The 89,537-nt window shown below is 54.1% G+C and carries 75 protein-coding genes (1 of these 75 only partly in view); 29 read left to right on the top strand and 46 right to left on the bottom strand.

Annotation, left to right across the window (positions count from 1 at the left end):
* On the top strand, positions 1-220 hold the final stretch of the coding sequence (locus ACNQ6O_RS09980; RefSeq protein WP_418053063.1) for an amidase. Its footprint begins 1,202 nt before the window's first position; 220 of the gene's 1,422 nt are visible here — the last part of the coding sequence; its start codon lies off the left edge, out of view; its stop codon occupies positions 218-220.
* On the opposite strand, the gene ACNQ6O_RS09985 is transcribed toward ACNQ6O_RS09980, so the two are convergent.
* On the bottom strand, positions 217-936 hold the full coding sequence (locus ACNQ6O_RS09985) for a pseudouridine synthase (protein WP_418053064.1): 720 nt from the start codon (positions 934-936) through the stop codon (positions 217-219). The two genes, ACNQ6O_RS09980 and ACNQ6O_RS09985, sit on opposite strands and share 4 nt — an antisense overlap.
* A gap of 108 nt (positions 937-1,044) precedes the next feature.
* On the opposite strand from ACNQ6O_RS09985, the gene ACNQ6O_RS09990 reads away from it, so the two are divergent.
* Complete coding sequence (locus tag ACNQ6O_RS09990; RefSeq protein WP_418053065.1) at positions 1,045-2,670, top strand: methyl-accepting chemotaxis protein; 1,626 nt, start codon at positions 1,045-1,047, stop codon at positions 2,668-2,670.
* 7 nt (positions 2,671-2,677) lie between these two features.
* On the opposite strand, the gene ACNQ6O_RS09995 is transcribed toward ACNQ6O_RS09990, so the two are convergent.
* Both ACNQ6O_RS09995 and ACNQ6O_RS10000 read right to left on the bottom strand, forming a co-directional pair.
* Positions 2,678-5,755 (bottom strand): efflux RND transporter permease subunit, encoded by a 3,078-nt coding sequence (locus ACNQ6O_RS09995; RefSeq protein ID WP_418053066.1) that lies wholly within the window; start codon positions 5,753-5,755, stop codon positions 2,678-2,680.
* 5 nt (positions 5,756-5,760) lie between these two features.
* Positions 5,761-6,843 carry an efflux RND transporter periplasmic adaptor subunit gene (locus tag ACNQ6O_RS10000; protein ID WP_418053067.1) on the bottom strand — a complete coding sequence of 361 codons (1,083 nt, stop codon included), beginning with the start codon at positions 6,841-6,843 and terminating at the stop codon, positions 5,761-5,763.
* 331 nt (positions 6,844-7,174) lie between these two features.
* Between ACNQ6O_RS10000 and ilvG the strand changes: the two genes are divergently transcribed.
* The 3 genes from ilvG (at position 7,175) to ilvD (ending at position 11,073) form a co-directional block, all read left to right on the top strand.
* The gene (gene ilvG / locus ACNQ6O_RS10005; protein ID WP_418053068.1) at positions 7,175-8,875 is read left to right on the top strand and encodes an acetolactate synthase 2 catalytic subunit; all 1,701 of its coding nucleotides are present in this window, start codon (positions 7,175-7,177) and stop codon (positions 8,873-8,875) included.
* Entirely contained in the window at positions 8,872-9,150 is a 279-nt protein-coding gene (locus tag ACNQ6O_RS10010; protein ID WP_418053069.1) for an ACT domain-containing protein, read from the top strand. The genes ilvG and ACNQ6O_RS10010 overlap by 4 nt, the downstream gene beginning before the upstream one ends.
* A gap of 246 nt (positions 9,151-9,396) precedes the next feature.
* Positions 9,397-11,073, top strand: coding sequence for a dihydroxy-acid dehydratase (gene ilvD / locus ACNQ6O_RS10015; protein WP_418053070.1), 1,677 nt, complete (start codon positions 9,397-9,399; stop codon positions 11,071-11,073).
* A gap of 48 nt (positions 11,074-11,121) precedes the next feature.
* On the opposite strand, the gene ACNQ6O_RS10020 is transcribed toward ilvD, so the two are convergent.
* The 3 genes from ACNQ6O_RS10020 to ACNQ6O_RS10030 all read right to left on the bottom strand — a co-directional run bounded on the left by ACNQ6O_RS10020 (position 11,122) and on the right by ACNQ6O_RS10030 (position 14,544).
* Positions 11,122-12,300 carry a thiolase family protein gene (locus ACNQ6O_RS10020; protein WP_418053071.1) on the bottom strand — a complete coding sequence of 393 codons (1,179 nt, stop codon included), beginning with the start codon at positions 12,298-12,300 and terminating at the stop codon, positions 11,122-11,124.
* A gap of 310 nt (positions 12,301-12,610) precedes the next feature.
* The gene (locus ACNQ6O_RS10025; protein ID WP_418053072.1) at positions 12,611-13,759 is read right to left on the bottom strand and encodes an acyl-CoA dehydrogenase family protein; all 1,149 of its coding nucleotides are present in this window, start codon (positions 13,757-13,759) and stop codon (positions 12,611-12,613) included.
* A 23-nt stretch (positions 13,760-13,782) separates the two neighbouring features.
* The gene (locus ACNQ6O_RS10030; RefSeq protein ID WP_418053073.1) at positions 13,783-14,544 is read right to left on the bottom strand and encodes an SDR family NAD(P)-dependent oxidoreductase; all 762 of its coding nucleotides are present in this window, start codon (positions 14,542-14,544) and stop codon (positions 13,783-13,785) included.
* 319 nt (positions 14,545-14,863) lie between these two features.
* On the opposite strand from ACNQ6O_RS10030, the gene ACNQ6O_RS10035 reads away from it, so the two are divergent.
* From ACNQ6O_RS10035 to ACNQ6O_RS10070, 8 genes are all read left to right on the top strand, one after another.
* On the top strand, positions 14,864-15,316 hold the full coding sequence (locus tag ACNQ6O_RS10035; protein WP_418053074.1) for a MerR family transcriptional regulator: 453 nt from the start codon (positions 14,864-14,866) through the stop codon (positions 15,314-15,316).
* Positions 15,317-15,352: 36 nt separating this feature from the next.
* On the top strand, positions 15,353-16,519 hold the full coding sequence (locus tag ACNQ6O_RS10040) for an isovaleryl-CoA dehydrogenase (RefSeq protein ID WP_418053075.1): 1,167 nt from the start codon (positions 15,353-15,355) through the stop codon (positions 16,517-16,519).
* A gap of 171 nt (positions 16,520-16,690) precedes the next feature.
* On the top strand, positions 16,691-18,298 hold the full coding sequence (locus ACNQ6O_RS10045; RefSeq protein ID WP_418053076.1) for a carboxyl transferase domain-containing protein: 1,608 nt from the start codon (positions 16,691-16,693) through the stop codon (positions 18,296-18,298).
* A gap of 12 nt (positions 18,299-18,310) precedes the next feature.
* A complete protein-coding gene (locus tag ACNQ6O_RS10050; protein WP_418053077.1) occupies positions 18,311-19,117 on the top strand; it encodes an enoyl-CoA hydratase-related protein in 807 nt (268 codons plus the stop codon).
* A complete protein-coding gene (locus ACNQ6O_RS10055) occupies positions 19,117-21,105 on the top strand; it encodes an acetyl/propionyl/methylcrotonyl-CoA carboxylase subunit alpha (protein WP_418053078.1) in 1,989 nt (662 codons plus the stop codon). Before ACNQ6O_RS10050 ends, ACNQ6O_RS10055 begins: the two co-directional genes overlap by 1 nt.
* Positions 21,105-22,013, top strand: a complete 909-nt coding sequence (locus tag ACNQ6O_RS10060) for a hydroxymethylglutaryl-CoA lyase (RefSeq protein ID WP_418053079.1) — start codon at positions 21,105-21,107, stop codon at positions 22,011-22,013. Before ACNQ6O_RS10055 ends, ACNQ6O_RS10060 begins: the two co-directional genes overlap by 1 nt.
* On the top strand, positions 22,010-22,588 hold the full coding sequence (locus ACNQ6O_RS10065; protein WP_418053080.1) for a peroxidase-related enzyme: 579 nt from the start codon (positions 22,010-22,012) through the stop codon (positions 22,586-22,588). Before ACNQ6O_RS10060 ends, ACNQ6O_RS10065 begins: the two co-directional genes overlap by 4 nt.
* 57 nt (positions 22,589-22,645) lie before the next feature.
* On the top strand, positions 22,646-24,328 hold the full coding sequence (locus ACNQ6O_RS10070) for an AMP-binding protein (protein WP_418053378.1): 1,683 nt from the start codon (positions 22,646-22,648) through the stop codon (positions 24,326-24,328).
* A gap of 56 nt (positions 24,329-24,384) precedes the next feature.
* On the opposite strand, the gene ACNQ6O_RS10075 is transcribed toward ACNQ6O_RS10070, so the two are convergent.
* Positions 24,385-25,293 (bottom strand): bestrophin family protein, encoded by a 909-nt coding sequence (locus ACNQ6O_RS10075; RefSeq protein WP_418053081.1) that lies wholly within the window; start codon positions 25,291-25,293, stop codon positions 24,385-24,387.
* Between the two features lie 167 nt (positions 25,294-25,460).
* On the opposite strand from ACNQ6O_RS10075, the gene ACNQ6O_RS10080 reads away from it, so the two are divergent.
* Entirely contained in the window at positions 25,461-26,174 is a 714-nt protein-coding gene (locus ACNQ6O_RS10080) for an SGNH/GDSL hydrolase family protein (RefSeq protein ID WP_418053082.1), read from the top strand.
* Between the two features lie 108 nt (positions 26,175-26,282).
* Positions 26,283-27,590 carry a short-chain fatty acid transporter gene (locus ACNQ6O_RS10085; protein WP_418053083.1) on the top strand — a complete coding sequence of 436 codons (1,308 nt, stop codon included), beginning with the start codon at positions 26,283-26,285 and terminating at the stop codon, positions 27,588-27,590.
* 60 nt (positions 27,591-27,650) lie between these two features.
* On the opposite strand, the gene ACNQ6O_RS10090 is transcribed toward ACNQ6O_RS10085, so the two are convergent.
* From ACNQ6O_RS10090 to ACNQ6O_RS10150, 13 genes are all read right to left on the bottom strand, one after another.
* A complete protein-coding gene (locus tag ACNQ6O_RS10090; protein WP_418053084.1) occupies positions 27,651-28,379 on the bottom strand; it encodes a substrate-binding periplasmic protein in 729 nt (242 codons plus the stop codon).
* Positions 28,380-28,648: 269 nt separating this feature from the next.
* Positions 28,649-29,644, bottom strand: a complete 996-nt coding sequence (locus ACNQ6O_RS10095) for a branched-chain amino acid ABC transporter permease (protein ID WP_418053085.1) — start codon at positions 29,642-29,644, stop codon at positions 28,649-28,651.
* 2 nt (positions 29,645-29,646) lie between these two features.
* Positions 29,647-30,534 (bottom strand): branched-chain amino acid ABC transporter permease, encoded by an 888-nt coding sequence (locus ACNQ6O_RS10100; protein ID WP_418053086.1) that lies wholly within the window; start codon positions 30,532-30,534, stop codon positions 29,647-29,649.
* Between the two features lie 105 nt (positions 30,535-30,639).
* On the bottom strand, positions 30,640-31,851 hold the full coding sequence (locus ACNQ6O_RS10105) for an ABC transporter substrate-binding protein (protein ID WP_418053087.1): 1,212 nt from the start codon (positions 31,849-31,851) through the stop codon (positions 30,640-30,642).
* 72 nt (positions 31,852-31,923) lie between these two features.
* Positions 31,924-32,646 carry an ABC transporter ATP-binding protein gene (locus ACNQ6O_RS10110; protein ID WP_418053088.1) on the bottom strand — a complete coding sequence of 241 codons (723 nt, stop codon included), beginning with the start codon at positions 32,644-32,646 and terminating at the stop codon, positions 31,924-31,926.
* Positions 32,643-33,449 (bottom strand): ABC transporter ATP-binding protein, encoded by an 807-nt coding sequence (locus ACNQ6O_RS10115; protein ID WP_418053089.1) that lies wholly within the window; start codon positions 33,447-33,449, stop codon positions 32,643-32,645. Before ACNQ6O_RS10115 ends, ACNQ6O_RS10110 begins: the two co-directional genes overlap by 4 nt.
* Before the next feature lie 82 nt (positions 33,450-33,531).
* Positions 33,532-33,951 carry a PaaI family thioesterase gene (locus ACNQ6O_RS10120; protein ID WP_418053090.1) on the bottom strand — a complete coding sequence of 140 codons (420 nt, stop codon included), beginning with the start codon at positions 33,949-33,951 and terminating at the stop codon, positions 33,532-33,534.
* On the bottom strand, positions 33,948-35,597 hold the full coding sequence (locus ACNQ6O_RS10125; RefSeq protein ID WP_418053091.1) for an AMP-binding protein: 1,650 nt from the start codon (positions 35,595-35,597) through the stop codon (positions 33,948-33,950). The genes ACNQ6O_RS10120 and ACNQ6O_RS10125 overlap by 4 nt, the downstream gene beginning before the upstream one ends.
* A 126-nt stretch (positions 35,598-35,723) precedes the next feature.
* On the bottom strand, positions 35,724-36,611 hold the full coding sequence (mmsB, locus tag ACNQ6O_RS10130; RefSeq protein ID WP_418053092.1) for a 3-hydroxyisobutyrate dehydrogenase: 888 nt from the start codon (positions 36,609-36,611) through the stop codon (positions 35,724-35,726).
* A 40-nt stretch (positions 36,612-36,651) separates the two neighbouring features.
* On the bottom strand, positions 36,652-37,734 hold the full coding sequence (locus tag ACNQ6O_RS10135; protein ID WP_418053093.1) for an enoyl-CoA hydratase/isomerase family protein: 1,083 nt from the start codon (positions 37,732-37,734) through the stop codon (positions 36,652-36,654).
* Between the two features lie 11 nt (positions 37,735-37,745).
* Positions 37,746-38,525, bottom strand: a complete 780-nt coding sequence (locus ACNQ6O_RS10140; RefSeq protein ID WP_418053094.1) for an enoyl-CoA hydratase — start codon at positions 38,523-38,525, stop codon at positions 37,746-37,748.
* 30 nt (positions 38,526-38,555) lie between these two features.
* On the bottom strand, positions 38,556-39,722 hold the full coding sequence (locus ACNQ6O_RS10145) for an acyl-CoA dehydrogenase family protein (RefSeq protein WP_418053095.1): 1,167 nt from the start codon (positions 39,720-39,722) through the stop codon (positions 38,556-38,558).
* A 22-nt stretch (positions 39,723-39,744) separates the two neighbouring features.
* Positions 39,745-41,238: a CoA-acylating methylmalonate-semialdehyde dehydrogenase gene (locus ACNQ6O_RS10150; protein WP_418053096.1), complete on the bottom strand. Its 1,494-nt coding sequence runs from the start codon at positions 41,236-41,238 to the stop codon at positions 39,745-39,747.
* Positions 41,239-41,382: 144 nt separating this feature from the next.
* Between ACNQ6O_RS10150 and ACNQ6O_RS10155 the strand changes: the two genes are divergently transcribed.
* Positions 41,383-42,285, top strand: coding sequence for an AraC family transcriptional regulator (locus tag ACNQ6O_RS10155; RefSeq protein WP_418053097.1), 903 nt, complete (start codon positions 41,383-41,385; stop codon positions 42,283-42,285).
* Between the two features lie 100 nt (positions 42,286-42,385).
* Entirely contained in the window at positions 42,386-43,375 is a 990-nt protein-coding gene (locus ACNQ6O_RS10160) for an XdhC family protein (RefSeq protein ID WP_418053098.1), read from the top strand.
* Here the strand turns inward: ACNQ6O_RS10160 and ACNQ6O_RS10165 are convergent.
* From ACNQ6O_RS10165 to ACNQ6O_RS10250, 18 genes are all read right to left on the bottom strand, one after another.
* Positions 43,347-45,383 (bottom strand): CocE/NonD family hydrolase, encoded by a 2,037-nt coding sequence (locus ACNQ6O_RS10165; protein WP_418053099.1) that lies wholly within the window; start codon positions 45,381-45,383, stop codon positions 43,347-43,349. The genes ACNQ6O_RS10160 and ACNQ6O_RS10165 overlap by 29 nt on opposite strands.
* A gap of 649 nt (positions 45,384-46,032) precedes the next feature.
* Complete coding sequence (locus ACNQ6O_RS10170) at positions 46,033-46,431, bottom strand: hypothetical protein (protein ID WP_418053100.1); 399 nt, start codon at positions 46,429-46,431, stop codon at positions 46,033-46,035.
* Between the two features lie 20 nt (positions 46,432-46,451).
* Positions 46,452-46,820, bottom strand: a complete 369-nt coding sequence (locus ACNQ6O_RS10175; RefSeq protein WP_418053101.1) for an STAS domain-containing protein — start codon at positions 46,818-46,820, stop codon at positions 46,452-46,454.
* Positions 46,811-47,239 (bottom strand): ATP-binding protein, encoded by a 429-nt coding sequence (locus ACNQ6O_RS10180; protein WP_418053102.1) that lies wholly within the window; start codon positions 47,237-47,239, stop codon positions 46,811-46,813. The genes ACNQ6O_RS10175 and ACNQ6O_RS10180 overlap by 10 nt, the downstream gene beginning before the upstream one ends.
* Positions 47,236-49,554 carry a GAF domain-containing SpoIIE family protein phosphatase gene (locus ACNQ6O_RS10185; RefSeq protein ID WP_418053103.1) on the bottom strand — a complete coding sequence of 773 codons (2,319 nt, stop codon included), beginning with the start codon at positions 49,552-49,554 and terminating at the stop codon, positions 47,236-47,238. Before ACNQ6O_RS10185 ends, ACNQ6O_RS10180 begins: the two co-directional genes overlap by 4 nt.
* A gap of 6 nt (positions 49,555-49,560) precedes the next feature.
* Positions 49,561-50,604 (bottom strand): peptidoglycan-binding domain-containing protein, encoded by a 1,044-nt coding sequence (locus ACNQ6O_RS10190; protein ID WP_418053104.1) that lies wholly within the window; start codon positions 50,602-50,604, stop codon positions 49,561-49,563.
* A gap of 259 nt (positions 50,605-50,863) precedes the next feature.
* Entirely contained in the window at positions 50,864-52,654 is a 1,791-nt protein-coding gene (locus ACNQ6O_RS10195; RefSeq protein WP_418053105.1) for a pilus assembly protein TadG-related protein, read from the bottom strand.
* The gene (locus ACNQ6O_RS10200) at positions 52,647-52,919 is read right to left on the bottom strand and encodes a hypothetical protein (protein WP_418053106.1); all 273 of its coding nucleotides are present in this window, start codon (positions 52,917-52,919) and stop codon (positions 52,647-52,649) included. The genes ACNQ6O_RS10195 and ACNQ6O_RS10200 overlap by 8 nt, the downstream gene beginning before the upstream one ends.
* A complete protein-coding gene (locus ACNQ6O_RS10205) occupies positions 52,919-53,617 on the bottom strand; it encodes a tetratricopeptide repeat protein (RefSeq protein WP_418053107.1) in 699 nt (232 codons plus the stop codon). The genes ACNQ6O_RS10200 and ACNQ6O_RS10205 overlap by 1 nt, the downstream gene beginning before the upstream one ends.
* Before the next feature lie 58 nt (positions 53,618-53,675).
* Positions 53,676-54,548: a type II secretion system F family protein gene (locus ACNQ6O_RS10210; RefSeq protein WP_418053108.1), complete on the bottom strand. Its 873-nt coding sequence runs from the start codon at positions 54,546-54,548 to the stop codon at positions 53,676-53,678.
* A complete protein-coding gene (locus ACNQ6O_RS10215) occupies positions 54,541-55,458 on the bottom strand; it encodes a type II secretion system F family protein (protein ID WP_418053109.1) in 918 nt (305 codons plus the stop codon). Before ACNQ6O_RS10215 ends, ACNQ6O_RS10210 begins: the two co-directional genes overlap by 8 nt.
* Positions 55,455-56,648 carry a CpaF family protein gene (locus tag ACNQ6O_RS10220; RefSeq protein ID WP_418053110.1) on the bottom strand — a complete coding sequence of 398 codons (1,194 nt, stop codon included), beginning with the start codon at positions 56,646-56,648 and terminating at the stop codon, positions 55,455-55,457. The genes ACNQ6O_RS10215 and ACNQ6O_RS10220 overlap by 4 nt, the downstream gene beginning before the upstream one ends.
* Positions 56,649-56,662: 14 nt before the next feature.
* On the bottom strand, positions 56,663-57,838 hold the full coding sequence (locus tag ACNQ6O_RS10225; protein ID WP_418053111.1) for a response regulator receiver-like protein: 1,176 nt from the start codon (positions 57,836-57,838) through the stop codon (positions 56,663-56,665).
* A 13-nt stretch (positions 57,839-57,851) separates the two neighbouring features.
* Positions 57,852-59,036, bottom strand: a complete 1,185-nt coding sequence (locus ACNQ6O_RS10230; RefSeq protein WP_418053112.1) for a type II and III secretion system protein family protein — start codon at positions 59,034-59,036, stop codon at positions 57,852-57,854.
* Positions 59,026-59,973: a Flp pilus assembly protein CpaB gene (gene cpaB / locus ACNQ6O_RS10235; RefSeq protein WP_418053113.1), complete on the bottom strand. Its 948-nt coding sequence runs from the start codon at positions 59,971-59,973 to the stop codon at positions 59,026-59,028. The genes ACNQ6O_RS10230 and cpaB overlap by 11 nt, the downstream gene beginning before the upstream one ends.
* Before the next feature lie 55 nt (positions 59,974-60,028).
* Positions 60,029-60,493, bottom strand: a complete 465-nt coding sequence (locus ACNQ6O_RS10240; protein ID WP_418053114.1) for a TadE/TadG family type IV pilus assembly protein — start codon at positions 60,491-60,493, stop codon at positions 60,029-60,031.
* Positions 60,494-60,540: 47 nt separating this feature from the next.
* Positions 60,541-60,753, bottom strand: coding sequence for a Flp family type IVb pilin (locus ACNQ6O_RS10245; RefSeq protein ID WP_418053115.1), 213 nt, complete (start codon positions 60,751-60,753; stop codon positions 60,541-60,543).
* Positions 60,754-61,115: 362 nt separating this feature from the next.
* Complete coding sequence (locus ACNQ6O_RS10250) at positions 61,116-61,661, bottom strand: hypothetical protein (RefSeq protein ID WP_418053116.1); 546 nt, start codon at positions 61,659-61,661, stop codon at positions 61,116-61,118.
* A gap of 113 nt (positions 61,662-61,774) precedes the next feature.
* Between ACNQ6O_RS10250 and ACNQ6O_RS10255 the strand changes: the two genes are divergently transcribed.
* Together ACNQ6O_RS10255 and ACNQ6O_RS10260 are read left to right on the top strand one after the other, a co-directional pair.
* A complete protein-coding gene (locus ACNQ6O_RS10255; RefSeq protein WP_418053117.1) occupies positions 61,775-62,398 on the top strand; it encodes a hypothetical protein in 624 nt (207 codons plus the stop codon).
* 124 nt (positions 62,399-62,522) lie between these two features.
* A complete protein-coding gene (locus ACNQ6O_RS10260; RefSeq protein WP_418053118.1) occupies positions 62,523-63,617 on the top strand; it encodes an OmpA family protein in 1,095 nt (364 codons plus the stop codon).
* Between the two features lie 104 nt (positions 63,618-63,721).
* Here the strand turns inward: ACNQ6O_RS10260 and ACNQ6O_RS10265 are convergent, their stop codons facing one another.
* The 5 genes from ACNQ6O_RS10265 to ACNQ6O_RS10285 all read right to left on the bottom strand — a co-directional run bounded on the left by ACNQ6O_RS10265 (position 63,722) and on the right by ACNQ6O_RS10285 (position 75,246).
* The gene (locus ACNQ6O_RS10265; RefSeq protein ID WP_418053119.1) at positions 63,722-66,667 is read right to left on the bottom strand and encodes a parallel beta-helix domain-containing protein; all 2,946 of its coding nucleotides are present in this window, start codon (positions 66,665-66,667) and stop codon (positions 63,722-63,724) included.
* Positions 66,668-66,769: 102 nt separating this feature from the next.
* Positions 66,770-69,259, bottom strand: a complete 2,490-nt coding sequence (locus ACNQ6O_RS10270; RefSeq protein WP_418053120.1) for a hypothetical protein — start codon at positions 69,257-69,259, stop codon at positions 66,770-66,772.
* A 322-nt stretch (positions 69,260-69,581) separates the two neighbouring features.
* Positions 69,582-70,685 carry an AI-2E family transporter gene (locus ACNQ6O_RS10275; RefSeq protein WP_418053121.1) on the bottom strand — a complete coding sequence of 368 codons (1,104 nt, stop codon included), beginning with the start codon at positions 70,683-70,685 and terminating at the stop codon, positions 69,582-69,584.
* 285 nt (positions 70,686-70,970) lie between these two features.
* Positions 70,971-71,876: a response regulator gene (locus ACNQ6O_RS10280; RefSeq protein WP_418053122.1), complete on the bottom strand. Its 906-nt coding sequence runs from the start codon at positions 71,874-71,876 to the stop codon at positions 70,971-70,973.
* On the bottom strand, positions 71,863-75,246 hold the full coding sequence (locus ACNQ6O_RS10285; protein WP_418053123.1) for an ATP-binding protein: 3,384 nt from the start codon (positions 75,244-75,246) through the stop codon (positions 71,863-71,865). The genes ACNQ6O_RS10280 and ACNQ6O_RS10285 overlap by 14 nt, the downstream gene beginning before the upstream one ends.
* A gap of 380 nt (positions 75,247-75,626) precedes the next feature.
* Here ACNQ6O_RS10285 and urtA point away from each other — a divergent pair, with 380 nt between their 5' ends.
* The 10 genes from urtA (at position 75,627) to ACNQ6O_RS10335 (ending at position 85,602) form a co-directional block, all read left to right on the top strand.
* Positions 75,627-76,805, top strand: coding sequence for an urea ABC transporter substrate-binding protein (urtA, locus tag ACNQ6O_RS10290; protein ID WP_418053379.1), 1,179 nt, complete (start codon positions 75,627-75,629; stop codon positions 76,803-76,805).
* Between the two features lie 84 nt (positions 76,806-76,889).
* Positions 76,890-77,816: an urea ABC transporter permease subunit UrtB gene (gene urtB / locus ACNQ6O_RS10295; protein WP_418053124.1), complete on the top strand. Its 927-nt coding sequence runs from the start codon at positions 76,890-76,892 to the stop codon at positions 77,814-77,816.
* A gap of 9 nt (positions 77,817-77,825) precedes the next feature.
* On the top strand, positions 77,826-79,013 hold the full coding sequence (urtC, locus tag ACNQ6O_RS10300; RefSeq protein ID WP_418053125.1) for an urea ABC transporter permease subunit UrtC: 1,188 nt from the start codon (positions 77,826-77,828) through the stop codon (positions 79,011-79,013).
* Positions 79,013-79,771, top strand: a complete 759-nt coding sequence (urtD, locus tag ACNQ6O_RS10305) for an urea ABC transporter ATP-binding protein UrtD (protein WP_418053126.1) — start codon at positions 79,013-79,015, stop codon at positions 79,769-79,771. Before urtC ends, urtD begins: the two co-directional genes overlap by 1 nt.
* Positions 79,772-79,773: 2 nt before the next feature.
* Positions 79,774-80,463 carry an urea ABC transporter ATP-binding subunit UrtE gene (gene urtE, locus ACNQ6O_RS10310; RefSeq protein WP_418053127.1) on the top strand — a complete coding sequence of 230 codons (690 nt, stop codon included), beginning with the start codon at positions 79,774-79,776 and terminating at the stop codon, positions 80,461-80,463.
* A gap of 157 nt (positions 80,464-80,620) precedes the next feature.
* Positions 80,621-81,667, top strand: a complete 1,047-nt coding sequence (locus ACNQ6O_RS10315; RefSeq protein ID WP_418053128.1) for an aliphatic amidase — start codon at positions 80,621-80,623, stop codon at positions 81,665-81,667.
* Between the two features lie 15 nt (positions 81,668-81,682).
* Positions 81,683-82,726 carry an AAA family ATPase gene (locus tag ACNQ6O_RS10320; protein ID WP_418053129.1) on the top strand — a complete coding sequence of 348 codons (1,044 nt, stop codon included), beginning with the start codon at positions 81,683-81,685 and terminating at the stop codon, positions 82,724-82,726.
* 136 nt (positions 82,727-82,862) lie between these two features.
* Complete coding sequence (gene fmdA, locus ACNQ6O_RS10325) at positions 82,863-84,095, top strand: formamidase (RefSeq protein WP_418053130.1); 1,233 nt, start codon at positions 82,863-82,865, stop codon at positions 84,093-84,095.
* 6 nt (positions 84,096-84,101) lie between these two features.
* Positions 84,102-84,455, top strand: coding sequence for a zinc ribbon domain-containing protein (locus ACNQ6O_RS10330; RefSeq protein WP_418053131.1), 354 nt, complete (start codon positions 84,102-84,104; stop codon positions 84,453-84,455).
* A 202-nt stretch (positions 84,456-84,657) separates the two neighbouring features.
* On the top strand, positions 84,658-85,602 hold the full coding sequence (locus ACNQ6O_RS10335) for a formylglycine-generating enzyme family protein (protein WP_418053132.1): 945 nt from the start codon (positions 84,658-84,660) through the stop codon (positions 85,600-85,602).
* Here the strand turns inward: ACNQ6O_RS10335 and ACNQ6O_RS10340 are convergent.
* From ACNQ6O_RS10340 to ACNQ6O_RS10350, 3 genes are all read right to left on the bottom strand, one after another.
* Positions 85,599-88,109, bottom strand: a complete 2,511-nt coding sequence (locus ACNQ6O_RS10340; RefSeq protein WP_418053133.1) for a LysM peptidoglycan-binding domain-containing protein — start codon at positions 88,107-88,109, stop codon at positions 85,599-85,601. The two genes, ACNQ6O_RS10335 and ACNQ6O_RS10340, sit on opposite strands and share 4 nt — an antisense overlap.
* On the bottom strand, positions 88,093-88,962 hold the full coding sequence (locus ACNQ6O_RS10345) for a DUF4123 domain-containing protein (RefSeq protein WP_418053134.1): 870 nt from the start codon (positions 88,960-88,962) through the stop codon (positions 88,093-88,095). The genes ACNQ6O_RS10340 and ACNQ6O_RS10345 overlap by 17 nt, the downstream gene beginning before the upstream one ends.
* A partial coding sequence (locus ACNQ6O_RS10350) for a bacteriophage T4 gp5 trimerisation domain-containing protein (RefSeq protein ID WP_418053135.1) occupies positions 88,931-89,537 on the bottom strand: 607 nt, incomplete at its 5' end. The genes ACNQ6O_RS10350 and ACNQ6O_RS10345, both read right to left, overlap by 32 nt.

The raw sequence follows: 89,537 nt of genomic DNA on the forward strand, positions 1-89,537 counted from the left end.
CGTGCCGTTCGACACGCTGTTCGATCGGCTGACCCAGTACTCAAACTTCACGCCTCTAGCCAATGCCTCCGGTGCCCCGGCTATTTCAGTGCCCATGGGCATGACCGACAACAACCTACCCATTTCGGTACAGTTCATGGCCAAACATGGGGACGAACGCACGCTGCTTGAGCTAGCCTATACACTGGAAGCCGAGCACGGTTTTCCAAGCCTGGGCTAAACCACCGGAAAGATGCTCAGCACGTCCTGAAAGCTCTGTTCTGGCGGCGCTTTCAGGGCAACCTCCTCGCCGGTCACCGGATGCCGAAACCGAAGCTCCGTGGCCGCCAACAGCAGCCTTCCCTGCCCGAACCGCTCCGCAAAGTAACGGTTATGGCGTCCCCTTCCGTGATTGGCATCCCCGATGATTGGGTGGTGTATGTGCTTCATATGTCGGCGCAGCTGATGCTTCCTTCCGGTTTTCGGGTATAGCTCTACCAGGCTATAACGGCTGGTGGGGTAACGCTCAATTTCGACGGGCAGCTCGGTGGTTGCCAGTCTTCGATAATGGGTTAACGCCTCCCGTATCGGCTGCTCTTGCCCCTTCAATCGGCGGTCCTCCGGTTCGTCCCTCAAGGGGTGATCAATCACACCGGATTCCGGCGTCCAGCCTCGAACCACCGCCAGATAGGTTTTGGAAACCTCCCCCGCCATCATCGCCTGCCCCATCACTCTTGCAGTGTCAGGGTCTCGAGCAAAAAGCAGCACACCAGACGTCGGTCGATCCAGCCTGTGGATAGGATACACGTGCTGCCCGCCATTCAGCTCCCGGGCGTATTGCAGCGCAAACTCGGTTTCGTGTTTGTCGATGGGACTACGGTGCACCAACAGGCCCGAGGGCTTGTGGACAGCTAAAAGCCATTGATCGCGATAAATTTCAAAAAGGGGGTTCAGCATTTTCATCAATGGCCGATAATAGGTAGCTAACAACGGCAGGGGCCTCCTGACCGTTCCGTATGACTGAATCATACCGTTCAACCCCTACATGAAACAGGATTGCCTCCAATGCAGTGGTACACCAAAAGTATCCTGAACCGAATTCTCACCGTTGTGTCGCTTGCCAATGTTTTGGTCGCAGCGATGGCGGGCGTGTATTTCAATAGCTCGCTGAAAGTACAAGAGCAATACGATCACTTGGTCAGCGTCGAAATGATCCAAGCGATACAAGCTGAAGATATCCTTAGCGATTTCAAAACTCAGGTGCAGGAATGGAAGAACGTACTGCTTCGCGGAGCCGACGCCGGGCAGCGTGAAAAATACTGGCGCAGATTTCAGAACACAGAAGCGAACATACAGCAGCAGCTGGATCAACTGATACCCGAACTAACAAACGCAGAAGCGAAAGCGCTGATGCAACGATTCCAAACAGCCCACGAAGCTATGGGGCGCGCTTATCGCAAAGGTTTTATCGAGTTCGAAGCTTCAAACTTTGACCACACTCTTGGAGATAAAGCCGTTACTGGCATCGACCGGGAACCCAGTAAATTGATTGAAGATGCTTCCGCACATATTCGCGAATACGCTGTTGCACACTCATCTGAATTGCACGAAAACGCCACTGCAGATACCTGGTTTATGGGCGGTTTGCTGCTCGGAGCCATCCTTCTGGGCACCTTAGCCTGTTTGATTGCACTGGCTCGCTCCGTAGTACGCCCTACTCAGGAACTCATTGTTAAACTGAACAAGATCGGCGCCGGCGATCTGTCAGATCCGGTTACCTTAGTTCGTCGCGACGAACTGGGTCAGCTGGCTGATACCGCCCGCACGCTTCATCGCTTCCTGACCGATACCGGCGAACTGATGAAACAAAATGCCGCTCAACTTGCCGATACAGGGGCAATGATTCGCGCCAGCGCGGATGCCGTCTCTAGCCAATCTGATCAAGCACACCAGCGTATCGACCAGATTGCCACCGCAATGAACGAGATGTCTGCGACGGCCCAAGATGTTGCCCATCACGCAGCCTCTGTGGCCAATCAAGTTGATGAAACCACCAATCAAACCCGCCACGCGGACGATCAGATCAACCTGGCAGTCAGCAGCATGAACCGCCTGACAAACCAAATCCAAAGCTCTACCGAAACGGTAGCGGAACTGGCCAAAAGCGGCCAGCGGGTTGGCGATGTTATGCAGGTCATTCGTGAAATTGCCGATCAAACCAATCTATTGGCGCTGAACGCAGCCATTGAGGCTGCTCGAGCGGGCGAGGCGGGTCGAGGCTTTGCGGTTGTTGCCGATGAAGTCCGTAATCTGGCGGCAAAAACTCAGGCATCAACGGTCGAAATCGACGGCATCATTGCCAATATTCAGTCTGGATCCAAAGATGCCACCGAGTATATGCACGCCTCCGGCATCGTTGCCAAAGAAAGCAGCGACTCTGTAGATGCCGTCAGGCAAACGCTGGCAGTCATCAACCAACGTATGCTCAGCGTGAATGACGCGACCACTCAGGTGGCCACTGCCGCCGAAGAGCAAACCAGCGTCAGTGAGGATATCAATCGAAACGTTACGGAAGTGGCCGAGATCTCCGAAGCCATGTCGAAAGCCGCAGAAGCCAACCTGCGCGCCGTTCCGGAACTGGAAGCTATGGCGGGCAAAGCCCAAACCATTGCTCAAAGACTTCAGCACTAACGCCGGTTTAGCCGGAGCGTCGGTTCAGCGCACGGAAGCGCTGCCCCGCCTTCTCGCCCAGCACCAATAACGCAGGTGTCAGCAGCAACGTAAGCAGAGTGGCAAAGGCCAAGCCGCCCGCAATGGCGCTAGACAACTGAGTCCACCACTGAGTAGATGGAGCTCCCACCCCTAACGACGGTTCCAGTAGGTTCACGTTAACCCCCAAAACCATTGGCATCAGCCCAAGAATCGTCGTGGTGGCGGTCAACAACACCGGGCGAAAACGCAAGCAGCCGGTTTCAAGCGCGGCTTCGAAAGCTTCCCTTCCCTCTTGTTTCATCTGGTTGTAGGTATCAATCAGGATGATGTTGTTGTTCACCACAATACCCGCCAACGCGATGATGCCCATACCGACCATGACGATGCCGAACGATTGACCATTCAGCAGAAGACCGAGCAAGACACCAGCAGTCGATAGCACAATGGCTGAAAGGATCAACAGCGTCTGGTACATGGAATTGAACTGGGTCAGCAGGATCAGCACCATCATGCCAATCGCCACCAGAAATGCACTCAGCAGGAATGTCATCGCCTGCTGTTGATCTTCGTTTTCCCCACCAAACCGAAGCGTGACACCTTCCGGCGGTTCCGGCATTTCAGCCTGCAGCGCCTTCAGCAGCTCATCCATGCGCCGGCCTGGCGCCACGTCGGATTTGATCGTGATGGTTCGCTGACCATCGACCCGGACAATGCTGCCGGTTTTGTCAACGGGCTCCAGGGTCACGAATTCAGACAAAGGCACCTGCCCCCGCGGCGTGTTGATGGTTTGCCGCTGCAGGTGCTCCAACTCTCGCCAGTTGTTTGGTACGCGGACAGCGATATCCACTTCATCCCGGACATCCTCCGGCCGATAGGTAGCCAGCACCATGCCGTTGGTCACCATACGCACAGCGCTGCCGATGCTCAAGATATCGGTACCGAAACGAGCGGCGGCTTCACGGTCCACCTGCAGCCGCCACTCAATCCCCGGTAAACTGCGGTCATCTTCGATATCGACGAACCCGCCAATGCTCTGCATGACCCGTTCCAATTCATCGACGTAGTCATCCAACTGGCCGGAGTCCAAGCTGCTAACCAACAATTCAATGGGTTTGCCGTCTGCCGGGCCCCCTTCCTGTTTTCGAAACTCCAGTTCAATACCCGGAATACCCGAGGTGCGCTCACGGAAGTCTTCCAATATTTCCGTCGCGGGGCGGCGGGTATACCAGTCGGTGAACTGAAACTGTAAAACACCAATGACATCCGGCGCCATTTTGGTGCCTGTAGCCAACATGGAGCGGGCATACAAGGCTTTTACTTCTGGCATGTTCTGAAGGTGACTTTCCACTTCGCGAACAATGGCATCGCGCTCCCAAACCGATAGATCACCCCGAGCACGCACTTGCACCTGTGCCGAATCAGGCTCGACACTCGGGAAGAACTCGACGCCGTAGTTGAAACGTCCATAGGCTGCATAGATCATAACGATGAGTACTAGGGCCCCGATCAGAGTGAGCCCCGGCCGCCGCAGAATTTGGCCTAAGGTGCTTCGGTAGGCCTGCAAAATCCGGCCTTCTTCCGCATCTTGATGAGCGCGCCTGCCACCACTAACGCCACCCATAACGGGCAAAAACACCAACGCCATCGCCAGCGAGGCAAGCAAACAAATCAGAACGGTCATCGGCAGGAATTTCATAAACTCGCCCACCACTCCCGGCCAGAACAGCAGGGGCACAAAAACCGCCAGCGTGGTTGCGGTTGAGGCGATCACGGGCCAGGCCATCCGAGAGGCAGCGTCTACCCAAGCCATCTTTACCGGCTGGCCATCGGTCAGATTGCGGTCAGCCAGTTCCGACACCACAATGGCACCATCTACCAGCATACCCGCCACCAGAATCAAGCTGAACAACACCACGATGTTGAGCGTTAAGCCCATGCCCCAGATCACCAGAATACCCGTTAGAAACGCACCGGGGATGGTTAGTCCGACCAACAGAGCCGAGCGAGCCCCCATGGCGGCAATGACGACAATCAGCACCAGCACGATTGCCGTCAGCACGTTATTGAGGAGGTCAGACAGCATGTCTTGAACTTCTTCGGACTGATCCATGATGTAGCGAATTTCCAGTGCTTCCGGCAACTGAGGTTTCACTTCTTCAATCAAGGTACGTATCTGATCGATGGTTGCAATTATGTTCGCGCCGGATCGTTTCGACACTTCCAGCACCAAAGCTGGCTCGTTGTTGATGCGGGCAAATCCAGTGGGATCTTTAAACGTCCTCTGCAACATGGCGACATCACCGAAGGTCACGACCGTGTCACCATCAACTTTGATGGGCATCGACATAACATCTTCGATTGACTCAATCACGCCGGGCACTTTCAACGACATGCGGCCGCTACCGGTATCCAGTGAACCCGCCGCTACCAAGCGGTTATTTCGACTGACCATCGAAGCGAGTTGATTGAAATCGATGCCGTAGCTCTCCAGCACCTGCGGATCCACAACGATTTCCAGAAAGTCTTCCCGGTCGCCGCCTATATCCACCTCCAGCACTTCAGGCACGCCCTCTATAGCATCTTGGAAACGCCGGGCAATCGTAATCAGCTCGCGTTCGGAGAGCGGTCCAGAGAGCCCAATTGAAAGCACGGGGAATAGGGATACGTTGATCTCGTGAACTCGAGGCTCATCCGCCTCTTGAGGTAACTTGCTGCGAGCGGTATCAACCTTCTCCCGCACATCCTGCAGGGCTTTATCGGAATCAAACCCGGCATCAAACTCCAACATAACTGAAGCATGCCCTTCCGAGGCATTGCCCCGCATCTCTTTGATGCCTTCCAAGGAGCGCAATTCCTGTTCCATGGGCCGCACCAGCAAACGTTCGGCATCTTCCGGGCTGATGCCATCCAGCTTCATGGCAACGTAAATCACCGGAATCGCAATGTCGGGGCTCGATTCTTTAGGAATCACCTGATAGGAAACCATTCCGCCAATCAGCAGGAACAAAAAAGCCAACAACGTTGTACGGCTTCGGTCCATTGCAGCTGTGATAAGTGCTCTCACAATCGTCAGCCCCGCTTGTCGGAACGGTCAATGGGGCGCACAACCTCTCCGGCCACAACAAACCCGGCACCGCGCGTGATCAGTAGAATTTCATCGGGAAGCCCCGTCACCCAAGCGCCACTGGTTGAAATACTGAGCAGTTTGACGGTTTCGAATACCACCTCGTTGTCGGAATCCACATACTTCACTCCGGGGCGGCCGTCGTCATTGAGGCTCAAATATGCCGGTGAGATAAACATGGCCTTCCGCTCAGGTAGCTGAACATTGAGCGTCGCGGTGCCACCTGCTGCGCGTTTACGCTCTGGGTTCTCCACCACCACTTCTACCGCAAAACTTCGGGTGGCGGGGTCTGCAGCGCTGGCAACAAAACTGACCACACCCGCTAGGCGAGTGTCATCAAGCAAAATGACTTCCACGGCTTGCCCGGGCTGCACGTCTTTTACCGTTTGCTGGGGCACCCGCCCCGTGGCTTTTAACCGATCTATCTGAACCAACTCCAACAATGGAGTACCGACCTTGACTAAGGTGCCGGGGTCTACTTCGCGGCGGTTCACCACACCATCAAACGGCGCTTTGGGTTTCAGGTGTTGCAGAGTGAGTTGAGCCCCGGTCATTTCTGCCCGAGCGGCCGCAAGCTCGCTTTCAAGGCTAAGAATTTCTTTCTCCGCCACTAGGTTTCGGGTTTTAAGCTTACGAGCCGCCGACAAATCGGCTTCCAACTTACGAATGCGAGCCTGCCAGCTTGCAACCACCGAATCACGACCATCGGTGGACAGCGTCAAGAGTGTATCGCCCGCTTTTACCTGCTGCCCCAACGTGACCTGCAAGCGTTCAACGGTTCCCGCTGTTCGAGCACTGACCATCACTTGCTGCCAAGGCTCAACCTGCCCCTGCAATTTTATCGAGGGCTGATAGAGCTCGGCTTTCAGCAGTTCCACCTCCACCTGAGTGAGGGCTTTTTCCGGCTGTTCAGGCTCTTGCGGCGTGTCATCGCTGGCTACCTTGACCTCACCGGTTGCCATCCAGATGATCAAAACCCCCACTACCAGAACCGATAGCCCCAGAGAACCCCACTTTGCTTTCGTCATATTCCACTCGCCGTTCTAGTTGTTCTTGGTTGCCGTAGAAAGTTGGATCTGTTTCAGAAATTCACAACAAATGGTTGCAACCGGTTTTAAACGTGCGGTAGATTCTACACATATTGTTTAACTCTATTCAGAGCAGACTGTCGATTTTATGAACTTCACTGCTGTTATCGTCCTAGTAAAGCTAATCCTGGTGGTCGTGGTACCGTCCGGGGGCTTTTGCGTGGACAAGCAGGTGAAATAGCGACAACCTGACACAGACACCAGAAACCCCCGGCACCGAAAGGTCCCGGGGGTTTCTTTTTATGCGGCAAAAAAAAGGAAAAAAACGACCATGAACGGCGCACAGCACATTCTTGACGCGTTTCACCGCCATAACATCCATACCGTTTTCGGCTATCCAGGTGGCTGCATTATGCCGCTCTACGATGCGCTGGTAGACGATGTCGGCGTCGAGCACGTGCTGTGCCGCCATGAGCAGGCCTGCGCCTTAGCGGCCGACGGGTTTGCCCGCGCCAGTGGTGACATCGGCGTTTGCATTGCCACCTCCGGCCCCGGCGCGACCAACCTGATTACCGGTGTTGCCAATGCCTACATGGATTCCATTCCCATGCTGGTGATCACGGGCCAGGTACCCTCCCCCCTGATCGGTACCGATGCGTTCCAGGAAACCGACATTCTTGGCATGACCTTAGGCATTGTTAAACACAGTTATCTGGTAGACGACGCAGAAACGTTGCCGGCCATTATGGAAGAGGCCATTACTCTGGCCCAAAGTGGTCGCCCCGGGCCGGTGTGGATTGATATTCCGAAGAACATTCTGCTTGCAGACGTTGCGGCCCCTGCTGCAACGAAAGCAGATGCACCAGAAAGCCACTGCCCGGATGTTACCGAGGCGCTGGCCATGTTGCGATCTGCGAAGCGCCCCCTGCTTTACAGTGGCGGCGGAGTTTCCTTGGCGCAGGCAGAAGACAACTTCCGTCAATTTTCTCAGACCTCCGGTATGCCTGCGGTTGTTACTCTGAAAGGCATCGGTAACGCAGGCAAAGGCAACCCTCACAATCTGGGCATGCTGGGTATGCACGGTTCGCGTGCGGCGAACAAAGCAGTTGATGAGTGCGATCTGTTGTTCGTGATCGGCGCTCGTCTGGATGACCGGGCTACCGGCAAGCTGGACGGTTTCGCCCCTAATGCCCGGATGATTCACATTGATGCGGATGCGGCTGAAATCAACAAACTTCGGCCGGCGGATCTGGCTTTGCGAGGCGACCTGAATCAAATTCTCGAAGCCTTCACCACAGCATTGAGTTCAGAACCTTTGTCGATTGGAGACTGGCAAAAACAGTGCAAAACCTGGCACACCACGGGCGGCTTTCAGGCTGCGGATAACGAAGAATCTTTGGCGCCTATCGCTGGCCCGGCCTTTATCCGCCAGCTATCAAAAATTGCGCCGGACGACACCGTTATTGCCTGCGACGTTGGCCAGCACCAGATGTGGGTGGCCCAGCATTACGAGTTCGACCACCCGCGTCACCACCTGACCAGCGGCGGGCTGGGCACCATGGGCTTTGGCTTGCCGGCCGCCATCGGCGCGCAGTTTGCGGACCGCAATAGCACCGTGATTAATGTGACCGGCGATGGATCGTTCATGATGAACGCGCAGGAGCTGGCCACCATTCGCCGTTATAACTTGCCGCTGAAATTGATCATTATGGATAACCAGTGTCTGGGTATGGTTCGCCAGCAGCAGGAGCTGTTCTATAACAACCGGGAGAGTCATATCAATTTGGATGACAATCCGGATTTCGTGGCCATGGCTCGAGCCTTTGATATTCCAGCTCTGCACATTGAGCGCACGGATCAGATTCGCCGTGGCATTGAAGCCATTCTGGCTTATGACGGGCCAATGTTATTGCACGTTGCCATCAGTCGTGAGGAGAACGTTTGGCCGATTGTAAAGCCCGGTGGCAGCAATAAAGAGATGATCGATGAAACCCGGCGCACCAGCGCGTCTACTAAGGAGCAGGTAGCATGAATCCGCAAGCAGAGTGTTCTACACCCAGTTATCACTTGAATTGTCGTATGCAGTCGGAGGCGGCGGCGCTTGAGCGGTTATGTCAGGTGGTTCGGGTTCGTGGGTTTCGGATTTCTCAGATGTCGATGAGTTCAGGCAATGAGCATTTAGATATTGCTTTGACGCTGGAGGGTTCTCGGCCGATTGCTATGCTTCGGGCTCAGTTGGAGAAGTTGCATACGGTGGAGGAGGTTTTGGTTCAGCCTCAGAGCGCTGTTCGATCGGCTTCGGCTTGAGGTTTCGCGTTGTCGGCTTCTTGCCTTTTAGCTGTGGGGCGGGTTTGTGGGGTGCGGAGTCATTTTCTTCTGGGAAAAATAACTCGCTTCGCTCAGACATCTTTTTCCCTGCCAGAAAAGGACTCCGCACCCCACTACCGGCAAACCTTTTGGGGATAGTCTTGTTCGATCTGTTTGCACTTTGGTGCTTTGTGGTGTTCTCTGGTGGCTACCGTTTTTGATTTCTAACTTATAAGGGTGGGGTTCATGGCTACGGATAAACGACGTCGCTATTCTGCGCCGGTGGTAGATGGCATTAATAAGTCTGCCAGCCGAGCTATGTTGCGGGCAGTGGGTTTTGAGGATGCGGATTTCCGGAAGCCTCAAGTCGGGATTGCTTCCACTTGGAGTAATCTGACGCCTTGTAATATGCACATTGACGGGCTGGCCCGTGAGGCTGCCAAGGGTGCGGATAAAGCCGGTGGCAAGAGTCTTATTTTTAATACCATCACGGTTTCCGATGGGATTGCCAACGGGACGGAGGGCATGAAATATTCTCTGGTTTCCCGAGAGGTGATTGCGGATTCCATTGAGACGGTAGCCGGCTGTGAGGGCTTTGACGGGCTGGTGGCGATTGGCGGGTGTGATAAGAACATGCCCGGCTGTTTGATGGGGTTGGCGCGGTTAAACCGGCCGTCGGTATTTGTGTATGGCGGGACGATTCAGCCGGGTGAGAATCACACCGATATTATTTCTGTGTTTGAGGCCGTGGGTGCGCACGCTCAGGGCAAGATGGATCTGATTGAAGTGAAGCAGATCGAGGAGACGGCGATTCCCGGGGCCGGTTCCTGTGGTGGTATGTATACAGCGAATACTATGGCCTCAGCGATTGAGGCGATGGGGATGAGTTTGCCGGGCAGTTCGGCTCAGAATGCGGTGTCTAATAACAAGCTAGCTGACTGTGAAGCGGCGGGGGCTGCGGTACTGAATCTGCTGGACGCCGATATCAAGCCGTCTGACATCATGAGTCGCGAAGCCTTCGAGAATGCCATAACGGTTGTTATTACGCTGGGCGGTTCCACCAATGCGGTGCTGCACTTGCTGGGCATGGCGAGTACCGTGGGTGTTGAGCTGTCTTTGGATGACTTTGTTCGGATTGGTAAAACCGTTCCTGTGCTCGCAGACCTTCGCCCGTCCGGGCATTACATGATGTCTGAACTGGTGGCGATTGGCGGTATCCAGCCGCTCATGAAGATGCTGCTGGATCGCGGCATGCTGCACGGCGACTGCATGACGGTAACGGGTAAAACACTGGCTGAAAACCTGGCCGGCGTAAAGCCCTATCCCGACGATCAGCAGATCATCCGGGCCTTCGAGAATCCGATCAAAGCAGACAGTCACCTGCGCATTCTATACGGCAATCTGGCCCCTGAAGGCTCGGTGGCCAAGATCACGGGCAAGGAAGGTACACACTTCTCAGGTCGTGCTCGGGTATTTCATTCCGAAGAAGAAGCACAAGAGCGCATTCTGGACGGCAGCGTGGTTGCCGGCGATGTGCTGGTGATTCGTTACGAAGGCCCAAAAGGCGGGCCGGGTATGCGCGAAATGCTGAGTCCCACCTCGGCCATTATGGGCCGCGGTTTGGGCAGTGATGTGGCGTTAATTACGGATGGTCGTTTTTCAGGCGGTAGCCATGGTTTCGTGGTCGGGCACATTACCCCGGAAGCGGCTGTCGGCGGCCCGATTGCACTGGTAGAAGAAGGTGATACCATCACCATTGATGCGGTGAACAACTCCATCGTTCTGGAAGTTTCTGAAGAAGAAATGGAAAAACGGCGCAAGGCTTGGACGCCTCCAGAGCCCAGAGTGACTCGTGGCGTATTGGCGAAATACGCTCGGACGGTGAGTTCAGCGTCTACCGGCGCAGTCACCGATCTACCCTAACCCCGTACTGGTAACGGGCCGGACGTGTCTTACGTCCGGCCGTCTGTTTTAAATCAGCTCAACCGCCACCGCGGTTCCTTCGCCACCACCTATACACAGTGACGCAACACCACGCTTGAGACCACGCTGTTTCAGTGCATTGATCAAGGTGATCAGGATACGGGAACCGGATGATCCAATCGGATGCCCCAGTGCGCAAGCGCCACCGTGAACGTTCACCTTTTCTGCCGGCAGTTTCAGTTCGTTAATCGCCGCCAGCGTAACCACCGCAAAGGCTTCGTTGATTTCAAACAGATCAACGTCGTCCACGGTCCAACCCGCTTTCGCTAGCACCTTTTCGATGGAACCAATAGGAGCCAAGGTAAACTCCGCTGGCAACCGAGCGTGGGTGGCATGGGCAACAATTCGCGCTTGAGGCGTTAGCCCACGGGCTTCTGCTTCCGCCGATGAAGCCAGCACCAGCGCGGACGCGCCATCACTGATTGAGCTAGAGTTGGCTGCGGTTACCGAGCCGTCTTTGGCGAACGCCGGCTTCAGGTGAGGAATCTTCTCGGGCTTGGCGTTACCGGGCTGTTCGTCGATATCGACTTCGGTATCACCGCCACGGCCAGAGACTGTAACTGAAACAATTTCATCACGGAACCAACCGTTCTCGATCGCTGCCAATGCTTTTTGTAGTGATCCAATGGCAAACTCGTCCATGTCATGGCGAGTGATGTTGAACTTATCGGCCGTGCGCTGGGCGAATACGCCCATCAGCCCACCTTCATAGGCGTCTTCAAGACCGTCCAGAAACATGCTGTCCATCACCTGACCATGCCCCATACGCATGCCGGCTCGGGCCTTGGGCAGCAGATACGGTGCTTGGCTCATGTTCTCCATGCCGCCCGCAATCATGATGTTGTTGGTGCCGGCTTTAATTTGGTCATGGGCCATGATGACGGCCTGCATACCAGAGCCGCACATTTTGTTGATGGTGGTGCAACCAGAGCTGTCGGGGATGCCGGAGGCACGGGAAGCCTGGCGCGCCGGGGCCTGCCCCAACCCACCTGGGAGCACACAGCCCATGATCACTTCCTGAATATCGGCCGGCTGCAGTCCGGAGCGTTCAATGGCGGCCTTGATGGAGATGGCACCCAGTTCCGGGGAACGTACAGAGCTCAATGAGCCCATCATGCCGCCCATCGGAGTTCGGGCGGAGCCTGCTATTACGACATCGTTGTTCATGAGTATTGTTCTCCTTATGTAATGGAAAGAGTCCGACTAACAGAATCGCGTTGCTGCCCTGTTTGTTTTTCAAATGGCCCGTTTTCCGCTTCGAGACTTCCGGTTGTGCGGGCGGGCTTGCGGGTTCACCGGGAAAACTTCCTATACCCGTGCTGCCCGTCGGTAGGGGGGTGTGGGGTGTTTTTCTGGCAGGGAAAAAGATGTCTGAGCGAAGCGAGTTATTTTTCCCAGAAGAAAAACACCCCATACCCCGCGTACCCGCCCGCACACCCGAAAGGCTAGGAGCCCAAACCAGACACACAGAACGCTATCAGCGCCCCAGCACCGAACGGGCAATGATTTCTTTCATCACCTCAGATGTGCCGCCATAAATACGCTGCACCCGAGCATCAATGAAGTTCCGCGAAATCGGATACTCAGTGGTGTAACCGTAACCGCCAAACAACTGCAAACAGCCATCCGCCACACGACACTGCATCTCCGTGGCACTGTACTTGGCCATAGAAGCAGTAGGCGCATCGAGCTCGCCGGCCTCGTACTGGCGAATACACTGATCCACAAACGCCTTGTTGATTCGGTAGTCGGTTTCCATCCGGGCAATTTCGAAACGGGTGTTCTGAAGCTGGCTGAGCTTCTGGCCAAACAGCTCCCGCTCCTGAGTGTATTGGATCGTCATGTCCAACGAACCTCGGGCTGCGGCAACACCTAGAGCGCCAATCACCAATCGTTCACGGGGCAGCTCACGCATCAGGTAGATAAAGCCCTGCCCTTCCTCGCCCAGCAAAGCCGAGGCGGGAATGCGCATATCGGAGAAAAATAGTTCGGAGGTATCACCCGAATGCTGGCCGATTTTGTCGAGGTTACGACCACAGCTGAATCCGGGCAGAGACGTATCGACCAGAAACAAGCTGATGCCCTTAGCACCCGCGTTGGGATCGGTTTTAGCGGCGACGATCACCATGTCGGCATGCTGGCCGTTGGTGATGAACGTCTTGGAGCCGTTGAGAATGTAGTCATCGCCATCTTTAACCGCACTGGCGCGCATGGCTTGCAAGTCGCTTCCGGCACCCGGTTCGGTCATGGCAATGGCACCGACGGCTTCGCCGGAAACCATCTTGGGCAGCCACTGCTGTTTTTGTTCGTCGTTGCCAATGTGACTGAGGTACGGCGCCACTATGTCAGAGTGCACCATCACGTTGGTGGAAAGCGCACCAAAGCCCATCCGGGCCAGCTCTTCCCCTACCACTACCGAATACTGAAAAGGCGCACCACAGCCACCGCAATCTTCTGGCACATCAACACACAACATGCCGGCTTGTCCCAAGGTGTTCCACAGTTCCCTCGGCACAATGCCGTTCTTTTCCCAGGCTTCGTAATGCGGCGCAACTTCGGTTTCCAGCGCTTTGATCACCGAGTCCCGGAACAGGTTCAGCTCTTCTTGATCAATAGGGATCGTCATCGTTCTCACCTGGATTTATTGTTTTACCGTGGCGCCATACGCAAAGCGCAGTCCAACCGGACGACTTCACCGTTCAGCAGCGGGTTGCGAACCATCTGATCAACCATCATGCCGAATTCTTCTGGTTTGCCCAGACGCTTCGGGAATGGCAAGGTTGCGGCCAGACTGTCCTGAACCTCTTGCGGCATGCCCGCCAGCATCGGGGTCATGAACAAGCCCGGTGCAATAGTGTTCACTCGCACACCTTCCCGGGCCAGTTCGCGAGCGGATTGAAGCGTCAACGCCACCACACCACCTTTGGATGCACTGTAGGCCGACTGTCCAATCTGCCCTTCATAAGCAGCAACCGACGCGGTGTTGATGATTACCCCTCGCTCGCCATCGGCGTTAGGCTCGCGCTGCGCCATATCCGCCGCGGCCAGTCGCAGAATGTTGAACGTGCCGATCAGGTTCACCTGGATTACGCGATTAAAGTTTTCCAGAGGCATTACACCTTCGCGGCCTAGAATCTTCTCTGCAGGCCCAATGCCGGCGCAGTTAATCGCTATACCACAGGGTCCGTGAGCTTCACGGGCAGCTGAGATGGCAGCCTCTGCGCTATCAGCGGAGGAAACGTCGCAGCTCAGAAAGATGCCACCAATGTCGGCCGCCACCTTTTCACCCTGCTCTTTATTCACATCCAGAATAGCGACTTTACAACCAGCGGCAGCCAGCGCACGAGCAGCGCCTTCACCAAGACCCGATGCGCCGCCCGTAACGATGGCCGGAATGTTTTTGAATTCCATAACGTACTTTCCTGTTATTAGTCACGTTGCGCCAAATACTCTGAAGTACCTGACGCACTTTTAGTTTACGTTAACGTAAACATTAACCCGAATCCAACGCAGGAAACAACTCCCGCTTTAGTCCAAGCGGTCGACGCTCACCGCGATGCCCAGCCCGCCGCCCAACAAAGGGTGCCGCCCCACCTCGTTCAACTCTTCAAAATGCGTACAATCGTTGCCAGCCAAGGGCTTGCAACAGAAATCCGGCATCGAGCCAAGATCACACTTTACGTTAACGTAAACTTCAACTAACCTAAGAAAAAATATCACGAGAATGACCATGAGCGACAAACGAACCTTCAGCATCAGCGAGCTCTCACAAGAGTTCGACATCACAACCCGAAGCATCCGCTTCTATGAAGACCAAGGCCTGCTGAAGCCTTCGCGACGCGGCCAGACCCGTATCTTCAGCACCAAAGACCGGGTCCGTTTGAAACTGATCCTGCGCGGAAAGCGCATGGGGTTTTCGCTAGGCCAGACCAAAGAGCTGTTTGACCTCTGGGACGAAACCCTGACCGGCAATGAGAAGCAGCTGCTGAAAATGCTGGAAATCCTGGCCGACCGGCGAGCACATCTAGAGCAACAAAAAGCCGACCTCGCCATGGCCGAGATGGAAATGGACAACGCCGAAGCAAGATGCCGCGAGGCCCTTGCAGAGGTTCAAAAAAAGAAAGAAGCCCACGTTCAGGGCGCACAACAACATGAGGATACTGCCGCCGAGAGTGGCAGGTAATCCAAACACGACATCAAAACAAAAAGGTAGCCGACCATGAAATCACAATACTCAGAGCTAAATTTCGGCCTTGGTGAAACCCTCGATATGCTACGAGAGCAGATCAACGGTTTTGCCGCTGCCGAAATCGCACCTCGGGCAGAAGAAATCGACCGAAACAACGAATTCCCCATGGATCTGTGGCGGAAAATGGGCGATATGGGCTTGCTGGGTATTACCGTCAAAGAAGAGTACGGCGGTTCTGGCATGGGCTACCTTGCACACGTGATTGCGATGGAAGAAATCAGCCGCGCGTCCGCCTCTGTGGGCCTCTCCTACGGCGCCCACTCCAACCTGTGCGTAAACCAGATTCACCGCAACGGCACCGAAGAACAAAAACAGAAATACCTGCCTAAGCTCGTCAGCGGCGAACACATCGGTGCCTTGGCCATGTCCGAGCCTAACGCCGGCTCCGACGTTATCTCCATGAAACTCCACGCCCGTGACGAAGGCGACCACTACGTCCTCAACGGCAACAAAATGTGGATCACCAACGGCCCGGACGCAAACACCTACGTCATCTACGCCAAAACCGACCCGAAAGGTGGTTCCAAAGGCGTGACCGCCTTCATCGTCGAACGCGACTACCCCGGCTTCAGTCGCCACCAAAAGCTCGACAAACTCGGCATGCGCGGCTCCAACACCTGCGAACTGGTATTCGAGGACTGCAAAGTCCCGAAAGAAAACGTACTCGGCGGTGTCGGCAACGGCGCCAAAGTATTGATGAGCGGCCTCGACTACGAACGCCTCGTACTGTCCGGCGGCCCTCTGGGCATCATGCAAGCCGCCCTGGACGTAACCGTGCCTTACATCCGCGAGCGCAAACAGTTCGGCCAGGCCATCGGTGAGTTCGAGCTAGTACAAGGCAAAGTCGCCGACATGTACACCTGGATGAACAGCGCGAAATCCTACGTCTACATGGTCGCCATGTCCGCCGACCGCGGCGAAACCACCCGCAAAGACGCCGCCGGCGCGATCCTCTACTCCGCCGAAATGGCCACCAAACTGGCTTTGGACGCTATCCAACTACTCGGCGGCAACGGCTACATCAACGAATACCCGACAGGCCGACTGCTGCGGGATGCCAAGCTATATGAAATCGGTGCGGGTACGTCTGAAATCCGCCGGATGCTAATCGGCAGAGAGCTGTTCCTGAACAAGTAAAACGCCGAGATTCCAGCTCCCAACGTATGACAAGGGTCTGCTGCGCTTCCCTTCCGGAAATTTCGAAGGCCAAGGATGGCCTGAGAGAAGCGCACATGGATGTGCTCGTAGCGGTTTCCGGAAGGGAAGCCCAGCAGGCCCGCGCCCCCAAACCTGAGGGATTGAGAAGCCATGACAGTGCTCCAAAACAAAATAAATCCAAGATCGGACGAATTCCTGGCCAACCAAGAGGCCATGCAACAAGCTGTCGCCGACCTCCGGGAAAAAGCCGAAAAAATCCACCAAGGCGGTGGCCCCACCTATCAGAAGCGCCACACCGACCGAGGCAAACTTCTGCCCCGTGAGCGCATCAACCGCTTGCTGGACGACGGCTCCCCATTCCTAGAAATCGGCCAGTTCGCCGCCTACAACGTCTACGACGAAGAAGTCCCCGCCGCGGGGGTTGTCGCCGGTATCGGCCGCGTCTCCGGCACCGAGTGCATGATCATCGCCAACGATGCCACCGTCAAAGGCGGAAGCTATTACCCGTTGACCGTCAAAAAACACCTGCGGGCGCAAGAAATCGCCATGGCCAACCGCCTGCCCTGCATCTACCTGGTAGACTCCGGTGGCGCCAACCTGCCCCGGCAGGACGAAGTCTTCCCCGACCGAGACCACTTCGGCCGCATCTTCTACAACCAGGCCAGAATGTCCGCCGACGACATTCCCCAGATCGCCGTTGTTATGGGCCTCTGTACCGCAGGCGGCGCTTACGTACCCGCCATGGCTGATGAATCCATCATCGTACGCAACCAGGGCACCATCTTCCTGGCTGGCCCACCACTGGTGAAAGCAGCCACAGGTGAAGTCGTCAGCGCCGAAGACCTCGGCGGTGCCGACGTCCACTGCAAAATCTCAGGGGTTGCCGACCACTACGCGGAAAACGATGCCCACGCACTGGAGATCGCGCGCCGCTGCGTTGCCAACCTGAACCGACGCAAGCCTGTACCAGTTGAAGTGCAAAAACCCAAAGCACCGCTCTACGACCAGAACGAAATCTACGGCATCGTCGGCACCGACCTGCGCAAACAGTTTGACGTGCGAGATGTCATCTCCCGCATCGTCGACGGCTCCGAATTTGACGAATTCAAACGCTACTACGGCTCCACCCTGGTCACCGGCTTTGCCCACATACATGGCTACCCTGTAGGCATCATCGCCAACAACGGCATTCTGTTTAGCGAATCCGCCCAGAAAGGCGCGCACTTCGTCGAACTCTGCTGCCAGCGCAACATTCCGCTGCTGTTCCTGCAAAACATCACCGGCTTTATGGTCGGGCAGAAACACGAAGCCGAAGGCATCGCCAAACACGGCGCCAAAATGGTGATGGCCGTGGCCTGTGCCAACGTACCCAAAATCACCGTACTGATCGGCGGAAGCTACGGTGCCGGTAACTACGGCATGTGTGGCCGCGCCTACAGCCCGGACTTCCTGTGGATGTGGCCCAACGCCCGCATCTCCGTCATGGGCGGCGAACAGGCCGCAGGCGTACTCGCGCAGGTTCGTCGCGAAGGCATGGAGCGTAAAGGCCAGAGCTGGAGCGCCGAAGAAGAAGCCGAATTTAAAAAGCCGATCACCGAAACCTACGAGCATCAGGGCCACCCCTACTACGCCAGTGCGCGCCTCTGGGACGACGGGGTTATCGACCCGGCCCAGACTCGTGAAGTAGTCGCTTTGAGCCTGTCTGCCACCCTCAACCGACCCGCCAAGCCAACGCGCTTTGGCGTGTTCCGCATGTAAAGGAGCGCCGACATGTCACAGCAAAACTCAGCGGTTCTGATGCACCAGCGGGATAACGGCATCTCCGAGATCGTGCTCAACCGACCGGACAAACGCAACGCATTCGACGACGTCATCATTCAGCAGCTGATTAACGCTTTTGAATACGTCCATCGGGACCCAGAAACCCAGATCGTGATCCTGCGCTCAGAAGGCAAGCACTTCTCAGCCGGCGCGGATCTCGGCTGGATGCGCCGCATGGCCGAGAACACTCGCCAAGAAAATTTGGACGACTCCCGAGAATTGGCCCGGCTGATGAACACGATCAACCACCTCTCCAAGCCGGTGATAGGCCTGGTTCAAGGTGCGGCCTTCGGCGGTGCGGTGGGGCTGGCAGCCTGTTGCGATATCGTCCTGGCGACACAATCTGCCAGCTTTTGCCTGAGCGAAGTCAAACTCGGGCTCATCCCCGCTGCCATCAGCCCTTATGTTGTTCGAGCCATTGGGGAACGGCAGGCTCGGCGTTATTTCCTGTCAGCCGAAGTCTTCAGTGCGAGGGAAGCACAACAATTCGGGCTGGTGCATATGGTTTGTGACGACGAACAGGCGCTGCAGGCGCGATGCAACGAACTATTGCAACAAATGGTCAATAACGGCCCAGAGGCCATGAAAGCCGCTAAGGATCTGGTCTTTGCCGTCAGCCACAAGCCCATCACCGCAGACCTGATCGACGATACCGCACAGCGCATCGCCGACATTCGCGTGGGCGCAGAAGGTCAGGAAGGGCTCAGCGCTTTCCTGAACAAACGAAAGGCCAGTTGGATTCCGGAGACACAATAATGTTTAACAAGATCCTGATTGCCAACCGGGGCGAAATCGCCTGCCGGATTATCCAAACCGCTCACCGTATGGGCATCCGCTGCGTGGCAGTGTATTCCGAGGCCGATGCCGACGCACGACACGTCGCCATGGCGGACGAAGCGTTTCTGATTGGCCCCGCGGCCAGCTCCGAGAGCTACCTGAAAGCCGAAAAAATCATTGAAGTCGCGAAAGAAAGCGGCGCTCAGGCGGTCCATCCCGGTTATGGATTCCTGTCCGAGAACACCGATTTCGCCGAAGCCTGCGAAGCCAATGGCATAGCCTTCATCGGCCCCCCCTCTTCGGCCATTGCAGCCATGGGTTCCAAGTCAGCCGCCAAGGCGATCATGGACAAAGCCGGAGTACCGCTGGTGCCCGGCTACCACGGCAGCGACCAAGACCCGGAACTTTTGAGAAAAGAAGCCGAGAAGTGCGGTTTCCCGTTGCTGCTTAAAGCGGTCGCCGGTGGCGGCGGTAAAGGCATGCGAGTGGTCGAAAACATGGGCGAGTTTGACGACGCTCTGGCCGCCGCCAAGCGTGAGGCAAAGAACGCCTTCGGCAACCCGGACATGCTGATTGAGCGCTACCTGACACAGCCCCGGCACGTCGAGATCCAAGTGTTCTGCGACCAGCACGGCAACGGTATCTATCTGGCAGAGCGCGACTGTTCAGTGCAGCGCAGGCACCAGAAAGTGCTGGAAGAAGCCCCCGCACCGGGGCTGAGCGAAGAGACCCGAAAGGCCATGGGTGACGCCGCTGTGCGAGCCGCCCAAGCCATCAACTACGTGGGCGCAGGCACCGTCGAGTTTCTGTACGACGTGGACGGCTCTTTCTTCTTCATGGAAATGAACACCCGCCTGCAAGTAGAGCACCCAGTCACCGAAATGGTCACCGGTCAGGACTTGGTGGAATGGCAGCTGAAAGTGGCCTGGGGTGATCCACTGCCCCTGGTTCAGGAACAAGTCAAAACCCGCGGCCACGCCATCGAGGCGCGAATCTACGCTGAAGACCCGGATCAGGACTTCCTGCCCGCTACTGGCACCCTTCGCTACCTGAGCACCCCGGCCGAATCCGCTCATGTCCGAGTCGATACCGGGGTGACCGAAGGCGACGAAATCAGCATCCATTACGACCCGATGATCGCCAAGCTGATCGTCTGGGACGAAACCCGGGATCAGGCCGTAAACCGCATGGTGCAGGCGCTGGAGCACTACCGCATTGCTGGCTTGAAAACCAACATCCGGTTCCTGCACGCAACCGTGGACAGCCAACCCTTCCGCCAAGCGGACCTGACCACCAACTTCATTGCCACTCATGAGTCGTTGCTGTTTCCAAAGCCAAAGCTGGATCTGGACAAGGCGCTGGTGCTCGCAGCCGGTTTCATCCTTGAACAACGCAAATCCGCCGAGCCGACCACGGCTGACCCTTGGTCACCGTTTGCCCGTAAAAACAGTTGGCGGATGAACTCTGAATTCGCCCAACCCCTGTCGCTACAGGTGGGTGACACCATTCATGAGCTGAAAATTCTGGAGCGGGATGATCGTTACCAGGTACTGGCGGGTGGCAGTGTTTATCACCTGAACGCCAGACTGGACGAGGATTACCTGCAAGCGGTACTCAACGGCCATCGGTTGAGCGTCCATGGCAACCTGCACAACAACGAACTGGTGCTGTTCTATGAGGGCGACACCTTCAAATGCACCGTGTATCAAGAGTCCTACGGGCTGGAAGACGTGGCTGGCGAAGGCAGTCTGGCGGCGCCCATGAACGGTGCCATTGTTGCCGTGCAAGCCAAAGTCGGTGACAAGGTAACCGCCGGCCAAAGCTTGGTGATCATGGAAGCAATGAAAATGGAGCACGCCATTAAGGCACCGGCCGATGGTGTGGTCAGCGAAATTTTCTACGCCGAAGGGGATCAGGTAGCCGAAGGCGCAGAATTGATCGCCATCGAAACGGAGGAGGCAGAGTAATGGCCTTTCCGAAACAGGTTCGGCTGGTGGAAATGAGCCCCCGGGACGGTCTTCAGAACGAACCCGGAGAGGTAATTGCCACCGACATCAAAACCGGCTTGATTGACCGTTTGGCGGATTGCGGCCTGAGCCACATCGAAGCGGCCAGTTTCGTGTCACCGAAGTGGGTTCCCCAGATGGGGGATGCAGCCGAAGTCATGGCCGGCATCACCCGCAAAGCGGGCGTTCGCTACTCTGCCCTCACCCCGAACCTGAAAGGGTTCGAAGGTGCACTGGCAGCAAAGGCGGATGAAGTCGCGGTCTTTGGTGCGGCCTCCGAGGCATTCACTCAGAAGAACATCAACTGCAGCATTGCCGAAAGCCTGGAACGATTCGCGCCTGTCGTTGAAGAAGCCCGTAAGCACGGCATTCCCGTGCGCGGCTACGTGTCTACCGTGATGGGCTGCCCGTACGAAGGAGACATCGCGCCCGAAAAGGTCGCCACCGTGGCCAAGGCGCTTTACGACATGGGCTGCCACGAGATTTCTCTGGGCGACACCATCGGTGTGGGCACGCCACTGAAAGCCAAACGTATGCTCGAAGCGGTCGCCGCTCATGTTCCGATGAACAAACTGGCCGCTCACTTTCACGACACCTACGGTCAGGCATTGGCCAACCTCTATGCCGTGCTCGAAGAAGGCGTCAGCGTCATTGATGCCTCCGTAGCAGGATTGGGCGGCTGCCCCTACGCCAAAGGTGCTTCCGGCAACGTGGCCACAGAAGACGTGCTATACCTGCTGAATGGCTTGGGCATTGCCACCGGCGTTGATCTTGAAAAACTGGTCGCCACCGGCGACTGGGTAAGCCAGCAACTGAACCGTCATAACGGTTCGAAAGTCGGTCAGGCATTAGGAGGACACTGCCAATGAACACAAATAAGAATGTGGTTGCTCTGGATCTGCCTATTCCCGAGATCAGCGATCTACCCGAAGACACCAAAAAGTACTTCGAGATCTGCCAGGAAAAGCTGGGCATGATCCCCAACGTACTGACCGCCTACAGCCAAAACTTGCCCCAATTGGAAGGCTTTACCCGCCTGTACAACGAATTGATGTTGGGTGAAGGCGAACTCTCCAAGCTGGAGCGGGAAATGGTCGCGGTAGTGGTCTCATCCGAGAACAAATGCTTTTACTGCTTGGTCGCCCACGGTGCTGCAGTGCGCGTGCTCAGTGGTGACCCGGCGCTGGGCGAGCACTTGGTCATGAACTACCGCAGCGCAAAACTCGACGCACGACAACGTGCCATGCTGGACTTCGCTGCACACCTCACCCGCTCACCGGCCACGGTCACCGAAAGCGATACCCAAGCCTTGCGAGATGCCGGGTTCAGCGATCGCGCCATTTGGGACCTGAGCAATTTGGTGGGTTTCTACAATATGTCCAATCGAGTTGCGATCGCCAGCGATATGCAGCCCAACCCTGAGTACCACAGTCAGAGCCGCTAGCAAGCGCGTGATTTGCCAGCCCTCGAATACAACAACAACGGAGGCAGAGAGATGAGCATGACTCTCCCAAGTTACACCAGCGGTATTGCCGAAAAGCCCCTACTGGGCATGACCATCGGCGACATGCTGGACCGCACCGCCCAACAATATCCGGACAACGAAGCTCTGGTGTGCCTGCATCAGGACATTCGCTGGACCTACAAAACATTCGTCGAAAAGGTGAACGAAGCAGCCCGCGCCTTCCTCGCCATTGGTGTGAAAAAAGGCGATCGGGTGGGTATCTGGTCACCCAACCGTTACGAATGGACGGTCACCCAGTTCGCCACCGCTAAAGTGGGCGCGATTCTGGTTAACATCAATCCGTCCTACGGGGTGCATGAGCTCCAGTACGCTCTGAATCTCGCTGGCATAACCACACTGGTAACCGCAGATAGTTTCAAAGCATCCAACTACCGGGAAATGCTTTACCAACTGGCCCCGGAACTGAAGCAGAGCGAACCCGGCCAACTCAACGCCGAAGACGTACCCAACCTCCGTGCCGTGATCAACGTACACGATGACAAACACGACGGCATGTGGACTTGGCAGGAATTCCTGGGCTTTGCCCACGATGTTTCTTCGGCCGATCTGGAGAAGCGCCAAAGCGAACTGCAGTTCGATGATCCCATCAATATTCAGTTCACCTCCGGCACCACCGGCAACCCGAAAGGCGCCACCCTCACCCACCACAACATTCTGAATAACGGCTACTTTGTGGGTGAAAGCCAGCGCCTGACCGACAAAGACCGGCTGGTGATCCCGGTGCCGCTGTACCACTGTTTCGGCATGGTCATGGGCAACCTTGGCTGTATTACCCACGGCAGCGCCATGATCTACCCCGGCGAAGGTTTTGACCCTAAAGCCGTCCTGCAGGCGGTGCATCAGGAAAAAGCCACCGCGCTCTACGGTGTGCCTACCATGTTCATCGCCGAGCTGGCTGAACCGGACTTCGATACCTACGACCTTTCCACTCTGCGCACCGGCATCATGGCAGGCTCCATCTGCCCGGCCGAGGTGATGAAGAAGGTCAACGGCAAGATGAACATGAAGGAAGTTCAGATTGCCTATGGCATGACAGAAACCAGCCCGGTTTCCACCCAAACCAGCTCTCTGGACCCGTTCGAGAAACAGGTCACCACCGTGGGCCGCACTCAACCCCACCTGGAGACCAAGATCGTCGACCCGGGCAACGGCAGCGTCGTGCCTAGAGGCGAAATCGGCGAGCTGTGTACCCGCGGTTACAGCGTCATGCTGAAGTACTGGAATAACGAAGAGAAAACCCGCGAAGCCATCGACGAAAACGGCTGGATGCACACCGGCGACTTGGCCACCATGGACAACGAAGGCTACGTTCAGATTGTTGGCCGCATCAAGGACATGGTGATTCGGGGCGGCGAAAACATCTACCCGAAAGAAATCGAAGAGTTCTTCTACACTCACCCCGCCATCGAGGAAGTCCAGGTCACCGGCATTCCCGATGAGAAGTACGGCGAAGAACTGATTGCCTGGGTCAAATTCAGGCCCGACGCGGAACCCGTCAGTGCCGACGACCTCCAGGCCTTCTGCAAAGGCAAGATCGCGCACTTCAAGATCCCCCGAAACTACAAGTTTGTGGATGAATTCCCGATGACTGTTACCGGGAAGATCCAGAAGTTCAAAATGCGGGAAGTTTCTATTGAGGAATTGGGGCTGAAAAAATAGGCCATCACAACCCAGATGGAAACCAAAGGCCTCCGGAATTCCCGGAGGCCTTTGTCTTATTGCAGCTGAAACTCGACCGGCTGCAACGGCTCAGGAGCTTGCTCGCCCAGTGCTTCCGCAATACTGATCTCGTGAATCCGGCAGATGGCATCCAATGGCAAATCATTCGCGTGGCGGCCGAACGGAAATTCCAGCTGTTCCGATAGCCGATCCAACCCAAAGAACGTATAAGCCACAATCGCCGTGAAGACGGGCGTAAACCAACCGGCAACACTCACCAAACCAAACGGCAGCATGTAGCAATACACATAGGCCGTGCGGTGAGCCAACAACGTATAAGCAAACGGCAAAGGCGTATGAGCAATACGTTCCGAAGCCGCCTGAATACCCGCTAATTCATGCAAGTGCCGGTCTATGGCAGCGGTGGCCACCGAATCCAGATCGCCAGCTTTATGAGCCTCAGCTAATACCTCTCCGGCTTGCTGCAGCATGAACGCTGCCGGATTAGCGGTGCGCAATGCATCGTCGACCAATGCTTTCGATAACGAAGCGGGAAGCTCCGATCGCACATCTTCTTTTCGCAACTGCCCGCGCAGCAAATGCGTATGCGCCAAGCACCTCATCATCAGTTCCCTGCGCCGCTCTTCGTTCAGGTAGATCCCGCCGGCCCGTGCCAGACTGCGGATCTCATAGACCATGTGCCCCCACTGTTTTCGGGCTTCCCACCAGCGGTCGTAAGTGGCCGTGTTACGCACACTCAAAAAGATGGACAGAGCAATGCCCATGATAGTGAACGGCAGCAGGCTGTAATCCACAATGCCATCCAGATAATGATGACGGGACACCCAGGTAACCGCGGCCGCAAATAAGCCTGTCAGCAGAATGTGTGGAAGGATGTGGGGAACCACCGATCCTTTCCATGCCAGCATCAGCCTGAGAGCACCGGGGCGATCACGTACAATCATGAAACAGATCTCCAAATATAGGCTGAGGCCATATCGATCAGACCAGAATTACACCACATCGCCGACGACAGCGGCAAAGCCTTTCGCTGGAGCCGTGGCAGCAGCTATCCCCCTCATCAAACCGTTCGCGCTATGATAAACCTTCTGATTAATGACAAGGACTCCCTATGCACGTTCCTTTCTGGCTGACCACGGCCCTGCTGTCCCCCATATTGCTGTATCAAGGCAAACGCGCCCGGCGAGTCACACCTAGATTACCCGAGGCAAGTGGCGAGACAAGCGGTCAGTACGGTGAAGGAACGCCCGAGTTTCGGTTACAAGTGATCGGTGAATCCACGGCGGCCGGAGTCGGGGTGGAAACACACAGTAACGGCTTGGCCAGTCAACTGGCCTTGCGACTTCATGAGCGAACAGGAAAAACAATTGGTTGGCAAACCTTCGGAGTGAACGGCATTCGCTTGGGCAATCTGCTGCAAACCCTGGCATCTGAAAACCTGCCAGCAGCCGATGCGGTATTGCTGAGCATGGGCGTTAACGATACCACCGGCTTTACCTCTCGAGCCCAATTCCGGCGGCACTTGAATACGCTGCATGGTGCCATCGCGCCGCTATCTCGGGCTCCGATAACCCTCCTCAGTGTTCCTCCCATGGAAAAGTTCACGGCACTGCCCTCACCGCTGCGGCACATCATGGGCTGGAGAGCACGACAACTGGACCGGATCTACCAAGAACTTGCCGAACAAGCCCCCACCGACTTCCGCTATCTGAAGTACCCCACTGTCGAAGACCCAACTTTACTCGCCAGCGATGGCTACCACCCCAGCCAACGCGGTTATCAGTTCATTGCTGAGGCGCTTTCGACGCAAGACTGGGGCCTTTAATCCCCCCTTTATTTGACCAACGCTCGCGGTATTGGCCTTTGGTCGAAAATACGCTCTCCTGAATGCTTGATACGATAATCAAGTACAAAAATAACTACGGAGAACAGCATGTTAGAGCGCGCATCAAAACCCATGGTAAGTCTGGTAGAGAAGTATCTGCCCGATCCTTACCTGTTCGTGATTATCCTCACCTTGCTCACGTTCATCTCAGCCATCGTCTTCGAGGGCCACGGCCCCATGGCGGTTGTCGAAATGTGGGGCAACAGCTTCTGGAATTTGCTGACATTTTCCATGCAGATGCTGCTGGTACTGGTCACCGGATTCATGATGGCCAGTACGCCACTCGTTCGCGGGATTCTAAACCGCATTGCCAGCCTGGCGAAAACGCCCGGACAAGCTATCGTCTTGGTGACCTTCATTGCTTTGGTAGCAAGCTGGATTAACTGGGGCTTCGGCCTCGTGGTTGGCGCACTGTTCGCAAAAGCACTGGCTCGCCAGATCCGGGTTCACTACCCACTGTTGGTTGCCAGTGCCTACTCGGGCTTCATCGTGTGGCACGGCGGCCTCGCCGGCTCAATCCCACTGACCATCGCTACAGACGGCCACTTCAGCGCAAGTGCAATCGGCATCATCGATACCAGCGAAACCATCTTCGCGTTCTTCAACCTGGCCATCGTTGTTGCACTGTTCATCGTGGTACCGCTGGTGAATCGCCTGATGCTGCCTGCAGAAAAAGACAGCATTTACGTGGACCCGAAACTACTCGACGACGAGCCCGATACTGCGGTGGTCATCAACCGCCCTGCAGACCATCTGGAGAACAGTCGGATTCTGGCGTGGCTGATTGGTTTCAGCGGCTTGGCCTTCATCTTTCAGTATTTTCTGGATAACGGCGGCCTGAACCTGAACATCGTGAACTTCATGTTCCTGTTCATCGCGATCATCCTGCACCAAACCCCAAAGCGCTTGCTGGCAAGCTTGAACGAAGGGGTTAAAGGTGGAGCGGGCATTGTTATCCAGTTCCCCTTCTATGCCGGCATCATGGGCGTGATGACCGCCTCCGGCCTGGCGGCCAGCATTTCGGCCGGATTTGTCTCCTTCGCCAGTGCTGAAAGCCTACCCTTCTGGAGCTTTATCAGTGCGGGGCTGGTGAACATCTTCGTACCATCCGGCGGCGGCCAGTGGGCAGTACAGGCACCTGTAATGCTACCGGTTGCTCAGGAGCTGGGCGTGGATATCCCACGAGTCGCCATGGCCGTAGCCTGGGGCGATGCCTGGACCAACCTGCTGCAACCCTTCTGGGCACTGCCCGTGTTGGCCATTGCAGGGCTAAAAGCCAAAGACATCATGGGCTACTGCCTCATGCTGTTGATCATTACCGGGGTCATCATCAGCATTGGTCTGACTTGGCTCTGACGTTTCTTGCCCATAAAAAAACCGGGAGCAAATAGCTCCCGTTTTTTTCTTCAAAGTGACCTAGTTGCCTGACTGAATCGAGATGGGGCGGTCCGGCGGTGGCAGTGTGGGCAACATGGCCTCCACGTCGATCTTGTGGGTCGCGAAGAAAGCTTCAGCGGCTTCAATCAGAGCCGCTTCGGTTTTTAGGATGCCAAGATAGACCGGCCATTCTGCGTCCACCAAGTCCGTGGTGTAGGTGGTTGCGTCGAAGTTCCCCTGCAGCGCCAGAAACCGGAACTCTGTTTCGTTCATCACAACGTAATCGCACCGCTTACTCAGAAACATACGAAGCATATGCTGGACGTTGTATGCGTGAAGGCGCACTAGGCCGGCCCCCATCCTTTGCTCGAGTTGATCGCTGTAGACAAACCATTTGCGTAGACAGATGCGGCCCTGAAGGTCATCAAATGAGTCTGGTTTTAGGCCAGGTTGCGCGTACACACGGTCACGCCAGGTTAACACCGGTCCGACGGCGTGCATTCGGTCCGGCGACGGCATCCATCGCGGGTTGGCGAAAACTGCGTTGGCAAGGCCTTTTTCCAAAGCCCAGGCTTGCCGTTTACGCGCCATCAAGCGAAATTCGGCGGCAATACCAGTCTCCAAGGCGAATTCGTTTATCACCTCAACGAAAATACCTTTGTTTAGGGTCTTACCGTAGTAAAACGGCAGAAAACCACCATCCGCCCCCATGATCCGAAGCGTTTGGGGCGAAACTGGAAGGGTCCAGAAAGCTATAATAATCAGCAAGCCTATCCTCATCGGGCACCCTTAAATGGCGGAGATACCCACCCCATCACAATCAGAAAACCATCATTCACCGTGTTTACTATAGTTAACAGCAAATTATACGAACGCGTTCGCACTATTCCGTTATTTAGGCAGGAGTAGATCTTTTGCGCAAGCTTAATGCGGAGTATTCCTCGTTTGGCGCGTCCTGTCGCAACAATATACGCTACCAAAACGCCCTGCCCTCACTGACACTTTACTGATGGCCAGTGACGGCAGGATAGTTCCTTTTAACCGAGATTTTTCTTCATAAACTTCTGAATCTCGCCCACTATACCGCTTCGGAAAGCCAATACGGTGAGCACGAAGATGCCGCCAAGTATCGGGTCAACCCAATCCCGAAGCGGCCCTTGCGCCAGCTGATATTCCACATTGACCACAAAGGTGGCACCGACGACCGGGCCTAATAACGTGCCCATACCGCCAACCAGTGTCATCAGAATGACTTCACCCGACATATGCCAATGGGCATCGTTCAGGGAGGCAAGCTGGAATACCACGGACTTCATAGAACCGGCCAACCCGGCCAGTGCCGCTGAGATTACAAAAGCGAGGATCTTATAGCGATCCACGTTGTAACCCAGAGATACCGCGCGCGGCTCGTTTTGCTTGATCGCTTTCAGAACCTGACCGAAGGGGCTACTGACAATCCGCTGCACCAGAAGATAACAGCCAATGAAGACCGCCAGCACGACATAGTACATGTTCATGTTGTCTTCCAGATCGAGCAGACCAAACAACTTCCCTCTCGGAATACCGTGCATACCATCTTCTCCTCCGGTGAAATCCGACTGCACGTAGAAGAAGAACACCAACTGCGCCAAAGCCAGGGTCACCATCGCGAAGTAGATACCCTGCCGGCGAATGGACAGCAACGCGAAAGCGGTGCCCATCACCGTGGCCGCCAGTGTGCCTGCAAGAATACCCATCTCGGTGGTCAGCCCGGAATAGTGGCTTAACAGATAACCGGTGGTGTATCCGCCGGTCGCCAAGAACGCCGCATGGCCGAACGACAAGAGGCCGGTGAACCCGAATAGCAGGTTGAAAGCCACCGCAAACAGGGCAAAACATAGGATCTTCATCAAAAAGACCGGATACAGAGCAAAGGGCGCGGCCAGCAACAGCAGCAACAAGACGCCGTTCACCATCATCTTCTTGCGGTCCTGGGCTTTTTGTTGCTCAACAATAACCTTATGGATGTCGGCAGGGTTAACAGAGTTATTCATGGTTATGCCTCCTTACCGAACAGGCCGTTGGGTCGGAACATCAGCACGACGACCATCACCAGAAAGATAATGGCGGACGACGCAGGCGGGTAAAAGGTTTTGGTCAGGCCTTCGATCACGCCCATCAGAATGCCCGTGATAATGGCCCCCCCAATGGACCCCATGCCGCCAATGACCACCACCGCAAACACCACAATGAGCGTGTTTGAGCCCATCACCGGGGTGACCGAGTAGATAGGTGCCGCAAGCACACCGGCAAAGGCCGCCAGCATCACCCCGAAACCGTAGGTCAGACTCACCAGCAGGGGTACGTTGATGCCGAACCCCTGCATCAATTGCGAGTCTTCCGTTCCGGCCCTGAGGTAAGCGCCCAGTTTGGTTTTTTCGATGACAAACCAGGTGCCGAAACATACGAGGAGAGCCACCACGATTACCCAAGCCCGGTAGTACGGCAGGAACATGAAGCCCAAGTTAATGCCGCCCTTGAACAGATCCGGCATGGAATAGCGTAGGCCCGATACCCCGTAAATATTGGTTAACACGCCCTGTATGATCAGCGCGACACCAAAGGTCAGCAGCAAGCTGTAGATGTGATCCTGACCGGCAATGCGCCGGAGCAGAAAATACTCGATGAGTATGCCGAATGCCCCTACCAATAGCGGAGCTAAAAACAGCGCTACCCAGTAATTGACACCCAACATGTCAAAGAGAACTACGGTAACCAAAGCACCAAGCATGTACATGGCGCCGTGGGCAAAGTTGATAATTTTCAGTAGGCCAAAGATAACTGCGAGGCCAAGGCTCAACAGCGCGTAGAACGCGCCGTTGATAACGCCGATCAATAGCTGGCCGGAAAGCACAGCAAGGGGGACGCCGAAAATCATGGTCATATTGCTTTCTCCACAAGCAGTGCAGGCGTTGTTGTTATTCTGTCAGTTAGCAGGCGATTGCCCGGCGAGGTCTGCGATGAGACTTGCCGGGCAAGGCTGGCTAATTTACATCTTTACCAGTTTGCACTTGCTCTGGGAGAGCGGACGGTAAGCTTCTTCGGCCGGAATGGTCCGCAGGATTTTGTACAGATCCCAGTCAGACTTGGACTCTGCCGGTGTTTTCACTTCCGCCAGATACATATCGTGCACCATCCGGCCGTCAACACGGATTTTGCCGTTCTTGGCAAACATGTCGTTGATGGGCGTATCCATCATCTGCTTGCGTACGGTCTGGGCGTCATCCGAACCGGCTGCTGCAACAGAATTCAGGTAATGCATCGTGCTGGAATAGATACCCGCATGCACCATCGTCGGGCGTACACCGGTTTCTTTCATAAAGCGATCAGACCATTCGCGGGTTTCTTCGTTCATGTCCCAGTACCAGCCCGTGGTCAGCTGAATACCTTGCGCCGTTTCAGCGCCCAGCGCGTGAACGTCCGTCAAGAAAAGCAGCAACGCCGCCAAAGTCTGGCCAGACTGGGTCAACCCGAATTCACTGGCGGTGGTGATCGCATTCGTGGTGTCAGAGCCTGCGTTGGCCAAGCCCACCACATCCGCGCCAGAGGCCTGAGCCTGAAGAATGAAAGATGAGAAATCCTGAGTCGGGAATGGATGGCGCACAGTACCAACCACTTCACCGCCGTTGGCTTCAACCACTTGCCGAACGTCACTCTCCAACGCATGCCCAAATGCGTAGTCAGCAGTTAGCATGTACCAGGTTTTGCCGCCTTCTTTGACCACAGCACTGGCGGTACCGTTAGCCAACGGATAGGTGTCATAAACGTAGTGGATATGGTTCGGGGTACAGTGCTCGTTGGTAATACTGGATGCCGCTGAACCTGAAATGATGCCCAGCCGGTCGTTCTCTTCCAGGATTTTGCTCACCGCAATGGAAACCGATGACGCAACCATCCCGGCCACCAAATCGACATCTTCGTTTTCAACCCAGCGCCGAACGGTGCTGGATGAAGTATCCGGGCTGTTTCGGTCGTCGGCACTGACCACTTCGATCTTGGCGCCGTTGACCTTGCCGCCAAAGTCTTTGATCGCCATTTCCAGCGCCATCAAGCCGTTCGGGCCAGCCAGATCACGGTATGTGCCGGACATGTCAGCCAGATAGCCTATCTTTACCGTGTTGTTCGAGATCTCTGCCTGGGCGCCGCCCACCATCAAAGCTGATGCAACGGCTGAAGCAAGAAGCTTTTTCATCATTGTCATTGTTATATCTCCGCTACTGTCTTGCGTTGGTTCGTTTTGTTGTTGCTTTTGTTACTTTCGATCTTTCCGGGTTCAGACTCCCAGATAGCTATCCAGCACCGACTGCTTGGCAGCGAGTTCGTTGGCGTGAATTTCTTCCACAATCTGGCCGTGTTCCATCACGTAATGCCGGTCTGCCAGCGGTGCTGCAAAATGGAAGTTTTGCTCCACCAACACGATGGTCAAGCCTTTATTCTTCAGGGCGATCAATACCTCCCCCAACTTTTCTACGATGACCGGCGCCAGCCCTTCGGTGATTTCGTCCAGCAACAGCATATTGGCACCCGTGCGCAGAATACGGGCCATCGCCAGCATCTGCTGCTCACCACCCGAAAGCTTGGTACCCTGGCTGAATCGGCGTTCGTACAGGTTTGGGAACATGGTGTAGATTTCTTCCAGGCTCAACCCGCCACTGCGGACGACCGGCGGTAGAGTCAGATTTTCCTGAACGCTGAGCGAAGCAAAGATGCCACGATGCTCAGGGCAATACCCGACACCCAACCGGGCAATGTGATGAGGCGCGCACTGCATGGTTTCTTCACCGTTGATCATGATAGAGCCGGTGCGTCGGCCCACCATGTTCATGATGGCTTTGAGGGTCGTGCTTCGGCCTGCGCCGTTACGGCCCAGCAAGGTCACCAGTTCGCCCCGGTTCACCACCATATCGATGCCGTGCAGAATGTGCGACTCGCCATAAAAGGCATGCAGCCCTGAAAGGCGCAATTGTTCGTAATCGCGATCTGAGTTCTGGCTCATTGGGCGGCCTCCAGATTGTCACCGTCGGCTCCGGCAGTGCCTCGCTCGCCACTGCCTTCGCTGCCCATATAGACCTCCCGAACCTGCGGATCGGCAGATACGGCTTGATAATCGCCTTCGGTTAATACCGCGCCTTGGGCGAGCACAGTGATCCGATCACACAACTTGCTCACCACACTGAGGTTGTGTTCTACCATCAACACGGTGCGGCCTTCCGCCGCCTTACGGACCAGCTCAACGACCCGGTCCACATCTTCAGAGCCCATACCCTGAGTGGGTTCATCCAGCAGCAGCAATTCAGGATCCATCGCCAAGGTAGTCGCCAACTCCAGAGCCCTCTTCCGGCCGTAGGCCAGCTCCACCGTCGTGGTATTGGCGTATTCCGCCAAGCCGACCGACTCCAACAATTCCATGCTGCGTTCATTGAGCTTGTTCAGAGAATTGCCACTCTTCCAAAAACTGAAGGACGTACCTTCGGCGGTTTGTAGCGCCACGCGAATATTCTCCAGTGCCGTCATGTGCGGGAATACAGCTGAGATCTGGAAGGAGCGGATGATGCCTTTTCTGGCAATGGCGGGTGATTTCAACGACGTAATGTCTTCACCCTTGTAAAGAATCTGACCGCGGGTGGGGATCAGGAATTTGGTGAGCAGGTTGAACACCGTGGTCTTGCCGGCCCCATTGGGTCCGATCAGAGCGTGGATGTCCCCCTGGCGGATCTTCAGATTGACGTCATTGACGGCAACGAAGCCCTTGAATTCCTTGATCAGGTTGCGGGTCTCGAGAACGTACGGTTCACTCATGAGCCACTCGACCTTTTTATTGTTGTATTTATGAACTAACCACAGGTTAGATTTACGTGTACGTCAACGTCAAGTATAAATATTACTTTTTGTCTGGCGGTATTGAATAAGTAATGGTGGAGTGCGCCACCGGCTCTTTCATTCCCTCTGAATAGATAAAAACGTCGCCAACCGCCATCGTCCGGCCAACCTTCAGCAACGATGCTCTAGCCCGAATAGGCACATGGGCCACCGGTTTTCGCAGGAAGTTAATATTAAGATTAGTCGTTACTGCCAAAGGCACCAGTCCAATTTGGCCAAGTAGAGCTGCGTACATGGCAACATCGGCCAGCGCCATCATGGTAGGCCCGGAAACCGTGCCGCCCGGGCGCAGATGAACCTCATCCACATCCAGCACCATTTCCGCCCAGCCATCCCCAAGATCCGCCAAAGCGCCATAAGCGGCGCCTTGGGGAAAGTGGTCCTCGAGGAAGGCGTTCAGTTCCTCGAAGCTGACTTTCATGCAGAAACCTCTTCCTGGGCCCGACTGCGCAACATGAAGCGCTGGATCTTGCCGCTTGGTGTTTTCGGCAGCTCGTCCACAAACTCAATTTCCCGTGGGAAAGCATGGGTCGAGAGACGCCGACGCACCAGCTCCTGAAGCTCGTCTTTCAAGCTTTGTTCTTCTACTGGTTCCTGGCCGGCCTTGATCACCACGTACGCCTTGATGATGGAGCCGCGCTTTTCATCCGGCTTCGCAACCACCCCGGACTCGGCCACTGCAGCATGTTCCAGCAAAGTACTTTCCACATCTGCTGGGCCAACCCGGTAGCCCGCCGTAGTGATGATGTCATCATCCCGGCCACTGAAGGAGAAACTGCCGTCGCCATGGCAAACCACCATGTCGCCGGTCAGGTAATAACCATTGGCGAACGGATCTTTTTCGCCCCAGGTATAACCGTCGAAATGGAACAACGGCGAAGATTTGGTGTCGACGGCCAGCTGGCCAATCTCGCCCGCAGCCACTTCTTCGTATTTGGTGTTCAGCGCGACCACACGGTGGCCCGGAGAGGCATAACCCATGGCACCTTCTCGCATCGGGTGCTCCATCGCATGGAAATTACAGCAGGTCATGCCGGTTTCAGTCTGACCATAGTGGTCTTTCACCGGGCAACCAAAACGACGGTCAATCCAATTCACCACCTCGGGATTCAGCGGCTCGCCAGCGCTGCTGCAGACTCGCAAACCGAGCGTCTCCCCTTCCGGCAGGACCTGATCGTTCGCTTTCAGCAAACGGTATGCGGTTGGCGCTGCCGCCAGGTTGGTGATCCGGTATTTTCGAATCATGTCGTAGGTGGATTCCGGAGTGAACGCATTCGGATTGAAGTGCGTGGCGTGCCCCATCAACAAGGGCCCGGTCACGGCATAGTAAAGACCGTAAGCCCAGCCTGGGTCGGCAACGTTCCAGAACACATCGTCTTCGCGCAAGTCGATGGCGTATTTCATGTAAACGTAGAAGGCCAACAAGGCTTTCGCGGGCACTGCAACGCCTTTGGCCTTGCCCACCGTTCCAGACGTGAACATCTGCAAGAAGGGATCACTGCCGGTGATCATCACAGGTTCGAACTGGTCTGGCTGGGCGCCCAGCACTTGTTCGAAATCCGGTACATCGTCACCGGTTGCCGCAGCATTTCGACACAACACCGGCGGGCAGCCTTTCACATCGGCCAGTTTGGGGTAATTGTCCGGATCGGTGACCACCAAGCGGGTTCCGGCTTTTTCCAGTCGATATTCGATGGCTCCAGAACCAAAGGCGGTGAACAGCGGCTGGTACACAGCCCCTAAACGCAAGGTACCGGCGATCACAATCAATAGCTCTGGCCCACGGGGCAGAAGGCCTGCCACCCGGTCACCCTTACTGATGCCGAGGGACTGTAAATAATTGGCGAAACGAGCGGAGGCCGCTTTAAGCTCAGCAAAGGTGAGCACACCATCGCCACCGTCGGTTTTCTCGTAATAGAGCGCAACCTTTTGCGGGTCTGTAGCCCACTTGTCACAAATCTCGTGGCATACGTTCAAGCCACTGTCCAAACGGCCATCCAGGACCTCTGACTCCAGTGCGGCCGCATCAAAGTTGCTGTAGACATCATTGTATTGCGGAAGGCTCATCGTCCACTCCTATTGTTGTTGTCGTCGGTTGCACATACTTCATACAGATTTAGCACGACATACATTTTACGTAAAGGTAAACTTTAGGCTAAAAGAAAAGGGCGAACCTAAGTCGCCCTTCCCTGCTTACTCTGGCTGAAACAGCCTCAGAATGCTTGAGAAGTCCAGCTCCCCGTTACCTTGCCCTGCATGCAGCTGGAACAAGTTTCGAGCCAAGGACCCCATTGGAATGGAAGCCTGATTCGTGACGGCGTTATCAAATGCTAGCCCCAAATCCTTGGCCATCAGGTTCACCAGAAAGCCACCTTCGTAGCCTCGTGACGCCGGCACCCCTTCCATCACGCCTGGCCATGGGTTGTAGACGTTTAACGCCCAGTTACCACCAGAACTTTGCTTCATCACTTCTGACAGCACAGCGGGGTCCAAGCCATTTTTGGCCCCCAGCGCCAAAGCTTCGCTGGTACCCGCCATCAGGATGGCCAACAGCATGTTGTTGCAGATCTTGGCAACCTGCCCAGCGCCGAAAGGCCCTGCGTGGAAGATATTTTTGCCCATATCTTCGAGAATCGGTTTGGCCTTCTCGAAGGTACTGGCCTCGCCACCACAGATAAACGTCAGGGTACCGACTTTCGCGCCGCCCACACCGCCGGAGACCGGCGCATCGATAAACTCCAAACCTTTAGCAGTAGCTGCCTCGGCTACGCTGCGGGCAGTTTCCGGCGCAATGGTGGAGGAGTCGATGACCAAAGTACCCGGCGGCAACGCCGACAGTAGGCCATCTTCACCCAGATAAACGGCTTCCACATGCCTTCCGGCAGGTAGCATGGTGATCACATACTCTGCCCCCTCTGCCGCGGCCCTGCCGCTCTCGGCACTGCTTGCCCCTTCAGAAACCAGCGCCTCCACAGCTGAGGCCGACAAATCGAATACAGTAACCTGGTGCCCGGCTTTAACCAGGTTGGAGGCCATCGGCGCCCCCATGTTGCCCAGGCCGATAAACGTGATCTTCGCCATAGTGCTTCTCCTTGTTATTGTTGCAATCCGCCGGGGGGTGTTACCCGGCGTTCAGGCTGAAAAATTCATCAATCCACTGACTGTCCATCTCCGCCAATGAGGCGTAGCGCCAGCGTGGCTGCATATCTTTATCAATCAACAAGGCCCGAATGCCTTCGGCAAACTCACCCTTCTTCAAACAGTTTTTAGACAGCACCAGTTCGTTATCCAGAACCTGCTTCAAACCATCCAGCTTGCTACGCTGATAGTGCCGCCAAGTCAGCGCCAGTGCCGTTGGCGAGGCTTTCGCTACGCCTTTTACGGTTTTCCCCAACCAGTCATCACGACTTCCAAGCTCCTGCAGCTGTGCGACAACCTGTTCCAGTGAGCCGGCATCGGTCACTTGCTGAATCTCATCAAAGTGCTTGCGAACCTCAGATTCCGGCAGCGCCTCAGCACTTTGTTGCTCAAACTGTTTGAGCACACCACTGACCACGTTGTGGCTATCGCCGTTTTGCCACGTGGCGGCTTTCAGATCTTCGATCACTTGCGCTTTCAGTTCGTGACTAATGAACCGATCAGCCATATCCACAAACAGCGCGTCAGCGGCGTTCATGCGCGCACCGGTCAGCCCGAGAAACAGGCCCGTTCGCATGGGCATTCGGTTCAGGAACCAACCGGCACCAATGTCCGGGTATAGGCCGATGCTGACTTCCGGCATGGCCAATTTGGAGTTCTCGGTCACCACCCGGTGAGAAGCCCCCACCATCAGGCCGATACCGCCACCCATGACGATGCCGTTACCCCAACATACGATGGGCTTTGGGAACGTATGGATCAGATAATCCAGTTCATACTCTTCGGTAAAAAACCGCTCGCCCTCACCCAGCTTGCCGGGTTCCGTCATGCTCCGGTACAGCGAGACAATGTCGCCGCCCGCGCAGAAGGATTTCTCGCCCTCCGCTTCCAGCCAAACAGCACGAACACTGGTGTCTTCGGCCCAACGTTCCAACTGCGGTTTGAGCAGTCGGATCATCTCCATAGACAAAGAATTCAAATTTCGTGGCGTATTCAGCCGGGCCACCGCAATGCACGCACCGTCGCTGGTGTTCCACTCTTCAAATACTATTGGTTGATCACTCATAACGGCTCCGGTTATTGGTTTTTCCATTCCGGCTTACGTTTCTCGAGAAACGCGTTAACGCCTTCTTTTTGATCTTCCGTGTGGAACAACTCGACGAACAACTCACGCTCCATGCGCCAGCCGTCGCTGTGGCTGCGGCCATCCCGAGCGCTCATCACCAACTGCTTGCACCGAGCAATAGAGGACGGGCTCTGTTTGCAGGCACCTTCCGCAAGCTCCAGAGCTTTCTCCAGAGACTGGCCAGAGGGCACAACCTCTTCTACCAAACCGATTTGCTGCGCTTTTGCAGCATCCACACGCTCACCGCACAGGATCATCCGCTTGGCCCAACCTTCACCGACCAACCAAGGCAGGTTCTGGGTGCCACCGGCACATGGCAACAGGCCAACGCTGGCTTCAGGCAGCGCCATCTGAGCATGCTCTTCCGCAATCCGGATGTCGCAGGACAACGCACACTCCAGGCCACCGCCCATGGCGTACCCGTTTATAGCTGCAATGGAAACACCCCGGAAGCCGGTCAAAGCGGCAAAAGCTTCACCAAAGCGCTGAGCCATTTCATTGGCTCTTGCCCGATCACCGTCTGCGAAGGTTTTCAGGTCAGCGCCGGCGGAAAAGAATTTCTCGCCCTGCCCTGTCACCACCAGCGCGAAAATGTTCTGGTCTTCATTAAGCTCTGCAACGGTCTTTTTCAGTGCGGCTAACGAATCCACCGTCCAGGTGTTGGCCGGTGGGTTAGCAATGGTCAGAATCGCAATATGGTCACGTTTTTCAAGTTGGATCAGTTCACTCATGATTGAATCCTTTTGTTATCTATTGGCCCGTCACTGAATGGCTTCAGCCACGCCATCATCCAGCAACCGGCGAGCAATGATCATGCGCATGATTTCGTTGGTGCCTTCCAGAATCTGGTGCACTCGCAAATCCCGCACGTAGCGTTCAAGGGGGTATTCCCGGATATAACCGTATCCGCCATGCAATTGCAGTGCTTCATTGGCCACGTCAAAGCAGGCATCGGTCGCAAACCGTTTCGCCATGGCACAGTGCAGCGTTGCTTCCGGGTCTTTACTGTCCAGTTTAAACGCGCCCAACCGCACCATTTGGCGCGCCGCGACGAGGTTGGTCGCCATATCCGCCAGTTTGAACTGCAATGCCTGAAACGCGGCCAGCGGCTTACCGAATTGCTGACGCTCATGCAGGTAATTACGAGCCCGAAGCAATGCGGCTTGAGCACCGCCCAGCGAACAAGTCGCAATATTCAGCCGGCCGCCGTCCAATCCCTTCATGGCGATGGCAAAACCGTCGCCTTCTTCACCTACGCGGTTGCTGGCTGGAATGCGAACGTCTTCAAGTGTGACCATTCGGGTCGGCTGACTGTGCCAGCCCATTTTTTCTTCATTCTTGCCATAGGAGACTCCCTCCGCATCAGCGGGAATCACAAAGGTGGAAATGCCTTTTGCCCCGCTATCAGCATCACCTGTGCGGGCCATCAGCACCAACACATCCGTAGCGCCGGCCCCGGAAATGAACATTTTGCTGCCGTTGACCACGTAGCTATCACCGTCGCGAACCGCTTTGGTGCGCAGGCTCGCAGCGTCCGAACCGGCACCCGGCTCAGTCAGGCAATAAGAAGCCAGCCACTCTCCGCTCGCCATCTTCGGCACAAACTTTTGTTTGAGCTCGTCATCGGCAAAGCTGGCGACCATCCAAGTGGCCATGTTGTGGATGGTGATGAACGCGGCTGTGGAAGGGCAAGCCATAGCCAGCTCTTCCACAATCACCGAGGTGTCCATCCGGGACAGACCCATGCCACCGAGGGCTTCCGGGGTATAAATCCCCATAAAGCCCATTTCGCCAGCTTGTTTCATCACCTCCACCGGGAAAGTGTGGTCCACATCCCACTGCCCCGCGTACGGGGCCATGGTTTTCTCGGCAAAGGCCCTCGCGGCCTCCCGAAACGCTAGCTGGTCTTCCGTCAGGTTGAAATCCATGACTCGACTCCTGGCTGCGCGATTAGCGCAGCTGAATAGAGAAGTTGGCTTCTGACGATGTGGCCTCGCTGTTAAACCAGCGTGAAGTCACGGTTTTGGTCTCAGTATAGAAACGAACCGCCTGCTTACCGTATGCGTGTTGGTCACCGTAGAAAGAGCCTTTCCAACCGGTGAACGAGAAGAACGGCATAGGTACCGGGATGGGAATGTTCACACCCACCTGACCTACCTCGATTTCATGCTGGAAACGACGTGCTGCGCCACCATGGTTGGTGAAGATGGAGGTTCCGTTGCCGTATGGGCTGTTGTTAATCAGCTCAATCGCATCGCCCAGTGAATCTGCATTCATGCAGCACAGTACCGGGCCAAAGATTTCCTCATTGTAGATATCCATCTCAGTGGTGACTTCGCTGAACAACGTTGGCCCAACCCAATGTCCGTCCGGAAGGCCTTCAACGGTGCAACCGCGGCCATCCAGCATCAGCTTCGCACCTTGGGCTTCACCGGTAGCAATCAGAGACTCAACGCGCTCCTTAGCCTTGGCACTGATAACCGGGCCATAGCTGGCACCGGAATCGTTCCAGGCACCCGGGCGAACCTTAGCCATGGCTTCTTTCAGTTCTGGAATCCACTCTTGAGCCGCACCCACGAACACCGCGACTGAGATGGCCATACAACGTTGGCCTGCAGCGCCCACAGAAGCACCAACCAGCGCATTGATCACCTGCTGTTTGTCAGCATCCGGCATGATGACCATGTGGTTCTTGGCACCGGCGAAGCTCTGAACACGCTTCATGTTGCGAGTACCGGTTTCATAGATGTAACGACCGACAGGCACGGAGCCTACAAACGAAATGGCCTTGATGGCCGGGTCGTTCAGCAGCGTGTCCACCTGCTCTTTTGCACCGTGTACTACCTGCAGAACGCCTTTAGGCGCGCCGGCCTGTTCAAACAATTCCGCCAGTCGCATTGGTGTAAGCGGATCTTGCTCGGACGGCTTCAGAATGAACGTGTTGCCGCAGGCGATGGCCATTGGGAACATCCAAAGAGGAATCATGGCTGGGAAGTTAAACGGCGTGATGCCGGCACAAACACCCAGAGGCTGAATCCAGGAGTGGGTATCAACCTCACGAGCAACGTTTTCAACCGTTTCACCCATCATCATGGACGCAACGTTGGCGGCGTGCTCAACCACTTCAATGCCACGCCAAACATCGCCTTTAGCATCGTCAAACGTCTTACCGGTTTCCTGAGACAGGATTTCGGCGATTTCGTCGTGGTGCTCTTTCAGCAGAGCTTGATAACGAAGCATTACCCGAGCCCGCTCGGAGATAGGCGTTTCTTTCCAGCTTTTGAACACCTCACCGGCGTTGTCGATGGCCTGACGCATTTCATCAGCCGTGGCACAAGGCACTTGCGCAATCACTTCGTTGGTAGCGGGGTTGGTCACGTCGATCCAGTTCTCGGTCTGGCTCTGCGCGAATTCACCGGCAATATACTGAGGTACTTTCTTCATGATGATGTCCCGTGGTTGTTGTTGTCCGGAACGCCCTGAATGGCCTTTTCAGTCCCACACCAAGGCGATGATTTACCCACAGACTAGCACGCACCTCAGCAATAGGTGATTGACTAAATTTCGCTCTTGATGGATTATTTTTCGATGGCAAGGAAAACAATTCCCTCACAATCTACGCAAACCTCGCAGTGGCCGGTTCCCTCGGACAGTGTCCGGTACGTTATTCCTGAGCCGATTGTTCGGCTTCTCGCCAGTCATGACCTGACTCGGGAGCTGTACCCCCTCGCATTCGGCCACTACCGGAAGGCCATCGGCCACCATATGCACCGGGAACATCACCGCGACAATCTTTTGATCTACTGCACGGATGGAAAAGCCTTCCTGAACGTTGAGGGAACCCCCCACACGGTCGGCTCTGGCGATCTGCTGCTGTTACCTGCCGGCGCGAGCCACCGGTACACCGCCGACCCGAACAATCCATGGTCCATTCACTGGGTTCACTACTCCGGCCCCTTAGCCGAAGCCTTCCGCCAGCACATGGGTTTCACCAATGGCACCTACATTCGCCATTTAGGGAGGCAACCCCGTTTGCTGGTGGACTTCAACGGTTTGCTGTCGGTGCGGCAGACCGGCTTTCGAACCCAAGGGCTGATACACGCCAGCAACCGCCTGCGCCAGCTACTGGCGGCGGTACCGATCAATGCCGACGAAACCGGGCAGGCCCGGCAGGCTGAGCTGGAGATCATTCACAATTACATGCGGGAACACCTCGAAGAGCGACTCACGCTGAATGAGTTGGCCGAACTCGCAGGCCTGTCGCCCGCCCATTTTGCCACCCGCTATCGCGAGCAGACCGGCACCGCGCCCATTCAGCATTTCCTACACCTGAAAGTAGAGCGCGCGTGCGAACTGCTGGACACCACCAGCCAGACCTTTGCGGATATCAGCCGGCAACTGGGTTACGACGACGCCTATTATTTTTCCCGCCTGTTTAAAAAAGTGATGGGAAAATCGCCCAGCGACTACCGCCACACTGCGAGGCATTGATTAACGGGTGCTGCCACCTCATGCTTGGGCGCTGTTATAGTTGGCACCGCTTCAAAATTCGGATCACAACACGGTTTAAACCACGTTTCGGGAGACATTAATGCAGCCGCTGGACATTCAGGTTGTTGAGCAAGCCATCAGCTGGAGCAAAACCGGTCAGGACTTCTGGTTATGCACCGTGCTGAGTACCTTTGGCTCTTCACCCAGGGCCCCGGGCTCCTGGCTGATTGCAAAAGCCGACGGCGCCCATTGCGGCTCGCTTTCTGGCGGCTGCGTTGAGGAAGATTTTCTTGCCCGATTGAGTGACGGTGACTTTCAAGGACGTCTGAATCGAGTTCGATACGGTGCCTCGGAGGGTCCCGACAATCCCCGAGTTAGCCTTCCCTGCGGAGGCGTCCTGGATGTACTGGTGGAGCACTGGCCCGCTAATGAACACACTCTCGAACACTTTCTCGCACTCAAAAAAGCCTTGGGGGGTGAAGGTGCTCTGGTTCGCAACCTGTGCTTGGAATCCGGCGAAGTTGAACTCGTCCCGGATGACAGCCTGGGCAGCAAAGTTGAAGAAGATCCCAACGAACAGCGAGTGCGCCTGCGCGTGGGCCCCGTTTCCCGACTGGTGATTGCCGGGCTTTCGCCGGTATCGACCGTGTGCGCCAGTTTTGCCCACAGCCTCGGGTTTGAAGTGATTGTCTGTGACCCTCGGCCCGAGGAAGTTCGACATTTCAATGTGCCGGGGGTTACCTTGCGCCAAGAACTCCCATCAGTCTGGATTGCCCGTGAAGGCTGCCACCGGGCAACAGCTATTGTTGCGCTCACCCACGATCCGAAGATCGACGACACCGCCCTTATCGAGGCGGTCAAAACCGACGCTTTCTACATCGGCGTTATGGGGTCTCAAAGAACATCAGAAAAGCGCCGGGAGCGCCTGTTGAGAATTGGCGGGTTAACGGAAGCCCAAGCCGATCGCATTCACATGCCGATCGGCCTGAATATAGGAAGTAAAACGCCCGCCGAGATCGCCCTCTCGGTGATGGCGGACGTTGTTCGGGTACGCGAGGGCGTTACGGCGCCTGCATCGCGTCCAGCTTAGCCGAAGGCACAACGGGCAAGACCACACTCGAAGGCGTCTCTGGCCCGGTGTGCAACGTCATCACGCCCAACAAAGAGTGGAGTGCGGTGAGCAGTGGAGGCAGACCTTGCGCAATATTGCTGGTATTCACCGACACTCTCAAGCTTGACCCAGGCGGCACAAACGCACTGCTAGGGAAAATTTCTACGGAAACTTTGCGCACCTCTCCGGACTCATACGGCTGGGTATCTTCCAGACGGAAGGTATGCCATGGCTGAATCATTTCCCCGTTTACAAATCGAGAGCGTGTTTCATCAACCGAGTTCAGACCAGCTGTCATTAAACCGTTCGTGACTGGGGTGGTGGTGCCGTCCGGGTTCACAATGTCCAATCTCACGGAAACCTGCACGTCCTTCGCGGTGGTTGAGACCCAAAGGTCTGCCTGCATCGGCCCGTTCAGATACAAGCCATCTTCGCCAGCCGGCAAATCATACTTGGCCGCTGCAATCTCGGAGAACGTATTATCTTGCGCACACGGAAGAGGAAGCATGCCGCCCAACCCTGCCGTCCACTGATTGAGACTGGACGAACACAGCCCGTTCAACAAGTGCTGAGCCACCAGCGCTGTTCCAACATCTTCAGGAGCCTGAGGCTGCATCTGGCCAATCCGTGTCAGACCTTCCGCTGGGCTCAAGTAGAAACGTTCTGCCTGCATATCCGGGTGCGGCCAATGGCTGGTGGTGTCGTATTCGTCTAACCCGAGCACATACTGGGTAACATCCGGCTGACTCTTCACATCGGTGTCCAGCCCCATGACGTACTCGTCAAACCATTGCAGACGCAAGGTGTCCAGGTCAGGTACACCGTGCTGATCCGCGCCGTCACCGCCCATAAAACCGACACCCGCAGCACCAATGTGGTCCCAGGGGCCGATCAACAGTTTGGTATCCACCCGAGCGCTCAACTGTTCAAACCAGAGCGGCTCACTGCGCTGAAACAGATCAAATAGCCCACCCACAATAAAAGTCGGCACATTGATTTTATCAGCACCTTCAAGCGGAGAGCGAACTGCCCAAAAATCGCTGTCGTAGGCGGTTTCAGACTCTCCTGTCAGAGCCTTAACAACCGTGGGTACCTGGAAACCTGCCAAGGCGCCATACAAGCGTTCCGGTATAGCTTTCAAAAAAGCTTCAGAATCAACGGCCGCCATCTCCGCTGGAATAATACCGAAGCCTGTCACCATGCCGAGCCATAGCGGAATAAACGTAGCGTTCACATTGCCACCGGTAAAAACAATGTCCCGATAGCCATCGCCGATCGGTACGATGGGGAACGCCGCCTTCACCGCTGGATGGCTGTGCTGCGCCGTCAGTACCGAGGTGATACCCAAATAGGAAATGCCTTCCAAGCCGATACGGTCCTGAGCCCAATCCTGTTCTACCACCCAGTTCAGCACCTCGAGGTAATCCTGCTGCTCACGCTCGTCGAACGCTGCCCAGCTGCCACCGGAGTTGCCAGTGCCACGAACGTCCACAACAACGTGGGCATAGCCCCGCTTTACGAGGAATTCGTTGGCACCGCCTATCTGCGGCACGTACTGTCCTAAAGAGGTGTTATAGGAAGTCTGCGTAAGCACCACGGGGAAAGGCCCGGGAGCAGGCTCTTCTTTACTGAAGCCCGGCAAGGTAACTTTGACAAATAGCCGGGTACCGTCAGATATAGTGATCGCTTGATTACCCAAAGCGACCATGTGGGTAAACTCCGGCGCCCGCTCGTATGGCTGCCACTGACGCCCGTCATCGCCCATCACATCGACAAACCGAGCTTCCGACTGGCGGTTACCTAGGGTCATCATTTGTCTAACGGGTTTCGGGAGTTCTGATGCGTTGGGGGGCACGTCCTCTTCTATGCCTGGCGCGGGCGATGCGTCTGCCCCTATCCCAGAGCTGCCCGAAGATTCCTCTCCACAACCTGCCAGAGCCAGCGAAAGTGCCAACAGCCAAGAAACCGTGATCGAACTTTTTTGCATCGTTACATACTCCCACATATGCAATAGGGAAAGCCGTCTCGCACACCCATTCATGCACATGGAGAAGACCAATATTGACGCAGCTTATCAGTAGAACTTCGTATGGCATTGGCTATCCTGACATACGCTTTTGGCGATGCTGACCATGATGGGCCATGCTTTGAGGTGACGACTAATCGTTTTTATCGGAGGTAGCTTATAGCTGCATTCGAGACGACAGGGGCCAGCACAGCCAAGGATGCGACCGTTCAGTCTCGACGACTTGATAGGAATGTTACTGCGGGAAGGCTTGCATGCGGGGAACTGCAGGCGCTCTTATAACCGGGACTGGATGCCTCAACATCCACTTTTAATTCTAGCGACAACACTCTTGGGTTGATCCGCATTATCTTGGCAAACAAGTCGGCTCGCACAAAATTCGCTCATTTCCAACGTGCTAGTTGCAAGCTTAGAAATGTCATCCCGAAGCCCCTGCGGCATCTCGCGAAGTCTCTTTGTCGCCTCACCATTAGCCACCTGACGCCTCAGGCTATCACCCAGCACGAGATGAACCCTTATACCGGCCCCAGCCATGCGTTTAACGGCCTCTAAGTATTGCTGATCGTAGAATTCCATCGCCAATTCCTCAAAAAAGTCTTTGTGAAACACGTCAGACTGTACTCGGCAGGCTGTCGATCATACTTTCATAGTTCTCAAAATAAGCCACGGGTACCAACCATTCTTTCTTTTCCACTACACCACTGGTGGCGCTTGCTCCGCTTAGCCCTGACAAAACGATGTAACCATACTCAGTAATGAACTGCTTCAGCTCCATTGCGCTCACTCGGTCGTCAGCATTTTGCCAATCCAGATAAACCACATATTCTTCAGACTCGAGCGTAAAGGTGAGAGATTGCGGGGAGTCAGCCCCGAAGGACTGATGCAGGAAAGTCACGTCTTCAGGTGCAGATGTGGTGTCTGGCAGACCGTACATAAACCACTCGATATTAGTGACTCCACACTCTCTATCGCGCTGAATTCCGATGACACCATCAAGAACGACTGCCATAAAGCACTCCGGCCGAAGAGTTAACCGTTTTCCTGCTTCTGAAGGGATGTCAGATACTCGTCCATCTCTTCGGAACTACCGAACACCGAAAGGTCCGGCATGAGCTTAACCACTTCAAACACCTTCTCCACGCCGGGGTTCATTTCGGTCACCATCAGCTGGCCGTCTCGTGCCTTCATCTGCTTCAGCATTTTGAAAACAACTCGTAAACCGGCGGAACTGATAAAGCTAACGCCCGACATGTTCAGCGCCAAATAAGTCACCGAAGGATGGACCATCTCATCCAACTTAGCTTCCAACTCCGGTGCGGTGTCGCTGTCCACTGAACCATCCAGCCTCAGCCCTAATGCTTCATCACTTTTCTGAATCACCGAAATTACTAACGACATAACAGGTTTTCCTTTGAGTCGCGTTTCAAGTTCCATCTGATAACCATGGTGTTGATACCATTCTGGTAGTTATAGTGAAATTCATCACTAAGTGCCGGGATCAAATGCAGCCCCATCCCACCGTCAGCACGGGAACCTAAAGATTCACCAGGCATTGGCCTGGCGTTGGTGGGATCAAAGTGGGGGCCGGGGTACTCCACCACCAAGTCCAAACACTCCGTCCCCAGTTCAACCGTTAACGTCCACACTAAGTCCGGATTATCCGGGGCTACATGCATTTTGAGATTGGCATAAATTTCGTCAACAATGACTTGTAAGTCATGTACCAAAGCACTCGCCACGCCTAGCTGCTGCGCTTCATGAGCCACAGACTTTTGTACACGGCTGACCGGTTCGTTAGCACTTACCTGTAGCTTCATAATCCCTGGCGGCTCAATATCATTATAGTTATGTCGTCGGACTGCTCCGCCCCCGCAGTGTACTCCACCAAGCGCTCACGAATATTGGTCAAAAAACATTCTTCGTAACTACGCGGTCTACCACCAAGACTCAAAAGTCGCTGCTCACCAAACTCCTCGCCAGCAGCATTAAATGCTTCTGTGACTCCATCGGAGTATAGTACAAGGCTACCTCCGGCGGGAATTTCAAGAAACTCCGTGACCGGCTCTAATTGTTCATACAAGCCAAGAGGGGCAATGGTCTCGCCACTCCAAAGGTGCGGCAATTGATCACTGTATCGTTGCATAGGCATAGTATGGCCGGCGTTAATCATCTCCGCCCTGCCGGTCTCTTTGTCGACCAGCACCATCACCAATGTCACGAACATGCACGCGTCGTTGCCTCGACATAGCTCTCGGTTCAACGCAGCGGTAATGCTCTTCAAATCACCATCGTTGTTGTAAGCCAGAAAATTCAACAAACTGATGGTCTTGGCCATAAACAGTGCCGCGGGGACGCCTTTATCGGAAACATCTCCCACGGCCGCAAGAAACCGCCCCCGAGATAACGGTATCACTTCGTATAGATCGCCCCCTACGGCACTGGCGGGATTCAACCAAGACTCAATCCTCCAGTTTCGAAGCTCTTTCACATACGACCCATTGCCCGGAACCATCGACATCTGAATACTCTTCGCGACCGCCAACTCGCTCTCTAGCTTCTTCCGTGCCCGACGTTCAGTATCGGCAGTGTCCGCCAAATGCTCGACTAAACGCTGATTGATAAGGCTCGTTTTCATCACCGAACCAATCACGCTCAAGTGTTCTATCGTAGATTTCGCCACATATTGAAACTTTGACTCCACAACCAAAAAGCCCAGCAGATAGCCCTTCAGGGAATCACTGTACAGCGGCACCACCAGCACAGGCTTGGATTTCTTGTGAGCTTTCAGAAAACCATACAAATCGTCTTGAGGGCTGATGTATTTCGGATCACGATTTGGAAACAGGTCGTTGAAACGCTCTAGAGCAATGGACACACCACCTTCTGCGTTCTCGTCTACGTTAAAGTCGGTGCTGGAGACAGGAACAATCAAGTCTCGCTCTGACTCCACCCGCCAAACCTCTATAGACCCCAGATCATATTTCGATTTAATACCCTGAATTACACAGGTCAGCCCGGCAGAAAACCCTTCCGATGGAACGTTAACAATAGAAACGCTAACCTCGCGAACATAGCGTTCGTTTTCAGAAGACGCCTCCAGCTCAAGCCTCCATTGCTCCCGTTCAATCGCCAGCCCTATCAGCGAAACCGCAAAAGCAAAGTGACCGACCACGTCGTTATCGGGGCGCTTAGGTACATCACTGAACAGTGTTATGACGGCCTTTAGATCACCAGCCTGCCCCAATACGGGCTCAGACCATGCCGAGGCTACGTTCAGAGACTTCAGAACATCGGCGTAGCCCTGCCACTGAAGATCTTCACTAACGGATTCGCAAATAACGCTTTGTCGTGTATGCGCGGCTGAACCAATGGATGTGGCACCATAGCGGGCCGATACGAAAGGTACTTCCGAACAAAAAGCACGCGAGAACTCACCCACACCCTGAGTGATCAAACTGTCTTTCTGTTCGTCATATAACGAAATAACGCAGTGGGCGCCGGCAATCTGGGTTTCCAGCAGTTTGGCTACCCGATCAATAATGCTTTCAAGAGAGCTGCCGTCGTTCACGCTGAATAGCGCTCTTTGGCGCAAGTTATCAGCAATACTTTGAAGCTTCCGGTGATGAATATTAACACCAGAGAAAATCATAGCCGGCTCACCCGCAAACACCGTGAGCGTTACTTCGCAGTCCATCCACAAACTTTGGTCGGGCCCCGCCGAGAAGCACCATTCTCGGCGCTCGATGCCTAGCTCACGGCCTCGAGATAACAAATCTTCGAAATCTAACAGACTGTGCGGGGCCGATAGCCAAGCGTCGGGCTGGCTAAACACCTTGTCCATCAATTCTTGTTCACTGCTGCAACCGAATAGCTCCAATGCCTGACGATTAGCAAACAACAGCTTTGGCCATTGCCGCTCAAAAATCAGGATAACGTCTGGCAGTTTATTCAGGAGAGCGCGAGTGTCTTCGAGGGAGGAGTTGTACTGACGGCGAAATTCTTGAAGGCGAGAGGCTAATGATTGAAACCGAGCAGCTTCCCTTCTGCGAAAACGAAAATGCACCAGAAGCACAAGCGCTGCTATGGCTAAGGCCAAACCCAATGACGGCAACACAAGTACTTCTGGAAGCATTACGGTTTATTCCATTAGTTCGAGGTGCTCTAGCGTTTCAATCGTAATCGCACCAGAGGCCAATCCATTTTCCCGCTGATACAGGGTGAGCGCATCCAAGGTTGCCGGCCCAAGAAGCCCGTCCTGCACACCAGGAGCATAGCCTTGATTCTCCAAACGCTGTTGCATTTTCAGGACCATGTCACTGGTTAAGTTGCGATCGCACACAGCCTGTCTGGCTACAATTTTCGGTTTCCCTTCGTAGCGCTTAACATTCATTGAAAGCATTTCGGCCGGTACTTCCTGCTGAACCGTTTCAGCCGGCTTGACCAACTCTGCAATTTCAAGAGCGTCGATCTCGTCTTGCATGGCTACCGGAATGACTTCTGCTGGCTCATCAACTACCCAGCGGGTCACGGTTTTGTACTCGGCGGGGATCACTTCCGTGCGGGTTGTTTCCGGCTTAACCAGTTTGGTTACCCTGACCGTTTTCGTTTTTGCAGGAATTTCCTTGGCGCAGAACCCAAAGGCAGAAGATGCCCGGGCATAGGCCGCAGCACCCGATGTCCGGCAAGGCTCTAATTCGGTACGGGCCTCTTCCAAAACCACTTCTTCTTCCACCTCTTCGTATACCGCAGGCTCTACCACCAAGCGTGTTGTTTCAGGCTTCACTTCAACCTCTTCCACAACTTCTTTATAGGTGGCGGGTTTAACGCGGTAGGTTTTGGTGCCCTGCTTTGTCACAACCTTCTTCAGCCCACGACGAAATTCTGCTGGGGTTACTTCCAGCCGCACCTCAGAGTCCCGTACTTTGACTTCAAGATTGTCGTGTACGGAGCGAGGATGAATCTGGGCGTATACCCAGCATTGGCCGGGCTGGATATCCATCACTGGCTCGCCCATTGTCTGCAGGCCATTTTCTGCAGGCGAAGAGGTCACCGCCTTCTGAGCCGAAGAGGACGTTGGCTTACTTTTCGCATTTGCCTTGGTTGTTTCAGAGCGTTGCTGCGGTTGCTCAGCCGCAGATGGCTGCACAGCATTTTTTTCAGGTTGGCGTTTCGAGGTTGTCACAGAGTTTTCTGCGCGCTTCTTCGGCGCTGAAACGCTACGGGGCTCCACAGCCCGACGAGGATCAACCTCATAGGAGTAGATACCACTAACGGATTGCGCTTCTGTTTGAGGCTCTAATGCACACCCTGACACGGTGACAACCAATATCGGTAACCAATAATATTTACGTAACACGCGCCTGCCTTTGTTCATCGTTTGTATTGTGATTGCCTCTCTATAGAGAGGCAGAAAGTTATTTAGTGGCGTCAGTATATCAACTTTAAAGCTCTACATTTTCAATCAACTGAGTACTGAGCTGATCCGCACCAGTCATGGTAATTTCCAACCCGGAAAGATCTACGCCTAACGCCATCAATAGTGGTGACACAATCCCTTGAAGCAAAACTGTGGTCACAAGGTTAACCAACACTTCCACTACCGGTTCAAGCAGCTTAATCAAGGGATTCAATAAACTAAGGGCACTAGAATCACCGCAGTCCAGAGCCAAATTCTCAATACTGAGGTCCAACCCTTGGATCCAGGTTGGCTGACTATTGGTCAATTTCTTCGCGCATTGCCCATCCGGACAATACAACGGAACGCTGGTTAATGAATGCATTTGTTCTGCAATCGGGATATTCACTCCGAGATCAGCATCCACACACAAATTCAGGAGAGGTTGCCCCAACAAAGCAAGCTTTAACAGGTCTGCATGTATTGGTTTATGCGCTACCGTACCATCAGGCTGAATCGTGCCGGTCTCTATGCTGGCCACCGAAGGGTGCGCCAACACTTCGATGTCGATATCGTTTTTATTGCCTCGGGCACAACGGGCGCCTACAAATTCGGCTCGGCCACCCCCCACGTTAACTGTCAGCGGCACCCGAATGCTATCCAATAGCTCTACCTTTACAAGCCCCAAGGTCAAACCTGAAATCAAATCACCGATAAAGCCAATGGAAAGCTCTAAATCGATAAGCGCTTCCAAAGACACATCAGACGAGCGAAGCTCCGTTATCCACTTACCGTTCTTGCCTTGCCGTGCCGGACCAATCACAACAGGCGCAGGATTATCCACAGCTAGCTTTAATGCGAGATCAAGGTCGCCAAGCAACCCATTATCTAGCAAGGGTTTCAGCGCCGGGGTCGCGTTGGTATCTATATCCAACCCAATCAAGCCAGTGCCTGATGCCTTTCCTAACTGGTGCGCGCTATTCAGTACAACGCTCATAATGAAATCGTAAAGCGGGAACTCGGCACTCCGGGCTGCTTCTTTATTCCCCTTCACTTCGAGTACCGAGGAAAGCTCGAGCCCAGTAAGTCCTACGGCACCCGTCAAATCATCTACAAGCGCACCTACGGGCGTCGTAACCCCGCCAACGACATCAACAACGGCATCCAGCACTTCAATCAAAGGACGATCAAGCAATGCCGTAACATTATTGACACCAAGATTGGTAAGCAGATCACCGACCCCAATCAACGTGGATTCAAGACTGGTCACACTCGTTGGGTCAAGGGCATAATTACTCTGACCTAGAATGCCGCCGAGAAGGTTTCCAAGAAGACCGTTGGTCACTTTCACGGTTGAGCTGTTGGCGCTCAGAGTCGCGTAAAGCTCTTTTCTCGCTGCAGCGTTCACTGAGAGCTCAACCGGCTCGAAGAAGGTTTCTGGCAGCAACCATGAAACTCGTTCTTTTCGAGTGTAACGAACGACGGCCGCATTACTTTGGTTGGGGGGCGTTTCTTTGAATGCGAGTTCGCTGGTATCAGGCTGGCTTGCATCAAGCACGCCTACAATCAGTTCAAGATCACTGCTATCACCGTCAAACCCTGCTTGTTTCGCTGCCGCCAACGCGCGCGAGCGCATCAGGCTGACATCTCCCACACCACAGGCCATAGCCTCGTCAGCCGCCGCTGTTGCAGCTGCGTTAACCACAGATTGCATGTCGTTTTTAACACTGTAAAGCCGCGTAGCATCCATCGCCAGGGTTGCGACTACAGCAATAACAACCAGCAAAAAGGGCATCAGGAAAATCAAAACGCCCTTTTGGCGCTTGATATCACTCACCGCTAGAGGACTCGCCAATACGATCAGGCATAGGCTGATCAAAAGACTCTGCCAAGCGTTTCTGAGTTTTTGCATAGAGAGCCGTGCTCAGTTCGCCGCCTCTCGGTGTTTGATCAGCCTGTTTATCGAAAATCTTTCTGACATCGGTTCGGTTATCACGCTCAAGATGAACACCGGATAAGCCAAGATCCGTTTCGGTTTCAGTTGCTATGGCGTTAGAGGTCACCAACGCCATAACTGCTAAAAAACAGGCCTTAAATTTCATCAGACACCTCCAGAAAAGCGCTCAGAAAACTTTATACCCGCTGACACTGCCTCATTACTCAGGCCTAACTCACGCTGAAGTTTAGCAACAGAATCATCACCACCTTGCAAATAATACGCAGCAATCATATTTCTACCTACGGTCTCTTTCTTGCCTGAAAGTTCGTAGGCCGTGCGCAGTTCAAAAGCAGCCTGACCGAAGAATCCGCCCTGCATAAGCACGACGCCGAAGTCGTTTCTCATATCTGCAGATGCGGGCTCTTTCGCCTTCGCCGTTCCCAGAGCCTTTAATCCCTCTTCAATCTTCCCACCTTTTACATAAACCACGCCTAAGCCGTGATATGCCTGGGCGCTGTCACAAGTTTCGGCGATCTGCTGATACACGTCTTCTGAATAATCCAGTTGTTCGACTTTTGCGAGCAACTGGGCCCATCGCAACCAATGCTGCTGAGTTTGGAACGATAGCGCTTCCAACCGTGCCAAAGCTGCGTAATTTTCTGACGCATTCATCATCGAATCGATAGCGTCTAACTCAACACGATGTTCGGGGGTCATGTTGGTAGAGCAGTTGATCTGCAAATCACTGCCGGAAGTCCGCACTTCCTTCTCAGTGTCTTGTACAGGGGGAAGAGCACAACCCGAGACCATTGCTGCAGTGAGGAATGCTGTCGTTAACAGGCTGGCCTGCTTGTACTTCATCTGTTGCTCCTTGAATTAAATACGGTCACGTTCAATTTTTTTCGAACCCAATAACGCACTACTGTTGGAGCGCGTCCATGATCGATAGCACGGCAGGCCCACCAATTAATATAAACAAAGAGGGCAGCATAAAGGCCATCATGATGATTGTCATTCGGGCGCCTACTTTATTCGTTTCTTCTTTCAACTTACTGCGCTCTTCATGGTGGGCTTCGGTAACAATTTGCTCCAGGGCCCCGGAAACTCCGGACCCAAGCGTGCCCGCCTGCTTCATGAGCGTGACATAGCTACGCAAAACCGTGAGGTTCCGGTTTCGGCCTAATTCATCGAGAGCTCGACTCCGGTCTGCCCCGCTTTCCATGACTCGATTGAAACGGTCGATCCTGGTTACCAACAGAGGCATCAGCTCTCTGGCTTGATGCGAGATCAACTTCAACGCACGTTCCGGGCTAAGGCCTGCCTCCATCAACATCCGCGTCATCTGACAGAGCTCTATCGATTCCCGGTTTTGTTGTTTTTCAGCCGTGCGGCCTGAACTGCGAATAAACTGCCGCGAAAGATAAAACGACATCATAAACGTAACCGCCGTCACCATAACGCCAGAAAACACAATGGCGAGCAAAGTCAAAATCAACGGCACAACCCAACAAACAACAATATAATACTGCCGAGCCCGATAAGGTGTTTTGCCCGTCGCATCCAAGGCGGGTTCCAGCTCCTTAAAATCGCCCGCTATTAGAGGTTGCCCAACTAACCAGTAAACAAACGTTTCCAGAGGCGGGCTACCTGATTCATCCTCTGTGGTCAGTTGTCGGTGATGCAAGCGAGCTCGAACCCGCGACTGCAACGCCCAGGCAGGCGCCCAGACCCACAGGTAAAGCACCGAAACAACGGCTAAAACAATCGCTCCTACAAACCAAAGATTAACCACGGCCCACTCCCCTGATCAGGTTCCAGACCAAAACCGTTCCGATGACCTGCAACACACCCGCCGTAATCATCATGGTATGGCCCGTCGCGGTATTCAGAAGCGCCTCGGAAAATTCCTCGTTCATTAGCACAACATAGGCACCCAACCCCGGGGGCATAATGGCAAACACAATGGCTGTAAAACGGGTTTCAGCAGTAGCCGCCATAAACTCACGACGTAACTCTTCACGGGACCGAATCGCTTTAGACACTTCTTCAAGCACCGGCCTGACAGGAGAGCCAAAACGGGCCGAAGTTCTCAAAGCAATCGCCATCTGGGTAAGTGGAGGAATGCTGTAAAGCTCTGCAAAGCCATCCAGAACCTGCGTGTAATCACGGCCCTGACTGATAGCGCCCCGCAACCGGAAACATAGGGGTTCAAACGCCGGCGATGCATCATCGAACGCAACCAACATACTTTGCTCAACTGAGCGCCCTGCTGAAAGGGAGCGCAAGACAGCATCAACGATGCCTGGAAGCTCTTCGAAAATCTGGCGGCGCATACGCTCAAATTTAACGCGCCAAAGAGTTATTGCAATTAAGATGAGCGCGATCACCGCAACCAAAGCCTCTATCGGGCCCCGAGCTACCACAATAGCAACGACAACAGCTCCCCCCCCGATAAACAGCAGGAATAACCGAGGAACAGAAGCCTTTATTCCGGCCTTCATCATGAGCTGTTCAATGGGGCCTAACCGAATGCCAGCGACTGTTTTTTCTTCAATGACATCTTGAGGTGCCAACCGGCGACGACTTTGCTTTTGCAAGTTAGCCATCCCGCGATAGTAGCCGACCACAAACTGCAGCAAGACCACCACAACGGATAAAAAGCCCAAAACCAAGGCCGACAGCCACAAGATTTGTACACTCACTGCGCTTCGCCCTCTACAAGCTCATCCCTGACATCCGCGGCTTGGTACAAAATATTCATCTGGTAAGGGTTGGACTTGGTCGGTGTCATTTCGACAACTTCGCTGACAATACGACGACCATTTGAAAGGCGTTTAAGCTGAACGAGCACATCCAAAGAGGAACCGATCAAGCGCCCGATGGCCTGCTCGCCGGCGTCATAACCGTTTACAGCCAGCAACGTTTCTATTCGAATCATTGCGTCCTTTGAAGAGTTCGCGTGTATCGTGCTCATCGAACCCTCGTGCCCTGTGTTCATCGCCTGCATGAGCTCGATAATTTCACCGGCACGCACTTCACCGACAATAACCCGATCAGGCCGCATTCGGAGCGCGTTAATAACCAACTCGCGAGCACTAATACGACCGGAGCCCTCTGCGTTGGCTGGCCGAGTTTCCAGCCGAACAATGTGGGGGTGGCCAAGTTGTAATTCAGCCGAATCCTCGATCGTCACAATCCGTTCATCCTTGGGGATGAATTGACTGAGCAGGTTCAGGATCGTTGTCTTTCCTGTGCCTGTACCACCGCTCACAAGCAGATTTCTGCGCCCCTGCACGATTTTAACTAACAGATCCAAACACTCTCTTGTCAACGACCCAAGATTCACCAAATCCGATGCTGCCAAATGCTTTTGAGTGAATTTTCGAATCGAAACGGACGGCCCATCAAGAGCTATCGGCGGGATAATGGCGTTCACCCGAGAGCCATCCTGAAGCCGGGCATCCACCATGGGGCTGCTCTCATCCAATCGCCGCCCTAAGGGCGCCAATATTCTACGGATGATGCGCATCACATGATCGTCATCAATAAATCGGGTTTGCGCCTTTTGCAGTACACCGGCCACTTCCACAAAGACGTTTAAGGGGCCGTTAACAAGGATGTCGTTCACTTCGGCATCGGCCAATAAGGGCTCCAGTGGGCCCAGACCAACTATTTCGTCCAGGGTTTCTCGAGCTAACATGACCTGCTCAGCAGTTGCCAGAGGTATGCGATGATTAGCGATGTACTGATTAACGTTCGCTTCTACAAATTTCTCGAGTTGGCTGATTTCGGTTCGTTCAACTTCAAACCCTTCTTCGTCCAACCGCTCGATCAGGTGTGCGTGCACTTGTTTTTTTAGTTGCTGATATTCTTCATCGACACGAGTTGCCACGATTTAAATGCCCCTCAGCGTTTATTGAAGAAGGAGAACGGCCCCTTCAATGAGTGCTCGCTCACGTAATGTTTATGTACAAACTCCACCAACTTTTTCTGATAAGGCGATGATCTTGGCAGGGCCCCCAATGGCACGCCGGCATTGATGGAGTCCAATCGGTTTAGCCATTCAACGGGAAGGCGAAGGCTTGCTTCCAGGCCTATGTTTTTCTCGATATCTTCCAGCTTTAAGGTCGCCCCTTTCTTGTATCCATCAATGACCACCAAGCTCTGACATTTTGAGCCCAACCACTTGCGACTCTGCTGGAGCATTGCCTCCGTATACTGGATCTGGTCGACCACTGGGTGAGCCAAAATCACCAATTTAGTGATATCCGACCCGAGAATTTTTAGCCAAGCTTTCGCTTGGTGCTCCACTACCCGGATGACCATGTGATCAAACAGCTCGGCCAACCTCGATACGGCAATAAACAAATCGGCCGCATCATCGCCCGTGAGCGTTTCAGCCATGATATTGCCTGAAAGCAAACGCAGCCCCGGGGAATACTCTTCCAGGGCCGTATTAACAAACGACTGGTCGATCGCTTCGGTTCGCTTGACCAAGTCATTCAGACTTAGCCGGTTCAGACTATCCAAATAAAAGGACCGGTTTTCAGTAGCCATGGTATCGATAGCTAATACGGAACCCTTGGACTGCTGATGACTAAGCTCACACGCCAGGTTCTGCGCAAAAAAGCGGGTGTCGACAACCGATGCCGCGCCAAGCACCAGCGTTAAAGAACCGGCCACTCTTTCCGCTTTAGACTCCGCATCAACCGCCGCTAATTGGGAAAGTGCATAAATCCTCTCGCTGGCCCTATCCCCATCAACTCCGGTAATTAAGCAGTCTCGAGCGCCCGCTCTCATTACATCCAGCAGCAGCTCCTGCGAAATATGCTGGGCAACTGCGACCAAACTGACGCCAGGATTAGACGTTAGGATGGCAGAAAAGAGCTTGGCAGAACGGCCAGGTTCAGTCTCGTTGACAGCCGCAACAACCACTTTGGCTTGGCTAGCTTGGACCAATCGATTTACACGTGACAGATCACCCGAAGAAACAAACTCAAGGCTCCAGGCATCTCCAAGCACTCGCTCAAGCCAAGCGCGAATGCCTACTTCCTCTGCAATACAGACCAGAGTCTCACTCATGCTACCCAGCTCCTTACCAGCTCAAGCCACTTTCGAGAGGCTCGGTACCGTCCCGTGAGTTAATGAACATATCGCCCCACTCGGTACTGCTGTACTCGTATTTTTTCCCGAAGCTCTTTATGTCTTCAGACAGTTCCTTCTTGGCACTCACAAACCGTGGCGTAACCACCATGATGAGTTCGCGATCTTCGCTGGAAATACGGTCAGACCGGAATAGCGCGCCCAGAATCGGGATGCTTCCTAATCCGGGCAGCTTATCGCTGTTATTGAACGTAGAGCGGCTCACCAAGCCACTGATCACAAAACTTTCGCCCGGAGCCATAGAGACCATGGTTTCCGTTCTACGCACTCGCAACCCTGGAACAGACACCCCGCCACTAGACACCCCCGAGGTAAAATCCAGGTCACTCACTTCCGGCGCAACCTTGAGTATGATCTGGTTCTCGTCAACGACGGTTGGTGTTAATGACAGGCTGACACCAAATTCTTTGTACTCAATTTCGACCTCACCATTGCTCCCGGAAATCGGCACCGGAAACTCCCCGCCCGATAAAAAGGTCGCATTTTGACCACTTAAGCTCACCAAAGACGGCTCAGCCAAGGTGTAAGCAAATCCGCCAGATTCCAACGCATTGATGATACTCAAATGATTTGACCCAAAACTGAACAGATTAAAGCCATCGGTTCCAATGCCCGCCGCACTTCCTGGAACGCCTCTAGGACTCGTAAAACTGCCGCCATTAGGTGAGATTCCGAATGCATTATCACCACCGTTAAATAGCTTGGCATAATGGAAACCCAAGGTATTTAGCTGCTGTCGGCTCACCTCAACCACCCGGATATCGGTTTGGACCTGCATAGGCACCGGATGCCGCTCGCCAGCGGTGGAACTCACCAAATAGTCTGTTGTGCTCGGAGATGACTTGCCTTTAAGCCAGACCCTGACAGTTACAGCGCCTGAGGCTTTAGCCGTAACAAGAACTTCTTTTTCACCGCTGGCCTGGACAGAAGCAACTTCCGGATTCGATACCGCAACCTTTTCGAGTTTCTGGGCGAACGCAATAATGTGCTGCTGCCCGGGCGCTAAGGCTACGACTCCAGAATCACTAGCAAAGGCGACCTGAAAGCCAGCCAATCCAATCAACATCGCACAAACAGCAATCACCGAGCGCTGCGCAATTTTCATGTTAGCGAACATACACTGTCCTTGTTTCTGAACCTTCAAATACCTGCACCTTCAATCCAGGCTGCTCTTCTTCTTGTGCCTGTTTTTGGCGTGCTTTTTTCTCTTCTTCCTTTCTGGCCTGGGCTTCGGGGGACAGTGGCCGGATATCAGCAAGGAACACAACCTCTTCCCGCGCCCCACTCGACTCAGCGGGCGCTTCAGTATCGCCATCGGCATTCGTTTCGCCGTCAGCACCCAAAGCCAGGACACTCCCTCCATGACTCGTCGCCACAAATTTCAAACTGGCTTCGGAAGCTGCCAGTGCCAAGCGCCCGACTTGCTTATCTGGAACCGCCAAAACCATGGTGGCATTCCTGCGACGCTCATCTTCTGAAGTTAATTGAGCTGGATCTGTCACGCCCTTTACGGCTAACACTTCGATTTCGCGAAGTATGATTGATGAGGAAGGGCCGTCTTGGGAATCCCCTCGGAAGGTGGCGACCACATCAACCACATCTCCGGGCTGTAGCAAACCACCAATACTCGAAATAGGATTAAAATCGAAAGCTACGGCTCGCATGCCTTCTTCAAGGATGGTTTGCAGTGTACTGGCACTTTCTAAAACGGACTGACCTAGAGGGTTACCTGCACGAAGAGGTGTTGTGGTCGTTTCACCAAATGGCGCGTCATCAACGGTTAGCATACCCGGCAATTGAACGGTGGTTTCAACCTCAGCGAACAATTCAGGGGCCAACTCCGTACCGGCATCAACATCTTTAAGGGCAAACAGATATCGGAAGGTGGGAAGCGACGGTTCATCACTTACACGGGACAACGCTGGCAAGGATTCAACATCTGCCGCAACAGAGGATTTCTCTTGGTTATATCTAACCAGACCGACGATCGCCAGGACTACAGCAGCCAACGCAAGTAAGAGCGCCGGCAAGGCCGAGACAAATTTCGCCCTCATTATTTGTTCCTATCCTTGTATGCTTATTGTAAGTCTTTTTACGGCCACGAAGCCTTTAGAACGCTACCGCAGCGGTCACGGACAGCTTGCTAGGCTGCGGTGGGAAACTACCCAGAAAGCCTAACTTGAGCTGCGGCAAAAATGGATTGGTGCCGTCAGCACTGAGCCTGCACTCCAGCAGCCCCACACCGTCTTCAATCACGTTTTCACAAACCTTATCAGAATCGGATATGCGTTCCTGAAGTCGTGCTGGCAGCCTTTCGACTAATTTATCAAGCCGCGCATTGCTATGGGCCACCACGGTTGCTCCGAAACCCTCGACCTCTCCTTCTTTATAACTTGGATAATCTCGGCGATCCAGATTAAAAACCGACGCAGCAGCCTGACTTACGACATTCTGCATTTCCTGTTTATGGAAAAACAGCAAGCCGTACACCAAGCCGCCGTATAGGAGAGCAATCAGTAGAGGGAGGATAAAGATGAACTCCAAGGCCACAACCCCGGAGCTTTTCTTCGACATAGGGCTACTCAAAAACAAACCCGAAGAGCAAAAGGTTTACCGACATTTTACTCTGAGCCACCACCAGACGCATCTGTCGCAGTGCTAAAGATGTCATTAAAAAACCCGGTGACTTTATCACCCAGACCAGAATTGGATAAAAGCACAAGAATCCCGACCAGCACTGCCGCCAACATGATGTACTCGAGCGATGAAGCACCCTTCTGTTTCTTAGGGGCTGCATTTTTAATCCGGGCTACTACTGTTTTATCAAGTTTCATTTAAATTACCTCTAACTGCGGGACTGTTATTGTTAACTCAGACACTCAAGGCATTTCCTGTAAACTTATTTCTTTCCCGCACTTTCCATTGCGACTAGCCACGGCCTTCAATAAGTTCACACTAACACCGTTTTACATTGCGATCTGTTGTTTTCTATGGACGAAACGTAAACAATTGCAAGAGATACCTTCTTTCTACAATTATATGCGAACCCCGTCACATAACGATACCCATTCGGGCCTAACCGCCCCAACGCCCATCTCTCCAAAACAGCTCGGAACACAACCCTCTGGCTTTTAACTCATCTTCAACGCACCCTCGCAACTCATCCTGAATCGCGCGCCCACGCCGAAGTTGCTCGTTAAAAACCGCCGCTAACCTGCGTGCGAAGAACGGGCAACTTTGCTGATCGGCCGCAAAATCGTAGCTCGTTACTCGCGATGCGTCGAATAAAGGGCCAAGAGGGGGAAACACTGGAACGACCAAATAATGGGGCAAACCCCTGCTTGCTCGCCACCGCCCCTCCTTCTTTAGCTTCGGGCAACAACGGCGCCAGCAACTCATAGAGAGCAGCATTACCGGGTCTACGAGGCAGCGGAGCATACTCAGGGTGTTTTAACAACAACCGCACGAGAATCGCATGGTTGGGACGAATCGTTCCCACACTATCCTGCTCATCTTCAGAACCCAGCGTTTGCAGTGCCTCTGCAGGTGTTTTCGCTTTCTTCAATTTCCCTAAGCGGTTAATCGGCACGTTGAGCAGCATGGCTAAGTCGAGGTCTCGAACTTCCCCTTGACCAACCACGCTCTCCAGCACCAACTTCAAGTTCGTCAGCGTACGACCACTCACCGGCACGGCCGGGTGAGTGAGTTCGTTACGGGGTTCGCAATAAGGAGAATCAAGCACTAACCATACCTATACAGCCAAGAATTCGGTGCTAACATAACCTACAACTGAATTAAGCCATACCCTCCCACGACACCGCTCAGTTAATCGATCGGCCATAAGGATTCATGTACGTGTCTGTTATCGGAGCCAAAACATTCTTTTTCTATGAAGGCGACTCCCTCCCGGCTGATTACACACTCTGTCGCCCGGACTATTTTCAGCATGTGGATTTTCAGTTGCCCAGCAAAGGCGTCACTTTATTATATGGCCACAAAGGCCCGGGAAGCCTTATCGGTGCAGCCGTGCGCCAAAGCGCTAATTCTGGATTAGGCGTCTGTTTTGCGGATATTAAAATAGACATCGGCACATGGGATGCGAACAAACAAAAGTTCGAAAATTTCAACCACTGCCGCTTCTTGAATCTACCCCGAAGAACCAACCGGGAAGTGCTCGACGACATCAACATCCACTGGAACCATTGGCTAAACGAAGAAGGAGCCCCTGCCGAAGATTTTCCGCGCAAACCCTCGAACCGGATGGACCTGCTAGATCGACTGATTGAGCTAGCCCCATATAACGAGCTAAATGCAATTGCCTACGATGCGCCCACACGCTTTGGCATCTCCAAGTTCCTGACCGTTTTCAACATGGATGCCATTCGGCAAGACGAAACAATCCTGATTCCTCCGGGGCCGCGACTGCGCTTTCAAACACCTGCCGACTACTCTTCCCCCGCCTCTGACTACCGAACGTAGCCATACCTAACGAGGCCGACTTCGTTTAAGTTCAGGCTGAACCTTTGTGATGCCGGTGAGATGGTTATAAGATCCCCTATCTTATCCTTCCCATTTACAAACAAAGCTCCAAGGGGCCATCGCTATGTCCACCCTCAGAAACACGGCTCTGATTGCCGCGTTAGCCATTCCCGCTGCTACAGCAACCGCTCAGGATTTTCCGTCGCGCTACAGCAGCCTTGGCATCGAAGCCAGCTTCGTCGATTCGGGCAACTCTGATGTCACATCTCGGGCAGGCGATGACATCACCAACTACTGGGAATTCGGCCTCAACTTCACCCATCAGTTCAATCCTAATATCAGTATGCTGCTACAAGGCAGCTATGCCGAATCCGAAACCAAAAAACTTGATGAAGATCTAGACATTTTGCGCGGTTCAATTGGCGCACGGTTTCACCCAAGCCGCTACCGGTTGGCCGGTTGGCGCCCATTTGCAGGTGGCGGATACAGCTACGCCGATATCGACGTTGATAACTTGGGCTCTCAAGGCGAAGACCTGATCTTTGCTGAAGCCGGCCTGCAAAAAATGATTGCCCCGAGATTTATTGCTGAGGCGGGCGTTCGTGGCCGGGTAGAAATTGAAGACGAGTACTTTGACGCCCAGGTTTTCGCAGGCGTGCACTATGTGTTCGGCCGAACGTTTGCATCTGCGCCGACTGGCCGCCAGCCCCTGGATTTTTCCAAGCTGTCTGCGCCACCTGCAGACTCCGATGGTGATGGCGTACCCGACAACCGGGACAACTGCCCCAATACGCCCCAAGGCGCCCTGGTGGATGACGATGGTTGCGCGAAAGAGCTGACTCGCGAAATCAAAGAAACCCTGTACGTGGAATTCGCTCACGATAAAACGGAGGTTCAACAAGCCTTTTATCCGGACCTCAAAAATCTTGCCAAGGTTCTAACGCAGTACCCAACATCACGGATTCTATTGGAAGGTCACACCGACAGCACTGGCCCCTCTTCTTACAACCAAAAATTGTCTAAGAGCCGTGCCGATGCGGTCATGAAAGTACTCATCGATCACTTCGGAATCAATGCGGACCGGATTCGCACCACGGGCATGGGTGAATCTCAGCCTATTGCCACGAACGATACCGACGAAGGCCGTGCTAAGAACCGTCGGGTGGAAGCCATTGTTTCAGGCCAGTACACGGAGATCATGAAAAAATCCGGCCAATGAGGCCGGTTCAGCCGATCTACCGGACAGGCCCTAAAATTCTTCCATAAAAAAAGCCACTCCACCGATAATCGCTCATCGGCGGAGTGGCTCAGACATCATTTCGTTTAGTTTACAGATTTAATAATTCCGATACCTCCGCCACAGGCATCTGAATTATCGTAGGTGTCGTCAACCACATTGGCGATCCAGCTGTTGAGTAGTTCTACGCCTTCTTCATGCACAACACTCTTGGCAATGGGTGGCATGTTTCTCTGCGGATCATCAGCGCTTGCGACTCGGCAGGATACAATCGAATTCTCAGGCTCCCCGGGCACGACAACATGCTGCTTGCCACAGGAGCCGCCACCGGTTGCCGTTGGCTTCTTACAGATGCCGTAGCCTGCGTCGATTTTCCGGTAATGATCCAAGTAATAACCCGTGTTTGAAGCCGCGCCTTTGTCGTTATGACAGTGCTGACAGTTCACTTCCAGATAGGCACGTAGTCGATCTTCGATGTCAGCATCGGAACCTGCCACTTCCCCACTGTCACCCGGCACACTCCACCGAGGAAGACGCTCAAGGTTGGTCGCCACGCCATTCACAATACGCCCGTAATCAGGAACATTGGTCAGCAAACCACGATCTACCCAATCCTTAAGCTGGTTCTCCGGATTAGGCACGCCCTGTCCTCGGTTGCCCATGAAACTGGACTCCGGCTTGTAGTCCCGGTTCATGTTTCTCGGCTTTGGCCCGATAGGCGCGGCGCCCGCTTCCAGGTCATCGTTGGAATGACAGGTGATGCACTGGTTCTGGTTGGGGATAGCGTAGCTATCGGATGAACCTGACAACACTTTACCCGTATGTTGATCCTGATAGTGCCAACTTACGCTGCGAGTCTCCCCTCCCGGGACGAGAGTAGCCACTTTTTTGCCACTGGCATCAGTGCTCCAACTGTAGGCCGGACCACTCCAGACCGCCTTTCCACTTTGCGAGATACGCTTGATCAATAGGCGCGTTTCGATCAGTTCTTCGGTGCCTTTGCTTTCATCGGTAAATGCAAAGGTTTTGGCGAGAACCGTGCCATTCGGGAAATGGATAGAACCATTAAGGTTACCGCCACCCTGGCCGTCTTTATACACCGCCTTGGTTCCCGGCGGAATAAACGCAACCCGGTATTTGGTGGCATAGTCAGAGAACAACTTGGAGTTCAGCACATAAGGAACACCTCCCTCATTGGGTGTGCTACGCGGATCCTGATCGTCAGCAAACAAGTTGTACTGGTCTAGACGTGGGCAATCTACGGCCAATGCCTTCCGGTTAATCTCACCTGGCCTAACCGGTGCCTCGCACAATTGATTGATATACTCTTGACTCGGAGCCGGATCAATGCCACCACTGCGCTCAAACGGTGGAATCGTCACTCTGGGCAAGCTTGGAAGAGTGCAATTGTGATCTTCCAAAGAGGTTTCGTTAAGGGTCTCTATAGAACCTGTCACGGTTTGCTCAAGGATATCCTGCAACCCGCCATCGAGCAGCTCCCCCCAACCATCCAAGGTTGTTAAATCGTAATCCGGAAGAGTCAAAAGCCCTGCCAACGGTTTTAGGCCATGGAAATTCATATAAGCCTGACTGTCTGAATCCATCTCATTATTAACAAAGCATGAGCCCCATTCAGGTAATTTTCGCTCACCCTCATCATCAAACTTGTAAGCGTTGTAATGGCACTGTGGATTCGGATGCTGGTTTGTATGAATCGGCTTGCCGTTTTCATCTTGAGGTACCGGCTGCCCGTTAGCATCTTTCGGGTACTCGCACTCGCTGTCGTAGTCATCCAACAAGCCATCCCATACGATATGGGCTCCCTTACCCGGGTTTTTATAGTTTTTTAGGCCGATCAATGTCGGAAGAAGCGTTTCGACTTCACCTTCGGCAACCTTTTCCCAATTTGGCTGCGGCAAGTCATAACCAGAATTCTTCATTACGTTGTTATGGATATGCAGCCCTTCGGTATAGGGGTCCAACTTTTTGTCTGTTGTCTTCCCTTTACCGTCCAGCAGCTCATAACTGGTGTAGATAATCGCCGCGGTGCTGTTGTCCTCGAAGACGTTGTCGTAAATCTCGATGTTGTCGTAACCGAGAGTAATAAATCCAGTACCTCGGGGCACCGCAGACACGATCCCGCTGTGGGCAAAGTTGTAGGTGTTGTTGTTACGGGAAATATTATTCAGCATCACCGAGGTGTCACCGTATTGGGTAATGTTTTCCAGATCGTAGATCAGGAAACCACCGGTATTACACTCGGCAACGTTCGTGTCGTACTCACCACCTTGAACGTTTTCAATCTCGAAGCCCATAACGTTATAGGCCGCACGACTGTTCTTGATGATGGCGTTATTGGTCTGCCCCACATAAATACCGGCATCGGATGCCCCGATGGATTCGGAGTTATCCACCAGGATGTTCTCGGACTCCACCGGGTAGATGCCATAACGGCCGGCGGAAGAGCTCGGAATGTAGTCTGGCGTTGGATCGTCTTTATTATATGGCGGGTTGGTACATGCAACATGCAAGCGTGAAGCGTAGTTTTCTTCAGTAATGGGCTCACCGCCGCCAGACCAAAGCGCCCTAACGTTCAGCAAGGTGCCCCACTTCACACCTTTCAATTTGAAGGCGTCACCCGGGGAATCGAGGATGGTCAGATCTTTAACGGTAATGCCACGAACGTTCAGCGCTTCAAGGCCCGTCACGTTGTCGCTTTCACGGAAGTTCAAAACGGTTTCATCTTTACCGCAACCGCGTATTTCTACATCTTCTGTGGCCTGGATAAGCAGGCCGTGATACAGCTCGAAATAGCCGCAGCCAAATTCCAGCGTATCGCCAGGACGCAGCTGGATCATCGCCGTAACCATTTCATCCGTAGCAAACTCGCCCGGGTTGACCTTAAAGGTACGCCCATCACTGAATCGGTCTACCAACTCCTGATCGCCCTTAGGGCTTTCCGCTTTGGCTGTAGATTTATCAGACCCACCTGAGCCGCCAAAACACCCCGCCATCGAAAGCATGGCCGTCATGCCGAGCACCATCACCCCCCCCCTCCAGGGGGTGGGCATTGTTTTTATATTTTTCATTACAGCTACTTCCCTTCTTTTGCTAGTTATCAGGTTCGCTAAAGGTTACAAAGGCGCGTTCTCTATGCGCTCCCACATTCGGAGATAGGCTTCCGCGGAGGTGAATAGTTGGTTCACAGCTTCGTCCACAATTTCTTTGGGGCGGTCTGCATTCAGGATCATGTCGGCAATCTGGTCAGGGTAGAGACCGTAATGCGCGATACCGCGACCATCGTAAAGACCAAACTCACGGTCGCCGGTTTTTTGCTTGCTCAAGATCACACGACCGTCCACCGATTCGAACGGGTATAGGCGAGCATCGTCGTCAGGAGAGCCCGGGTTGCCAGGCAGTGCTGCGATGCCGTTAACATCGGTGGCAAAGCCGGCACCACCAAAGGGTCCAACCTTGAAGCGGTCAGCTCGCGGGCGATTTCCGTTCGCTACCAGCGAATCCACCCAGCCTTCACGGGTGCCGCCGAAGGATGCGGCAATGCCACCCTGCTCAGCGATGCGATCACGAAGGGCTTCGGTACCACCCCAGCCGCCATGACTATTGATCACGGGGTAGTCCAGTCGGCCAGTGATATCGAGAATACGAGCGGCCGCTTTACGACTGATGTGATCGGTCTCAATCATCATCTTGCGACGAACCAGTTCTTGAATCAGGAAGTCGCCCAGATCAGTCAGGCCGCGGCGATTACAAAGATGCCCCGTGCCTCTGCGAGGGTCCATTTCCTTCAATTCTTCTGGTGTCTCAGGGAAACGGTCACCAAAATAGTCCATCTGGAACAACAGCTGATCGATAATTCCGAATGGCTGCATGGCCGCGTTCTGGTCCGGTTCATCACCAACAAACTCCGTGCCTTCCGGGCACTCTTCGTATTCAACAAGGTGGCCAGTTTCCCCCAAATTACCAACAGCCAAGATCGGCCCAATGCCTATCCCAGAGCTCAGGTCAGGAAGGTGCCCACCGAATGCGTTATCAAATTTATGGACTGGAAAAATATTACGAACGCCTAGTTGATAGAGCTGATCCAAGCCTTCAACGACATCTTGACGCGTGCATTCAGCAACATCTAGGAACTCCCCGCAGTTAAGCACTTTGGACATTTCGACCCCAAGCACCACGGCCAGCTTGCCATCGGCAATCACGCTACGCGCTTGACCTGGACTGGTCACGATCTGGAACCAGCCTTCACCCGGGCCACCGTGCTGGGCGTCGATGTAATCCTGCATCTCATACATGCGCTGGATCTGAAGGAGTATTGCTTCCATCGGATCGCAGTCGTTTTGCTTCTGCGGGTTTATGCCGCACAGAATTTCGTTGTGTACGAGATGGTTAACCAGAATTTTCATACCGGATAGGTGAGCTCGCTCCATCCACCGGTAGTAACTCTGGTGATGCTGCAATGAATTGTGACGAGGCCAGTCATTAAAGCTCGGCCAGCCTTGAGTATCGTGCGGGCCGGAACCGCTGGTCACCGTTTCCACCAACCCCGTAGTGCCGCCGGGGCCATGTGCTATGGCACAGTCTTCCAGCGCGTGAGTCACGCCAAACTTGTGGAACGGATCACCGTAGTTAACACGCCCACCTATAAATTCGTACGCAGAAATATGGGAGTGGGTATCGACATAGCCGTAGATATCGTCTTTATCGAGCCCCTTAACATTTTTGAAGCGGTCCACCTCTTTAAGATAGATCGCCGGGCCACGCTCATCGACGACTTCCAAGCTCAAGTCCGCTTCCGGATAAGCCACGCATCCTTGTGCCTCCTGCAGCGTGAACGTGTTCGTCTCATCCCGTAGTGATGGCGAAGCAAGCGTTAAACCTTCCTCCGTCGCGGTCAGGAGCAACCCGGTAACATCCGAGGCCAGGGTGTATGTATCGGTGCCTTCATGTTTATTAAGGTTCCAAACGGCAAGCTCGTTCGGACTGTTCACCGCCGCTAGCTTGGGCTGCACGTCCGTATTCGCTAGCTGGCCGCCGGTGAAATCCAAGCTCTCGCCCAAATCACGGAGAATGCCGCCGAGAGGCGCGACCGGATCTAGGACCAGATTAAGCGTGTCTCCGAGCCCCGACACCAAGTAGCTGAGTTCACCAATAAACTGCCCGCTCGCATCGAGGAACTCACCCCCGGGGTCGCTGATGCCCAGAAGTTCAAACTGCCCAACTTGGGTTTCTTCGCGAGTGAAATCAGACATCAAAAGATAGGAGCCCAGCCTAGTGGGCCGCATGGTGAAGCTTGCCGCTTCGGCAGGATTTGTGGTGACACCGTATTCGCCGCCATCCACTTTCGAGATGTACACTCCGTCAGACCCTAGGCTGTAACAACCATTGGCGAACTGATAGCGAGTGTTTTGCCATTGATAGACCGTTTTACGAGCCCCCCCCGCTTGAGGCTCGACAACCTCAGGAGTCACTTTCTCGTCCACTCTGTTGCCGCTTAACTCACCCGCTCCCGTGCCGCTTTCTTCACCACCACACCCGGATAGAGCCAAGGCCATACCTGTAAACGCAAGACATGCCAACCTACGCTGGCGAGAGTTCTCAGCCACTGCATACTCCTTCTGGGGGTATCCCCTTATTGTTTTATTCAACGCTATGACCTGTCAGCTTTCCGCGCAGTATAATCGTACTGACGCATGCATGCTTACTCTTTATCGGTCATTTATTGGTCATATGAGGCCTTTCTGACGAGAAAGATCGACATATTGATAACCACTCGGCAGAAAAACTGGAGAAAACAAGAATTAAAAAAGGGCAGGAAAAGGAAAAAGGCGTTAAGTTTCGAGTGGCCGCAGCTTCACAACCGTTTCGGTTGAGTTCTACTGCAGGGATTGCGCGCTCAGACCGGCGCCCCGGCCTGAGCGCGCCCTATCATCGCGCAATAACTTTGTAGACAGGTCGAAGTCTAGGAATCTGTTTAAGCACTACCTGAATGACCGTCATCAGCGGAACGGCCAGAAGGACCCCAACCGGCCCCCACAGCCAACCCCAGAAGAAAATGGAGATAAAAATAATGACCGGATTAATCGCCATACGGAAGCCATGGATCCACGGCTCCAGAAAAAATCCGACAATGGTTGTGAGCAGGATGAAACTCAAAGGCGCTAACGCCATCATCCACAGCGTATCGAGCGTAACCGCTGAAACCAGAGTTAATAACGCGATAGTCAACATATTACCCAAGTAAGGAATAAATCTAGCCAGACCAGCCACCAGCCCCCACATTGCTGGATCTGGCAAACCGATAGTCCAACAAATGAGCGCCGTAAGCACACCAACGGACGTATTGCTCACACCCAAAACCGCGAGGTATTGCGCGATCTCGCGTTGGGAGTAATGAGTAATGCGAAGAACTGTTCGACGCTGCGGATTTGGTAACTGCTTGGCGAAATTCCGAATTAACCGATCGCCGCTGACGAGCAGAAAATAGGTCAAAGCCAAGGCCAATGCCAAACCGGCCACCCCGTCCCGAACCTTAGAGACCATCTGACTACGCCAAGAGTCGGTCGCTAACACCACGGTTTTAGGCTTTTCCTCACCACTATCAGATAAACCTTCCACAGACTTTTCAACTTGTTCGGCCGAACGGTTAACTTTGTCGATCTGGCGCTTGATTTGGCTATCGCCCACTAACAAGCGCGATATACCCTGCGGGGCTTTCTGCGCCCACTCTATGGCCGGCGTTGCTACCGCAGCACCAACACCAACAATGCCCGCCAAAACGAGTAATACGAGAAACAAAGAACTGACGGCTTTCGGTATTCGGAATTTCAGGTAAGCCCGCTGAACCAAAGGAGACAAAAACAAACTGGCAAGTACAGCCAACACGATCGGCAATATAATTTGGTGCGCGACGTACAACGTGTAAAGAATGCCCAATGCGAACAGACCATAAATCGGCGTAGATAACCCAACCACAGCGGTGCTCTTCTGCTGAGGCTCAGGGGCATTATCCGTATGTGGCGACTCCTCCATGGAACGCAGTCTCCTGTAGTGAATTCCGGATGAAAAGCACAGTCTAACGCCCCCAAGCACTTAGCGCATTGTTGATTTTTCTAGCCAGCCAACTTTGGCAAGAATGACGTATCTACCCAATACTTTTTGAAATTCCCTTCATCAACCAACACCGGCACAATGTCCGGATTGATGCCATCCCTGGAATCAAAAGCGCGATTATCACTGCGAACAATGTCGAATCCCTATGTGCAAGCGTATTGCAGATGGTCCAGGTGCAGGGTCTATAAGAATGCAGAATTACAGTTACTGTGAGGCGAGCAAGCGAATAGCGCTGGCTGCAGCAGAGGTTCGGTTTTCGACACCTAGCTTCCGGAATACTTGCTCCAGATGCTTGTTCACGGTACGTGGGCTCATTTCCAGAATTTGCGCTATCTCCCGGTTAGTCTTGCCATTGGCTATCCACAACAGCACGTCGGACTCTCTCTGTGTCAGCAGGAAGCGTTCTCTCAAGGCTGCGGTGGCGCTGGATTGGTTCTGCGGTGTTTTCAAGCGAAGCAGGTACTCCCGGCCATCCACCAATGCCAGGTATTCGACCGAATGCTGGACATCCAAAGCATGTAACGGCATCTGATGCCCGGCTTCCAGATTGTGACTGAGCCATTCTGCGAGCTTGGTACGGATCGCCGGAAAGTCCGGGTGGCCAATATCTGGCAGACACCGACAGACATGGGGAGTACCCCAAAGCAAATTACCTTCCTGATCCACTGCAAACAGGTTCTGGCCAGCCGTATCCAGCGCAGTCCGCGCGCTTCGTGTCATCCGGGCGTTGGCCAAATGCACTTCCATGCGCGCCAGTAGTTCAGTAGTGTTGATGGGTTTGGTTGCGTAGTCGACTCCCCCGGCTTTCAGGCCCATCACCACATGCTCGGTATCACTCAGGCCGGTCATAAAAATGATTGGAATATCGGTAAAGGCCGGATTTTCCTTCAATCGCCTGCAAGTTTCGAAGCCATCCATCTGCGGCATGAGTGCATCCATAAGCACAACATCCGGAGTGATGTTCTGACTGATGGTCAGGGCCTGGTTGCCTTCCAGCGCCACCAGCACGGTCATACCCGCTTCCTCGAGCGCATCGCTGATCATTCGGATGGAGTCGATCGCGTCATCCACGACCATCACCACGGTTTTCCGGTCATCATGAGGCTTCATGTTCGGTCACCTTAAGAAGTTCTATAATTTTCTCAAACTGGAAATCATTGGTAAGCCGGGTCAGCTCTATTGTAAAGCGCTCGTCAGCCTCACCACTGTGTTTAAGGTCGTGCAAGGATTCCAGAAGACCCTTGCGATGGCCTATTCGAGCCAGGCTCGCGAGTTTTAGTCGGCGCGCTATGTCCGGAAGCGGCAATACCCCGGCTTCAGGTATGGGAAGCGGAGCCAGAGGTTCAGCACTTTTTTCGAACCGCCATTCCAGCCCCAACACGCGAGCGATGGTGTCCAGTAGCAGATTCAGACGTACCGGTTTGATAATGTAGCCATCGTACAGAGGGGTGGACTCCACTGAGTGATGCCCCTCGTTGGCATCAGCGGACACCATGACCACTGGAACCGTATGCTTGTCTGCCCGCAATTGCTCCAGAGCCTGCCAACCTGTTTGGCCAGGCATGGAGACGTCCATAAGCACAAGATCCGGTCGCTCTGCTTCAACAGTAGCCAGCACTTTGAGAGCGTTGCCGATGTCAATAATCTCGAAGCCCAGCGGCGATAACATGGCGCGGATCACCTGGCGATGTGAAGAGTCATCGTCGACCAGCAGGACTTTACGCCTGACGCCTTGATAGCCATAAATCCGGCGAGCTGGCGCGGAGGTGGAGCGTGGAATAGAACTGTGAACACTGGACAGCATAAGGCTGACTTTGAACGTGCTGCCATGGCCAAGCTTGCTATCCACGCTGATATCACCCCCCATGATGTCTGTGAGCAAGCGAGTAATCGTCAGCCCAAGACCGGTGCCAATGCGACTCTCCCCGGGGAGACGAATGCGTTCGAAGGGCCGAAAAATACGTTCCAGGTTTTCCTCTGCAATTCCCTCACCCGAATCCCGAACCGTAAACTCCGCTACCTGACTGCGGTAGCGCAATGTCAGAGAAACGCTTCCGCGATCCGTGTACTTGATGGCGTTGGAGAGCAGGTTGATCAGGATCTGGCGCAGGCGCTTTTCATCCGTCGTCACCACCTCCGGCAGTGGGTACGGGCAATGGTAGTCAAAGGCCAAGCCTTTCTCCTCAGCCTGCAACCGGAACATGGTCACCAGTTGTTCCATGAGTAACCCGATGCGCACCTGATCCCGATGAAGATCGAGCCGTCCGGCCTCGATCTTGGAAATGTCCAGCAGCCCCTCAATCAGATCGGCCAGATATTCGCCGCTATGACGGATCACGCCTACGGCCTCTTTGCGGTGAGCGGGAATTGCCTCATCGTTTTCCATGAGTTGGGCATAGCCCAGAATCGAATTGAGCGGTGACCGGAGTTCGTGGCTGATTCCCGTCAGGTAGCGACTTTTTGCCCCATTAGCGGCTTCAGCCTGCTCTTTGGCCTGTTGCAAAGCCTGATCAGTCCGTTCGTGCGCAACGATTTCTTCCATTAACAGGCGGGTTTGCCGCCTGGATTCTTCCTCAGCCACTACCCGGCTGTCATGGGCCAGCACAAACAGCCAGCAGATCACACCGGTGACGATCAAAAGAATAAAAAAGACTTTCCACAAGGTCGCAGACAACAGCAGGGCCTCGGGTGTCGAGGCGACGGGTGTCTTGACGTGGATCAGTGACAGCAACAGGCCAGATAAACCGTTAATCACGAACAGGAGCGTCAAAAAATGGCCCAGCCGCGAGCGCAGATGATTCAAGATCGGTTTGGGGAGCAGCTTGCCCATAAATTGCTGAAGCTGTTCCTGATAACTCGCTCCTGGCTTGCAGGCATCTCCGCAGCGTGCATCAAGAGAACAACACAATGAACAGATGGTGCCGGCATAAGCTGGACAACTGGTAACATCTTCCGGTTCGAATGCATGCTCACAAATGGTGCACTGCACCAACTGGTGATCTGTAGCTAGGGGCACGAAGGGTCGCGCAGTATAGAATCGCCCCCCTGTCTTCCAAGCGATGAGCGGCGCGGTTATAAGGGCTACGCCTAGAGCAATAAAGTGAGACAGAGCTTGGGGGTAACCACCAAGAACACCGGTATGGCAGATGATCCCAACGACGGATGCGGTGAACATAGCCCCAACACCGACAGGGTTGATGTCGTATAGGTGAGCCCGCTTGAACTCGATATATCTGGGGCTCAGGCCGAGCGGCTTGTTGATCACAAGGTCGGCCACCAATGCGCCGACCCAGGCGATGGCAATGATGCCGTAGAAACCCAACGTTTCCTCGAGTGCCCTGTATACGCCCAATTCCATGACCAGCAACGCAATTGCCACGTTGAAGAACAGCCAAACCACACGCCCCGGGTGGCTGTGGGTGAGGCGGGAGAAGAAGTTTGACCAGGCAATAGAGCCGGCGTATGCGTTCGTCACATTGATTTTTAATTGGCATAAAATCACGAAAATTCCCGCCATGGCCAAGGCAACTTCCGGGGAATCCGTGACGTAATTAAACGCCACCAGGTACATCTGGGTTGGGTCAGCCGCCTCTGTTGCGGAAACGCCGTGATTTAGTGCCAATACCACCAAAAATGAACCGGCCAGGATTTTGATCATCCCGATGACAATCCAGCCTGGCCCACCGGCCATGACAGCCAACCACCAGCGCCGTTTCTCCTTGGGATTTTTCGGTTCTGGAATAAAGCGAAGAAAATCCACCTGTTCACCAACCTGTGCGATCAACGAAAAGACAACCGCAGCGGCCGCACCGAACGAGATTATATTAAGCCCTTGTCCGGCGACCGTATTCAGCCCCTCAAACCGGGTCCAGTCGCTGACCGAGGAGGCGTCTGCATAGATGATGAATACGAACGGCGTCAGTTGTAACAGGATCCATGCAGGCTGGGTCCAGACCTGAAAGCGGCTGATCGTGGTAATGCCGTGTATGACCAGGGGAATAATGACCACAGCGCAGATCAGATAGCCGAACACCAAGGGAATATCGAACAGCATTTCCAGAGCCATGGCCATGATGGCGGCTTCAATGGCGAAAAATATGAACGTGAAACTGGCGTATATAAGCGATGTGATTGTTGATCCGATATAGCCAAACCCGGCGCCCCGCGTGAGCAGGTCAATATCGACCCCGTAGCGGGCAGCGTAATAGCTGATCGGGATGACAGTCAGAAAGATCACGAGACTGACCGCAAGAATCGCAGCCACCGCATTATCAAAGCCGTAGTACAAGGTGATGGAGCCGCCAATGGCTTCCATGGCCAGGAATGAAATTGCGCCCAGAGCGGTATTGGAGACCCGTACTGCAGACCAGCGCCGGGCACTCTTGGCGGTAAAGCGCAGAGCGTAGTCCTCAAGGGTCTGATTGGCTACCCATTGGTTGTATCGGCGCCTAACCCGGAAAATATTTTGTCTTGCGGCCATTGGTACCTTGCCCGGTTTTGGTGCAGTTCTGTGGTTCGGTGTGCCGGAATTGAAAGTCACTTCAAGTTCCGTGCCATAGCCTGCTGCACCGAAAAAAGCAGTCACATTTGATTTGAGCACCTGCGTTTTAGCCTGTGTTGTCCGGCACCGGAATGCGTCAAATGACGTAGTTCGCTGGGGCGATTGCCGAATGGGCGCCTATAAAGGGGCCAAGCACAATGTTTGGGGTGGGCGCTGTGCTTCCGAAAGGATGCTCAGCACCGGCTTTTCAAACACTGTGAGGATTCACCATGGGTACGACAGAGACAACCGCCATCGAGCGGTCAGATGGGAAGGGGTCAGGGTTTCGAAAGAGCCTGATGACACTGGCGGCGTCCGTCATGCTGGCTACGTCTGTACAAGCGGCAACACCAAGCACCGCTGAGGTCAACACCACAGGGCTAGCGGTTACCGATGATACGGTCACGGTCGGCATACTGCACTCGATTACCGGCACAATGGCCATCAGCGAGATCGGTTCAGTGCAGGCGGAAAAGCTCGCCATTGACCAAATTAACGCCTCCGGCGGTGTACTCGGTCGCCAGATTAAATTTGTTCAGGAAGACGGGGCCAGTGACTGGCCTACTTTTGCAGAAAAAACCCGTAAGCTGCTACGTCAGGACAATGTAGCGGCTATTTTCGGTGCCTGGACTTCAGCATCCCGCAAAGCCATTCTGCCAGTGATTGAGCAGTTCAATGGCATGCTGTACTACCCCACTTTCTACGAGGGCCTGGAACAGTCCCCCAACGTTGTCTACACCGGACAGGAAGCTACCCAGCAGATTCTTGCGAGCATCGACTGGGCGGTTGAAACCAAAGGTGCCAAGACATTCTATCTGTTGGGTTCGGATTATATCTGGCCACGCACCTCCAACAAGATTGCCCGCAAGCACATCGACAAACTGGGGCTAAAAGTTGTGGGTGAAGAGTATTACCCACTGGGCCACACCCAGTTCAACTCGGTTATCAACAAGATCAAGCTCAAGAAGCCGGACGTTATCTTTGCGTCTGTCGTGGGCGGTTCCAACGTAGCTTTCTACAAGCAAATGAAAGCCGCTGGTGTGGATTTCACCGATGAGAAGCCTCTGCTACTAACCATCTCTGTGACCGAGGACGAAATCCGCGGCATCGGTGGTGAGAACGTGGAAGGCATCTACGCCTCCATGAAGTACTTCCAGAGTCTGGACAATCCCAACAACAAAGACTTCGTTGCGGCTTTCAAGGAAGCCTACGGCGATGACATGGTTATCGGTGATGTTACCCAGGCAGCTTACCTCGGCCCATGGTTGTGGAAAGCAGCAGTTGAAAAGGCCGGTTCCTTCGATATCGACAAAATCCGCGAAGAGTTCGCTGGCATTGAATTCGACAAAGCACCAGAAGGCTATGTGCGTATCCACGAAAACCATCACCTATGGTCCAAGACCCGCATCGGTCAGGCCCAGCTTGATGGTCAGTACAAAGTGGTTCACGAGACTGAAGAGCTGATGGAGCCAGACCCGTTCCCTGAAGGTTACCAGTAAGTTTGGATAGCCGGCGCCCTGAGGCGCCGGCATCTATTGCCTCTAAAACGATAAGCATATTGGTTTGATCGGGGAGTAAGCGTCATGTTCGATGGCTACACCAGCAGTGAATTGATGTCGATATTTGCCATGCAGGGGTTTGCCGGGCTCTCCCTGTTTTCAGTGTTCGTGCTGATGGCTCTGGGCCTTGCGATCATTTTTGGACAGATGGGGGTGATCAATATGGCCCACGGGGAGTTCATGATCCTCGGTGCCTACACAACCTATCTGACATCCGGATTTTTCCAATCCTACATGCCAGGACTTTTCGGCGGGTACTTCTTCATCGCCATGGTTCTGGCCTTCCTGATTTGTGCCGCATTGGGAGCACTCGTTGAGTGGCTCATGATAAGGCATCTCTACAACCGACCACTCGACACCCTGCTCGCCACATGGGGCCTGAGCCTGATAATGCAGCAGGCGTACCGTTCCATCTTTGGAGCCCGGGAAGTGGGCGTCGATCTGCCCGAGTGGATGATGGGCGCTATTCAGGTGACTGACATGGTCGACCTGCCAATTAACGGACTGTTCGTCATGGTCATTGCACTGTCGGTTGCTGTGGGTGTGTACCTGCTTATGTATCGCTCTGGCTATGGCAAGAAGGTTCGCGCCGTGGTCCAGAATCGCCCGATGGCAGAATCCGTAGGAATCAACAGTGCGGGCATAGACCGGGCCACCTTCGCTCTTGGCTGTGGCATTGCCGGTATTGCCGGTGCCGCATTCACCATGATCGGGTCAACCGGCCCTTCATCAGGCCAGGCTTACATCGTCGATACCTTCCTTGTTGTGGTGTTTGGCGGCGCCCAAAGCCTGATCGGAACCATCATATCGGCCTTCGGCATCTCACAGGCCCAGTCCACCATGGAATTCTTCCTCAGTGGTTCCATGGCCAAGGTACTGACCCTGCTGGTTGTGATCGGAATTCTGATGATACGTCCGGAAGGACTCATGGCCTTGAAGGTCCGTCGCTAGGAGATTGTCATGAAGCATTCATCCCTTATGAAGTGGTTTGTTTCCCGAGAGGGGCTGTATTACCTCGCACTGGCTTTCCTGCTGGTGGTTATCCTGCCGCTGGCTCTGGATCCGTTCCGGCTGAATATGGTGGGCAAATACCTCACCTACGCGTTCGTCGCGATTGGCTTGGTCATGTGCTGGGGTAAAGCTGGCATCCTCAGTCTTGGCCAGGGTGTGTTCTTTGGCCTGGGCGGATACTGCATGGCCATGTTCCTGAAGCTGGAGGCCTCCACACCGGAGGCCACCGCTATTCAGTCCACGCCCGGTATTCCGGACTTTATGGACTGGAACCAGCTCACCGAGCTGCCCTGGTTTTGGGAGCCGTTCCACAGTTTCTCATTCACTTTGTTGGCGGTTATTGGTGTGCCGACTCTGCTGGCGTTCGTCATCGGCATTGCCATGTTCACCCGGCGGGTGGGCGGCGTTTATTTCGCCATCATCACTCAGGCCATTGCGGCGGTGCTGACCATCCTGATTATCGGGCAACAGGGCTATACCGGCGGCGTGAATGGCATTACCGACTTGCAGACTTTGATGGGCTGGGACATCCGTACCGATGAGGCTAGGAATATTCTGTATTTCGTCTGCGTCGGCATGCTCTTTCTTTGCCTGTTCGCAGCGCGCCTTGTTCAGAACCGGAAGCTGGGCCGTATCCTCGTCGCCATGAACGCACAGGAAATGCGGGTGCGTTTCTCCGGCTATGACGTGGCGGCCTTCAAAATCTTTGTTTTCTGTCTGGCGGCGGCCTTCGCTGGCATCGGTGGCGCGTTGTTCACGCTTTTGGTGGGCTTCATGTCCCCATCGTTCATCGGCATCGTTGCCTCCATCGAGATGGTCATTTTCTGCGCCCTTGGCGGCCGCCTGTCCATCCTTGGTGCTGTCTACGGCGCCCTGCTGGTCAACGCCGCTAAGAGTGGTTTCTCCGAATCCTTCCCAGAGCTTTGGCCTTTTGCCATGGGCGCCCTGTTCATCGGTGTGGTGCTGGCTTTCCCGAACGGCCTGGCGGGGCTCTACAAGAGCTACGTTATGCCCTTGGAAAATAAGGTCTTCAAGCGCAGCAAGAGTGAAACCGCACCTGTGGTGGCCAAGCCGGCGGCTGAACAAGCCGAGGGTTTTAGTCCAATGGCAGGCAACTACAGTCCGGAGAAATCGTGATGAGTACAAACAAGAGCAACAGTGGGGATTTTCTGCTGGCGGTTGAGGGCCTAACCGTCTCCTTCGATGGCTTCAAGGCAGTCGACGACTTGTCCTTCTATCTCGACCCCAAGGAAATCAGGGTCATCATTGGCCCCAACGGCGCGGGCAAGACGACGGTGCTGGATCTGATCTGCGGCAAAACCAAGGCGACATCCGGTTCCATCAAGTTTGCGGGCAAGGAGCTGACCAAACTCAAAGAGCACCAGATTGTCCATTCAGGCGTGGGCCGGAAATTCCAGACCCCGTCTGTCTTCGAGGACCTGACGGTGTTTGAGAACCTTGAGGTGTCTTATCCCGAAGGCCACAGCGTTATGGGTGCGCTGGCGTTTAAGCGGGATGCGGGGGTTATTGAGGCGGTGGAAGATGTGGCAAAAACCATCTTCCTCACCGAAGCGCTGCACGAGCCTGCCGCCCTGCTCAGCCACGGCCAGAAACAGTGGCTGGAGATCGGCATGCTACTGATTCAAAAACCGGATCTGTTGATGCTGGACGAACCCGTCGCCGGCATGTCTGTGGCAGAAAGGAAGAAGACGGCGGAACTGCTCCGGGTGATTACCCAGAACCATACGGTTCTGGTGATTGAGCATGACATGCAGTTTGTCGGCGACATCGCCGACCGGGTCACCGTCATGCATCAGGGCAAGGTTCTCTCGGAAGGGTCCATCGATCATGTGAAGTCGGATCCTAAAGTCATCGAAGTCTATCTGGGGCATTGATCATGCTGAGCATCAAACACCACTTGGTGGCTTACGGCCAAAGTACCATCATCCGGGACCTGAATCTGGATGTGAAAAAAAACGAAATTGTGGCTGTGGTTGGTCGCAATGGTATGGGTAAAACCACGCTGATGAAGTCCCTTATTGGCATGACTCCGACCAAAGGTGGCGAAGTCAGCCTGGATGGCACGGATCTAACCCGACTTAAAAGTTATCAGCGAGTACGCGCCGGTCTCGGTTTTGTCCCCCAAGGGCGGATGATCTTCCCGACCCTTACGGTGAGAGAAAATATTGAAACCGGCCTCGCCGCGGTGGGCGAGAAGAAGGTGCCAGAAGATCTGTACGAGATGTTCCCGGTGCTCAAGGAAATGCAAAACCGACGGGGCGGCAACCTGTCTGGCGGCCAGCAGCAACAGCTGGCCATTGCCCGCGCACTGGCCACTCGGCCCAAGGTATTGCTGCTTGATGAACCTACTGAAGGCATTCAGCCCAACATCATCAAGGAAATCGCCCAGACCCTGCGGCGCATCCGGGATGAGCGTGGCTTGTCTATTGTGGTGTCGGAACAGGTGCTGAGTTTTGTGATGGATGCGGCGGATCGGATTCTGGTGATCGAGAAGGGCGCCATCGTCCACGAAGAGAGCCGGGGCGAGGCGGATCAGGAGAAGATTGCCAGTTATCTGGCCGTTTAGTTTGATGCATGCCGCTGCGGCGGGGCATTTCTTCCGAAACACACCGTAAATACATCCATGTAGTCTCGGATGCGGCATCCCTGGCGCATCCGGTTTCGGAAGAAATGCCCCACCCCACCGGCCAAAATTCTGAGTAAGATTTTCGGGAGAGTAACTTATGAGACACGGTGATATTTCCAGCAGTAACGATACCGTCGGCGTGGCGGTAGTGAATTACAAGATGCCCCGGTTACACACCAAAGCCGAGGTGTTAGACAACGCCCGCAATATTGCGGAAATGATCAAGGGTATGAAACTTGGTTTGCCGGGGATGGATCTGGTGGTGTTCCCGGAATACAGCACCATGGGCATCATGTACGACAACGACGAGATGATGGAAACCGCTGCCACGATTCCCGGTGACGAAACGGCCATTTTCTCCGCCGCCTGCCGTGAGGCGAATACCTGGGGCATTTTCTCTTTGACCGGCGAGCGTCACGAGGACCACCCGAATAAGGCGCCTTACAACACTCTGATTCTCATCAATAACGAAGGTGAGATTGTTCAGAAATACCGCAAGTGTGTGCCTTGGTGTCCGATTGAGGGCTGGTATCCGGGTGATACCACCTACGTCAGCGAAGGTCCGAAGGGTATGAAGATCAGCCTGATCATCTGTGATGACGGCAACTACCCGGAAATCTGGCGGGATTGCGCCATGAAGGGTGCCGAGCTGATCGTCCGTTGCCAGGGCTACATGTATCCGGCCAAGGAGCAGCAGGTGCTGATGTCCAAGAGCATGGCTTGGGCGAACAACTGCTACGTGGCGGTAGCAAACGCATCCGGCTTTGACGGGGTTTACTCCTACTTTGGCCACTCCGCAATCATCGGCTTCGACGGTCGCACGCTGGGTGAGTGTGGTGAGGAAGACATGGGTATTCAGTATGCCCAGCTTTCGATCAGCCAGATTCGCGATGCTCGTGCCAATGACCAGTCCCAGAACCATCTGTTCAAACTCTTGCACCGGGGCTACACGGGTGTGCATAACTCCGGCGACGGCGACAAGGGCGTGGCAGACTGTCCGTTCGAGTTCTATCGCACCTGGGTAATGGATGCTCAGAAAGCTCAGGAAAATGTTGAGGCAATGACCAGGAAGACCGTCGGCACCGCTGAGTGCCCGGTGGGTTCCTTGCCGTTCGACGGCAAAGAAAAGTCTGCAGGAGCTTAAAGCCGGGAGGCGCTGATGCCGTTTATTAATGAGCGGCTGGAAGCCAATCGGGAATCCATTGAAAAGAACCGGGCCGCTTCAGGCCCGGTTCGTGTTTCCCGGTTTCGCTTTGAGCCAAATGTTGTTATGTCCCGCCTGCAGGAGAACATTGTGGGACAGGATGAAGCCCTGACTGCGATGGAATCCATGCTGGTGCGGGTGAAGGCCGATATCGGTGAGGAAAATCGACCGCTGGCGGTTCACCTGTTTCTTGGCCCCACCGGGGTTGGTAAAACCGAAACCGTACGCCTCATTGCCGAAGCCATTCATGGCAACCGGGATGGGCTGTGTCGTATCGATATGAACACCCTGGCCCAGGAACACTACGCGGCTGCACTTACCGGTGCACCGCCAGGCTACGTGGGTAGTAAAGAAGGCCACAGCCTGTTTGATCTAGACAAGGTTCAGGGCTCGTTCAGCAAGCCAGGCATAGTGCTTTTCGATGAAATCGAGAAAGCCAGCAAAGAGGTGGTCCGCACCCTGCTAAACGTACTGGACACCGGCCGGTTGATACTCCCCTCCGGCAATCGGGAGATCGATTTTCGCAACACCCTGATTTTCATGACCAGCAACGCCGGCGCACTGGATGCCGAGGCGCATCAACAACGTTATCAAACGGGCTGGCGCCGTTGGTTCGGATTATCACCCGATCAGGGAGAGTCCCTACGTGATACCGCCCTGCGTCGTCATTTCGATCCGGAGTTTCTGAACCGGATTGATCAGATTCTTACGTTCAACAGTCTTACGGATAACTGGCTGGAAGCTTTGCTGGACATCGAATTGGCGGGTCTTAATCGGCGGCTGAGCAAAAAACACGCCGAGTTGTCTCTGTCGACGGAGCTTCGGACCGAACTGTCCCGCGGCTACGATGCCCGTTACGGCGCCCGGGAGATGTTGCGAGCTTTTCGCCAGCGTCTGGAACCGGCGGTAGCCAGAGCCCTGCTGGCGCATCCTGACTGCAAACGATTTGAAGCCAACGTACAGAACAGGACCGTTACTGTGCACCAATACGTCGAATGACGTAGGCGCTGGGGGCATTTCGCGAATACCACCACAGGCAGCGATCGCCGATAGTGAATTACGTCAGCGCAGAAGCCATCAGGCACTGCGTATCACCGGTTTGAACCCTGAAGTCAAGAAACTAGGAGCGCCCGTTATGGCCGAAACCCTTATCAAGATCGACAGAAGCAAATCCGCTTACGAGAATGAGCAAATTCATAACCGTTGGCACCCGGACATTCCCATGGCGGCGACGGTCAAGCCAGGGGACGATTTCGTTCTGGAATGCTACGACTGGACTGGTGGGCAGATCAAAAACAATGACTGCGCTGACGATATCCGGGACGTGGATCTGACTCAGGTGCATTTCCTGTCTGGACCTGTTGCCGTCGAAGGCGCTGAGCCGGGTGACCTGTTAGAAGTGGACATTTTGGACATTGGTGCGTTTCAGGACAGCCAATGGGGTTTCAACGGTTTCTTCGCCAAGAAAAATGGTGGCGGCTTCCTGACGGAGCATTTCCCTGAGGCCCAGAAATCCATCTGGGATTTCAACGGCATGTTCACCAAATCCCGCCACATCCCGAATGTGGAATTCGCCGGCATGATCCACCCCGGCTTGATCGGTTGCCTGCCGTCTAAAGAAATGTTGATGGAATGGAACCGTCGAGAGAAAGAACTCTACGACACCGAGCCGAATCGCGTACCCGGGCTGGCCAACATGCCGTTCGCCGATACTGCGCACCTGGGCAAACTTGCCGGTGACGCCGCCAAGGAAGCCGCAGCCGAAGCCGCCCGTACCGTGCCGCCCCGTGAGCACGGTGGTAACTGTGATATCAAAGATCTGTCACGGGGCTCCAAGGCCTACTTCCCGGTGTATGTGAAGGGTGCCGGCCTGTCGGTAGGCGATCTGCACTTCAGTCAGGGCGACGGTGAAATCACTTTCTGCGGCGCGATTGAAATGGCCGGCTGGATTCACCTGCGGGTTAATCTGATCAAAGATGGCATGTCCAAGTACGGCATCAAGAACCCGGTGTTTAAGCCTAGTACCATCAAGCCCCGCTACGAAGACTATGTCATCTTTGAAGGTATTTCGGTGGATGAGGAAGGCCAGCAGCATTACCTGGATGTGCAGGTGGCCTATCGCCAGGCCTGCCTGAATGCCATCGAATACCTGACCAAATTTGGCTATACACCAGCCCAAGGCTATGCACTGCTCGGCTGCGCACCGGTGGAAGGCCATATCAGTGGCGTGGTGGACGTACCCAATGCTTGCGCAACTTTGTGGCTGCCAACGGAAATCTTCGACTTCGACATCAACCCCACGGCTGAAGGTCCGAAGAAGATGGTTACCCCGGGCACCGACGTACCCCTGTCACCAGACAAGGAGTAATAAACCATGCCGCTGTATGACTACAAGTGCCGGGAGCACGGTTTATTCCAGGAACTGGGCACCATGGCCGAAGCCGGACATCCGGCAAACTGTCCTGAGTGCATGGCGCTGTCGCCACGGGTGATTGTGTTGCCTCCGGAGATACTGGCCATGGATCCAGCTCGGCGCAAGGCTCAGGCTCGCAATGAGAAAGCCAGACATGAGCCGATCATCTCTACCGCCGACCAGCGTGCACGGGATGCAGAACACCGGAAAAGTTGCGGTTGCAAGAAGAAGTCAGACGGCAAACACATGCTGTTTTATACCGCTGACGGGAAAAAGATGTTCCCTTCCATGCGCCCCTGGATGATCAGCCACTGATTGAACGTGTCTAATCGGCCACTTAGTTAGCCCCTTCGGGGGCTTTTTTGCCACAGACACCACTCGGAACGAGCTTCGATCATTCATTAAATTTATGATGGCCAACCTAGCACCAAGATGGGCATTCCTTCATAGAGCCCTTTCGTGCATTTCTGTAAAATCACCTAACAGCTGATCATAAGACGGAAAGGACACCGTACCCATGACGAAACACCGGCTTATTGCCTACACCCTTCGCGCCCTACTCACTTGCATCACCGCGCTATCAGGCTGCACATCGGTGACTAGCGAGACTCTTAGCGAATCCGAGATAAATGAGATTCAGGCCCGAGTTCAGGAGCACCACCCAGACTTGTCCTGGTCGCAGAAAGAAGCAGTTACAGACTTAGTGGTCCGCGCTCTGGATAACATGGTTTTTGTTGAGGGTGGAAGTTTTATGATGGGTGAGTTTGGCTGGCCCTGTGAGCCCGGCTCCGAGCAACTCTGCAACATTGATATTTGGCCCCATAACGACCACCTCCACAAAGTGACTCTGAACGACTATTACCTCTCGAAATACGAAACAAATCTTGGTGATTTTGACTTGTACCGAGAAATCATGGGCCGTGAACCTTATGCGCCCGAACTGCGTGCTCGCGAAGACCGTAAGCATTTGTTTGAGCCAAACCTGCCCGCTTGGACCAAAACTTGGCAAGAGGCCAAAGACTATTGTTTATGGATAGGAGAGTTAGCTGATCGAAATATTGATCTGCCGACTGAGGCGCAATGGGAATTCGCTGCCAGAAATAGGGGCGAGAAAGTTCGCGTTGCTACCAATAATGGCGAGTGGCTTCCAGGAGAGAACACCCCCCCTAACGATGGCATGCGTCGCCTCTACCCGGTGGACAGCTTTCCTCCCAACCCATTGGGCATGCACCATATGACATCTAACAGCGCCGAGTGGGTCAATGACTGGTACTCAGAGACTTACTATCAGGAAAGCCCTGAGAACAATCCAACAGGGCCCGAAACAGGGGAAGCCAAGGTGGTTCGATCTGGAGGTTTCCGCACCGGGGCCTCTAGCAAGACCACCATCCTCAGAGATAGTCGCCCTCCAGTTGAAAAATTTTACTACGAAGCCCAAGGTTTCAGGTGTGGGCAGCGTTAGGCCATATATCGATCCTGACTTTCCTGGAACATCGCAATGCGTGTAACCAAACGCTCGGACTTTTGTTGTATCGGTATTGGGACCCAAGCTAAGTTCAATGATCTCTTTGTGGGTTTTACGGCTAAATCAGTCATTATCCAGCGGTGAAATTGCGAAAGCTGGCTGTCCGACAGTCCGTCATCCAATATTGCCGAGAGCTTTCTTAAGCTATTCATCGGATTAACCTTTTTACCGTCCTCTGACATGTGCTCAAGAGTTTCAAAAAACTTACGCCAAGTTGAAATTTGTGAAACGAGGACCAGTAACGCTTTTTCCTGCCCCTCTTCCCAACTGTCGATAAATGTATCGCAAAGTGTCGACATCATCATACCTAACGTCTCTGGCGGCAGCTGATGATAGGGCAAACCATTAAACTCAAGGTCTTCTAAAGCTTTCTTGCTTTTTGCTTCTTTTAGAATCTGAGAAGCTAGCTGTTCAGCGGCAGATTTTCTGTCGGCCCGTGCTCTCCAAATTCGTGAGAAATCGTCTACAGGACTAATCAATAAATTGGTTATAGTTTTTGTTGGGTCGGAAAGAGCCAAAAATAACGCTTGCGTCCACTGTGTAAACAGTGTCGTTTGGATATTGGATAAGAAGTGGTAGTCCGCTTCCGCCAGAACTTCGAAAACTGTCTTGGCAAGATTCCAAACCTTATCCGCCCCTATTTCTGACCCAAAAGAGCCACTGGCACCTGGACCAAAAACCAGACGCCCTTTGCAAACAAGAACTATTTTGTTTTGTTCTACTTTGAGCTGAAAATCAAACCCCGCCCCAGCGCCAACCGCTAGAGTTCCACCCGCTGATATCTTGAATAGGTCCTGCCAATCAGCATTGTTTTTATACTGATCACTGGGGTGAACCCAGCTAAACTGCCCACCCACTGTTCCACCAGCCTCGGCTCCTGCGAACGCGTTACCGGTGACAGCAAGGCCAGCACTAGGGCTCGCTTCTACTTTTTTCTCGTCAGAGAGCAGAAACGATGCTGCGCCCGTAGAAAGCCTGGCGTTGGCTTCACCGCTGGCTCTCCCACCAGCGAAACAGCTCAAGGTAATCTCTCCCTTAAACCTAAAAGCCCCGAAGGCCATATCCGTCAGCTCACCGTTTCGGTTTTTATAGGTGAATCGGCAATCCCAGCCAGATTCGTGCGGGACAAATACCTCGGCTAGCTTTACCTCTGCCTCCATCAGCGCCATCGACGCGCTTGCTTTAGTCCCAATATCAATTTCTCCGGCACTTAGATCAAAGGCATTCACACCTGCGCTTGCCTGCATTGCAAAGCGCATGAGATGAGCTTCAGCGCTTACTTGGAAGTTGTTTTCGACAGGGCTTTCATCATCACCGCCGGATGACCACGTTAGTTTTGAGTGCTCTTCGCCAAGTAAATAGTGCTGGTCACTGGTTCGTGCAAAGGCGACCTCAATGTTACCGACAAGACTTTTTGAGGCATCAGCGGAAATGCCTTCTAGAACCTGTCCAGCTAGAACAGACCCAGTCTCAGATTTGTTTTTCAGGACATTGGCTATGGCGCGGGTTTTCTTAACGTACCGAACCGAAGCATAAGTCGTCACCAGCCTTTGGTACGCCTCTCGCCGAATGTAATGCCAGCGCCCGGGGCGACTCACGATCATGATTTCAATTACACCGGTTTCCTTGCGTGTGCTTCGGTTTGCTCCAAACCCGTACTCAGTGGTGTTTCCATGAGTACCTAAAAAATCCGATGATTTTAATCCGTTGCCCTTCACGCCACTGGAGGCACTACCTTTCTCAAGTTGACTGACTAACGTGCGCCGCTCTTCTCGCAACATGGCCAAGCGCTTCTCTTTGGCCGCGGTTTCAACGTCTTCCCTCTTCTGCGCATCATCGCTTACATAGGACATCAAATAGTCAGAATCGTAATCGTTGTACCACCTAATTTGTTCATCAATCGCCGCAATTTGTGAGCTGATCTGTGAAGCTTTGTTTACCCTAGCGTCTTCGCGTTCATCGGGAGATGGCGCGATCACGCCCATTTTCTCAGTTTTTTGCATCCATCGACGCTTGGGGCTCGGCTCACCGGATTTCGGATCATGGTGCGCGTTTTGAGCTTCTTTAAACTCTGCCATGAGCTCGTCAACGAGTTCGACTTCTTGTAAAAGTTCTCTAGCCGCACTCTCTGGCAAGGCTACGCACCATTCGTCATCACTTGCTCCTGTAACGTGAATGATTTCCGTGTACTCCTCTGAGCACTCCGTGCAGCTGGCTTGGCCTTTGGATTTATTGTTGGTGGAACGAGGTGATCGCAAGGTTTTAGAGCCATTTACCTTTTCTGAACTCTCATTCGCAGGGATTTTTAGCTCCCAGCCAATCTGAATGTGATCCTTGTTGGTGATCTGCGGATTGATAGCCTGCAGTTCTGCAATAGATGTTTGATGCTGAACAGCAATGGCAGAGAGAGTGTCTCCGCGTTGGACTCTATAGGTTGTTTGCATAAACACTCTCCATCAAGCTTTCCATAGTAACTAGGCGATCCGGAGCGGGGAGTTCCCCATTGGAAAATGCAGTGTGGGCGGGCTCGGTAAGATAGAAACCTTCCCCATATTGAATAGCCATTCTCAACCAGCGCTCCATGAGCTCTGCATGGGCAAAGCCGACATTCTTAGCAGTATGCAGAATGTCAAAAACCCAACATTCGGGTGCTTCTGTCTCGGGCAGAGCGTCGGCGTAGTAGGCGGCATACCCGCAAGCTTCAGCAGCCAGCCAGTATAGCTCTGAAGCCTTGAGCTCCAGTGGCGAAACCAGTACCGGATCGGGATCTATCTCAAATTTATTGACGTATTTTTTAGGAACGGCTTGCCGCCAGCCATGGGTATCATGCCAGCACCAGGAAGAGCCAACAGATATCAGTTTCTGACCCCTTTGATCCGCGAGAATACAGAGTAGAGGGCCGAACATTCTGGGTTCATAAAATCGCAGGAGTTGCTCGGACCCGGGGCTGGATTCAGTTAACCAGTGAGATAGGTGCTGACGTAGCTCATCCACAGCGGTATCCGATTTGAACAAGATGCCTTGCGGTGAGGATTCAAGTTGGGAACTTAGCTCTGCGCGAAAGCTCACAGCATTCCTGAGGTCCACAAGGATTGGCCCATTGTCCCAATCAGATTGCCAGCTGGTGCCTTCGAAGAGGCTCCACCACTCGAGTGGCTCCTCCATCATTCCTGCATAGATCAATTCAAGCATCTTGTCTGAGCTTGCGAGATCCAACACAGCGAAATCATAGTCGTAGGGTATAGCTGTCCGTGGGGCTACTGATTCAAGTGTGTTGATGTAGTGCGCAGCGTCCATGTTCATCAAACTCGCAAGCAGTTACAGTTAATGCCCCTTCCTGGGCAGCTTGTTTCAATAGCGGTGCTTTACCGACATTCGCAGAAGCTAATGACCAGCTCGACTCTTCAAGTGCGTTTGCACGTTGAGAGGTTTCAGCTAAATAGTCAGCTCCATTGCTTGGCTGCTCTTGATCACCAAGTCTCGGCGGTTTAAGGGGTTCCTGTTCCGCTGTTGCACTACCGCTCCCCGGCCCACCCCCAGAATTCATCCTCACCAGCGGCCCCGAAACCGTCACCCCACTCGGATCCACCTTCACAAAACTGCCACCGGCTTTCAGCGTTACCTCCGCACCCGCTTCAATCACAATCTTCATGCCGGCTTTGTGATGAATCTCAGTACCGGCTTCTACCAGTTGGTTTTTACCCTGTTTATTGTGATGGCTGCCGTTTACCGTCAGGCTGTAGTCGGCACCGATACTTTCCCGATGCTCGCCATCGGTCGTGTGGTGGCTATTGCCCTGCGTGTGGCTGAAGCGGTTGTTCGCTACGGTCAGGTGGCTGTCGTTCTTGATGACTTCGGTGCGGTTGTTTTCC

The organism is Marinobacter sp. SBS5, from assembly GCF_048285575.1.
Taxonomy (GTDB): Bacteria; Pseudomonadota; Gammaproteobacteria; order Pseudomonadales; family Oleiphilaceae; genus Marinobacter.

Coding starts and splice junctions, on each gene's coding strand:
- ACNQ6O_RS10025 (WP_418053072.1), bottom strand. CDS start 13,759: ATGACGATCCCTATTGATCAAGAAGAGCTGAACCTGTTCCGGGACTCG.
- ACNQ6O_RS10085 (WP_418053083.1), top strand. CDS start 26,283: ATGTTAGAGCGCGCATCAAAACCCATGGTAAGTCTGGTAGAGAAGTAT.
- ACNQ6O_RS10170 (WP_418053100.1), bottom strand. CDS start 46,431: ATGGCAGTCGTTCTTGATGGTGTCATCGGAATTCAGCGCGATAGAGAG.
- ACNQ6O_RS10200 (WP_418053106.1), bottom strand. CDS start 52,919: ATGAAATTTAAGGCCTGTTTTTTAGCAGTTATGGCGTTGGTGACCTCT.
- ACNQ6O_RS10240 (WP_418053114.1), bottom strand. CDS start 60,493: ATGTCGAAGAAAAGCTCCGGGGTTGTGGCCTTGGAGTTCATCTTTATC.
- ACNQ6O_RS10285 (WP_418053123.1), bottom strand. CDS start 75,246: ATGGCCGCAAGACAAAATATTTTCCGGGTTAGGCGCCGATACAACCAA.
- ilvD (WP_418053070.1), top strand. CDS start 9,397: ATGGCTACGGATAAACGACGTCGCTATTCTGCGCCGGTGGTAGATGGC.
- ACNQ6O_RS10045 (WP_418053076.1), top strand. CDS start 16,691: ATGACAGTGCTCCAAAACAAAATAAATCCAAGATCGGACGAATTCCTG.
- ACNQ6O_RS10245 (WP_418053115.1), bottom strand. CDS start 60,753: ATGAAACTTGATAAAACAGTAGTAGCCCGGATTAAAAATGCAGCCCCT.
- ACNQ6O_RS10185 (WP_418053103.1), bottom strand. CDS start 49,554: ATGCTTCCAGAAGTACTTGTGTTGCCGTCATTGGGTTTGGCCTTAGCC.
- ACNQ6O_RS10205 (WP_418053107.1), bottom strand. CDS start 53,617: ATGAAGTACAAGCAGGCCAGCCTGTTAACGACAGCATTCCTCACTGCA.
- ACNQ6O_RS10165 (WP_418053099.1), bottom strand. CDS start 45,383: ATGCAAAAAAGTTCGATCACGGTTTCTTGGCTGTTGGCACTTTCGCTG.
- ACNQ6O_RS10320 (WP_418053129.1), top strand. CDS start 81,683: ATGCCGTTTATTAATGAGCGGCTGGAAGCCAATCGGGAATCCATTGAA.
- ACNQ6O_RS10055 (WP_418053078.1), top strand. CDS start 19,117: ATGTTTAACAAGATCCTGATTGCCAACCGGGGCGAAATCGCCTGCCGG.
- ACNQ6O_RS10155 (WP_418053097.1), top strand. CDS start 41,383: ATGGCAAGGAAAACAATTCCCTCACAATCTACGCAAACCTCGCAGTGG.
- ACNQ6O_RS10065 (WP_418053080.1), top strand. CDS start 22,010: ATGAACACAAATAAGAATGTGGTTGCTCTGGATCTGCCTATTCCCGAG.
- ACNQ6O_RS10100 (WP_418053086.1), bottom strand. CDS start 30,534: ATGACCATGATTTTCGGCGTCCCCCTTGCTGTGCTTTCCGGCCAGCTA.
- urtE (WP_418053127.1), top strand. CDS start 79,774: ATGCTGAGCATCAAACACCACTTGGTGGCTTACGGCCAAAGTACCATC.
- ACNQ6O_RS10275 (WP_418053121.1), bottom strand. CDS start 70,685: ATGGAGGAGTCGCCACATACGGATAATGCCCCTGAGCCTCAGCAGAAG.
- mmsB (WP_418053092.1), bottom strand. CDS start 36,611: ATGGCGAAGATCACGTTTATCGGCCTGGGCAACATGGGGGCGCCGATG.
- ACNQ6O_RS10135 (WP_418053093.1), bottom strand. CDS start 37,734: ATGAGTGATCAACCAATAGTATTTGAAGAGTGGAACACCAGCGACGGT.
- ACNQ6O_RS10115 (WP_418053089.1), bottom strand. CDS start 33,449: ATGAGTGAACCGTACGTTCTCGAGACCCGCAACCTGATCAAGGAATTC.
- ACNQ6O_RS10070 (WP_418053378.1), top strand. CDS start 22,646: ATGACTCTCCCAAGTTACACCAGCGGTATTGCCGAAAAGCCCCTACTG.
- ACNQ6O_RS10075 (WP_418053081.1), bottom strand. CDS start 25,293: ATGATTGTACGTGATCGCCCCGGTGCTCTCAGGCTGATGCTGGCATGG.
- ACNQ6O_RS10105 (WP_418053087.1), bottom strand. CDS start 31,851: ATGACAATGATGAAAAAGCTTCTTGCTTCAGCCGTTGCATCAGCTTTG.
- ACNQ6O_RS10010 (WP_418053069.1), top strand. CDS start 8,872: ATGAATCCGCAAGCAGAGTGTTCTACACCCAGTTATCACTTGAATTGT.
- ACNQ6O_RS10175 (WP_418053101.1), bottom strand. CDS start 46,820: ATGTCGTTAGTAATTTCGGTGATTCAGAAAAGTGATGAAGCATTAGGG.
- ACNQ6O_RS09985 (WP_418053064.1), bottom strand. CDS start 936: ATGCTGAACCCCCTTTTTGAAATTTATCGCGATCAATGGCTTTTAGCT.
- ACNQ6O_RS10280 (WP_418053122.1), bottom strand. CDS start 71,876: ATGAAGCCTCATGATGACCGGAAAACCGTGGTGATGGTCGTGGATGAC.
- ACNQ6O_RS10060 (WP_418053079.1), top strand. CDS start 21,105: ATGGCCTTTCCGAAACAGGTTCGGCTGGTGGAAATGAGCCCCCGGGAC.
- ACNQ6O_RS10335 (WP_418053132.1), top strand. CDS start 84,658: ATGACGAAACACCGGCTTATTGCCTACACCCTTCGCGCCCTACTCACT.
- ACNQ6O_RS10330 (WP_418053131.1), top strand. CDS start 84,102: ATGCCGCTGTATGACTACAAGTGCCGGGAGCACGGTTTATTCCAGGAA.
- urtB (WP_418053124.1), top strand. CDS start 76,890: ATGTTCGATGGCTACACCAGCAGTGAATTGATGTCGATATTTGCCATG.
- ACNQ6O_RS10225 (WP_418053111.1), bottom strand. CDS start 57,838: ATGAGTGAGACTCTGGTCTGTATTGCAGAGGAAGTAGGCATTCGCGCT.
- ACNQ6O_RS10140 (WP_418053094.1), bottom strand. CDS start 38,525: ATGAGTGAACTGATCCAACTTGAAAAACGTGACCATATTGCGATTCTG.
- ACNQ6O_RS10030 (WP_418053073.1), bottom strand. CDS start 14,544: ATGGAATTCAAAAACATTCCGGCCATCGTTACGGGCGGCGCATCGGGT.
- ACNQ6O_RS10120 (WP_418053090.1), bottom strand. CDS start 33,951: ATGAAAGTCAGCTTCGAGGAACTGAACGCCTTCCTCGAGGACCACTTT.
- ACNQ6O_RS10265 (WP_418053119.1), bottom strand. CDS start 66,667: ATGACGGCCATGCTTTCGATGGCGGGGTGTTTTGGCGGCTCAGGTGGG.
- ACNQ6O_RS10160 (WP_418053098.1), top strand. CDS start 42,386: ATGCAGCCGCTGGACATTCAGGTTGTTGAGCAAGCCATCAGCTGGAGC.
- fmdA (WP_418053130.1), top strand. CDS start 82,863: ATGGCCGAAACCCTTATCAAGATCGACAGAAGCAAATCCGCTTACGAG.
- ACNQ6O_RS10000 (WP_418053067.1), bottom strand. CDS start 6,843: ATGACGAAAGCAAAGTGGGGTTCTCTGGGGCTATCGGTTCTGGTAGTG.
- ACNQ6O_RS10345 (WP_418053134.1), bottom strand. CDS start 88,962: ATGGACGCTGCGCACTACATCAACACACTTGAATCAGTAGCCCCACGG.
- ACNQ6O_RS10340 (WP_418053133.1), bottom strand. CDS start 88,109: ATGCAAACAACCTATAGAGTCCAACGCGGAGACACTCTCTCTGCCATT.
- ACNQ6O_RS09990 (WP_418053065.1), top strand. CDS start 1,045: ATGCAGTGGTACACCAAAAGTATCCTGAACCGAATTCTCACCGTTGTG.
- ACNQ6O_RS10145 (WP_418053095.1), bottom strand. CDS start 39,722: ATGGATTTCAACCTGACGGAAGACCAGCTAGCGTTTCGGGAGGCCGCG.
- ACNQ6O_RS10230 (WP_418053112.1), bottom strand. CDS start 59,036: ATGTTCGCTAACATGAAAATTGCGCAGCGCTCGGTGATTGCTGTTTGT.
- ACNQ6O_RS10020 (WP_418053071.1), bottom strand. CDS start 12,300: ATGAACAACGATGTCGTAATAGCAGGCTCCGCCCGAACTCCGATGGGC.
- ACNQ6O_RS10150 (WP_418053096.1), bottom strand. CDS start 41,238: ATGAAGAAAGTACCTCAGTATATTGCCGGTGAATTCGCGCAGAGCCAG.
- ACNQ6O_RS10050 (WP_418053077.1), top strand. CDS start 18,311: ATGTCACAGCAAAACTCAGCGGTTCTGATGCACCAGCGGGATAACGGC.
- ACNQ6O_RS10180 (WP_418053102.1), bottom strand. CDS start 47,239: ATGAAGCTACAGGTAAGTGCTAACGAACCGGTCAGCCGTGTACAAAAG.
- ACNQ6O_RS10095 (WP_418053085.1), bottom strand. CDS start 29,644: ATGAATAACTCTGTTAACCCTGCCGACATCCATAAGGTTATTGTTGAG.
- ACNQ6O_RS10260 (WP_418053118.1), top strand. CDS start 62,523: ATGTCCACCCTCAGAAACACGGCTCTGATTGCCGCGTTAGCCATTCCC.
- ACNQ6O_RS10035 (WP_418053074.1), top strand. CDS start 14,864: ATGAGCGACAAACGAACCTTCAGCATCAGCGAGCTCTCACAAGAGTTC.
- ACNQ6O_RS10315 (WP_418053128.1), top strand. CDS start 80,621: ATGAGACACGGTGATATTTCCAGCAGTAACGATACCGTCGGCGTGGCG.
- urtD (WP_418053126.1), top strand. CDS start 79,013: ATGAGTACAAACAAGAGCAACAGTGGGGATTTTCTGCTGGCGGTTGAG.
- ACNQ6O_RS10110 (WP_418053088.1), bottom strand. CDS start 32,646: ATGAGCCAGAACTCAGATCGCGATTACGAACAATTGCGCCTTTCAGGG.
- ACNQ6O_RS10040 (WP_418053075.1), top strand. CDS start 15,353: ATGAAATCACAATACTCAGAGCTAAATTTCGGCCTTGGTGAAACCCTC.
- urtA (WP_418053379.1), top strand. CDS start 75,627: ATGCTGGCTACGTCTGTACAAGCGGCAACACCAAGCACCGCTGAGGTC.
- urtC (WP_418053125.1), top strand. CDS start 77,826: ATGAAGCATTCATCCCTTATGAAGTGGTTTGTTTCCCGAGAGGGGCTG.
- cpaB (WP_418053113.1), bottom strand. CDS start 59,973: ATGAGGGCGAAATTTGTCTCGGCCTTGCCGGCGCTCTTACTTGCGTTG.
- ACNQ6O_RS10125 (WP_418053091.1), bottom strand. CDS start 35,597: ATGAGCCTTCCGCAATACAATGATGTCTACAGCAACTTTGATGCGGCC.
- ACNQ6O_RS10080 (WP_418053082.1), top strand. CDS start 25,461: ATGCACGTTCCTTTCTGGCTGACCACGGCCCTGCTGTCCCCCATATTG.
- ilvG (WP_418053068.1), top strand. CDS start 7,175: ATGAACGGCGCACAGCACATTCTTGACGCGTTTCACCGCCATAACATC.